This window comes from Loktanella sp. 3ANDIMAR09 (assembly GCF_001420005.1).
In the GTDB taxonomy this organism is placed as follows: domain Bacteria; phylum Pseudomonadota; class Alphaproteobacteria; order Rhodobacterales; family Rhodobacteraceae; genus Loktanella.
Genome location: NZ_LJAK01000003.1, coordinates 284,104 through 382,860, shown reverse-complemented (window position 1 = coordinate 382,860; position 98,757 = coordinate 284,104). Strand labels below are relative to the sequence as shown.

The 98,757-nt window shown below is 63.5% G+C and carries 99 protein-coding genes (1 of these 99 only partly in view); 33 read left to right on the top strand and 66 right to left on the bottom strand.

Translation table 11 applies throughout. The features are described from left to right. From AN189_RS19475 to AN189_RS07140, 3 genes are all read right to left on the bottom strand, one after another. On the bottom strand, positions 1 to 909 hold a 909-nt coding region (locus AN189_RS19475), incomplete at its 3' end, for an Ig-like domain-containing protein (RefSeq protein ID WP_253279571.1). 712 nt (positions 910 to 1,621) lie between these two features. Continuing rightward, on the bottom strand, positions 1,622 to 2,359 hold the full coding sequence (locus tag AN189_RS07145) for a GIY-YIG nuclease family protein (protein WP_253279570.1): 738 nt from the start codon (positions 2,357 to 2,359) through the stop codon (positions 1,622 to 1,624). Then, on the bottom strand, positions 2,356 to 3,498 hold the full coding sequence (locus AN189_RS07140) for a DNA cytosine methyltransferase (protein ID WP_056033173.1): 1,143 nt from the start codon (positions 3,496 to 3,498) through the stop codon (positions 2,356 to 2,358). Before AN189_RS07140 ends, AN189_RS07145 begins: the two co-directional genes overlap by 4 nt. A gap of 183 nt (positions 3,499 to 3,681) precedes the next feature. On the opposite strand from AN189_RS07140, the gene AN189_RS07135 reads away from it, so the two are divergent. Beyond that, positions 3,682 to 5,889, top strand: coding sequence for an NADP-dependent isocitrate dehydrogenase (locus AN189_RS07135; protein ID WP_056033171.1), 2,208 nt, complete (start codon positions 3,682 to 3,684; stop codon positions 5,887 to 5,889). Between the two features lie 102 nt (positions 5,890 to 5,991). Then, on the top strand, positions 5,992 to 6,666 hold the full coding sequence (locus AN189_RS07130) for a DUF998 domain-containing protein (protein ID WP_056033168.1): 675 nt from the start codon (positions 5,992 to 5,994) through the stop codon (positions 6,664 to 6,666). On the opposite strand, the gene ybgC is transcribed toward AN189_RS07130, so the two are convergent. The 5 genes from ybgC to ruvC are packed head-to-tail and all read right to left on the bottom strand — an operon-like array spanning position 6,645 to position 9,900. Next, positions 6,645 to 7,040: a tol-pal system-associated acyl-CoA thioesterase gene (ybgC, locus tag AN189_RS07125; RefSeq protein WP_056033165.1), complete on the bottom strand. Its 396-nt coding sequence runs from the start codon at positions 7,038 to 7,040 to the stop codon at positions 6,645 to 6,647. The two genes, AN189_RS07130 and ybgC, sit on opposite strands and share 22 nt — an antisense overlap. Beyond that, the gene (locus AN189_RS07120) at positions 7,037 to 7,654 is read right to left on the bottom strand and encodes a hypothetical protein (RefSeq protein ID WP_056033163.1); all 618 of its coding nucleotides are present in this window, start codon (positions 7,652 to 7,654) and stop codon (positions 7,037 to 7,039) included. Before AN189_RS07120 ends, ybgC begins: the two co-directional genes overlap by 4 nt. Before the next feature lie 54 nt (positions 7,655 to 7,708). After that, positions 7,709 to 8,728, bottom strand: coding sequence for a Holliday junction branch migration DNA helicase RuvB (gene ruvB / locus AN189_RS07115; protein ID WP_056033160.1), 1,020 nt, complete (start codon positions 8,726 to 8,728; stop codon positions 7,709 to 7,711). Between the two features lie 9 nt (positions 8,729 to 8,737). Beyond that, positions 8,738 to 9,397, bottom strand: a complete 660-nt coding sequence (gene ruvA, locus AN189_RS07110) for a Holliday junction branch migration protein RuvA (RefSeq protein WP_056033158.1) — start codon at positions 9,395 to 9,397, stop codon at positions 8,738 to 8,740. Then, a complete protein-coding gene (gene ruvC / locus AN189_RS07105) occupies positions 9,394 to 9,900 on the bottom strand; it encodes a crossover junction endodeoxyribonuclease RuvC (protein WP_056033328.1) in 507 nt (168 codons plus the stop codon). Before ruvC ends, ruvA begins: the two co-directional genes overlap by 4 nt. 240 nt (positions 9,901 to 10,140) lie before the next feature. Here ruvC and AN189_RS07100 point away from each other — a divergent pair, with 240 nt between their 5' ends. Further along, positions 10,141 to 10,341 (top strand): DUF1127 domain-containing protein, encoded by a 201-nt coding sequence (locus AN189_RS07100; RefSeq protein ID WP_056033324.1) that lies wholly within the window; start codon positions 10,141 to 10,143, stop codon positions 10,339 to 10,341. A gap of 73 nt (positions 10,342 to 10,414) precedes the next feature. Here AN189_RS07100 and AN189_RS07095 read toward each other — a convergent pair whose 3' ends face one another. From AN189_RS07095 to AN189_RS07075, 5 genes are all read right to left on the bottom strand, one after another. Next, positions 10,415 to 10,759: a hypothetical protein gene (locus AN189_RS07095; protein WP_157057408.1), complete on the bottom strand. Its 345-nt coding sequence runs from the start codon at positions 10,757 to 10,759 to the stop codon at positions 10,415 to 10,417. Positions 10,760 to 10,855: 96 nt separating this feature from the next. Then, complete coding sequence (locus tag AN189_RS07090) at positions 10,856 to 11,722, bottom strand: 50S ribosomal protein L11 methyltransferase (RefSeq protein WP_056033152.1); 867 nt, start codon at positions 11,720 to 11,722, stop codon at positions 10,856 to 10,858. Positions 11,723 to 11,881: 159 nt separating this feature from the next. Beyond that, on the bottom strand, positions 11,882 to 12,529 hold the full coding sequence (gene msrA / locus AN189_RS07085; protein ID WP_056033149.1) for a peptide-methionine (S)-S-oxide reductase MsrA: 648 nt from the start codon (positions 12,527 to 12,529) through the stop codon (positions 11,882 to 11,884). A gap of 62 nt (positions 12,530 to 12,591) precedes the next feature. Beyond that, on the bottom strand, positions 12,592 to 13,821 hold the full coding sequence (locus tag AN189_RS07080) for an MFS transporter (RefSeq protein WP_056033146.1): 1,230 nt from the start codon (positions 13,819 to 13,821) through the stop codon (positions 12,592 to 12,594). 41 nt (positions 13,822 to 13,862) lie between these two features. Next, a complete protein-coding gene (locus AN189_RS07075; RefSeq protein ID WP_056033144.1) occupies positions 13,863 to 14,729 on the bottom strand; it encodes a LysR family transcriptional regulator in 867 nt (288 codons plus the stop codon). A gap of 96 nt (positions 14,730 to 14,825) precedes the next feature. On the opposite strand from AN189_RS07075, the gene AN189_RS07070 reads away from it, so the two are divergent. Then, positions 14,826 to 15,881 carry a sodium-dependent bicarbonate transport family permease gene (locus tag AN189_RS07070; RefSeq protein WP_056033142.1) on the top strand — a complete coding sequence of 352 codons (1,056 nt, stop codon included), beginning with the start codon at positions 14,826 to 14,828 and terminating at the stop codon, positions 15,879 to 15,881. 65 nt (positions 15,882 to 15,946) lie between these two features. On the opposite strand, the gene AN189_RS07065 is transcribed toward AN189_RS07070, so the two are convergent. Further along, positions 15,947 to 18,139, bottom strand: a complete 2,193-nt coding sequence (locus tag AN189_RS07065) for a primosomal protein N' (RefSeq protein ID WP_056033140.1) — start codon at positions 18,137 to 18,139, stop codon at positions 15,947 to 15,949. A 462-nt stretch (positions 18,140 to 18,601) separates the two neighbouring features. Between AN189_RS07065 and AN189_RS07060 the strand changes: the two genes are divergently transcribed. Both AN189_RS07060 and AN189_RS07055 read left to right on the top strand, forming a co-directional pair. Continuing rightward, on the top strand, positions 18,602 to 19,321 hold the full coding sequence (locus tag AN189_RS07060) for a DUF484 family protein (RefSeq protein ID WP_056033136.1): 720 nt from the start codon (positions 18,602 to 18,604) through the stop codon (positions 19,319 to 19,321). Further along, positions 19,318 to 20,232 carry a tyrosine recombinase XerC gene (locus tag AN189_RS07055; RefSeq protein ID WP_056033133.1) on the top strand — a complete coding sequence of 305 codons (915 nt, stop codon included), beginning with the start codon at positions 19,318 to 19,320 and terminating at the stop codon, positions 20,230 to 20,232. Before AN189_RS07060 ends, AN189_RS07055 begins: the two co-directional genes overlap by 4 nt. 7 nt (positions 20,233 to 20,239) lie before the next feature. On the opposite strand, the gene AN189_RS07050 is transcribed toward AN189_RS07055, so the two are convergent. Both AN189_RS07050 and AN189_RS07045 read right to left on the bottom strand, forming a co-directional pair. Then, on the bottom strand, positions 20,240 to 20,779 hold the full coding sequence (locus AN189_RS07050) for a GNAT family N-acetyltransferase (RefSeq protein WP_056033130.1): 540 nt from the start codon (positions 20,777 to 20,779) through the stop codon (positions 20,240 to 20,242). Between the two features lie 98 nt (positions 20,780 to 20,877). Next, on the bottom strand, positions 20,878 to 21,492 hold the full coding sequence (locus AN189_RS07045; RefSeq protein ID WP_056033128.1) for an isoprenylcysteine carboxylmethyltransferase family protein: 615 nt from the start codon (positions 21,490 to 21,492) through the stop codon (positions 20,878 to 20,880). Between the two features lie 158 nt (positions 21,493 to 21,650). Between AN189_RS07045 and AN189_RS07040 the strand changes: the two genes are divergently transcribed. After that, complete coding sequence (locus AN189_RS07040; protein ID WP_056033125.1) at positions 21,651 to 22,346, top strand: phosphatidylcholine/phosphatidylserine synthase; 696 nt, start codon at positions 21,651 to 21,653, stop codon at positions 22,344 to 22,346. An 11-nt stretch (positions 22,347 to 22,357) separates the two neighbouring features. Here the strand turns inward: AN189_RS07040 and AN189_RS07035 are convergent, their stop codons facing one another. The 7 genes from AN189_RS07035 to AN189_RS07005 all read right to left on the bottom strand — a co-directional run bounded on the left by AN189_RS07035 (position 22,358) and on the right by AN189_RS07005 (position 31,264). Beyond that, a complete protein-coding gene (locus tag AN189_RS07035; RefSeq protein WP_083484291.1) occupies positions 22,358 to 22,810 on the bottom strand; it encodes a methylated-DNA--[protein]-cysteine S-methyltransferase in 453 nt (150 codons plus the stop codon). Next, positions 22,807 to 23,259, bottom strand: coding sequence for a PaaI family thioesterase (locus AN189_RS07030; protein WP_056033121.1), 453 nt, complete (start codon positions 23,257 to 23,259; stop codon positions 22,807 to 22,809). Before AN189_RS07030 ends, AN189_RS07035 begins: the two co-directional genes overlap by 4 nt. 141 nt (positions 23,260 to 23,400) lie before the next feature. Next, positions 23,401 to 26,331 (bottom strand): isoleucine--tRNA ligase, encoded by a 2,931-nt coding sequence (gene ileS / locus AN189_RS07025; RefSeq protein ID WP_056033318.1) that lies wholly within the window; start codon positions 26,329 to 26,331, stop codon positions 23,401 to 23,403. Positions 26,332 to 26,638: 307 nt separating this feature from the next. Further along, the gene (locus AN189_RS07020) at positions 26,639 to 27,565 is read right to left on the bottom strand and encodes an extensin family protein (RefSeq protein WP_083484290.1); all 927 of its coding nucleotides are present in this window, start codon (positions 27,563 to 27,565) and stop codon (positions 26,639 to 26,641) included. Continuing rightward, complete coding sequence (locus AN189_RS07015; RefSeq protein WP_083484289.1) at positions 27,528 to 28,445, bottom strand: prephenate/arogenate dehydrogenase family protein; 918 nt, start codon at positions 28,443 to 28,445, stop codon at positions 27,528 to 27,530. The genes AN189_RS07020 and AN189_RS07015 overlap by 38 nt, the downstream gene beginning before the upstream one ends. Further along, positions 28,442 to 29,530: a histidinol-phosphate transaminase gene (gene hisC / locus AN189_RS07010; protein WP_056033115.1), complete on the bottom strand. Its 1,089-nt coding sequence runs from the start codon at positions 29,528 to 29,530 to the stop codon at positions 28,442 to 28,444. The genes AN189_RS07015 and hisC overlap by 4 nt, the downstream gene beginning before the upstream one ends. A gap of 144 nt (positions 29,531 to 29,674) precedes the next feature. Next, positions 29,675 to 31,264 (bottom strand): sulfatase-like hydrolase/transferase, encoded by a 1,590-nt coding sequence (locus AN189_RS07005; protein WP_056033112.1) that lies wholly within the window; start codon positions 31,262 to 31,264, stop codon positions 29,675 to 29,677. A 130-nt stretch (positions 31,265 to 31,394) separates the two neighbouring features. Here AN189_RS07005 and AN189_RS07000 point away from each other — a divergent pair, with 130 nt between their 5' ends. Continuing rightward, complete coding sequence (locus tag AN189_RS07000) at positions 31,395 to 32,786, top strand: sorbosone dehydrogenase family protein (protein ID WP_157057407.1); 1,392 nt, start codon at positions 31,395 to 31,397, stop codon at positions 32,784 to 32,786. 96 nt (positions 32,787 to 32,882) lie between these two features. Here the strand turns inward: AN189_RS07000 and AN189_RS06995 are convergent, their stop codons facing one another. Together AN189_RS06995 and rpsD are read right to left on the bottom strand one after the other, a co-directional pair. Next, positions 32,883 to 33,536 (bottom strand): pyridoxamine 5'-phosphate oxidase family protein, encoded by a 654-nt coding sequence (locus AN189_RS06995; protein ID WP_172794873.1) that lies wholly within the window; start codon positions 33,534 to 33,536, stop codon positions 32,883 to 32,885. Positions 33,537 to 33,693: 157 nt separating this feature from the next. Continuing rightward, on the bottom strand, positions 33,694 to 34,314 hold the full coding sequence (gene rpsD / locus AN189_RS06990; protein ID WP_056033106.1) for a 30S ribosomal protein S4: 621 nt from the start codon (positions 34,312 to 34,314) through the stop codon (positions 33,694 to 33,696). A gap of 174 nt (positions 34,315 to 34,488) precedes the next feature. Between rpsD and AN189_RS06985 the strand changes: the two genes are divergently transcribed. Both AN189_RS06985 and AN189_RS06980 read left to right on the top strand, forming a co-directional pair. Beyond that, a complete protein-coding gene (locus AN189_RS06985) occupies positions 34,489 to 34,959 on the top strand; it encodes a DMT family transporter (protein WP_056033103.1) in 471 nt (156 codons plus the stop codon). Next, on the top strand, positions 34,956 to 35,402 hold the full coding sequence (locus AN189_RS06980; protein ID WP_056033100.1) for a DMT family transporter: 447 nt from the start codon (positions 34,956 to 34,958) through the stop codon (positions 35,400 to 35,402). The genes AN189_RS06985 and AN189_RS06980 overlap by 4 nt, the downstream gene beginning before the upstream one ends. Here AN189_RS06980 and glpK read toward each other — a convergent pair. From glpK to AN189_RS06940, 8 genes are all read right to left on the bottom strand, one after another. After that, on the bottom strand, positions 35,387 to 36,880 hold the full coding sequence (gene glpK / locus AN189_RS06975) for a glycerol kinase GlpK (RefSeq protein ID WP_056033097.1): 1,494 nt from the start codon (positions 36,878 to 36,880) through the stop codon (positions 35,387 to 35,389). The two genes, AN189_RS06980 and glpK, sit on opposite strands and share 16 nt — an antisense overlap. 37 nt (positions 36,881 to 36,917) lie before the next feature. Beyond that, positions 36,918 to 38,483 (bottom strand): glycerol-3-phosphate dehydrogenase, encoded by a 1,566-nt coding sequence (glpD, locus tag AN189_RS06970; protein ID WP_056033095.1) that lies wholly within the window; start codon positions 38,481 to 38,483, stop codon positions 36,918 to 36,920. A gap of 56 nt (positions 38,484 to 38,539) precedes the next feature. After that, on the bottom strand, positions 38,540 to 38,971 hold the full coding sequence (gene aroQ, locus AN189_RS06965) for a type II 3-dehydroquinate dehydratase (RefSeq protein WP_056033092.1): 432 nt from the start codon (positions 38,969 to 38,971) through the stop codon (positions 38,540 to 38,542). 103 nt (positions 38,972 to 39,074) lie between these two features. Next, on the bottom strand, positions 39,075 to 40,166 hold the full coding sequence (locus tag AN189_RS06960) for an ABC transporter ATP-binding protein (RefSeq protein WP_056033089.1): 1,092 nt from the start codon (positions 40,164 to 40,166) through the stop codon (positions 39,075 to 39,077). A gap of 11 nt (positions 40,167 to 40,177) precedes the next feature. Then, positions 40,178 to 41,332 (bottom strand): carbohydrate ABC transporter permease, encoded by a 1,155-nt coding sequence (locus AN189_RS06955; RefSeq protein WP_056033086.1) that lies wholly within the window; start codon positions 41,330 to 41,332, stop codon positions 40,178 to 40,180. A 10-nt stretch (positions 41,333 to 41,342) separates the two neighbouring features. Then, on the bottom strand, positions 41,343 to 42,323 hold the full coding sequence (locus AN189_RS06950; protein WP_056033310.1) for a carbohydrate ABC transporter permease: 981 nt from the start codon (positions 42,321 to 42,323) through the stop codon (positions 41,343 to 41,345). Positions 42,324 to 42,412: 89 nt separating this feature from the next. Further along, positions 42,413 to 43,771 carry an ABC transporter substrate-binding protein gene (locus tag AN189_RS06945; protein ID WP_056033083.1) on the bottom strand — a complete coding sequence of 453 codons (1,359 nt, stop codon included), beginning with the start codon at positions 43,769 to 43,771 and terminating at the stop codon, positions 42,413 to 42,415. 71 nt (positions 43,772 to 43,842) lie between these two features. Further along, complete coding sequence (locus tag AN189_RS06940) at positions 43,843 to 44,865, bottom strand: LacI family DNA-binding transcriptional regulator (RefSeq protein ID WP_083484287.1); 1,023 nt, start codon at positions 44,863 to 44,865, stop codon at positions 43,843 to 43,845. A 98-nt stretch (positions 44,866 to 44,963) separates the two neighbouring features. Here AN189_RS06940 and AN189_RS06935 point away from each other — a divergent pair, with 98 nt between their 5' ends. Both AN189_RS06935 and AN189_RS06930 read left to right on the top strand, forming a co-directional pair. Beyond that, positions 44,964 to 46,196 carry a putative DNA modification/repair radical SAM protein gene (locus tag AN189_RS06935; protein WP_056033079.1) on the top strand — a complete coding sequence of 411 codons (1,233 nt, stop codon included), beginning with the start codon at positions 44,964 to 44,966 and terminating at the stop codon, positions 46,194 to 46,196. Further along, positions 46,196 to 47,626 (top strand): UdgX family uracil-DNA binding protein, encoded by a 1,431-nt coding sequence (locus tag AN189_RS06930; protein WP_056033076.1) that lies wholly within the window; start codon positions 46,196 to 46,198, stop codon positions 47,624 to 47,626. The genes AN189_RS06935 and AN189_RS06930 overlap by 1 nt, the downstream gene beginning before the upstream one ends. Positions 47,627 to 47,722: 96 nt before the next feature. Here the strand turns inward: AN189_RS06930 and ychF are convergent, their stop codons facing one another. Beyond that, positions 47,723 to 48,820, bottom strand: coding sequence for a redox-regulated ATPase YchF (ychF, locus tag AN189_RS06925; RefSeq protein WP_056033073.1), 1,098 nt, complete (start codon positions 48,818 to 48,820; stop codon positions 47,723 to 47,725). A 62-nt stretch (positions 48,821 to 48,882) separates the two neighbouring features. Beyond that, entirely contained in the window at positions 48,883 to 49,068 is a 186-nt protein-coding gene (locus tag AN189_RS06920; protein ID WP_056033070.1) for a hypothetical protein, read from the bottom strand. A gap of 103 nt (positions 49,069 to 49,171) precedes the next feature. Here AN189_RS06920 and trpA point away from each other — a divergent pair, with 103 nt between their 5' ends. Continuing rightward, entirely contained in the window at positions 49,172 to 49,963 is a 792-nt protein-coding gene (trpA, locus tag AN189_RS06915) for a tryptophan synthase subunit alpha (protein ID WP_056033067.1), read from the top strand. A 61-nt stretch (positions 49,964 to 50,024) separates the two neighbouring features. Here trpA and def (AN189_RS06910) read toward each other — a convergent pair whose 3' ends face one another. The 3 genes from def (AN189_RS06910) to def (AN189_RS06900) are packed head-to-tail and all read right to left on the bottom strand — an operon-like array spanning position 50,025 to position 51,489. Beyond that, positions 50,025 to 50,519 carry a peptide deformylase gene (def, locus tag AN189_RS06910; RefSeq protein WP_056033064.1) on the bottom strand — a complete coding sequence of 165 codons (495 nt, stop codon included), beginning with the start codon at positions 50,517 to 50,519 and terminating at the stop codon, positions 50,025 to 50,027. Further along, positions 50,516 to 50,971 (bottom strand): peptide deformylase, encoded by a 456-nt coding sequence (def, locus tag AN189_RS06905; RefSeq protein ID WP_056033061.1) that lies wholly within the window; start codon positions 50,969 to 50,971, stop codon positions 50,516 to 50,518. The genes def (AN189_RS06910) and def (AN189_RS06905) overlap by 4 nt, the downstream gene beginning before the upstream one ends. Then, positions 50,968 to 51,489 (bottom strand): peptide deformylase, encoded by a 522-nt coding sequence (gene def / locus AN189_RS06900; RefSeq protein ID WP_056033059.1) that lies wholly within the window; start codon positions 51,487 to 51,489, stop codon positions 50,968 to 50,970. Before def (AN189_RS06900) ends, def (AN189_RS06905) begins: the two co-directional genes overlap by 4 nt. A gap of 136 nt (positions 51,490 to 51,625) precedes the next feature. Between def (AN189_RS06900) and AN189_RS06895 the strand changes: the two genes are divergently transcribed. After that, positions 51,626 to 52,795, top strand: coding sequence for a MalY/PatB family protein (locus AN189_RS06895; protein WP_056033055.1), 1,170 nt, complete (start codon positions 51,626 to 51,628; stop codon positions 52,793 to 52,795). Positions 52,796 to 52,804: 9 nt separating this feature from the next. Here the strand turns inward: AN189_RS06895 and AN189_RS06890 are convergent, their stop codons facing one another. The 8 genes from AN189_RS06890 to AN189_RS06855 form a co-directional block, all read right to left on the bottom strand. Continuing rightward, positions 52,805 to 53,155 (bottom strand): hypothetical protein, encoded by a 351-nt coding sequence (locus AN189_RS06890; RefSeq protein ID WP_056033052.1) that lies wholly within the window; start codon positions 53,153 to 53,155, stop codon positions 52,805 to 52,807. A 95-nt stretch (positions 53,156 to 53,250) separates the two neighbouring features. After that, entirely contained in the window at positions 53,251 to 54,024 is a 774-nt protein-coding gene (gene cobM, locus AN189_RS06885; protein ID WP_056033049.1) for a precorrin-4 C(11)-methyltransferase, read from the bottom strand. Positions 54,025 to 54,094: 70 nt separating this feature from the next. Next, the gene (gene cobJ, locus AN189_RS06880) at positions 54,095 to 55,912 is read right to left on the bottom strand and encodes a precorrin-3B C(17)-methyltransferase (protein WP_056033047.1); all 1,818 of its coding nucleotides are present in this window, start codon (positions 55,910 to 55,912) and stop codon (positions 54,095 to 54,097) included. Beyond that, complete coding sequence (gene cobI, locus AN189_RS06875) at positions 55,903 to 56,604, bottom strand: precorrin-2 C(20)-methyltransferase (protein WP_056033043.1); 702 nt, start codon at positions 56,602 to 56,604, stop codon at positions 55,903 to 55,905. Before cobI ends, cobJ begins: the two co-directional genes overlap by 10 nt. A gap of 70 nt (positions 56,605 to 56,674) precedes the next feature. Beyond that, positions 56,675 to 57,877 (bottom strand): bifunctional cobalt-precorrin-7 (C(5))-methyltransferase/cobalt-precorrin-6B (C(15))-methyltransferase, encoded by a 1,203-nt coding sequence (locus AN189_RS06870; protein WP_056033040.1) that lies wholly within the window; start codon positions 57,875 to 57,877, stop codon positions 56,675 to 56,677. A gap of 61 nt (positions 57,878 to 57,938) precedes the next feature. Continuing rightward, the gene (locus tag AN189_RS06865; protein ID WP_172794872.1) at positions 57,939 to 58,577 is read right to left on the bottom strand and encodes a precorrin-8X methylmutase; all 639 of its coding nucleotides are present in this window, start codon (positions 58,575 to 58,577) and stop codon (positions 57,939 to 57,941) included. Positions 58,578 to 58,649: 72 nt separating this feature from the next. Continuing rightward, positions 58,650 to 59,861, bottom strand: coding sequence for a sirohydrochlorin chelatase (locus tag AN189_RS06860; RefSeq protein ID WP_056033034.1), 1,212 nt, complete (start codon positions 59,859 to 59,861; stop codon positions 58,650 to 58,652). Further along, positions 59,858 to 60,064, bottom strand: coding sequence for a DUF6732 family protein (locus AN189_RS06855; RefSeq protein ID WP_056033031.1), 207 nt, complete (start codon positions 60,062 to 60,064; stop codon positions 59,858 to 59,860). Before AN189_RS06855 ends, AN189_RS06860 begins: the two co-directional genes overlap by 4 nt. A gap of 302 nt (positions 60,065 to 60,366) precedes the next feature. Between AN189_RS06855 and AN189_RS06850 the strand changes: the two genes are divergently transcribed. Next, positions 60,367 to 61,353 (top strand): glutathione S-transferase family protein, encoded by a 987-nt coding sequence (locus AN189_RS06850; protein ID WP_056033028.1) that lies wholly within the window; start codon positions 60,367 to 60,369, stop codon positions 61,351 to 61,353. On the opposite strand, the gene AN189_RS06845 is transcribed toward AN189_RS06850, so the two are convergent. Beyond that, positions 61,310 to 61,702, bottom strand: a complete 393-nt coding sequence (locus AN189_RS06845) for a hypothetical protein (RefSeq protein ID WP_253279569.1) — start codon at positions 61,700 to 61,702, stop codon at positions 61,310 to 61,312. The two genes, AN189_RS06850 and AN189_RS06845, sit on opposite strands and share 44 nt — an antisense overlap. Before the next feature lie 273 nt (positions 61,703 to 61,975). Between AN189_RS06845 and AN189_RS06840 the strand changes: the two genes are divergently transcribed. The 5 genes from AN189_RS06840 to AN189_RS06820 all read left to right on the top strand — a co-directional run bounded on the left by AN189_RS06840 (position 61,976) and on the right by AN189_RS06820 (position 66,663). Continuing rightward, complete coding sequence (locus AN189_RS06840; RefSeq protein ID WP_056033022.1) at positions 61,976 to 62,347, top strand: DUF1636 domain-containing protein; 372 nt, start codon at positions 61,976 to 61,978, stop codon at positions 62,345 to 62,347. Then, on the top strand, positions 62,344 to 63,279 hold the full coding sequence (locus tag AN189_RS06835; protein ID WP_056033018.1) for a threonine-phosphate decarboxylase: 936 nt from the start codon (positions 62,344 to 62,346) through the stop codon (positions 63,277 to 63,279). Before AN189_RS06840 ends, AN189_RS06835 begins: the two co-directional genes overlap by 4 nt. Further along, on the top strand, positions 63,276 to 64,175 hold the full coding sequence (gene cbiB, locus AN189_RS06830) for an adenosylcobinamide-phosphate synthase CbiB (RefSeq protein ID WP_056033015.1): 900 nt from the start codon (positions 63,276 to 63,278) through the stop codon (positions 64,173 to 64,175). The genes AN189_RS06835 and cbiB overlap by 4 nt, the downstream gene beginning before the upstream one ends. A 50-nt stretch (positions 64,176 to 64,225) precedes the next feature. Next, positions 64,226 to 65,389 (top strand): lytic murein transglycosylase, encoded by a 1,164-nt coding sequence (locus AN189_RS06825; RefSeq protein WP_056033011.1) that lies wholly within the window; start codon positions 64,226 to 64,228, stop codon positions 65,387 to 65,389. Positions 65,390 to 65,550: 161 nt separating this feature from the next. After that, complete coding sequence (locus tag AN189_RS06820; RefSeq protein ID WP_056033008.1) at positions 65,551 to 66,663, top strand: class I SAM-dependent RNA methyltransferase; 1,113 nt, start codon at positions 65,551 to 65,553, stop codon at positions 66,661 to 66,663. Here the strand turns inward: AN189_RS06820 and AN189_RS06815 are convergent. From AN189_RS06815 to AN189_RS06795, 5 genes are read right to left on the bottom strand one after another with little or no spacing between them, the layout of a single operon-like run. Continuing rightward, positions 66,632 to 67,120 carry a gluconokinase gene (locus AN189_RS06815; protein WP_056033003.1) on the bottom strand — a complete coding sequence of 163 codons (489 nt, stop codon included), beginning with the start codon at positions 67,118 to 67,120 and terminating at the stop codon, positions 66,632 to 66,634. The genes AN189_RS06820 and AN189_RS06815 overlap by 32 nt on opposite strands. Then, positions 67,117 to 68,172: a molybdenum ABC transporter ATP-binding protein gene (modC, locus tag AN189_RS06810; RefSeq protein ID WP_056033000.1), complete on the bottom strand. Its 1,056-nt coding sequence runs from the start codon at positions 68,170 to 68,172 to the stop codon at positions 67,117 to 67,119. Before modC ends, AN189_RS06815 begins: the two co-directional genes overlap by 4 nt. Beyond that, complete coding sequence (gene modB, locus AN189_RS06805) at positions 68,169 to 68,864, bottom strand: molybdate ABC transporter permease subunit (protein WP_056032997.1); 696 nt, start codon at positions 68,862 to 68,864, stop codon at positions 68,169 to 68,171. Before modB ends, modC begins: the two co-directional genes overlap by 4 nt. Next, a complete protein-coding gene (gene modA / locus AN189_RS06800) occupies positions 68,861 to 69,598 on the bottom strand; it encodes a molybdate ABC transporter substrate-binding protein (protein WP_056032995.1) in 738 nt (245 codons plus the stop codon). The genes modB and modA overlap by 4 nt, the downstream gene beginning before the upstream one ends. A 42-nt stretch (positions 69,599 to 69,640) precedes the next feature. Beyond that, positions 69,641 to 70,762 carry an acetoin utilization protein AcuC gene (locus AN189_RS06795; RefSeq protein WP_056032992.1) on the bottom strand — a complete coding sequence of 374 codons (1,122 nt, stop codon included), beginning with the start codon at positions 70,760 to 70,762 and terminating at the stop codon, positions 69,641 to 69,643. Positions 70,763 to 70,870: 108 nt separating this feature from the next. On the opposite strand from AN189_RS06795, the gene AN189_RS06790 reads away from it, so the two are divergent. The 5 genes from AN189_RS06790 to ptsP all read left to right on the top strand — a co-directional run bounded on the left by AN189_RS06790 (position 70,871) and on the right by ptsP (position 76,556). Then, positions 70,871 to 71,257, top strand: a complete 387-nt coding sequence (locus tag AN189_RS06790) for a DUF1178 family protein (protein WP_056032988.1) — start codon at positions 70,871 to 70,873, stop codon at positions 71,255 to 71,257. Positions 71,258 to 71,270: 13 nt separating this feature from the next. Continuing rightward, positions 71,271 to 71,918: an SDR family oxidoreductase gene (locus AN189_RS06785; RefSeq protein WP_056032985.1), complete on the top strand. Its 648-nt coding sequence runs from the start codon at positions 71,271 to 71,273 to the stop codon at positions 71,916 to 71,918. Positions 71,919 to 71,987: 69 nt separating this feature from the next. Next, positions 71,988 to 73,226, top strand: coding sequence for an aspartate kinase (locus tag AN189_RS06780; RefSeq protein WP_056032983.1), 1,239 nt, complete (start codon positions 71,988 to 71,990; stop codon positions 73,224 to 73,226). 125 nt (positions 73,227 to 73,351) lie between these two features. Further along, the gene (locus AN189_RS06775; RefSeq protein ID WP_056032980.1) at positions 73,352 to 74,176 is read left to right on the top strand and encodes a class I SAM-dependent methyltransferase; all 825 of its coding nucleotides are present in this window, start codon (positions 73,352 to 73,354) and stop codon (positions 74,174 to 74,176) included. A gap of 136 nt (positions 74,177 to 74,312) precedes the next feature. Beyond that, the gene (gene ptsP / locus AN189_RS06770; protein ID WP_056032977.1) at positions 74,313 to 76,556 is read left to right on the top strand and encodes a phosphoenolpyruvate--protein phosphotransferase; all 2,244 of its coding nucleotides are present in this window, start codon (positions 74,313 to 74,315) and stop codon (positions 76,554 to 76,556) included. Here the strand turns inward: ptsP and AN189_RS06765 are convergent. After that, positions 76,553 to 77,341, bottom strand: a complete 789-nt coding sequence (locus AN189_RS06765) for an EcsC family protein (protein WP_056032974.1) — start codon at positions 77,339 to 77,341, stop codon at positions 76,553 to 76,555. The genes ptsP and AN189_RS06765 overlap by 4 nt on opposite strands. A gap of 42 nt (positions 77,342 to 77,383) precedes the next feature. Continuing rightward, the gene (locus AN189_RS06760; protein ID WP_056032970.1) at positions 77,384 to 77,881 is read right to left on the bottom strand and encodes a GNAT family N-acetyltransferase; all 498 of its coding nucleotides are present in this window, start codon (positions 77,879 to 77,881) and stop codon (positions 77,384 to 77,386) included. 74 nt (positions 77,882 to 77,955) lie between these two features. On the opposite strand from AN189_RS06760, the gene AN189_RS06755 reads away from it, so the two are divergent. Then, positions 77,956 to 78,561, top strand: coding sequence for a flavin reductase family protein (locus AN189_RS06755; protein ID WP_056032967.1), 606 nt, complete (start codon positions 77,956 to 77,958; stop codon positions 78,559 to 78,561). Between the two features lie 19 nt (positions 78,562 to 78,580). Here the strand turns inward: AN189_RS06755 and AN189_RS06750 are convergent, their stop codons facing one another. Beyond that, positions 78,581 to 80,203: a SulP family inorganic anion transporter gene (locus tag AN189_RS06750; RefSeq protein ID WP_056032964.1), complete on the bottom strand. Its 1,623-nt coding sequence runs from the start codon at positions 80,201 to 80,203 to the stop codon at positions 78,581 to 78,583. 138 nt (positions 80,204 to 80,341) lie between these two features. Here AN189_RS06750 and AN189_RS06745 point away from each other — a divergent pair, with 138 nt between their 5' ends. Beyond that, positions 80,342 to 81,220: an S-methyl-5'-thioadenosine phosphorylase gene (locus tag AN189_RS06745; RefSeq protein ID WP_056032961.1), complete on the top strand. Its 879-nt coding sequence runs from the start codon at positions 80,342 to 80,344 to the stop codon at positions 81,218 to 81,220. Beyond that, positions 81,217 to 81,747, top strand: coding sequence for an adenine phosphoribosyltransferase (locus AN189_RS06740; protein WP_056032958.1), 531 nt, complete (start codon positions 81,217 to 81,219; stop codon positions 81,745 to 81,747). Before AN189_RS06745 ends, AN189_RS06740 begins: the two co-directional genes overlap by 4 nt. A 149-nt stretch (positions 81,748 to 81,896) precedes the next feature. On the opposite strand, the gene AN189_RS06735 is transcribed toward AN189_RS06740, so the two are convergent. The 10 genes from AN189_RS06735 to coxB all read right to left on the bottom strand — a co-directional run bounded on the left by AN189_RS06735 (position 81,897) and on the right by coxB (position 90,879). Continuing rightward, the gene (locus AN189_RS06735) at positions 81,897 to 83,309 is read right to left on the bottom strand and encodes an FAD-binding oxidoreductase (RefSeq protein ID WP_056033308.1); all 1,413 of its coding nucleotides are present in this window, start codon (positions 83,307 to 83,309) and stop codon (positions 81,897 to 81,899) included. A 29-nt stretch (positions 83,310 to 83,338) separates the two neighbouring features. Then, positions 83,339 to 83,920, bottom strand: a complete 582-nt coding sequence (locus tag AN189_RS06730; protein ID WP_056032955.1) for a GNAT family N-acetyltransferase — start codon at positions 83,918 to 83,920, stop codon at positions 83,339 to 83,341. Between the two features lie 2 nt (positions 83,921 to 83,922). Continuing rightward, positions 83,923 to 85,185 carry a pitrilysin family protein gene (locus AN189_RS06725; protein ID WP_056032952.1) on the bottom strand — a complete coding sequence of 421 codons (1,263 nt, stop codon included), beginning with the start codon at positions 85,183 to 85,185 and terminating at the stop codon, positions 83,923 to 83,925. Next, positions 85,182 to 86,567, bottom strand: a complete 1,386-nt coding sequence (gene thrC, locus AN189_RS06720) for a threonine synthase (RefSeq protein WP_056032949.1) — start codon at positions 86,565 to 86,567, stop codon at positions 85,182 to 85,184. The genes AN189_RS06725 and thrC overlap by 4 nt, the downstream gene beginning before the upstream one ends. A gap of 1 nt (position 86,568) precedes the next feature. Then, positions 86,569 to 87,237: an SURF1 family protein gene (locus tag AN189_RS06715; RefSeq protein ID WP_056033305.1), complete on the bottom strand. Its 669-nt coding sequence runs from the start codon at positions 87,235 to 87,237 to the stop codon at positions 86,569 to 86,571. A gap of 115 nt (positions 87,238 to 87,352) precedes the next feature. After that, positions 87,353 to 88,159 (bottom strand): cytochrome c oxidase subunit 3, encoded by an 807-nt coding sequence (locus AN189_RS06710; RefSeq protein ID WP_056032947.1) that lies wholly within the window; start codon positions 88,157 to 88,159, stop codon positions 87,353 to 87,355. A 23-nt stretch (positions 88,160 to 88,182) separates the two neighbouring features. Then, positions 88,183 to 88,794 (bottom strand): cytochrome c oxidase assembly protein, encoded by a 612-nt coding sequence (locus tag AN189_RS06705; protein ID WP_056032944.1) that lies wholly within the window; start codon positions 88,792 to 88,794, stop codon positions 88,183 to 88,185. Further along, positions 88,794 to 89,009: a hypothetical protein gene (locus tag AN189_RS06700; protein ID WP_056032941.1), complete on the bottom strand. Its 216-nt coding sequence runs from the start codon at positions 89,007 to 89,009 to the stop codon at positions 88,794 to 88,796. The genes AN189_RS06705 and AN189_RS06700 overlap by 1 nt, the downstream gene beginning before the upstream one ends. Beyond that, the gene (gene cyoE, locus AN189_RS06695; RefSeq protein WP_056032937.1) at positions 89,009 to 89,944 is read right to left on the bottom strand and encodes a heme o synthase; all 936 of its coding nucleotides are present in this window, start codon (positions 89,942 to 89,944) and stop codon (positions 89,009 to 89,011) included. Before cyoE ends, AN189_RS06700 begins: the two co-directional genes overlap by 1 nt. A gap of 104 nt (positions 89,945 to 90,048) precedes the next feature. Then, the gene (coxB, locus tag AN189_RS06690) at positions 90,049 to 90,879 is read right to left on the bottom strand and encodes a cytochrome c oxidase subunit II (RefSeq protein WP_056032934.1); all 831 of its coding nucleotides are present in this window, start codon (positions 90,877 to 90,879) and stop codon (positions 90,049 to 90,051) included. Between the two features lie 162 nt (positions 90,880 to 91,041). On the opposite strand from coxB, the gene tldD reads away from it, so the two are divergent. From tldD to AN189_RS06665, 5 genes are all read left to right on the top strand, one after another. Then, complete coding sequence (gene tldD / locus AN189_RS06685; RefSeq protein ID WP_056032933.1) at positions 91,042 to 92,460, top strand: metalloprotease TldD; 1,419 nt, start codon at positions 91,042 to 91,044, stop codon at positions 92,458 to 92,460. A 70-nt stretch (positions 92,461 to 92,530) separates the two neighbouring features. After that, a complete protein-coding gene (gene dprA, locus AN189_RS06680; RefSeq protein WP_172794871.1) occupies positions 92,531 to 93,718 on the top strand; it encodes a DNA-processing protein DprA in 1,188 nt (395 codons plus the stop codon). Between the two features lie 213 nt (positions 93,719 to 93,931). Beyond that, positions 93,932 to 96,553: a type I DNA topoisomerase gene (gene topA, locus AN189_RS06675; protein ID WP_056032930.1), complete on the top strand. Its 2,622-nt coding sequence runs from the start codon at positions 93,932 to 93,934 to the stop codon at positions 96,551 to 96,553. Positions 96,554 to 96,699: 146 nt separating this feature from the next. After that, positions 96,700 to 97,404: a CoA transferase subunit A gene (locus AN189_RS06670; RefSeq protein WP_056032927.1), complete on the top strand. Its 705-nt coding sequence runs from the start codon at positions 96,700 to 96,702 to the stop codon at positions 97,402 to 97,404. Next, positions 97,404 to 98,030 (top strand): 3-oxoacid CoA-transferase subunit B, encoded by a 627-nt coding sequence (locus tag AN189_RS06665; RefSeq protein ID WP_056032924.1) that lies wholly within the window; start codon positions 97,404 to 97,406, stop codon positions 98,028 to 98,030. The genes AN189_RS06670 and AN189_RS06665 overlap by 1 nt, the downstream gene beginning before the upstream one ends. Here AN189_RS06665 and AN189_RS06660 read toward each other — a convergent pair whose 3' ends face one another. Beyond that, on the bottom strand, positions 98,031 to 98,757 hold the 3' portion of the coding sequence (locus tag AN189_RS06660; protein ID WP_056033299.1) for a lytic transglycosylase domain-containing protein. The gene runs 104 nt beyond the window's last position; the window shows 727 of its 831 coding nt (coding positions 105-831); its start codon lies beyond the right edge, outside the window — the gene reads right to left on this strand; it ends in the stop codon at positions 98,031 to 98,033. It abuts the gene before it with no gap.

The window sequence follows — 98,757 nt, the reverse complement described above, 5'->3', positions numbered from 1 at the left end:
CAGTGTCGTATCGGTATATGTATCCTTGGCCGCAGCCGTTGGCCCGCGCCCCGCGGCGGTGACCTGAGTTGCGGTCACTTCGCCGTCGGGTTCCGGACCGGAAGACGTCGCCTCGTAGTTGCCGTTGCGATCGGCCTTGACCACGACCGTCTCGCCCGAGGGCATGGTCACGGTCACGGTGGCGCCCGGCTCGGCCACGCCGGTCACCGTCAGCGTACCGTCATCGTTGCCCTCACCGGCCACGATGGTGGGCGGGGACGGCTCAAGGATGTCTTCGGCCGGCGCGGACGTGCGGCCATCGGGGGCGACCTGCGACGCAGTCACTTCACCCGAAGGCTGGGGCGTTGTCGAGGTCGCCTCGTAGTTTCCGTTGCTGTCCGCCGTGACAACGACCTTTTCACCATTGGGGAAAGTCACGGTCACGGTGGCATTCGGGGCAGCCACACCGCCGACGGTCAAGGTGCCATCGTCATTGACAAGCTGGTAGGCCAGCGTGACGGGCGGCAGTTCCTCGAGGGGCGCCGCATCCGAGCCACCAGCCAGCAGCGCAAGAAGACCGAGACCGGAAATCAGGCCAATATTTCCGATCGCAAGGGCACCGCAGTCTTCGAAATTGATCGGGGGGAGGCCATCGACCTGCGCAAAGTAACCGACCAGTCGGATAAATTCGCCGGACTCGAGGACGAGGACAAGATCATCACCCTCGCGCACGCCTGTTTTGACCTCGCTCAGGTCCATGCAGAGTTCGATAAAGTCGATCTGCTCGGCAACAACAATATTACCGGTCGCGTCGTGCGGGATCCGCAAAATCTCTTCTTCGGTCAAACCCGCGGGACGAGCACTTGCAGCATACCAGTTATTGGTCATCATTTTTACCCTTAAACTCTTGCAGGCCAGGTCAGCGGCCAAGTTTGATCAACAGCCAAGCAAAAACCCGGCTCCCCTGCTGACTCTATCGCCACCACAAAAATGCAAGTAAAGAAAAAATTCACCCCAACAGGCCACGAAGCCGCGAATTGAGTCGAAATAGTTACAGACCTATCCATTCGGATAGGAGCGCCGCGCGAAATGGGACAGGACTATGGCCGCAAAGTGAGAAAAACAGCCATATATGACCGTTTTCGCCCAGATTTCGCCACATTTTGACGGGCAAACTACCACGGCAGTGGCGATGCGAATCTATCGGCATCGCGCAGTGTGAAGCCGGATCAAAATCACCGACAGAACATGCCCGGTAAATTGCGCAATGAAAAACCCGGGAATTCCACAATAAAATCAAGGTTATTCAATTCCAATTCATGGCGGTCAGAATACCTCCCCCGCAATCTAAACCCTGAGTTGCGTGGCACGTCTGGGCATGGACGCGGCAGATCAGAAACCTGCCAAATGCGATCGTAGCGCAGGCAACGCTCAGGTCGTCTGCCCCCACCCCGACGGCAGGCGACAGATCAAGGTCTGGCGGGTCGTGCCAAGACCTGCGGCGCGGCACGAAACTCCTCTTGAAACAACGAGGCGCGTTGATGCGCACCAGGATGGCCAGGCCAATTTCATGCACGACAAGGCCAAGTCTTCACCATCAGATGGGGGGCATTGCAGCACGCGCCGAGGCGCGGACAGGCTGTCAATCGTCGTCGTCACCGTCTGACAGGACGCTCTCGGCACCACCCAATGCGCCATAGCGGCGGTCCGCCAACCATTGCAGCCGTTTCGCCTGCGTCAGCAGAACACGGCGCAGACCGCCCTGCACCTTGCGTTCGGAAATGACCTGCGCCAACCGCGACAGGATCAGGGCGCGGCGCGCGATACGAAAATCAGGGTGCGACCGGATGCGATGCACCGCATCAGAGACAAGTAGACCACGAAATGACGCAGGTTTGGTCACGCTGAAAGTGGGCGGCGGCGGGTCTTTTTCATTGAGAACCGCGCCAAAGACGCTTTCGGCGATGGCCTGCTGGTAGACAAGGTTTTCAAGCGCATCCAGATGCGCCCGCGCGGCGGTGTCCCCTGCCCCGGTTTTCTGGAACTGCGGCAAGGGCCAGACCTCGACCGCATAGACCTCGAAGGGGTCCAGCACCGACATTGCAACCGCATCGGTGCGCTGGTTGGTCAGATGACGGCGGATGCGGGTGCTGACCTTTTCCTTGGTCTGACCCACGTAGATCGGTTCACCGTCATAGTCGTAAAATGCATAGACCCCCCATTTGAAACTGCCGATCGACCGTAACCGATCGGTCACGGGGTCCTGGAATCCCTGCGACAGAAAAGTGGCGAGGTTCTTGCGCAGATCCTCGGTTTCAAAGGGTGGATAGTTGGTGTCATCGGGGTTGCGCCCCATCATGACGCCGTCAAACAGGCTCATGCCACCAGCGCCAACCGGTTCGCCCGCAGGACTGGCGTGAACAGGGACTGGGCCAGATGACGGACCACAGGCACCGCAACGCCGTCACCCGCCAGCCGATAGGCGTCGTTGTAACGTGCGGGCAGGATGTAATCGGCAGGCAGCCCCATCAGCGCCGCAGCCTCGCGGGTGGACAACAGGCGCGACCGGACGTGCGCCCCCTGCACCAGCATGATGGTCTGGCGGCTGGACCCGCCCGCGGGGGTCCGCAGACAGCCTGCGATCTGGTCGAACCGCACCTCTGCCCGCTGACGTTTCACGCCGTCCGCATCGGCGCGCGTGCGCCGGTAGATCGTGCCGACGATCCGTTCGCCCGTTGCCTGTGCCGCTGACACCTTGGCCCTGTTGTGGTCGGTCATCATGTCCAGCAGTTTCTGCGTTTCCGCGGCAGAGTGCCAAGCCACGCCGGTCGGCTGATCCTCGATCAGGTCCGACAGGGCGATGGTGCGCGCGGGCGGCGTCGGCAGGTTCCACCATTGCCAGCGCCCCGCGGCTGCCTGCGACAGCAGACGGCATCCCTCGACCAACGCGGGCGGATGCCACAGCGTGCTTGGCCCCGTGCTGAGCAGTGCATCGGGGATCGTCAGATCACCGCGCACGCCGACCATGAAAAACCGGGGGCGCGACTGCGGCAGGAAATGCACCGCATCCACGACCACAGCACCAAACCGATAGCCCAGCCCGGAAAACGCCGCCGCCAGCGTCGCAAAATCGCGGCCGCCGTTGCTGGTGATCGCACCATAGACGTTTTCCAGCGCGATCATCCGGGGCCCGCGCCCATCCGCGTGCAGATCGCGCATCAACTGCCAGAACGGTCGGAACATCCCGCTGCGTTTGCCCGCAAGTCCCGCACCATTGCCCGCCAGCGACAAATCCTGACAGGGAAAGGACGCCCAGACCAGATCCGCAGCGCCCGGCAGATCGTCCAGCGTCACCTGTGCCACATCACGCAGCAACAGCGCATCACCCGCATGGTTGGCACGGTAGCTGGCAGCCTTTTTCGCATCGATGTCATTGGCGAACAGGCAGCGCCAATCGGACCCCAAACCGAATCCCGCCATGCCGCCACCGGCAAAGAAATCGTAATAGCTGTGCTGCATCGTTCCTCCGGGCTCTTGCACCCAATATGGCAGCGGTCCCGGCCATATCCAACATCAACCGCATACATCAGGAACGAAAACGGAACAACAGGGCTCTGCCACGATTGGCCCGCGTGTTTGGGTGGACCGGCCTGCCCGCGTTGGATAAAGCAATCTCAACGCAGAACAGCAAGGAAGATCCCGATGGACAACCCCGATATCGTTTACACCAAGGTCGACGAAGCCCCAGAACTGGCCTCGGCATCCTTTTTGCCGATCATCCAGCGGTTCGCGGCAGAGGCAGGCGTCACCGTCGGCACGCGCGATATCTCGCTGGCCGGACGCATCATCGCGACATTCCCCGAACATCTGACCGAGGCCCAGCGTCAGTCCGACGACCTGGCCTTTCTGGGCGAGCTGGTCAAAACGCCGGGTGCCAACGTCATCAAACTGCCCAACGTGTCGGCCTCTGTCCCGCAGTTGGTCGCCGCCGTCAAGGAATTGCAGGCGCAAGGCTACGCGCTGCCCGACTACCCTGAATCCCCTGCCAACGACGCCGAAAAGGCGATCCGTGCGAAATACGACACGATCAAGGGCTCTGCCGTGAACCCGGTCCTGCGCGAGGGCAATTCTGACCGCCGCGCGGCGGTCGCCGTGAAGAACTATGCGCAGGCCAACCCGCACCGCATGGGCGCATGGTCCGCCGACAGCAAAACCACCGTGTCCACGATGGACGCCAACGATTTCCGGTCCAACGAAAAATCCGCGACGCTGGCGCAGGCCGCCACCGCCCGGATTGAACACGTCGCCCTGGACGGCACGGTGACGGTCCTCAAGGACGCGGTCAGCTACCCCGCAGGCACCGTCGTCGATGCGACATTCATGTCGGCACGTGCGCTGGGGGCCTTCCTGCTCGAACAGATCGCCGCGACCAAGGAGGCCGGCACGCTGTTTTCGATCCACCTCAAGGCCACCATGATGAAGGTGTCCGACCCGATCATTTTCGGTCACGCGGTCAAGGCGTTCCTGAAACCCGTGTTCGACACATACGCCGACGACCTGGCGGCCATGGGTGTGAACCCGAATTCCGGTCTGGGCGGTGTTCTGTCCACGATCGCAACCTCGCCCAAGGGGGCCGAAATCCAAGCCGCCATCGACGCGGTCATGGACGACCAGCCCCCCATGTACATGGTGAATTCCGACAAGGGGATCACGAATCTGCATGTGCCGTCCGACGTCATCATCGACGCCTCCATGCCCGCGCTGATCCGTGCGGGCGGCAAGGGCTGGGGCCCCGATGGCCAGGAGGCCGACACCAACTGCGTCATCCCCGACAGCTCTTATGCCGCGGTCTATGACGAGGCCGTGAAAAACTGCATCGCCAACGGCGCGCTGGACCCTGCCACCGCGGGCACCGTGCAGAACGTCGGACTGATGGCGCAAAAGGCCGAGGAATACGGCAGCCATCCCACCACGTTCGAAATCCCCGCCGCAGGCACCGTGCGCATGGTGCTGGACAACGGCGATATCCTGCACGAACACGCAGTCGAAGCAGGCGATATCTGGCGCTCTGCCTCGACCCGTCAGGCCCCGATCGAGGATTGGGTCCAGCTGGCCATCGACCGTCAGGCGCTGGAAAACTGTCAGGCCGTGTTCTGGCTGGACGAAAACCGCGCCCACGACGCCGAACTGCTGAAATACGTCCGTCCCCTGCTGGACAAGGCCGGTGTGGCGGACAAATTCCAGATCCTGGCCCCGCGCGAGGCGACGGCGCTGTCCTTCGACACCATCCGCAAGGGCGAGAATTCCATCGCCGTGACCGGAAACGTGCTGCGGGACTATCTGACCGACCTGTTCCCGATCCTCGAGCTGGGCACATCCGCCAAAATGCTGTCCATCGTCAAACTGATGCAGGGTGGCGGCCTGTTCGAGACCGGTGCCGGTGGTTCAGCACCCAAGCACGTCCAGCAGCTGGTCGAGGAAAACCACCTGCGCTGGGACAGCCTGGGTGAATTCTGCGCCCTTGGCGAAAGCCTGAAATTCCTCGCTCAGGTCAAAAACAACCCCAAAGCCATGGTGCTGGGCCGCGCCGTCGATGCCGCAACCCAGGGCATTCTGGACCACGACAAATCGCCAGGCCGCAAGGTCGGCCAGCCCGACAACCGCGACAGCCACTACTACTTTGCGCTGTATTGGGCGCAGGGGCTGGCGGCACAGACAGACGACGTGGAACTGGCCGCCACCTTTGCCCCCATCGCGCAGGCGCTGGCGGATGCCGAGGCACAGATCACCGCTGATCTCGCCGCAGCCCAGGGACAGCCCGCCGACATCGGCGGCTACTACCACACCGATCCGGCCAAGACCGCGGCCGTCATGCGTCCCTCTGCGGCGCTGAACGCGATCATCGGCTGATACGACAGGCCCCGCCGGCATCATCCGGCGGGGCCTATCACGTGCGTGCGCGGAACCATTGCCTCACGCGACCGTTATCCTCGCAAGAGGGAGGCCGCGATCATGGACCGGACTGACAGAGACCACGACGCCAGCGGCCAGATCGTCGCCCGTGAACGCCCGGAACTGCTAATGGTCTGCGGGTGTGTCGGCCTTATTGGCAGCATCCTCCCCCTCTTTACCATCGTCTGGGCGGACATCGCGGCTGGCGATCACGATTTCATCGCAGATTCCATTTCCGATCTCGCGCGCGGGCCGGACCGTTTCATCATGGATTTCGGGTTCTATGCCGCCGCGGCGGGCCTGATGGCGCTGGCCATCGGTGCGGCCCACGCCCACCTGGGGCGGACCGGTTGGTCACTGGGCATCCTTGCCCTGTCACTGGCAGCACTGGTCGTGGTCATGCTGGGACTATGGGATGCCTTTGGCCGCACCGCCGAGGGTGACGGCATGGCCGTGCACACCCAGCTCAGCTTCATACTGGCGCCGCTTTTTCTGGTGGGGCCGCTGTTCATGGCGACAGCCATTGGTGAGCAGCATCGCAGCCTGCGGTGGTCTTTCGTCGCGGCCGGGCTCGTCTGGTTCGTCTTTGCAGCAGCGTTCAAACTGACCCCGGACAGCATCGACGGGATCTTTGAAAAAATCGCATTCGCCGGCACGTATCTCTGGACCCTGCCACTGGCCACGGTTCTGTTTCGACGCGGCTACGACCGCAGTCACCGCTTGGCCGAAACCTGATCCCGCAGCGCCCGAGGCAAACGGGTCGGTTTGCCGTCCAGCGTCATGCAGACCGCCGTGACCTCGGCGCGAAACAGCAGATCGTCGCCGCGCCGCACCTCCTGGTCGAACACCCAGCGGACAGGGCTTTGCGCGTGATGCGTTGTCACAACCGTCAGACGGTCATCGAGCCGCGCCGGGCTGACGTAGTCCGCCACCACGCGGGTGACCACGAACACGATCCCCGCATCGCGCATCGCGATCTGGTTCATGCCCAAATCCTCGACCATCTCGGACCGCGCACGCTCGATGTATTTGAGGTAGTTGGCGTAATAGACGATGCCGCCCATATCGGTGTCTTCGTAATAGACGCGGACAGGTAACTGATGGGTCATTGCATCTTTCCCACCCGTGCCGCCAACCGCAGCGCATGCGCCGGATCATGGGCCACCACGGGCATCACCGGATCATAGGCCGCCCGGATCACCTGTGCCACCTCGGGCCGGATCACCGCCGCACCGTCCAGAATGGCCAATGGCGACGCATCCATGAACGCGGTGTCCGACCACAACAGGATCGTCTGCACCGCCTGGCTCAGCGCCAGCGTATCCGCGGGCACCGCCTCCAGATGCTGGTCCATCCGCAGAAAAACAAAGGTCGCCTTGACCGCACCGTCAGGATCGAACCGGAAAATCCGGTACTGATTGGCCCCCGCCGCCTGCAACCGCGCGATTAGGGCATCCAGTTCCGGCACCAGACGGTCCAGATGCGGCACCTCCGACAACTCGTGCCAGTCGCGGCAGAAAAATACCATCAGGTTCGCGCCGAGCTCGCCGTCCGTTTCCGCCATCTTGTGACCGGCCAAAGCCACGATCGCCTCGAACGCCCCCTTGAACACCGACAGGGTCGCATCATCGACACCGAACACGACCGGCACGATGGGTCGCCCCCAGCGCGCGCACAGATAGGTCCCGTCGCTGCGCGTAAAATAGCCAGCCAGATCGTTCATCGCACGCCTCGTATCATCTTGCCAAAAATACTCCCGCCGGAGGCACCCACCCGTTCAACCGAACAAATCCACCTGCCCCTTGGGCGCGTCCAGACCAAGGTGCCGCCACGCCGCCTGCGCCAGCATCCGCCCACGCGGGGTGCGCTGGATCAGACCCTGCTGCAACAGGTAGGGTTCGATCACATCCTCCAGGCTGTCGCGGCTTTCCGACAGGGCCGCCGAGAGTGTCTCTACACCCACCGGCCCGCCGCCATAGCTTTCGGCGATCAGCCGCAGGTAACGACGGTCGGCGTTGTCCAATCCCAGATCATCGACACCCATGCGGGTCAGCGCACGATCCGCGATCCCCTTTTCGACCGTCCCGTCGCCTTCGACCAGGGCAAAATCCACGACCCGGCGCAGCAGCCGTCCCGCGATCCGGGGTGTGCCGCGCGCACGGCGCGCGATCTCGCGGGCACCATCCGGCGTTGCAGGTGCGCCCATCAGGCGCGCGCCGCGGGTGACGATCTCGTCCAATTCCGCGACCGAATAGAATTCCAGCCGCACCGGAATGCCGAACCGGTCCCGCAGCGGTGTCGTCAGCAGGCCCATGCGCGTGGTCGCCCCGACCAGCGTAAAGGGCTGCAGATCAATCCGCACGGTCCGCGCGGCAGGCCCCTCGCCGATCACCAGATCCAGAGCGAAATCTTCCAGCGCCGGATAGAGCACCTCTTCCACAGCGGGGTTCAGGCGGTGAATTTCGTCGATGAACAGCACGTCCTTGGGTTCGAGGTTCGTCAGGATCGCCGCCAGATCACCCGCCTTGGCCAGCACCGGGCCAGAGGTCATGCGGAATCCCACCCCCAGCTCGCGCGCCATGATCTGCGCCAGCGTCGTCTTGCCCAACCCCGGCGGGCCGTGAAACAGCACGTGGTCCATCGCCTCGCCGCGCATCCGCGCGCTCTCGATAAAGACCTTGAGGTTCGACCGCGCCTCGGCCTGACCGATAAAGGCATCCAGCGTCTGCGGGCGCAGTGCACGGTCGCCGTCTTCGGGCAGCGGTTCTGGCCGCATGAGTGGGTCAGGAGTATCCATGCCCTACCCCTATCCCTTTGGGGCCAACAGCTTCAAGGCGGCGCGGATCACCTCGCCGGTCGGCATGTCCGGTGTGATGACCTCCATGACCGCACCTGCCGCGTCGCCGGGCGCATAGCCCAGGTTGACCAAGGCCGACAGCGCCTCGGCTTGTGCAGGGTTCTGGCGCGGTGCGCTTGGCGTTTTGCGCCTCGCGGCGGGTGCGTCCGCCTCGATCACGGTGTCATCATCCGGCACGGCCGCTGCACCGCCTCCCATTGCCATGACGGCGGGGGCCTTGTCCTTTAATTCGTTGGCGACGCGCTGCGCGGTCTTGGGCCCCACGCCCTTGGCCTTGGCCAGCGCGTTCCAGTCGCCCAGTGCGATGGCCTTGCTGACGCCCTCTGCGCCCAGGGCCCCCAGGATCGACAGCGACGCCTTGGCCCCGATCCCCTGCACCGACGTCAACAGCCGGTGCCATTCCTTTTCCACCAAGGTGGTGAACCCAAAAAGTTGCAAAATATCCTCGCGCACCAGCAGGTCGGTATACAGCGCCACCGCCTCGCCGTTGCCGGGCAGGCTTGCCATCACCCGGTCGCTGACATAGACCACATAGCCCACGCCGCGCACGTCGATCAGCACGTGATCCGTCCCCCGATAGTCGATCCGGCCCGAGATTTTACCGATCATGATGCCGCCTTTGCGATGGCGCGGGACAGATGGCCCGCCGATTGCAGATGATGCGCATGGGTGATCGCGATGGCCAGCGCATCCGCCGCATCAGGCCCGGCCAATTGCACGCCGGGCAGTTGCAATCGCACCATGTGGTCGATCTGCGCCTTGGCCGCGTGACCCACACCGACGACGGCCTTTTTCACGGCATTGGGCGCATATTCCCCCGCCTTGATCCCGGCCTGTGCGACGACCAGCAGTGCGATCCCCCGCGCCTGCCCCAGTTTCAGGGTACCGACCGCGTCCTTGTTCACGAACGTCTGTTCGATCGCGGCCTGATCGGGGGCGTAATCCGCAATCACCTGCGTCAGCGCCAGATGCAGCGCCAGCAGACGGTCTGCCAGATCGGTGCCGGTGCCGTGACAGACCCCGTTGGCCACATGCGTGATGCGACTGCCGGCGACATCGACGATGCCCCAGCCCATGTTCCGCAACCCCGGATCGACGCCCAAAACCCGCATGCCCACGCCCCCTTTTGTTTTCTTTGGCCACAGGGCTAGCACAAAGCGGGAACAAACACCAAGCAAGATCAGCGCCGCAGCGGCGCGCCCCAGCCTGCGCCGCCGCGAGCACCAGGCGTTTTTTGCATATGGGCCATGCGAAAATCGGGGGTTCTGATTCATACACCGCCCAATTACGTGGCAATCATGATATTCACCGCTGCCCACGCGTGCAGCGCAAAAACCCCACAGGACGATCCAATGGCCGTAATTTCAAACTCCCGCACCTTTAACCTGCCGCGATCACTGCGCTTTGTCGGCACGATGTTTTCCGCAATCGCTGCATGGAATGACGCCCGCGTTACCCGCAAGGCCCTGTCGGGCCTGACCGCAAGAGAGCTGGATGACCTGGGCCTGACCCGCGCCGACATCGACGCCGTTGCCCGCGGCACCTACCGCTAAGCGGACATAAAAACGACGCGACCATGCCCGACACGGTCGCGTCACATCTTGCTGGCGGGCAGGCTCTTTTGCTTCAGTGCCGGGACGGTGCCCAGAATCCGGCAATCGCACCAGACACGGGATCGGGCTGCATCACCCACGCCGCGACCCGTTCCAGCCGAACACCCTCGTTCAACTGCTCCAACCGCGCGGCATAGTCAGCCTCGCTCATGATTCCCATGACGAATGCCTTCATGCTGAAACAGCATACAAGGATGATCATCACACCGCGCCACGGGAACGCAGGGCGATACCCGATGGGTTGCGCGACAATCAGATTGTTGTCGTCGATCGTAAACGTCTTGCCGTGGCTCAACCGGCGACGGCTGGTGTATATAACGCCTTGGCTGCGGCCAAGGCCGCCTTTTGACATACTCATTGCACTAATCCCCAGATCCCCACCCGGTCGCGGACACCTTAGCCCCCGCGCCATGAAACGGGCAAGAGAAACGCCCAAATAAGCCGTTTTTCCGCCTTATTTGCAGAGCGTTATCGTCGTCCAGTCACCAATGCTGTCCCTTTGCACCTCATTGTATCCAGAGCCGACATAAACGGCCGCGACACTGTCGGCCTGTTCATTCAGGATTCCTGACAATATGGCATAGCCACCCGGCGCAGTCGCGCGGAACATCGCAGGGGCCATCGCCACCAACGGGCCCTTCAGGATGTTGGCAAAGACCAGATCGAACGGGGCTGCCTCATCCAGCGCTGGCGCATCGAAACCAGCGGCAACAATGCTGTCGATACGTCCTTTCAGACCGTTTGCGACCGTGTTGGCGATGCTCACTTCGACGGCAGTCGGGTCAATATCCGTGGCGATCACCCGGTTGGGGCTGATGTGGGCCGCAGCCATCGCCAGCACGGCCGTGCCCGCGCCGATATCTACCGCATTCTGCGGCACAAAACCCTGGTCGACCAATCTGTCAAAGGCCAGCAGACACCCCAGCGTCGTGCCATGATGCCCGGTGCCGAATGCCATCGCCGCCTCGATCAGCAGCGCGATCTTGTCATCGGGCACCTTGTCCGCATCGTGGCTACCATAGACGAAAAAACGGCCAGCCGCGACGGGCGGCAGATCGCGGCGCACCTTGGCCACCCAATCCTCGTCCGGCACTTCAGAGATGTTGAAATCCGCAGCCCCCGCAATTTTGGCCAGCACAGCCAGTTGCACCGCGTCCGGCGGGTCGGTGAAATAGGCGGCCACCTCGAACAGGCCCGATCCATCCTCGACCTCGAACACACCGATGCCTGTAGCCTCGGGGTCAAGGTGTTCCAGCCGTTCGGCCAGATCTTCGGCCGGCGCGCGGCCGTTTGTGGTGGTCAATGCGGTCCAGGTTGTCATCGCGGGTCTCCTTTGCGGTATCGCTAGCGCGGTTGGCCACGGATCGCCAGTGTCTGAACGTCAGATCCAGCCAGAAGGCCGTGCGATCGCCACGCCCGATGCAAAAACACCGGATGCCGCAGCACCCGGTGTTCAGCCGTTTCGCCATTGAGATCAGTGTCAGGCCGCAGTGCCAATCGGGCAGGTCACCCCGGTGCCGCCGATCCCGCAATAGCCGTTCGGGTTCTTGGACAGATACTGCTGGTGGTAACCTTCGGCAAAATAGAATTCCGGCATATCCACGATCTCGGTCGTGATCTGGCCATAGCCTGCCTGCGTCAGACGCGGCTGGAAATCCGCCTTGGTCCGTTCTGCCGCGGCACGCTGATCGGCATTCGCAACATAAATGCCGGACCGGTATTGCGTGCCAGCATCGTTGCCCTGACGCATGCCCTGGGTCGGATCATGACCTTCCCAGAATACCTGCAACAGATCCTCATAGCTGATCTTGCCGGGGTCGTAGACCACGCGCACGACCTCGTTGTGGCCGGTCTTGCCACTGCACACCTCTTCGTAGGTGGCATTCGGGGTATAGCCCCCGGCATAGCCGACAGAGGTGGAATAGACGCCGTCCAGTTTCCAGAACATGCGCTCCACTCCCCAGAAACACCCCATGCCGAACACGGCGATGTCCATGCCGGCGGGCACATCCTTGATGTCGGTGCCCAGCACGTGATGGGTCGTTTCTGTCGGGATCGGCTGATCGCGCCCCGGCAGGGCGTTTTCGGGGCTGACCATTTCGGACTTGGCGCGGGACATGAAAAACATGTGTGAATCTCCTGTTTGGGATACCCTGAATATAGGGACGATCGTCATCTTTTCCAGATGCGTCAGCCCGCCTGCGGCGCAGCAAAACCCACCAGCCGCGTCTCGTGTCCCGGCACCGGATGGCGCGGGATCAGTAGCGCCAGACAGACCGATACGCCCGCCATACCCGCTGCCAGACCGAACACCGCACCCGGCGACACCAGCCACAAAAGCCCCAGCAGCACCGGCAGGAACACGGCCGCGATATGATTGATCGTGAACGCCACAGCCGCCGTCGGCGCGATATCCGCAGGGTCCGCGATTTTCTGGAAATAGGTCTTCAACGCCAGCGCCAACCCGAAAAAGATGTGGTCGATGACATAGAGAGACGCCGCCACAGCCACGCCCCAGCCAAAGAAATAGACCCCGCCATAGGCCAGGAACACGCAGACAAGGCCAATGTATTCGAACAACAGCGCGCGCTGTTCACCGAACACCGCCACGATCCGCCCCAACAGCGGTGCGATCAGCATGTTGACCACCAGCGTGATCAGAAACAGCGACGTGACATGATGCACGTCGAACCCGAACCGTTCGACCATCATGAATCCTGCAAAGACGACAAAGATCTGCCGCCGCGCACCGGCCATGAACTGCAACGCGTAATACAGCCAGTAGCGTTTGCGCAGGACAAAGGTTTTCAGCTGCGGATGCGGGGCCTCGAACTGCGGATAGGCAAACAGCGCGAACACCGCGACCGCCGCACAGAACCCACCCGACACCAGGTATACGAAATTGTAAGACAGCCCCAGCGTCTGCCAGGTCATCACGATCGCCACATAGGCCACCAGCGTCGCCCCCGACCCCGCCGCCATGATCCAGCCCAGCATCTGCGGCGCACGCGCCTTGTCGATCCATTGCAGTTGCAGCGACTGGTTCACCGTCTCAAAGTAATGAAACCCGATGCTGGACAGCATCGTGATCGTCAGGATGCCGCCCATCTGCGGGAACCAGGCCGTGACCGCCGTCGACACCCCCAGCAACAGCAAGGCAACCAGACCCAACACCTGTTCGCGCATCACCATGATCAGCGCGATCACACCAATGGCGAAAAATCCCGGTATTTCACGCACCGTATGCAGCAGCCCGATATCCGCGCCGTCAAAGCCCGCCACCTCGACCACGAAATTGTTCAGCAGCGCCGACCATGTCGAAAACGCGACCGGCATGGCCATGGCCATCAGGAACAAGAGGAAAAAGGGCCTGCGCCAGAACGGCAACGTGCGGGCATCGGTCAGTTTGACAATACGCATGCCGCAGATCTAACCCCGCCCGAACGGATTGGCGAGAGGGATCAACCCGCGTGATGCACCGCCAGCAAATCCGCCAGATCGGGATGCGGAAACTTGCGCGGCAGCGTCACGGCGAAAAAAGGCTCGATGATGCCAAGGTCGAATGGCGCGGTCATCAGCGTGCCGCCCGCGATTTCGTCCGCCACGACGACCGATGGGGCAACGGCGACACCCACGCCTTCGCGCGCCAGCAGGCGCACCATGGCCATGTCGTCCACCAGTGCGGCGATCTGCGGCGTGACCCCCAGACGCGCGCACAGGTTTTCGAAACCCGCACGGATCACGCTTTCTGTGGGCAGGATCATGGGCGCATGCGCCAGCAGGCCGGCCAACGACCCATGATCCATCCACGCAGGCTGGCCATGCAGCAACACAGGTTGTTCGGCGATACGCTGTGCTGCAAATCCCGCTGCACTTGGCACCTGGGTGGTCAACACCACGTCCAGCGCCAACCCCGCAAGATCATCCAGCAAGCTGCCCTGACCACCTGATTTCAGGGTGAAGGATCGTCCGGCATCCCCCAGTAGCGGGGCCAGGAATTGCAGCTGGAAATTGCGCGACAACGTGGATTGCGCCCCTACCCGCAGCGGTGGGCGCGCATCACTGGTCTGGCGCAGAACCGCCAGCAGTTCATCCCCCGCGCCAAAGATCCGGTCGGCGTGGTCCAACGCGATGCGCCCTGCCTCGGTCAGCACAAGGCTGCGCCCCACCCGGTCGAACAGGGCCAGCCCCAAACGGTCCTCCAGCTGCCTGATCTGCGATGACAGCGCCGATTGCGCCACATTCAGACGGTCCGCAGCCTGCCCCAGATGCCCCGTGACAGCGACCTCACGGAAATATCGCAGATGATGATAGTTCAAACGCTCCATTGTTCTTTTATACAGAACGAATAGGTCGAAAATCTATATTTTTATTTATCGTTTCAGCGCCGTAATCCCCCCCCACAGCCAAACAAGGAGAGCGCCATGGACACCATCATCATGATCGGCACGACGATCCTCGACCAGTTCCAGCAACCGACCCTTTCGTTTCTGATCGCGGGCATGATGCTCGCGGCGCTCGGCAGCCGCTTTGAAATCCCCGAACCGGTGTACAAGTTCATCGTGATCTTGCTGCTGCTCAAGGTCGGGATGGGTGCGGGCATCTCGATCCGCAGCGCAAACCTGGTTGACCTGATCGTGCCTGCCCTCGGGGCTGCGGCGGTCGGCATCGTCATCGTGCTGATCGGCAGCGTCACGCTGGCGCGTCACCGGGGGGTATCGCAGGTCGACGGGCTGGCAACAGCAGGGCTGTTCGGGGCCGTCTCAGCCTCGACGCTGGCGGCGGGCATGGCGGTCCTCGACGACAACGGCATAGCCTACGAAGGCTTCATCGGGGCGCTCTATCCGTTCATGGATATCGCAGCCCTCGTGACCGCGATCACCATGGCGAAACTCGCGGCCGCAAGGCGGGCTGTCACCGTCAGCGGCGGGGCAGGTGTGATCGCGGGCGGACCAACCGCCAAGCCGGGCAACGCAGGCACCAACAGCGGCATGGTTCGCGACATCCTCGTCGATACCTTTCAAAGCCCCGCCATCTCGGCCTTGATCGCGGGCCTTGTCCTGGGGGCATTTGCACAGCCTGAAACCGTCTATCACAGCTTTTACGAACCTCTGTTCAAGGGTCTCTTGTCGATCCTGATGCTCATCATGGGGATGGAGGCCTGGTCGCGGCTGTCGGAACTGCGCAAGGTCGCCCATACCTATATCCTCTATGGTGTGACCGCCCCCTTCATTCACGGCCTCATCGGGTTCGGGGTTGGCCTTGTGGCACATGAACTGACAGGCTTCAGTGCAGGCGGCGTGGTGCTGCTGTCGGTCATGGCAGCGTCCAGTTCGGACATCTCCGGCCCGCCCACGATCCGGGCCGCCCTGCCAGAGGCGAACGCATCAGCCTACCTCGGCACGTCGACCGGGCTGGGGACACCCGTCGCAATCCTCAGCATTCCGCTGTTTGTCGCCCTGGCCGAGGCGCTGATCTGAGACGGGCTGGCGGGCGGGGCGCCTTTGCCCCGCCCGCGGGGCGAACAGCGGCGACCGGCGGCGGGTCAGTAGAAACTTTGCGGGTCGATATCGATGGCCATGCGCAGCTCGCCACGCAGTTTGAACTGCGCCGCCCAGTCGGCCAGCGCCTGTTGCAGCGGCGCGCCCTTTTCCGCCTTGACCAGCAGGCGCACGCGGTGTCGCCCTCTGATCCGGGCAATCGGCGCAGGCGCGGGGCCAAAGACCTGCGCCCCGATCCGGCGCAATGGTGCATCCTGCCGAGCCATCGCCGTGCCCAGATCAAACACCTCTTGCACATTGGTGGACGACAGCACGATGCCCGCCATGCGACCATAGGGCGGCACGCCCGCCGCCTTGCGCTCTGCCGCCTCGGCGGACCAGAACGCCTCTTCGTCGCCCGCAATCGTGGCCTGAATGACCGCATGTTCCGGCTGATAGGTCTGCAACAGCGCCTCACCGGGTTTTTCCGCGCGGCCCGCCCGGCCCGCCACCTGCCGCATCAGCTGGAACGTGCGTTCTGCGGCGCGCAAATCGGACCCCTGCAGACCCAGATCCGCGTCGATCACACCCACCAGCGTGAGGTTGGGAAAATTATGCCCCTTGGCCACCAGCTGCGTGCCGATGATGATATCTGCCCCGCCTGCCGCGATTTCGGCGATATGCGCCTTCATCGCGCGCGCCGATCCGTACAGGTCGGATGACAGCACCACCACACGCGCGTCCGGAAACAGCTCTGTCACCTCTTCGCCCATGCGTTCCACGCCGGGGCCGACGGCGGACAGACGATCCTCGGCCGCGCAATGGGGGCAAACGGTCGGCATCGGCTTCGTCTCGCCGCATTGGTGGCACATCAGGCGTTTCAGGAAACGATGTTCGACCATCCGCGCATCGCAATGGTCACAACCGATCTGATGCCCGCAGGCCCGACACAGCGTCACCGGCGCATAGCCGCGCCGGTTGAGGAAAATCAGCGATTGTTCGCCCTTGTCGATGCGGTCCTGAATAGCCACCCGCAGGCTGGGGGACACCCATTTGCCGCCCGGCAGATCCTCGGCCCGCATGTCGATGGCGCGCATGGTCGGCATCACCGCATCACCGAATCGCGACGTCAGGTTCAGCCGCCGGTATTTGCCCGCCTCGACATTGGCCCAGCTCTCGAGGCTTGGCGTGGCAGAGGCCAGCACAACCTGCGCGCCCACCCCTGCGGCCCGCAACACCGCCATGTCGCGGGCGTTATACAGCACGCCATCCTCTTGTTTGTATGAGGTGTCGTGTTCCTCATCGACGACGATCAGCCCCAGGTTCTGGTAGGGCAGGAACAGCGCCGACCGCGCGCCCACGACCATCTGCGCATCGCCCTGCCCGATCATCCGCCAGACGCGGCGACGCTCCGTCTGCGTCACACCCGAATGCCATTCCGCCGGACGCGCACCGAACCGCGCCTCGACCCGGTCCAGAAATTCACCCGTCAGCGCGATTTCGGGCAGCAACACCAGCGCCTGCCGCCCCTGCCGCAGACATTCGGCCACGGCCTCCAGGTAAACTTCGGTCTTGCCCGATCCGGTGACACCCTTCAGCAAGGTCGTGCCATAGGTCTGCGCCTTGATCCCTTCGCGCAGGACGGCAGCACCCGCCTCTTGATCCTCGGTCAGCGTCTTGCCGCCATAATCGGCAGCCAGCAGTGGATAGGGCATATCGCGGGGCGCGTCCTCTTCACGCACGACGCCTTGCTTTGCCAGCCCCTTGACGACCGACGTGCCGACGCCCGCCATATCGGCCAATTCCTTGCCGGTGAACGACAACCCGCCATAATCGCGCAGCACTTCGATCACGCGGGTGCGGGCATCGGTCAGTCGCGTGGGCTCCGCATTGCCCAGGCGGTAGACCTTGCGCATGCCCGGTGCATCACCCAGGCCCGGCGCACGGGTTGCCAGCCGCAGCATCTGATCCAGCGGCGTCAGCGTGTAATCCGCCGCCCGCGTCAGGAAACTGCGCATCTCGTCGCGCATCGGGGCCACGTCCAGCACGCGGATCACCGACCGCACCTTGGCATAGTCGTAATCACCCGCGCCCGCCTGCCAGACCACGCCCAACACCTTGCGTGGGCCTAGGGGCACCTCGACGAAAGCGCCTAAAAAACAGCCACCCTCCGGTGCCTTGTAATCCAGCACACGGCCCAATGGCTGTGCCGTCAGCACGCCGATCAACTGGCCTTCGTGGAAATGAGAGGGTGTCATGGTGACCTTTGCCGTCAGAGTGACCTAGCTAATGCCTAAACCGCGCGCCGCCAACCTGCATCCGCAGATGTCCGACCTGTGATTCGGACCCGCAGGATACGCCACTGCCTGCCCAAGGGGCGGCAAAACGGTTGATTTTCGGGGTATTGCGATCGCGGGTGCCGGAAAAAGGGGCGGCGCGCCCTGATCACAGGACGCGCCATGAGGGTTGATCATCCACTCTCCTTTTCCATGAAACGTGACGGCCTCCGACGCAATCCCAGTCTTGCGCTGATCGGCGATATTTGCCGACCGTGGCAAAACGCCTTCACTTTATGCAGCACAGATCGCGGCCTTGACTAAAAACGAGGCGGCCCTGTCACCTGCGCGCATCATCTGCCGAACTGCCCGCATTTTTCCTGTCCGTCGCAGCGCATCATCTGCTAGGGTCGGACAAAATAACACCGTCAAAAAGAAGGTGACATGAGCAGTCAGCCCCAGATTTCCGGTCCCATCCGGGACCGAATCCTGTCCGATCCACAGCTTGTGCTGGAGGATCACGACATCATGCGCGCCCTGGTGGCCGCGAACGAAAAAACCATGGGCAGCAATATCGTCGATCTGCGCGGTATCGCGATGGAACGGCTCGAGGCGCGTCTTGACCGGCTGGAGGACACCCACCGGTCCGTCATTGCTGCCGCCTACGACAACCTGGCCGGAACCAATCAGGTGCACCGTGCCGTGCTGCGCCTGATGGAAGCGTCAAAGTTCGAGACCTTTCTTGCGGACCTTGCAGGCGATGTCGCTGATACCATGCGCGTCGACGCCATGCGGTTGGTGCTGGAAACGCAAGCCAGCCCGGATGATCCCGCGATCAAGACGCTTTCGGGCATTCTGTCGGTCGGCGAACAGGGCTATTGCGACGCCTATATCACCCGTGGCCGCGACATTCCCGTGCGCACGGTCACCTTGCGGCAGGTGCAGGACCACGGGGCCGACGTTTACGGCGAAGCCGCCGAATACATCCGGTCAGAGGCCTGCCTGAAACTGGACCTTGGCACCGGTCGCCTGCCCGGCATGCTGGTCATGGGATCAGAGGACCCGCATCTGTTCACGCCGCAACAGGGTCCGGACCTGCTGACGTTCTTTGGCGGGGTGTTCGAAAGGACGCTGAAACGCTGGCTGGAACAGGGGGCGGCATGATCGCCCCCCAGCTGACCCACGCGCTTGCGGGATGGCTGGACCACTGCCGGGCGCTGAACGGCGCATCTGAAAACACGATTACAGCCTACCGCGGTGATGTGCTGGGATTTCTGGCATTCATGCAGACCCACCACGGCGATCAGGTGGGTCTGGGCCCCATCGCCCGGATCACGACCGGCGACATGCGCGCCTGGATGGCCCACGAACGCGGACGCGGTGTGGGTGCACGCAGTCTTGCGCGCAGCTTGTCGGCGGTAAAGACATTCTACCGCTGGCTCTCGGACCGCGAAGGGTTCGAACCTACGGCCGTGCTGTCCATCCGCGCCCCGAAATTCACGAAAAAGCTGCCACGCCCGCTGGAAATCGACGCGGCCCGCGCGATGATCGACCGGGTCGAATGTCAGGCGGCAGAACCTTGGGTCGCCGCCCGCGACGTGGCGGTCGTGACCGTCCTTTATGGATGCGGGTTGCGCATATCAGAGGCGCTGAGCCTCACCGGACGCGATTTGCCACTGCCCGACATCCTGCGGATCAAGGGCAAGGGCGGCAAGGAACGGATCGTGCCCGTGATCCCCGCTGCCCGCACCGCCGTCGATGCCTATGCCCGCCTGTGCCCACATGACCTGACCGGCAATGCGCCGCTGTTTCGTGGCATCCGTGGCGGTCCGCTGAACCCGCGCGCCGTGCAAAAGGTGATGGAGGTGTCGCGCCTGCAACTGGGCCTGCCCGCCAGCGCCACACCGCATGCGCTGCGCCACAGCTTTGCCACCCACCTGCTGACCGCAGGTGGCGATCTGCGCACGATTCAGGAACTCTTGGGCCATGCCAGCCTGTCGACAACACAGGCCTATACGTCAGTTGATTCCGTGCGCCTGATGGAAGTCTACGACGCCGCCCACCCACGTGCCTGATGCGGCGCTACCATAGGTCCGGGTTATTCAGCGCCGCCACGCAGCTGGACGGACCCACAAGGGGTTTTTGATCCGCAACCGTCAGCGACTGCCCCAACCATCCTTCAGGAAAACTCAGCGGCAGCGGTGCTTTTGCAAAATCTTCGGTGATCGGCGTAAAACCCGTTTTGACATAGTAATTCGGGTCACCGTAAGTCATCATAAAATCGACGCCCCTCCGGCGCAGATCGTCCAGACCGTGGGCAATCAGCTTTTGCCCGATACTCCGCCCTTGCAGGTCGGTTCTCACCGCAACAGGGGACAGGATGAATGCCGTCCGGTCGTCCTGCGGGTAGGTCAACCGGGACAAAAAGATGCAACCCAGCAGCTCCCCGTCATCACAGGCAGACCAGACAAAGAGGTCCGCGTCAGCTGTTTCACGCATCATCCGGGCAACGAATGCCCCGATCAACGCGCCTTCGTCTGCACCTTCTGATGCAGCAAACGTCGCGGCAAACAGATCACGGATCTCCTGCGCACGCCCCGGATGTCCCAAATGAAATTCCACAGGCCCACCATCGTCAAAGAGGTTCCACACTGCTGGAATAGCAACGCTATCGCGTGTGGTCCATGCAAACGAGGTGAACCAGCCCGGCCCGAAATCCTTCAGTAGATCGCCAGCGCGGACCAGCCCAAAATCTCGTGGAATCCGCCAATGGCTTCGGCCAGGGGTATGAAGGCGAGGAAAACCAGCGCATCCGCCATGTTGGTGCGCATGTTGGACACGAAAAACGTCACCTCTTCGGGTGTGGAAAACAACGACAGATCAGGCACGATCAGCGGCACACGTTCAGCATAGGCGGCATAGGTGTCCGGGAATGCCGCACGCAGGAACTCTTCTTCCTTTTGGGCGGTCTGCATCAACACAACGTAGGTCAACCCACCGATCATGACGGCCAGCACGATGGACCCCAGCATGATGCCCAGACCGGTCGCGGCGATGGTCGAAAACAGATACAGCGGGTGGCGGCACATCGAATAGGGGCCGTCCTGCATCACCATCCCGTTTTTGCGCCCGCCGATATAGAGCATGGCCCAGAACCGGCCCAACACGCCCGCGATGACCACCAGCGCGCCAAGCGGTTCCAGCACTTCGGCCATAATGCTTTCGTCGCCCCAGGCCGAGGTCGTAAACAGCACCAGCGGCACAAGAAGCAATCCCAGACCGCGCAGCAGCCAGATGCGTTTGCGTTGGTCGGCAGGTTTGATAACAGCGGACATGGAATGATTCCGTCATTTGGTTCAGGCCCCCCCTCACTACGCCTCTGCTGGCAGGCCGTCACTCATTTTATGCACCCCGCGTCAATCACCGCTTGTGTACTGGTGTTCCGTGTCGCAACGCGACATGCTGAGGATCAAACCGATACGAAAGGCCATCCATGTCTGCTGCCAACAAAGCGCTGAGCGTCCATCTCTTGACCGCGACAGGGGCCGTTCTGGCCATGCTGGCGATGCTCGAGGCCGTGCAGCAGGAATGGTCGATGATGTTCGTCTGGCTGGTGGTGGCCTTTGGCGTGGACGGGATCGACGGCCCACTGGCGCGGCGCTACGACGTACACACCCATGCACCGCAGTTCGACGGCGTGTTGCTGGACCTGATCATCGACTATCTGACCTATGTCTTTATACCGGCCTATGCGTTGTACGGATCGGGCCTGATGGACGGTTGGTCGGGCTGGGTGGCGATCATCGTCATCACCTATACCTCGGCGCTGTATTTTTCGGATACGCGCATGAAAACAACGGACTACAGTTTTCGCGGGTTTCCGGGATGCTGGAACATGCTGGTGCTGGTGCTGTTCGCGCTGACGCCGCCTTGGTGGGTCTGCCTTGGAATCGTGTTCCTGCTGGCCGTCACGATGTTCGTGCCGGTGAAATTCGTGCATCCCACCCGGACCATGCGCTGGCGCAACATCACGCTGCCCATGTCGCTGGCCTGGGTCATATTCGCCGGTTGGGCCGCCTGGGTCGCATTCGACGATCCGTTTTTCGTCGACGTGGGCCTCGTGATCACCAGCGTCTACCTGACGCTGGCCGGGGCCGTGCAGCAGATCATCTACGGCCCCGAAGGCTGACGCGCCAGCGTTCAGATCAGCAGTCCCGCCGCCCCCTCGTGCCGCAACAGCGCGACCTTGTCCTCGATCCCGCGTGGACCTGAAAATCCGCCCAATCCGCCAGCCCCCAACACACGGTGACAGGGAATGAGGATCGGCACCGGGTTCGCACCGCACGCCTGCCCCACCGCCTGCGCACTGACACCAAGGTCACGCGCCAGTTCTCCGTAGGTGCGGGTCTGTCCAGACGGAATAGCCAGCAAGGCGGCCCGGAAAGCCTGCTGAAACACCGTTCCCCCGGGTGAAAGCGGGACGCTGAAACACTGCAAATGCCCCGCGAAATAGGCCGCCAATTCCGCACGCAACTGATCGGCCAACGGACCGGACGCCAGCGTACCAGCACCCCAGACAAGATGGGTGATCCCCGCATCGGCAGCACAGGCACCAATCGGCCCCAAGGGACCGTGATACAAAACGGCAGTCACGCGCCCTGTCGCAGTGCCGGGTTGCGCACCGCCATCATGGTCGCCGTCAGGGTGGCTATCAGCACTTCGCCATCGCCTGTCACCGCATAGGCGCGCGCCTCGGCAAAGCTGAGCGTGCGTCCCGATTTCACGACCTCGCCAACCATGCGGAAGTGGTCCCCGCGTGCAGGGTTGAGAAAACTCGCCTTGAATTCCGCTGTCAGCACCTCTGCCGCATCGTCCATCAGGGTAAAGGCAGCAAAGCCCGCGGCACTGTCCATGACCGTCGTAACGACCCCCGCATGCAGAAATCCGTGATGCTGGGTCAGATCGGTCCGGAACGGCAGGGTCAGCGTCACCCGTCCGGCCGTCACCTCGGCGATCGTGACGCCGAGAGTCTGCATGATACCTTGTCTGGCGAATGCGGCGGTCATGCGCGCGATGGTGTCAGGGTGAATGTGGTCCGGCATGGCTGTCCCCTTGATGAACAGGGACCATGTTATCGTGCCTGGCGCAAAACAACACCCGGTGTGGATCGACTGGCTGCGCCAGCCGATCCGCCGGGGGCTTTGCCCCCGGACCCCCAGGGATATTTTTGACCAGAAGAAGGGTCAGGACAGCGCGTCTTCGCAGCGGCCACAGACATCCGCATGGCTGTGCTGGCCAACATCCGGTTCGATCTTCCAGCACCGCTGGCATTTCGATCCTTCTGCGCGCAGGACCCGCACGGCAACGCCTGCCACATCCTCGGAGCGGAATGCGTCATCGGGTGCCGGATCGGTTGTCAGCTGCACATGCGACGTGATGCAAAGCGTCGCAAAGGCCTGCGCATCGTGGATGACGGCTGCATATTCAGGCGACAGATAAACAATCGGCGCAGCCTCGAGTGACGATCCAATTTCCTTGTCGATCCGTTTCTGTTCCAGCGCCCCCGTCACCACACGGCGCACGGCGCGGATCTGGTCGAAACGCGCGGCCAGCGCATCGTCACGCCACGCCTGCGGCGTGTGCGGGAAATCCTGCAGGTGCACAGAGCTGTCGTCGCCCGGATGCGCCTCCAGCCAGACTTCTTCCATGGTAAAGCACAGGATCGGGGCCAGCCATGTCGTCAGCCGCGCATGCAGCAGCCCCAGCACGGTGCGGGCCGCACGCCGTTCCAGCGTGTCGCCGTCGCAATAGAGCGCATCCTTGCGCACGTCGAAGTAGAACGCCGACAAATCCAGAGTCGTGAAGTCGAAGATCGCGCGCAGCACGCCCTGGAAATCATAGGCGGCGTAGCCTGCCCGCACGTTCTGGTCCAGCACGGCGAGCTTGTGCAGGATCAACCGTTCCAGTTCCGGCATGTCGGCCGCATCCACATGATCCGCCGCCGTTACATCGGCGAGCGATCCCAGCATGAACCGCAGCGTGTTGCGCAGACGACGATAGCTGTCGGCGACCCCCTTGAGGATCTGGTCACCGATCCGCAGGTCGTTGGTATAATCAGAGGACGCCACCCACAGGCGCAGGATATCCGCGCCGTATTGCTGGATGATCTGTTCTGGGGCCACGGTATTGCCCACCGATTTGGACATCTTCATGCCCTTTTCGTCCAGCGTGAAACCGTGGGTCAGCACACCGCGATAGGGCGCATGCCCTTTGGTGCCGCAGCTTTGCAGCAGGGACGACTGGAACCAGCCACGGTGCTGGTCCGTGCCTTCGAGGTAGAGGTCAGCCATCCCGTCCTCGGAACCATCCGCCCGGTCGCGCAGCACGAATGCATGGGTCGACCCGGAATCGAACCAGACATCCAGCACATCGAACACCTGATCGTAGTCGTCAGGGTTTGCGTCATCCCCCAGGAACCGCGCCTTGGCACCGTCGGCGTACCAGGCATCGGCGCCCTCGGCCTCGAACGCATCCAGGATGCGGGCGTTGACTGCATCGTTGCGCAGCAGGAAATCAGGGTCCGTGGGCAACGCACCACGTTTGACGAAACAGGTCAGCGGCACGCCCCAGGCACGCTGGCGTGACAGCACCCAGTCGGGACGCTGCGTGACCATGGCATGCAGGCGGTTACGTCCGCGCTGCGGGGTCCATGTCACCAACTCATCGATGGAACGCAGCGCGCGCTCGCGGATCGTGGTCCCCATGTCGTCCTGACCGTCGCCCACCGCGCGGTCGATGGCAGCGAACCACTGTGGCGTGTTGCGGTAGATGATCGGCGCCTTGGACCGCCAGGAATGCGGATAGCTGTGCTTGATCACACCGCGCGCGAACAGACCGCCAACCTCTGCCAGCTTGGCCATGACGGCGGTATTGGCATCGCCTTCCCAGGGGTTCGCCTTGTTCTTCTTGTTGGCCTTGGTGCGCAGGATCGCCTTGCCACCAAAGAACGGCAGATCAGCGCGATAGGTGCCATCCTCGGTCACGTTGTAGGTGATGACCTGTTCCAGCATCCCCAGATCACGGTATAGCTCGAATTCCTCCATCCCGTGGGATGGGGCGCAGTGCACAAAGCCTGTGCCTTCGTCGTCGGTGACGAAATCGGCCGCGCGGAAATCACGTGGCTGGTCCCATTCGCCCTCGCCACCCTCGGCCCCGGCCAGGGGATGTGACAACGATGTGCCCGACAAATCGCCAGCGTCCGACACACGGGTGAATTCCGTGATCCGCGCCTTGGCGAAAACACCCTCGGCCAGTCTGTCAGCCAGCACGAACCGCTCGCCCTTGGTGACCCAATTGTCCTCTGGCGCGTCCGTGACCTCGTAGACGCCGTAAGAAATATCCGAGGAATAGACGACCGCCTTGTTCGACGGCATGGTCCAGGGCGTGGTTGTCCAGATCACGACAGAGGCACCGCGCAACGCGTCGTTGTCCGTGTCGCGGACGGGGAATTTCACCCAGACGGTAAAGCTTTCCTTGTCCTGATATTCGACCTCGGCCTCGGCCAGCGCAGTCTTTTCCACGGGGGACCACATCACGGGCTTTGACCCTTGATACAATGTGCCGTTCATCAAGAAGGTCTGGAATTCAGCGGCGATCACACGCTCGGCGTGGAAATCCATCGTCAGGTACGGATCGGCCCAGTTGCCGGTGATGCCCAACCGCTTGAACTCTTCGCGCTGGATATCGATCCAGCCGGCGGCGAAATCACGGCATTCCTTGCGGAATTCGTTGATCGGGACGTCGTCCTTGTCGCGGCCTTTCTGGCGATACTGCTCCTCGATCTTCCATTCGATCGGCAGGCCATGGCAGTCCCAGCCGGGGATATAACGCGCATCGCGACCCATCATCTGCTGGCTGCGCACAACCATATCCTTGAGAGTCTTGTTCAGCGCGTGACCGATATGCAGATTGCCGTTCGCATAAGGCGGACCGTCATGCAGGGTAAAGGGCGTGCGGCCCTGCTTCTCGCGCAGGCGGTCATAGACGCCGATCCGCGCCCAGCGCGCAAGCCAGTCGGGCTCGCGCTGTGGCAGGCCCGCGCGCATCGGAAAATCCGTGCGGGGCAGGTTCAGCGTGCTTTTGTAGTCAGAGGTCTGGGGCGTGTCGGCGCACATGATGGGCGTCCTTTCGGTCATTCGGTGGAGACATAGCGTGACCCGGCAGCGCCGAAGGTTCAGCGCGCCGGGAGGCTAATTCGTATGATCCGAAATCCCGTCATCGGTGGCGCTTATAGAACCCCGACCCTACGGCGGCAAGCGGCCCATGCTTCTTCTGGTCTCAAATATTCCCGGGGGAGCGCGGCACGCGCGGGGGCAGCGCCCCCGGTGACCTATAGGGCAGCGGACATGGGCCGGCCTTGTGCACGGTGCCGCGTTCCTGCGTCAAAATATGCAGTGCGCCCGGAACGGGCGCTCCATTGCCTTACCTGCAATAACTACCCGACCGGTATCGGGCGGTGTCGACGTGAAAATGGTCACGGTGCGCCGCATTGGCATCAGGCCCCAGAACCGTGCCAAAGGGCCCGCAGGCACTACGCCAGACTTCCCGCAGGATCGCGCCTTCGGCTGGCTTGTTCCAATCGGTCAAAAGCGTGATCTCGCGCCCCGATGCCAGCCCGATCCCTGCCACGTCCACGGCCCGGCCATAGCTGTGTTCCGACAAGCGGCTGCTGCCAGAGCTGCCCCCGACGCGGTTGCGGCAGGAATAATGCCCGATGACGCGCAGGCGGGTCACGCCGCCACCTGTCGTGCCCACCGCGGGCTTGATGCCCTGGGCGACCCAGGCCTTCATCGCGCTGGCCGTCTTGCAATCAATCGTGGGGGCCGGTTGCAGCGTGACCCCGGCAACCGACCGGACGCGCACGGCATCGGTCACGCCACAGGCCCCGGGTCCCGCGATATTGCCAATCGCCTCTCCCTGAATGGCCGGATCGCCGCAAACCTGGCCGCGCAGCCGTGCCTGGCGTCGCTCGGCGGCGGCGGTGAAGATGCTGGCGGGGCGTGAGGCGGGACGGTCCACCGCACGCGGCGCAAAGGGGCTGAAGGCAAACAGGTCCCGTTCAGCCCGGCGCAGCGGCGTCGTCTCGTATCCGATTGCCAGGCTGGGTTCCGTGCGCGGGCGCAGCACGGGGCGCACCAATGGTGCGCTGCGGGCCACATCCTCGGCCAGGCCCGTGATCTGCGGGCGCGGCACGGGCCGCGGCAGCGGCACCTCTGCCAGACTACGCGCGACGGGCCGCGGTGGATCACCGGCGCCCTGCGCGCCCGCAGGCCCTGCCAGCGCCAGACACAGCGCCAACAGGCCCGCCAGATCAGCGCGGCTTGACGGCACGGCCAAAATTGGGCGCATCGGTATCCTGCCCGGCCTCGATGATGCCGCGCCGGATTGCCCGTGTCCGGGTGAAATAATCGTGCAGATGGTCGCCGTCCTCGGTGCGGATCGCGCGCTGCAAGGCGAACAGCTCTTCGGTGAACCGCCCGAGGATCTCCAGCGTCGCCTCCTTGTTCGACAGGAACACATCCCGCCACATGGTGGGGTCAGAGGCGGCGATCCGGGTGAAATCCCGAAACCCTGCGGCGGAATACTTGATGACCTCGCTGTCGGTGACCCGGCTCAGGTCGTCGGCCACGCCGACCATGGTATAGGCGATCAGGTGCGGTGTGTGGCTGGTCACGGCCAGCACCAGATCGTGATGTTCGGCGTCCATTTCGTCGACGTTCGCCCCCATGCCGCGCCACAGGTCGGCCAGACGCGCAACGGCGGCAGGGTCGCTGCCTTCGGCAGGCACGATGATGCACCATCGGTTGTCATAAAGTTCGGCAAACCCCGCACGCGGACCGGAATGTTCGGTCCCGGCCAGCGGATGAGCCGGGACGAAATGCACGCCTGCGGGCACATGCGGACCGACCGCATCAATCACGGCCTTCTTGACCGATCCCACGTCGGACAGGGTCGCGCCCGTTTTCAGTGCGGGTGCGATGTCAGCCATCACCGCGGCCATCGCCCCCACCGGCACGCAGAGCACGACAAGATCCGCATCGCGCACCGCATCAGCGGCCGTATCGCAGACGGTGCACAGGTCGATGTCGCGGGCGATGTCGCGGGTCTGCTGCGACCGGGCGTAGCCGGTGATCTCGCGTGCGAGGCCCGCACGCTTGATGGCCAGCGCCATCGACGATGCGATCAGCCCCAGCCCGATCAGCGCGACCTTGTCGTAGATCACGCTCACACGTTGCCCGCCTTGAATTGCGCGATTGCGTGGACGGTGCGACGGCAGGCGGATTCGTCGCCGACCGTGATGCGCAGGCAATTGGGCAGCTTATAGCCCGCGACTCGTCGCACCAGGATGCCTTCGGACCGCAGGTGATCGTCGCAGGCATTGGCCTCTGCCTCGGAGGCGAAACGCGCCAGCACGAAATTCGCGGTCGAGGTGTCCGAGGGGATACCCAGTTCGGCCAGCGCATTGGCCATCCAGTCGCGGCAGCGCGCGTTTTCCGCACGACAGCGCGCCACGAAATCCACGTCACGCACGGCGGCCTCTGCGGCAGCCAGCGCAGGCGACGACAGGTTGAACGGGCCACGCACCCGGTTCAGCACATCGATGATGGCCATCGGCGCATAGCCCCAGCCCACGCGCAACCCGCCCAGCCCGTAAATCTTGGAAAAGGTGCGGGTCATGACCACGTTGTCGCGCGCCTCGACCATGGCGGCACCGGCATCGAATCCTTCGACATATTCGGCATAGGCCCCGTCCAGCACCAGGATCGCCTGTGGCGGGATACCTTCGGCCAGACGCGTGATCTCGGCCTGACCGATCATGGTGCCGGTGGGGTTGTTGGGATTGGCAATAAACACAAGGCGGGTCCTGTCAGTGCAGGCCGCAAGGATGGCATCGACATCCGTGACGCGCTCGCGCTCCTTGACCTCGACCGGGGTGCCGCCATTGGCCAGCGTGCTGATCCGGTACATGGCGAACCCGTGTTCGGTATGGATCACCTCGCCACCATCACCGATATAGGCCTGGCACAGGAAATGGATGATCTCGTCGGAACCTACGCCGCAAATGATCCGCGCCGCATCCAGGCCGTGCACCTCTGCAATCGCCTGGCGCAGGGACGCGTGATCCGTCGAAGGATAGCGGTGCAGCTCGTGCACCGCGCGGGCGACGGCGTCCTTGGCCGCGTCGGGCGGGCCAAAGGGATTCTCGTTGGACGACAATTTCACGATGTTGGACTGACCCGCGACGGTGCTGTCACCGCCCTTGTACAGCGAGATGTCCATGATCGAACGGCGGGGAGAAATGGCAGTGGTCATCGAATACGTCCTCTAGTCTGCGCTGTTCTAGCCCCCGGCGGGCAGACTGACCAGTGACAAGCGCGCGCAGGCCCACCACAGGCGCACCCCATTTTCGCGAAAATGGGTGGCCGTCCTGTTTTTCGCGAAAAACAGGGCCCGTAATCAGCCGGGGCGATAGTCGGGATCGGCCTGAAGACTGCGCAGCTTGTACAACAGCAGCGTTTCTTCGCGCGGCCATTCAGGCGAGGAGAACACGATCCCGTCCTCCCAGAATGCGGCCGGCGTCCACGTGGACCGCGCGGCGCGGCGTGTCTCCAGATGCGCCATGATCCGGTCGCGCATCACGTGCTGGCGGTCGATGGTCGCGGGATCATTCACCCGGTTGTCCAGCTCAAACGGATCGGCGGTCAGATCGTACAGCTCATCCCCGTCGCCCCAGCAACAGACGTATTTCCACCCGTCCAGATACAGGATCTTCTGGAACGCGATATCGCCGGAATGGCCGAAATGATCGCAGATCAACGCCGCGCGCCGCGCTGCCCCCCGCGCCATCGGCAACAGGCTGTCACCGTCCAGCCCCAGCGGATGCAAGTCTACCGGCGCGCCGGCTGCGTCGATCATCGTGGCGGTCACGTCCAGCAACGTGACCGGATCGCTGATCGCGGCACCGGCGGGCAGTCCGTCAGGCCAGCGCATGACCAGTGGAATACGCGCGACCTCTTCGCTGAAGCTGCTGTATTTGTCCCAGCCTGCACCGTGGGCGGCCAGCCCATCGCCATGATCGGCGGTGACGATGAACAGCGTGTTGTCGGCAATCCCTTCGGCCTCCAATACATCCGCAATCCGCCCGATCGCCGCATCCGTCTGCAACCCGGCCGCATAGGCCCGCGCCAGCACGGTCTGCCAGATGCCCCAGTCCGGCCAGCGTTCACCGGCCCTGTGCTGACACCGCAGATCGCGCTGTACGCGGTAACGCCACGGCTTGTCCGACAGATCCTCGGCAAAGCTGGGATAGGGCGGAATGTCGGCGGGGTTGATGAGCGCTGCAAATTCTTCGGACGGGTAATAGGGATGATGCGGCCCCCACAGGCTGATCACCATGCTGAACGGATCGTCCCCGCGCGCGAGATCACGGATCGCGTCGGCGGCGATATTGGCGACGAAATTCTGTTCCTGCGCCGCGGGATCGCCCAGCAGCACGCCCGCCCCGTCCATGAAGTCCCACGGCTCTTCGGGGTCCATCAGGACCGTCGTGCCGTCCAGCTCCGGCCGCAGCAGGTGATGGTCGATCCGGCAGCGGGGCTGTTCCAGACCACGCGCGGCCAGATAGGCCTTGTACCGGTCAGAGGCATAGAGGTTGCCGTATTCCGGCAGGCTCCACCCCGTCAGACCGTAATCGGCGGCGGTCTTGTTCACGCCGCAGTGCCATTTCCCGTAGTAGTGATTTACATAGCCCGCCTGCGCGAGGTAGGCCGGATACAGCACCTCGTCGTCGCGGAAATCACGGCGGTTGTGCGGGATCGGGTATTCGCTGTTCCAGCGCAACCCGTGTTTATCGGGCCGCTTGCCGGTCAAAAAACTGGCGCGCGACGGCGTGCAAACAGGCGTGATGCAGCGCGCCTGATCGCACCACACCCCCTGCCCTGCGATCCGGTCAAGGTGCGGCCAGCGGTACGGATAACGGTCGGACCCGTAGTGGCCGTGAAACGCCACGTGGTCGGCCAGGATCATCACGATATTCGGTTTGCTCATGCTGCCTTGCTAGCCCGCCTGCGATCCGGACGAAAGGCGGCATGCGAAACGCCTCTCTCGACCGTGCCGGAACTGATGTGGCTACGAAGCGTTGGTCCACGATTGCAAACAAACAGAAAATTTGGATCCGATGCTTAGAACCCTTTTGCTGACCACCGCGACTGCTGCCCTTGCCACGCCGTCTTTTGCGCAGGAAACAACGGACGAACCGATTCCGTCCAGTCAGGCGACCCCCGAACAGGAACGCACCGTCGGGCTGTCATTCCGTTACACGATGGATCAGGCACCCGAACCCTACACGGGGCCGAACGTCAACAATACCGCCCTGCGGCTGGCCGATACGCCGCCGCAACTGAACGTGCCCGAAGGCTTTACCGCGACGCTGTTCGCGCAATTGCAGGACGCGCCGCGACAGGTCGAGGTGCTGCCCAATGGCGATGTTCTGGTGGCCCATCAATCGGCTGGCTATATCGGCTTGCTGCGCGACGTGGATGGCGACGGATCGGCGGAAACGATCTCGCGCTACGCCGAACCGTTCACCGCGCCCTACGGCGTCAGCTACCGCGACGGTGCAGAGGGTCCGCAGATCCTCGTTGCCGACCTGATGGGCATCTGGGCCATGCCCTATACCGAGGGCCGCATCCGCATTGTCGGATCGCAAAACCAGACCGTCGATGAGGTGCCGCAGGACGAACGCGTGCCGCAGCATGATTTTTCCGGCCAGACCATGATCACGCCAGAGGGCGCATTCGGTGACGGTCCCTTTGGTCACGTCAATCGTGACATCGCCATCGGTGACGATGGCACACTTTACGTCGGTATCGGGTCGAACGGGAACATCTCGGTCGAACCGGGCGTGCCCGCGTCCATTCAGGCCTTTCGCCCCGATGGATCACTGATCAGCACCGTGGCCACCGGTGTGCGTAACCCCGCAGGGCTGGCGATCCATCCCGACAGCGGTGATTTGTTCGCGGTCGTGCAGGAACGCGACGGCACGGGCGATGACCTCGTGCCCGATTTCCTGATCAACGTGCAGCAGGATGGGTTCTATGGCTGGCCCTATTCCTACATCGGTCAGAACCCACAGCCCGGTTTCGCCGAACAGGCCCCGGACAAGGTCGCAGCCGCACTTGAACCCGACATGTTTTTCCAGCCGCATTCCGCCGCGATGGACCTCGAATTCCCCGAGGACGGCGCGCAACTGCCAGAGGCATATCGAAACGGTGCCTTCGTCGCATTCAAGGGATCATGGAACCGCACCCAGCCCACCGGCTACAAGGTCGTGTTCGCCCCATTTGAAAACGGCATGCCGACCGGAACGTATGAGAACTTTGCCACCGGGTTCTGGGTTGAAAACGACCAGCGGGCAGAGGTCTGGGGCCGCCCCGTGGATGTCGAATTCGCCCCCGACGGCGCGATGTTCATCGCCGATGATACAGGCAACACCGTCTGGCGCGTGACATATGATGCCCCGCAATCACAGGCCGGGGAAACGGATTCCGAAACCAAAGACTCGAACTGAATCGCATGACACTCGGGCCGCCCTGTTGGGCGGTCCTTCACGTTGTCGCGTTCTGACATCGGCATAGATTGCCCATACCGATTTGCGACACAGCCATCAGTACATCGTCTGTCGATACTCCGCCTCAAGGTCTTGATCGAGCTTGGCCAGTTGCTCTGGATCCTTTGGTGCCCCTGTCGTCTGGTCGAGGATGATATTCATCAACGATGGAACATCACCTCGATCCTGCTGCGCATCGGGACTCCACAGCTTCGCGCGCCGGAACGCTTTGGCACAATGAATGAAAACCTCATCGACGCTGATAGCAATCGCAACGGTCGGTGTCCGATCATTCACGGCCATCTGCACCATTAGGTCGGGGTCCCGCGTGACGACGGCTGTGCCATTGACGCGCAGCGTGTCGTCGAAACCGGGCACGATAAAAAGCAGGCCAATATGACCGTTGGTCATGATGTTCGTCAAAGTATCAAGACGGTTGTTGCCCGGACGGTCAGGGATCAGCAACGTTCGGTCGTCATGCACCTTGACGAAACCGGGAGGGTCGCCGCGCGGACTGACATCTGCCGCGCCGTTACTCGACTGTGTGCCAATGCAGATGAATGGCGACCGTTCAATGAACGCGCGCGCATGTTTGTCCAAATGGTTCAAACTTTTCTTGATCGCGATATCATGCGTCGGGGCAAACAACTGCCGCAGCTCCGCCTCGTCGCGCAAGATAAAGTCCGTATTCAATACGTCCGGCTTCGTCACTTCACACCGATCCCTTTTGTCTTTGAACAGGGAAACCCTACGGGCGCTGACGGTGCCCGTCCAATAATAAGGCCGGTGGCGCACCGCGAAAGGACATACCGATAAACGCAAAAGGCCGCCCCAAGGGGCGGCCTTTCGTATCGCGGGCCAGAACCGATTAGTTCTTGGCGTAGAATTCGACGACCAGGTTCGGTTCCATCGTCACCGGATAAGGGACATCACCCAGCGTCGGGGTCCGCACAAAGGTGGCGGTCATCTTGGAATGGTCGACTTCCATGTAGTCGGGCACGTCACGCTCTGGCAGTTGGGCGGCCACCAGCACCATTTCCAGCTGCTTGGACTTGTCGCGAACAGCGATGACGTCGCCTTCCTTGACGCGGTAGGACGGGATGTTGACGCGCTTGCCGTTCACGGTGACGTGGCCGTGGTTCACGAACTGGCGTGCGGCGAAAACGGTTGCCACGAACTTGGCGCGGTAAACGACGGCGTCCAGACGGCGCTCCAGCAGGCCGATCAGGTTCTCACCGGTGTCGCCCTTGACGCGCTCGGCTTCGCCGTAGATGCGACGGAACTGCTTTTCGGTCAGGTCGCCGTAGTAGCCTTTCAGCTTCTGCTTGGCGCGCAGCTGCAGACCAAAGTCGGAAACCTTGCCCTTGCGGCGCTGACCGTGCTGGCCGGGGCCATATTCACGACGGTTGACCGGGGACTTCGGACGGCCCCAGATGTTTTCGCCCATGCGGCGGTCAATTTTGTACTTGGCAGACGTGCGTTTGGTCACGGCTGATCTCCTTCATTTGCGTTACGAAGGGCGTTGTCCTTTGGGTTACCCCCGACAGGCATCCCCTTGCGGGGGCCACCAACACCAGTGTCCGGGGCGCTTAGGTCATGTGCGCGACGCTGTCAACACCATGCGGGCTTGTGCCTGCAGGGCATTGGAGGCACATCTGCGCCCATGACAGACCCAACACAATCCCCGACCCATCCGCTCGCCTTTCTCGCAGCCTTCGGCGCGGGCGGGCTGTTGTCACTGATGGTGCTGTTCAACGGCACGCTGGCGCAATACGGGTCATTGCTGTTTTCAAGCTGGGTGCCACACGCCACGGGCACCGTGGCCGCCCTGATCGCACTGGCGATCCTGCGCCCCGGCCGCACAAGCAAGGTACGCCCGCCGCTGTGGTCCTATGCGGGCGGTTTGTCGGGGGCCGTCACCGTGATGGCCACGTCCTATGCCTTGAACACGCCGCTGGCACTGTCCGGGACGTTGGCAATCGGGCTCGCGGGACAGATGGTGTTCAGCCTGATCGCAGACGCACGCGGGTTGTTCGGTCTGCGGCAACGGATGCCAGGCGCGCGGGACATGGCCGCGCTCGCGCTGATCGTGACCGGATCGCTGGTCCTGATCTTTCTCGGAGGTGCAGCGTGATCCTGCCCGTCCTCGTGGCCTTTGCCGCCGGTGTTCTGGTGATCCTCAGCCGTCAGATCAACGGCCGTCTCAGCCTCAATACCTCGGCGCTGGAATCGTCGTTCTGGAATCACATCGTGGGTGCTGTCGCCCTGACCATTGCCGCGTTGATCTTTGGCGGGTTGCGCGATGCACAGGTGGCCGAGGTCCCGTGGTGGGCCTGGCTGGGCGGCACGGGCGGCGTCGTGTTCATCGCGGCCTCCAGCTGGTTGGTCACGCGGATCGGGGCGGCGCAAACCGCCCTGCTGATCATCGCGGGTCAGATGGTGTCGGGCGTGGTGATCGACCTGATCACGGGCGCGCCGGGATCACCACTGGCGCGCACGATCGGGGTCGCGCTGATCCTCACCGGGATGTGGGTCAGCCGAGGCCCCAAGGTCAAAGCGGCTCAGTCGCCCGTATAGGTCAACGTCGCCTGCACCGCCCGCTGCCAACGGCCATATTTCTGTGCCCGCTTGTCCGGGTCCATCTGCGGATCGAAGGTCCGGTCCAGCGCCCATGTCGCGGCAAAGCCGTCCTGATCGGGATAGAGCCCCGCGCGGTAACCTGCCAGCCAGGCCGCCCCCATCGCGGTCGTTTCCAACACCTGCGGGCGGTCCACACGCGCACCGATGATGTCCGACAGAAACTGCATGGCATAGTCGGACGCGCTCATGCCGCCGTCCACGCGCAGGGCGGCGTCACCCGCCTGCCCCTGCCAGTCGGCGCGCATCGCATCCAGCAGATCGCGCGTCTGATAGCCCACGGATTCCAGCGCGGCTCGTGCAAATTCCTCGGGTCCGGTGTTGCGCGACATGCCGAAAATCGCACCCCGGCAATCGGCGTTCCAATAGGGCGCGCCCAGGCCGGTAAAGGCCGGCACCAATACCACGTCCTGATCGGGGTCGGATGCCTCTGCGAGGGGCTGTGTTTCCTTGGCCTCGCGGATCAGCTTCAGCCCGTCGCGCAGCCATTGCACCACAGCCCCCGCGATGAAAATAGACCCCTCCAGCGCATAGGTGGGTTTGCCGTCCAACTGGTAGGCGATCGTTGTCAACAGCCGCGAGGTGCTGGCGACGGGCGTATCTCCCGTGTTCAGCAGCGCAAAACACCCGGTGCCGTAGGTGGATTTCAACATGCCGGGCTGGAAACAGGCCTGCCCCAGCGTCGCTGCCTGCTGGTCCCCCGCCACACCCAGAATAGGAATCTCGGCACCGAACAGATCCGGGCGCGTCACACCGAAATCGGCGGCACAATCCATCACCTGCGGCAGCATCTGCTGCGGGATATCCAGCAGATCGCAGATGGTCGAGGACCAGCGCCCGTTGTGAATGTCATACAGCATCGTACGGCAGGCGTTCGTGGCATCCGTGACATGCGACGCGCCGCCCGTCAGTTTCCAGATCAGCCAGCTATCGACGGTGCCGAACAGCAACTCTCCGTTGCGGGCGCGTTCGCGGGCCCCTTCGACGTTGTCCAGGATCCATTTCAGCTTGGTCCCCGAAAAATACGGGTCCAGCAGCAGGCCCGTCTTGGCGGTCACCGTATCTGCGTGCTCTGCCAGATCGCGGCAGATCGCGGCCGTCCGACGGTCCTGCCAGACAATCGCGTTGTGGATCGCCTCGCCCGTCGTCTTGTCCCAGACCACGGTTGTTTCGCGCTGGTTGGTGATGCCGATGGCGGCAATGTCGCCGACGCGCAGCCCCGCGCGTTCGATCACCGACCGACAGGTCGCAGCCGTCGAGGTCCACAAATCCGCCGGATCGTGTTCAACCCAGCCCGACTGCGGGAAATGCTGGGGAAATTCCTCCTGGGCGGTGGCGACGGGTTTCATCTCGGCATCAAAGAGGATCGCACGCGACGACGTGGTGCCCTGATCAATGGCCAGAATAAATTTGCTCATGTCGCTTCCTCCCTGACGCGCGAGTGCACATCATCGCCTATTTGGTGGGGGTGGAAAAGTCCGCTTCTGACATCCAGGCGTCCAGCGCCGCAATCTGACCTGCATCCAGCCGCAGACCCAGTTTCGTGCGCCGCCAGACCACGTCCTCTGCGGTGCGGGCGTATTCGCGGGTCATCAGCCAGCGCACCTCTGCCCCGGTCAGGGTCGCGCCGAAATCGGGACCCAGGTCCTCTGCCGTTGTCGCATCCCCCAGAATATCGCGTGCCTCTGTTCCATAGGCGCGGATCAGACGGCCCGCCCAATAGGGTGTCAGGAATGCGAAATCCGCCTGCAATCCGGCAATCATGCTGGCCACGTCCTCGACCGGGAAATTGCCACCGGGCATGGCGACACCCGCCGACCATTTCGGCGCAAGATCGTCGAAAAACGGGGCCAGCTTGTCCAGCGCATCCTCGGCCAGTTTGCGGTAGGTCGTGATCTTGCCGCCAAAGATGTTCAGGATCGGCGCACCGCCATCCGCCTCGACCTTGAGCACGTAATCCCGCGTCGCGGCCGTCGCGGATTTCGCCCCGTCGTCATAGAGGGGCCGCACACCGGAATAGGTCCAGACGATGTCGTCGGTCGTGATGTCGTTCTTGAAATAGGCATTGGCGAAATCAACCAGATATTGCGCCTCTTCGGGGGTGCAGACGGGTTTTTCGTCGGGGTTTTCGTGGGCCGCGTCTGTCGTGCCGATCAGCGTGAAATCGGTCTCGTAGGGGATGGCGAAAATGATGCGCCCGTCCTCGCCCTGGAAAAAATACGCCTTGTCATGATCGAACAGGCGGCGGGTCACGATGTGACTACCCCGCACCAGACGCACGCCTTCGGTGCTGTCGACCTGCACGGTGTCGTGGATTATGTTCCCGACCCAGGGGCCGCCTGCGTTGACCAGCGCCCGCGCTGTCACGCTGCGCGCGCCATCCGGGCCATCCAGATCAATGGTCCAGTGATCGCCCGTCCGGTGGGCGGCCAGCACACGGGTGCGCGTCATGATATCCGCGCCCCGCGCCTGTGCGTCACGGGCGTTCAGCACGACCAGCCGGCTGTCCTCGATCCAGCAGTCGGAATACTCGTAGGCGACCTTGAACCGATCCTCCAGCGGGGCACCCTCTGGTCCGGTGGTCAGGTCCAGCGTTTTTGTCCCCGGCAGGATCGTGCGACCGCCAAGGTTGTCGTACAAGAACAGCCCCAACCGGATCAGCCACATCGGGCGACGGCCCTTCATCCAGGGCATCACGACATTGAGGATCCTGGACGTCGGTGTTTCGCCCTCGAACCGCATTTCGGGCGCGTAGGGCAGCACGAACCGCATCGGCCAGGAAATATGCGGCATCGCACGCAGCAGCGTTTCACGTTCCGCCAGCGCGTGACGCACCAGATTGATTTCGAAATATTCCAGATAGCGCAGACCGCCATGGAACAGCTTGGTCGATGCGCTGGACGTGGCAGAGGCCAGATCGTTCATTTCCGCCAACCCCGTGCGCAGCCCGCGCCCGGAAGCATCACGCGCAATGCCCGCACCGTTGATGCCGCCGCCGATAACAAAAATATCGTAGTCCATGATCCGTTCCTTCGCGTCTGCCCCTCACCTAAGGCATCGGCGGTGGAATGAAACCGTCAGGACAAAAGTTGCATCAAACGCCGTAGCGCTGCGGCGTATCCCTCAACCCCCAGCCCGGCAATCACCGCATCGGCGCGACCTGAGACATAGGAATGATGGCGGAACGCCTCGCGTTTGTGGATGTTCGAGATATGCACCTCGATCACGGCACCATCATAGGCGTTCAGTGCATCCAGGATCGCGACCGAGGTATGCGAATAGGCACCCGGATTGATGACGATGGCATCGGTGGTGCCGCGTGCCTCCTGGATCAGATCGACCAGCGCGCCTTCGTGGTTGGACTGTGCAAACCGCAGGTCTGCGGCATCACCCACCACCGCGCGACACTGGTCGGCCACGTCGTCCAGCGTCTCAGCCCCATATATTTCGGGCTGTCGCTGGCCCAACAGGTTCAGGTTCGGGCCGTTCAGGATCAGGATGGTTGGCATGGTGTTTCCTTGGGTCTTTGGCCGGACCATGCCCCAAATCGCGCCCCATGTAACGCAAAAGGCGCGCCAGACAGGCGCGCCGATGCAAAGTGTGGCCGCTGGATCAGCGGTAGTGCAGCGAATGACCGTTGTGGAAAATCTGCACCTTTTCGGGCTTGGCCGTCATCTTGACCGGTTTGCCGCGCAGATCGCCGTGAATGCCCGGCAGCTTGCCGATCAGCGCATCCTGATCGCCCTGCGGTTCGAAATACAACAGCGTCACCTCGCCCAGCGCTTCGGTGATGTTCACCTTGGCGTCGAAAATGAAATCGCCACCTTGCGCCTCGAACAGGTCCTCGGGCCGGACGCCCACGTTGACCTTCAGGCCCTTGTCGGCAGCCTGTGTCGGCACGGCCGCAACGGCGATGCCGCCGCCGTCCAGGTTCACCTTGGTCATCGCGCCGGTTTCCACGATCTCACCTGACAGCAGGTTCATCGCGGGCGACCCGATGAACTGCGCGACGAATTCGTTTTCCGGCCGCTCGTACAGTTCCAGCGGTGTGCCGACCTGTGCGATCCCCTTGTTGGCCAGCACCACGATCCGGCTGGCCAGCGTCATGGCCTCGACCTGATCGTGCGTCACGTAGATCATCGTGGAATCCGGCATCGATTCCTTGAGCTGCGCAATCTCGATCCGGGTGGCCACGCGCAGCGCCGCATCGAGGTTCGACAGGGGTTCGTCGAACAGATAGACCTTGGGGTCGCGCACGATGGACCGCCCGATGGCGACCCGCTGGCGCTGGCCACCCGACAAGGCCTTGGGCAGACGGTCGAGGTAGGGTTCAAGTTGCAGGATCTTGGCGGCCTTGGACACGGCGGCGTCGATCTCTTCCTTGGACTTTTTCGCCAGTTTCAGGGCAAAGGTCATGTTGTCGCGCACAGTCATGTGCGGATAAAGCGCGTAGGACTGGAATACCATCGCGATGCCACGCTGCGCGGGTGGCACGTCGTTCACCACCTGCCCGTCGATCTGCAATTCGCCGCCGGTGATCTTTTCCAGACCTGCGATCATCCGCAACAAGGTGGACTTGCCGCAGCCGGATGGTCCGACGAAAACGATCAACTCGCCCTTCTTGATATCAAGATTGATGTTTTTCAGAACGTCGACGGTTCCACCATAGGTCTTGGCGACGTCGGTCAGTTGAAGAGTAGCCATGACAGGTCTCCTTATTTCACGGAACCGGCCAACAGGCCGCGGACGAGGTAGCGTTGCAGGGTAAAGAACACCAAAAGCGGGATCGAGATCGACACGAACGCAGCGGCAGCAAGGATGCCCCAGTCACCGCCACGCGATCCCAGCAGGTCGTCGGCGATCTTGACGGTCATGACCTTGGCTTCTTCGGAACTGGGCAGGAACACCTTGGCGATCAGCAGGTCATTCCATGTCCACAGGAACTGGAAAATCGCGAATGCGGCCAGTGCGGGGAACGACAAGGGCAGGATGATCTTCATGAAGATCTGGAAATCGGTGCCACCATCCACACGCGCACTCTCGATGATGTCGCGCGGCAGGCCGATCATGTAGTTGCGCAGCAGATACACCGCCAACGGTTGACCAAAGGCAGAGTGGGCCAGCCAGATCCCCAGGAATGACTGCCCGATCCCCAGATTGTAATGCAGCTGCAACATCGGCACGAGTGCCAGCTGCAACGGCACCACCAGCAGGCCGATGATTGCCGCGATCAGAAAGGCACGACCGCGGAAATCCATCCAGGCCAGCGCATAGGCCGCAAAGGCCGCCATCAGGATCGGGATGATCGTGGTCGGGATGGTCACGGTCAGCGTGTTGATGAACGCCTGCCCCATGCCGCCCGCGTTCAACACCGTGCGATAGTTGTCGAGGGTAAAACTCGGCGGCGTGGACGCGACCACATAATAGCGCGGCCCCCTGTTTCCAGGGTCCTCGGGCACCGTGTAGATATAGTCGCCGTTGGGCTCGACGATCAGTGTTTCGCCATCGCCCAGATCAGCAATTTCGCCTGCGGGATATTCACCCGGCGCGCGGCCTGAATCACCAAAGGCCGCAATTTCGCCTTCACCGTTGGGAAATGCGGGCGCGATTTCGGGGTCCTGAAACACGTTGCCGGACAAAACGAACAACGCGCCGTCCTGCGTGATGGAATCAACGTCACCCCGCCCCCGGAACGTCTGTTCGGTGGAAAATGGCGCCAGCCACCAGCCCGACGATGAAATCGCATCGCGATCACGAAAGGACGACACGAACAGACCCACGGTCGGGATCAGCCAGATCAACACCAGCAGGAACACCGTGATGTTCACCGCGATGGTCAGACCGGATTTTTTACCTGCAATATTGTCCATGGTATCCCCCTCAGCGCATTTCGGCGCGTGCTTGCCGGATGTTCTGGATCATCACGGGCGTCACGATCAGCATGATGACGATGGCCACGGCCGTGGCGCGCCCGTCATCGCGGAACATGAATTGCATCATGTAGCTGGGCAGAATCTGCGTGTTAAAGTTGCCGCCCGTCATGGCGTAGACGATGTCGAACACCTTGAGCACCAGGATGGTCGTCGTCGTGAACACGACGATGATGGTGTTGGTGATCTGCGGCACCTGGATCTTGAAAAAGATCTGGAACGGGTTCGCGCCGTCGATGATCGCGGCCTCGATGGTTTCCTCGGGGATGCCACGCAGGGCGGCCGACAGGATCACCATGGCGAAACCGGTCTGCACCCAGATCAGGATGACCATCAGGAACAGGTTGTTCCAGAATGCGACCTGCAGAACGTCCATCGGGTCCAGCCCGAACATGTTCACGCGGATCGCGTTGATGATGCCCAGTTCGGGGTCGATGGCGTAGACGAATTTCCAGATCAGCGACGCGCCGACGAACGAAATCGCCATCGGCATGAAAATCAGCGACTTGGCGATATTGCCCCAGCGCAGCTTGTCGGTCAGCTGCGCGATCAGCAGTCCAAGAAAGGTCGAAACCGACGGCACGACCAGTGCCCACAGGACGTTGTTCCAGAACGCGGTGCGGAATTCGGACGACGCAAACATCGTGGTGTAGTTGCTAAAGGCGACGAATTCGTCACCGGACCGGTTGAACAGCGACCGGTAGAACGAACCGATCACCGGATAGACCAGATACAGGCTCAGCGCGATGATGGTGGGGGCCAGAAACAGCCATGGCCTGACCGTGTTCGCGCGGTTGATGTTCCGAGAAGCGTTCTTGCCCTTGGCTGGAAACAGCACCTTGTCCAGCAAGGCATTGGACGCGACGAAATAGAGAAAGATGCCCCCGACGCCGATGCCAATTGTAATCAGACCCTGAAAAACCGGGTTCATGCGCGTCCCCTCCCAAAGCGGCATTTCGCCGGATAACCGGCACAGATGCCGGGCCCCGATGCGGGACCCGGCAGTTTCAGATCAAGTGTTTACTTGATTTCGTTCCAACGGCTCTGGATCGCATCCGCGACCGACTGTGCATCCGCACCGGTGGTGTAATCCACCATGCCGGTCCAGAACGCATTGGTGCCGATCTCGCCCGGCATCAGGTCGGAACCGTCGAAACGGAACGACGTGGCCGTGGTCAGGATCTCACCCAGTGCGCGCTGCACGTCAGAGGTATAGATGTCCAGGTTCGCATCGACGTGGGGCGACAGGAACTGGCCCTGCGTCATCATCAGCTCATGCGCGATCGGCGTGCCCAGGAATTCCATGAACGCCGTGGTGATCGGACGATCATTGGTCACGGACGCCAGACCACCGGACCCCAGAACCGGGCGACCCAGATCGGAATTCGCCTCGAACGGCGGGAAGTAGAAGAACTCTACGTCCGTACCGGCCTCGACACCCTCTGGGAAGAAGATCGGAATGAACGATGCCTGCTTGTGCATGTAGCACTTGGGCGGCAGGTCGAACAGGCCGTCGGGGCTGTCGCGGAAGTCGGTCGTGGCTGCGGCCTCGGGGCCACCGTCTGCAAAACCTTCGGTCAGGGCATACATGCCGTACTGCTCGATGGCGTTGACGACGATCGGGTCGTTGAACGGCAGGTCGTTGCTGACCCAGCGGTCATAATCCTCGAGCGACGCAGTGCGCAGCATCATGTCCTCGACCCAGTCGGTCGCGGGCCAGCCGGTGGCTGCACCGGAACCCAGACCGATGCACCAGGGGGTGCCACCGTCTTCGACGATCTGCTGGCTCAGCGCCATCAGCTCTTCCTGGGTTTCAGGAATGTCGTAACCGGCTTCTTCGAACTGCTCGGGCACGTACCAGACCAGCGATTTGACGTCCGTACCAAAGAACAGGCCGAACACGTCCTCGTTGCCATCGGCACCCGGGAAGGTCGCCAGCTGCTTCCAGCTTTCGCCGGCCGCATAGTTGTCGACCATGAAATTGGTCATGCCTTCGGCGACGGGGACCAGCGCGCCCTGTGCCGCCAGGTCCTTGGCCAGACCGGGCTGCGGGAACAGTGCCACGTCAGGCAGACCACCGGCTTGCGACGCGATCACGATGTCCTGCTCAAAGGATTCCGAACCGGAATATTCGACGGTCGCACCGGTCGCCTGCTCGAAGTAGGCATACAGGTTGCGGTAACGCTGTGCGTCGTCGCCCGTGGTGGCGCCAGTCACGTTCAGCGTTTCACCCGTGAAATCGTAGTTTGCTGCGAATTCCTCCAGCGCGGCCCAAGCGAAATCGCCTTCGCCCTGCGGAACGATCAAGTCCTGCGCAAAGGCAGAGCCCGCAACGGTGATCAGCGCGATAGCGCTAACGCCGGTGATTGTACGTGTCATTGATATCCTCCCAGATAACAGTTTGTCTTTTCCGAAACGTTTCGGATTTAGGGCAAATTCTACGAATGCCGTCAATCTAAAACTGACTGAACCGAACCGCCTTCCCTAAACCCTAACGGTAATATGCATTCCATCAACCCATCATTTTGTGCAGCAATCATGTTTTGCAACGTCCGCGCGACGCTGACCCAGGCATCCGACAAAGGTGAAATCGTGCCACCCAGGGGCGGATCAAATGTATCGGTGCCGAACAGGTCCAACCCGTCGTCATGGGTGATCACGGACAATTCCCCCGGGATCGCGACATTGCATTCAGCCGCCGCGGCATAGACCCCGCGCGCCAGCATGGTGTTGCCCGCGATGATGGCCGTCGGTGGCTGCGTTTGCGACAACAGGTCCCGCGTTGCGCGATACCCCTCGGGCGCGATCATCGGCATGCCGATCACCTGTGCCGCTGCACAATCAAGCCCTCTGTCGGCATAGGCCTGCCGCAATCCACGCACTCGTTCCTGCGAGAAAAACGTGTGATCCCCTGCGGTCAGGAACGCGATTCGCCTGTGTCCGCGCGCCAGCAGATGATCCGCCAGCCGGTAGCCCACGCCATGATTGTCGATGTCCACATGCACATGTCGCTGGTCGGGATCACGCCCATGCACCACGAATGCCGCCCCCAGCCGTCGCAGGGCCTTGATACGGGGATCATGGCGCAGCGGGCTGATGACGATGAACCCGTCGATGCCACCTGCCAGAAACAAATCCTCGTGCAGCTGCGCGGTGTCCTCGTCGGGCTGCGCCACATGCAGCACAAATCGCAAACCGATTCGCGAAAATTCGGCCGACAACCCCATCACGATTTCCAGCAAATGGGCGCTGACCTCGGGGCTGCGCGTGCCGGACACCACCATCGCGACGATCCCCGACCGCCCCGTCTTGAGCCCGCGTGCCACGGCATTGGGCCGATACCCCAGCCGGTCCGCCGCCGCGCGCACGCGCTGTTTCGTCTGCGGGTTCACATCCGTGTGATCACCCAGGGCGCGACTGACCTGTGTCACTGACAGCCCGAGATCCCGTGAAATGTCTTTGAGCGTTACCATGCCGCATCATCCCCACCCCGCCCCACAGTTGCAAGCGGCGCGATCAGTCGCAGGGAATGCCCCTTGCCCGACCAGTGATGAGAACGTATCAGGAACACATGGCTATGACACTTGATCAGAAACTGGCGATTCTCTCTGACGCGGCGCGTTATGACGCGTCTTGTGCATCGTCGGGCACGACCCGCCGCGACAGCCGCGACGGCAAGGGGCTGGGCAGCACCGAAGGGTCCGGCATCTGTCACGCCTACGCCCCGGACGGCCGCTGCATCAGCCTGCTGAAAATCCTGATGACCAACTTTTGCATCTACGATTGCGCCTATTGCGTGAACCGCGTGTCGTCCAACGTCCCGCGCGCGCGGTTCTCGGTGGACGAGGTGGTTCAGCTTACCCTCGAATTCTACCGTCGCAACTATATCGAGGGTCTGTTTTTGTCGTCCGGCGTGGTGCGCAACCCCGACGACACCATGGGCGAGATGGTCCGCATCGCACAACGCCTGCGCGAGGTCGAAAACTTTCGCGGCTATATCCACCTGAAAACCATTCCCGACGCCGACCCCAAACTGATCGAGGAGGCGGGCCGCCACGCCGACCGCCTGTCGATCAACGTCGAATTGCCGACCGACCGCGCCGTGCAGGCCTTTGCCCCCGAAAAGAACCCGGTGACGATTCGCGCGGCGATGGGCGGGGTGCGCCAGCACCGCGACGCCGCCAAGGACCGCAGCCACACCGGCAAACGCGCGCCGAAATTCGCCCCCGCCGGGCAAAGCACGCAGATGATCGTGGGCGCGGACGGAGCCACGGATTCGACGATCCTGACGCGCTCGACTGGCCTTTATTCAGACTACAAGCTGCGGCGCGTCTATTATTCGGCCTTTTCGCCGATCCCCGACGCCACGGCCAAACTGCCCCTGATCAAACCGCCCCTGATGCGCGAACACCGCCTCTATCAGGCAGACTGGCTCATGCGGTTCTACGGTTTTGACGTCAACGAGATCACCTCGACAGCCAAGGACGGCAACCTGGACCTCGAAGTTGACCCCAAACTGGCCTGGGCCCTGCGCAACCGCGACCATTTCCCGCTGGATGTGAACACGGCCCCGCGCGAAATGCTGCTGCGCGTCCCCGGTTTCGGCACCAAAACCGTGCACCGCATCCTGACCACGCGCCGTCACCGGAGCTTGCGCTATGATGACCTTCTGCGCCTCGGTGCGTCACTGAAAAAGGCGCAGGCCTTTATCACCTGCGCCGATTGGACACCGGGCGGATTGACCGACAGTGACACGCTGCGTGCACGTTTTGCGCCGCCGCCGGAACAGCTGTCACTCTTCTGATGCTGACGATTTCATTGCCCCGCATCGGCACCTGGGACGCCTGGCGCGACGCGGCGCGCGCCTGCCTGGCCGCCCGCATCCCCCCGCAGGATATCCTATGGGATTTCGCCGGGGCCGAGGCTGAACTCTTTGCAACCGACCTGCCCGCGCCGACCGTGCGCGGCACCGTCAAGGTGCCTGCCGACTTCGTCGAAATGGCAAAATGGGTTGTCTGGCACACTGATCCGCAACGCTTTGCCCGGCTCTACGCCATGCTCTGGCGGCTACGCCTCGACAAGGGGCTGATGACCGACCGCGCCGACGCAGAGCTTGCCAAGCTTCGCCAGATGGAAAAGGCCGTACACCGCTGCAAACACAAGATGCGCGCCTTTGTCCGGTTTCGCGACCTGCGCACGGGCGGTCCGCGCCGCAGCTTTGCCGCATGGTTCGAACCCACACACCATACGCTCGAACCCAACGCGCCCTTCTTTGCCCGCCGTTTTGCCGACATGGACTGGATGATCGTGACCCCCGACGTCACCGCCAACTTTAAGGACGGCAAACTCACCTTCCATCCGGGCCAGGAAAAACCCGACCTGCCCGATGACGCGGCCGAGGAACTGTGGGGCACCTATTTCAAGAATATCTTCAACCCCGCCCGGTTGAAGGTCAAAGCCATGACCTCCGAAATGCCGCGCAAATACTGGAAAAACATGCCAGAGGCGCAGCACATCCCCGACATGATCGCCAATGCCGAAGCCCGCGTACGCGAAATGGCCGATGCGGCGCCGACCCTCGCCCCCGCCCGCGTCGCCCGCATCCGCGAACAACTGAACGAAACACCGCAGCCCGCATCCTGGAACCTGCTGGAGGCGGGCCTTCAGACCTGCACGCGCTGCCCGCTGCATGGCCCCGCAACCCAGGTTGTGCCCGGCACCGGCCCGCGCGACGCTGCATTGATGATCGTCGGTGAACAGCCCGGCGACGCCGAGGACAGCATAGGCAAGCCCTTCGTCGGCCCGGCAGGTCAGCTCTTTGACCGGATCGCCGCCGAATCAGGCATAGACCGCGACGCGGCCTTCGTGACCAACGCGGTCAAACACTTCAAATTCAAACAAGGTGCCAAGCGCCGCATCCATCAGAACCCCAACGGTGCAGAGGTGCAGCACTGCAAATTCTGGCTCGACACGGAACGCGCATTGATCAAGCCGAAACTCATCCTCGCACTGGGTGCGACCGCGCTCGCCAGCCTGACAGGCGACGGCGGCGGCCTGCTGAAACGACGCGGACAGATCGAGGTGACCCCGGAGGGCACGCCGGTTTTTGTCACCGTCCACCCATCCTACCTGCTCCGCCTACCGGACCATGAAAGTGTGACGGCACAAGCAACCTTTGCACAGGACCTGCGCGCAGCTGCAAACCACCTCGCGGCCCTGACTTCTTCTGGTTAGAAATATCCCAGGGGCGTGGGGGCAGCGCCCCCACCCGATTTTTCGCGAAAAATCGGCCCCGTCAGGATTTTCGCGAAAATCCTGACATCGCCGACATCAGGTGTTGAACAGGAAATGCAGCACGTCGCCGTCCTTGACGACATAGGACTTGCCTTCTGCACGCATCTTGCCTGCTTCCTTGGCGGGCTGTTCCCCCCCAAGGGCCACGAAATCGTCATAGGCGATGGTCTCGGCCCGAATGAAGCCGCGCTCGAAATCGCCATGGATGACGCCCGCCGCCTTGGGCGCAGAAGTGCCTTCCGGAATCGTCCAGGCGCGCGCCTCCTTGGGACCGACCGTAAAATAGGTCTGAAGATGCAGCAACGCGTAGCCCGCCCGGATCAACCGGTCCAGACCCGCCTCGTCCAGCCCCATCTCGGACAGGAACATCTCGGCTTCCTCGGCCTCCAGCTGGCTGATCTCTTCCTCGATCCGGGCCGAGATCACAACGTGGCTGTTGCCCTGCGCCGCCGCCATTTCGGCCACACGCGCGGACTGGCTGTTGCCGGCACCCGCACTGTCTTCCTCGACGTTGCAGACATAGAGGACGGGTTTCGTCGTCAGCAATTGCAGCATCCGCCACGCCTTGGCATCATCAGCGTCAACCGCGACCACCCGTGCGGGCCGTCCGTCTTCCAGCACTTCCTGCGCGGCCTTCAGCAGGCGCTCTTGCTGAACCGCCTCCTTGTCGCCACCGCGCACCTTGCGCACAAGGCCCGCCAGACGCTTTTCGATGCTCTCCAAGTCTGCCAGCATCAGTTCGGTCTCGATCACGGCCGCATCCTCGACCGGATCGACCCGTCCCTCGACGTGGGTGATGTCGTCATCCTCGAAACACCGCAGCACATGCGCAATGGCATCGCATTCACGGATATTGGCCAGGAACTGGTTCCCCAGCCCCTCGCCCTTGGATGCGCCCTTCACCAGTCCAGCGATATCGACAAAGGTCATGCGCGTCGGGATGATCTGCTTGGACCCTGCGATCCGGGCCAGCGTGTCCAGCCGCGCGTCAGGCACCGCCACATCACCGACGTTCGGCTCGATCGTGCAAAACGGGAAATTCGCGGCCTGCGCGGCCGCCGTGCGCGTCAGCGCGTTGAACAGGGTCGATTTACCGACGTTCGGCAGACCGACAATTCCCATCTTAAAGCCCATGACGCATCTCCTGTGACCGTGCACCCGCGCGTCTAGTCGTCCCCGGTGGCAGACTCAAGAGGTCAGGCCGCGCGATTGCGTCCCTCGTAGATCAGCAACCAGGCCAGGATGATGAACATCGGGTGCGTCAGGCCGCCCGAAAACAGCAGTGCCGGGATCCAGATGAAAAACACGATGATCCCGATGAATGGCCGACCGGCCAGCAGGATCGAAAGAGGCGGGAGCAACAAGGCGAGCAAATAATTCATGGATCACACATAGGCCCCTTCCGCGTCATTTCACCCCCTGCCCCATTGCAAACCGCGCCCCGCGCTGGCAGTAATCCGCGACCCCGCTACAGGAGCCTGCCACATGTCCCGGATCGACGCCAAATTCGCCCAGCTCCGCGCTCAGAACCGCAAGGCCTTCGTCGCCTATGTCATGGCCGGTGACCCGACCTTCGAAACCTCTCTCGAAATCGTGCAGGGCCTGCCGGCTGCCGGCGTCGACATCATCGAACTGGGGTTGCCGTTCACCGACCCGATGGCCGACGGCACCACGATCCAGCTGGCGGGTCAGCGCGCATTGGCCCAGCACATGACCTTGGACAAGACGCTGGAAATCGCCCGCACCCTGCGGCAGACCGATGACACCACCCCGATCGTGATGATGGGCTATTACAACCCGATCTATTCGCGCGGCGTGGATACATTTCTCGCCCAGGCCCGTGAGGCGGGGATCGACGGTCTCATCATCGTCGATCTGCCTCCAGAGGAGGACGACGAACTCTGCATTCCCGCGCAAAAGGCCGGACTGAATTTCATCCGGCTCGCCACGCCCACGACAGATGACAAACGCCTGCCAAAGGTGCTGACAAACACCTCCGGTTTCGTCTACTACGTGTCGGTCACCGGCATCACCGGCACCGCCGAGGCCCAATCCGCCGATGTCGCCCCCGAGGTCGCGCGCATCAAATCGCACACCGACCTGCCCGTGATCGTGGGCTTTGGCATCAAGACGCCCGAGGCCGCGGAATCCATCGCCAGCATCGCCGACGGTGCTGTCGTAGGCTCTGCCATCGTTGAAAAAATCGGTGCCGGAGAAAGCGTGGCCGACGTGCTCGCCTTCGTCAAATCGCTGGCCGACGGCTGTCACCGCGGCTGATCCGCATCATCTTGCCAAAAATACTCCGGGGGAGGCGTAGCCGGGGGCAGCGCCCCCACCGCTAACGTCCCAGCTTGGCCGCACGTTTCAGCAGCATGTCCCGTTTGACCCGGCCCAGCCGGTCGAAATACATCCGCCCCGCCAGGTGGTCGATCTGGTGCTGCACGCTCGTGGCCCAGAGGCTGACGAAATCGCGCTCTTCCACCGCGCCATCCGCGTTCAGAAACCGCACCGTCACCGCTCGCGGGCGTTTGACCACGGCACTTACACCCGGCAGGCAGGGCGAAGCCTCCTCGTGGTCCCGCAGCTCCACGCTCGCGTGCAGGATCTCGGGGTTGGCCATGCGCACGGCCTGCCCCCGCGCTGTGCTGGCGTCCACGACCGCCAGCCGCAGCGGGATACCCAGCTGCACGGCGGCCAGTCCAACGCCGGGCATCGCCTCCATCACGGCGATCATGTCGTCCCAGATGCTGCGAATGTCATCGGTGATGTCAGGCACATCGGCCGCGGGGGTCCGCAGCGCCTTATGCGGCCAGCGCACAACCGTCCGGGTCACGCCTGCACCGCGTAATCGGTGATCAGGATGCCGTCCAGATGATCGCGTTCGTGCTGCACGATGACCGCCTCCACACCCTTGAACGTGTCTGTCTGTTCCACACCGTCCAGCCCTTGCCAGCGCAACGTCACCCAGGCCGGGCGCGACACTGACACCAGCTGATCGGGGATCGACAGACAGCTTTCGCTGATCGCGGCCATGTCGCGGGATCGATCCACGATCTGCGGGTTCACGAACACCATCGGACGCGGCTCTGCATCTTTCCAGGTGGCATCCATGACGAACACTCGCGACAGCACACCGACCTGCGGTGCGGCCAGCCCGCGCCCCGGCGCATCGTACATCGCCGCGAACATCGCATCGGTCAGCGCCCGCAGGCCATCATCAAAATCCGCAACCGGCGCACAAACCACCCGCAGACCCGGATGCGGGGCCTGCAAGATCGGCATCATGCCCGCGCCCGTTCGCGTTTCAGCTTCTGCATCTTGCGCGTGATCATCTGGCGTTTCATCGACCCCAGGTAGTCGATGAACAGCTTGCCATCCAGATGGTCGATCTCGTGCTGCACACAGGTGGCCCACAGGCCGCCGAACCGTTCGGACTGCGTGGCACCGTCCAGGTCCATCCATGTGACCTCGACCTCTGCCGGGCGTTCAACATCGGCGTATTGCTCGGGGATCGACAGACAGCCTTCCTCATAGCTGCTCGTCTCCTCGCTTGCCCATGTCACGCGCGGGTTGATCAGGACCATGGGGCGTGGGTCCTCGCCCTCTTCCTTGACGCAATCCATGGTGATGATGCGCTGCATCACACCGACCTGCGGCGCTGCAAGGCCGATACCGGGCGCGTCATACATGGTTTCCAGCATGTCGGCGGCCAGTGTACGCAAGGCGTCGTCGACCGCGGTCACGGGATCGGCCACCTTTTTCAGGCGCGGGTCGGGATGGATCAGAATGGGGCGTATTGTCATGCGCCCCAATTAGGCCGGGCCTGCGGCTTTTGCAACATCGCCCCCCGCCTGTGCATCCGCTGACCTGCACCATTTTCGCCTTGCACCCGGCGCGCCCTACCCCGAACCTGTCACCACCACAGCAAGAGGCAGTCCCATGCATTTCGACACACCGATCAACCGCCGCAACACCCACTGCGCCAAGTGGGACGCGATGGAGGACATCTACGGCGTCTCGCGTGAGGACGGGATCGCGATGTGGGTCGCCGACATGGAATTTCAGGCCCCCGACTGCATCCGCAAGGCTGTCACCGACATGGTCGATCATGGGGTGTTCGGCTATTTCGGGGATGAAACCGACTACCGCGCCGCGATCTGCTGGTGGATGGCGGAACGCCACGGCTGGACCGTCGATCCTGCGCATATCTTTACCACCCACGGCCTGGTGAACGGCACGGCCATGTGCCTTGACGCATTTACGAAACCGGGGGACGGCGTGGTGCTGATGACGCCTGTCTACCACGCCTTCGCCCGCGTGATAAACGCATCCGGGCGCCGTGTCGTGGAATGCGAGCTGGCCAATATCGACGGCCGCTACGAGATGGATTTCGACAGCTGGGACGCCCAGATGGACGGGTCCGAACGGATGCTGATCCTCTGCTCGCCGCACAATCCCGGCGGCCGCGTCTGGACCCGCGCCGAACTGCAGGCGGTCGCCGCATTCGCCAAGCGGCACGAACTGATCCTGCTGTCGGACGAAATCCACCACGACCTGACGTTCCCGGGGCAAACCCATATCCCGATGACGCAGATCGACGGGATCGCCGACCGGCTGGTGATGATGACCTCCGCGACCAAGACCTTCAACATCGCGGGCAGCCACGGCGGCAACGTCATCATTGCCGATCCCGACCTGCGCGCACGATTTGCCGCGCGCATGGCAGCACTTGGCATGTCGCCCAACAGTTTCGGATTGTTCATGACCACCGCCGCCTATTCGCCCGAGGGTGCGGCATGGGTCGATGCGCTCCGCCTCTATCTCGACGAAAACCGCCGGATTTTCGATGCAGGCGTCAACACGATCCCCGGTGTGCACAGCATGCAGCTGGAATCGACCTACCTCGCCTGGGTCGATTTTTCGGGGACAGGCATGTCCGCTGCCGATTTCACGTCACGCGTTCAGAACGACGCACAGATCGCGGCAAATCACGGACCCACCTTCGGCAAGGGTGGCGGTCAGTTCCTGCGCTTCAACATCGGCGCCCCCCGCGCCCAGATCGAGGACGCGGTCAGCCGCCTGCAAAAGGCCTTTGCCGACCTTCAATAGTGCGGCAGATCATGCGCGCGTCAGCAGACCCGCCGGCGCGCGCAACTCGCTTTCGAAATCCAGCGCCGCGGTCTGGCGAACCGGATGCAGCCATTTGAACCGGAAATGGCATTCGCCGTCGGTCACATCCGCGCCAAGGATCAGCGCCTGATACAGATGCCGCGCACCATCGTAGATATCGACGCGGCCGCGCAGTTTGTCACAGGCACCGGCATCCAGCGCCATGCCATCCTGCCAGAACCGCAGGATGCGATAGACATCATCACCGTCGTGCACACACAGCCGTTCCCCGCGGTCCAATGACACGCGGCGGGCCTCCTGCAAACCTTTGCGGATCGCGTCTGGTAGGATGTCGTTCATGGCGCACTCCCTTGCTTGCAAGACAAGATTATGCGCTGCCGGTAAATTTCAAGTGACAAAAGCCGCCGCAATGCGGCACTGCACCTGCGGCACGATCACCCCGTCTTGCGCGCCTTAGGCCGCAGGACATGGGGTTTGGCCGCATCATAAAGCGCCGAGTCCGGAAACCCGTGTTGCGCGCCCAACACAGGGCCGACCATGATCAGGGCCGTGCGCGTGATCTTGGCCGCGCGGACCTGTGCGTGAATATCCGACAGCGTGCCGCGCAGAATCAGCTGATCGGGCCAGGACGCGCGGTAAACGACCGCCACCGGACAATCGGCACCGTAATGCGGGGTCAGCACCCGTTCGATGTCGCGCAATGCCCTGATACCAAGGTGGATCGCCAGCGTGGTCCCGGTCCGGGCAAAGTTCTCCAGGGTCTCGCCAGCGGGCATGCCGGTCGACTTCATGCTCATGCGGGTCAGAACGATGGATTGGCCGACCTCCGGCACGGTCAGTTCCGTTCCCATCGCCGCCGCTGCGGCCGCATAGGCCGGCACGCCCGGCACGATGGCATAATCGATCCCATCCGCCTTCAACCGCCGGATCTGTTCCGCAATAGCACCATAAAGCGACGGATCACCCGAATGCACCCGTGCTACGTCCGCGCCGCGCGCGTGGGCCGCGACGATCTCCGCATGGGTCTCTTCCAGCGTCATCGGTGCGGTATCCAGGACCCGCGCGCCCTCCGGCGCAATCGCCACGACTTCCTCGGGCACCAGCGAACCCGCGTATAGACACACCGGGCAAGCCCCGATCAATCGCGCAGCCTTCAACGTCAGCAATTCAGGATCGCCCGGCCCCGCCCCGATGAAATAAACCGTCATGCCGCACACCCCTGTATCATCTTGCCCAAAATACTCCCGCCGGAGGCCCGGATTTTCTGCGAAAATCCGGTCACGCCAGATCACCGTCGATCTTGCGCGCATAGCCGCGCGGCGTGTACATCCGCGGCCCCTCACCCAGTTGCGCCAGCCGCGAATTGCTCGACCCGACCAGCACGACGGTCAGCATGTCCACCTCGTCGACCTCCAGCGCGTCCAGCCGCCGGTAGCGCAGATGCTCCTCGGGTCGGCCCAATGAGGTCGCCAGCATCACCGGCGTATCCGCCGGACGGTGCTGCAACAGGATGTACCGCGCCTCGGCCAGCAGGGTCCGCCGCGTCCGCGACACCGGATTGTAGAACGCAATGACGAAATCGCCCGTCGCCGCCGCGCGCAGGCGCCGCAGGATATCGTCACGCGGCGTCAGTAGGTCCGACAGGGAGATCGCGCAGAAATCATGCCCCAATGGCGCACCCGCACGCGCCGCAGCACCCTGCAACGCCGACACCCCGGGCGAGGATATGACCTCCACCCGCCGCGCCGCATCCGACACGCCCATCTGGTCCGGCCCCCGGTCCAGCAGTTCGAACACCAGCGCACCCATCGCATAGATGCCCGCATCGCCCGAACAGACCAGCGCCACGTTCTTGCCCTTGGCCGCCTGCTCCAGCGCATAGCGGCACCGGTCCTCTTCACCGCCCAGCGGGAAATCCGACCGCGCCTTGCCGACGGCCAGCGGCCCCAGCAAGTCGATATACAACCCGTATCCCACCAGTTCTTCGGCCTCTGCCACCAGCCGCGAGACCTCTGGTGTGCGCCATGACGCCTGCCCGGGTCCGATCCCGACGATGGACAAGCGCCCCCGCGCGGCCCCCTGCAAGGCGACCAGCGGCACATCCGCCTGCGCCACCGCACAGGTCGCCATCGCCGTCTTGCGCTTTTCCACGACCAGCGCACCTGCCTCGCCGACCTGTGCCAGCGCCGCAGCCTCGCTGACGCCGTGGGTGCCGACCTCGGCAAAAACCACGTCAGACGGATTGGCCAGGCGCGGGGTCTGCGCCTCCAGCGCATCGGCGCCGAACAACCGCAGCGGCACGCCCAGTTCCTGCGCAAGCGCGAGGATCGCAGGCTCGTCCGCCTTCAACCCGATCGTGTTGACACAGGCCACCGCCTCTGGCGCGATCCCGGCGTCTGCCAGAACACCACGGACCAGATCCCCCAGTTCCGCCACCGCACAATCGCGCGCGCAGCCCACGCCCAGCGCAAACCGCTGCGGGGCAAAATGCAGATGATGACCGCCAAGGTCTGATGCAGGGGCTGTCCCGCAGGTGATCGTCACGCCGTCACCCACCGGCAAATCGGCAAGCCAGGTCGCCGTTGCCGCATCCGGCCCCTTGATCCGCGCTCCACCACCCGACAGCAACGCCGCCATCGCGTCCTTGGCATCAGCTGGATTGACCAGACGCCACCCTGCAGGCGGCGCATCCAGTGCCACGCCCGATGCCACATCACCCGCCGTTGTGACCGCCGACACGGCCCCCAAAGCCTCTGCAATCCGCGCAGCCAGCCGGTTCGCCCCGCGATGACCACCCAGCAACGGCACGACAACCGCACCATCATCGCTGACCGACACCACGGGTGGCTCTGCGGTCTTGTCTGCCAACAAGGGTGCGACCGCCCGGATCAGGATGCCGCTTGCACAGACACCGACCACCGGCACGCCGGCTGCGAACAGATCTCGCGCGTGATCCAGCGCATTGTCGAAAAATGCATCCGCCACATCAACGCGGTCCACACGCCCATGCACCTGCGCGCCCAGGACGGCCGCCACCCGGTGCGCCACGGCCTCACCAGAGCGCGACAGCGCCAAAACAACCGGTTCTATAGCCACGGATCGGCTCCTTTGGTCAGCAAGATCATCGAAAAATACGGGGCCGTTTCCGGTGCCTCCGCCAGCGGGCAAACAACCTCTTGGGGCAGTGACGCGCGTTCCACATAGACCGCCGCGTCCAGCAACCCCAATCCGGCAATCACGTCGCGGATCTTGGCCAGATGCCGCCCGACCTTCATGATCGCGACACTTTCCGCACCCGCTATCCTGTCGCGCAATTCAGCCTCGGGCAGCGGACCGGGCAGCACTGTCAGACGCTCGTTGCGTGCCACCAGAGGTCGCCCCGCGCGCGCAGCACAGGCCGCGACGGATGTCACACCCGGCACCACCTCACACCGGAACCGACCCGACAACCGCGCGAACAGATACATGAAGGACCCGTAGAAAAACGGATCCCCCTCACACAGACACACCACATCATCCCCGGCCTCCAGCGCCGCCGCAATCCGTGCGGCCCCCGCGTCATAGGCCGCCTGCGCGGGGGCACGCTCCACGCTCATCGGCACGTCCATGACAATCTCGACCGCATCTGGTGCAATCAGGTCCGCCGCAATCGACCGCGCGAAACTCTGGCCGCCCGCCAGTGTCGGATAGGCCACAACCCGCGCGCCACCGATCAACCGTGCCGCACGCAGGGTGATCAGATCCGGTGCCCCCGGCCCCAGCCCGACACCATAAAGGACGCCACTCACGCGACGCCCCCCGTATCATCTTGCCGGAAATACTCCCGCCGGAGGCACCCGCCCCCACACCACAGCCCGATCATCGCTTTACCAAGCTCCATTGTGTCACGGGCATCGCGGGTCGCCATCCGGTCAGCCGCCCCACGGGCTCCGCCCGGCAAACCGACAGCCGCACCAGATCGCCACCGTGCCGCGCGTGCAGCGCCATCAAGACCGCCTCTGATTCCAGTGTCACAGCATTGGCGACCAGACGCCCCAGCGGCCGCAGCGCAGCCCAGGCCGCGGCAAAGACCTCCTCGGACAAACCGCCACCGATGAAAATCGCATCAGGCGGGGCTAGTCCGTCCAATGCAGCAGGTGCGGTGCCTTCGATCAATTCCAACCGGGGTGCGCCCAGGGCAAGGGCGTTTGCCCCTGCCATCGCGCGCCGGTCGTCACGCGGTTCGATCCCGATGGCGCGGGCGTAGCGGGCCGCGCGCATCCATTCGATCGCGACCGATCCCGACCCGCAGCCGATATCCCACAGCAGCGCACCGCGCATCGGCATCAGCTTGGCCAGCGTCGCGGCACGTACCTCTTGCTTCGTCATCGTGCCGTCGGATTGGAACAGTGTATCGTCCAGCCCCGGCACCCGCGGCAAGAGGGCCGCGTCGGGGGCAGCGATACATTCCACGGCCAGCGTGTTGAACGCCGGGACCACATGATCCCAATGCGCGGCGAGACCGTCGAAGCGTGCCTCGTCCTTGCCACCCATGGCCGCCAGCACGGTCATCCGCGACTGCCCGAAGCCGCGCGCCGTCAGAAATTCTGCAATCTGCGCTGGCGTCTCGGCGCCAGTTGTCAGGATCAGCAGCCGCGCGTCAGGCTGGATGAACGCCACCATCTGGCTTACGGGCCGCCCGTGTACCGTCAGGGTTTCGACGTCAGCCAGGCTCCACCCCATGCGGGCCGCGGCCAGCTGAAAGGCCGACAGCTGCGGATGATAGACAATCTCGGACGGGTCGATCGCACGCCCGATCCGTGCGCCCACCGAAAACCACAGCGGATCACCGGTCACCAGCACAACCGCCCGCCGTCCGCGCAGCCCCCGGATCGTGTCGATCATCGCATCGAACGGGGACGGCCAGCCCAGTCGCTCGGCGGTGATCCCTTCAGACAGCGCGTGGTGACGCTCTCCGCCCAGGATCACCTCTGCGGCCTCGACGACCGCGCGGGTCGCGGGCACCAGCCCATCCAGGCCGTCCTCGCCGATCCCCACGATATGCAGCCAGGGCGTGTTCATCGGGGGCCCCGGATTTTCTGCGAAAATCCGGTCCAAATTTTCGCAGAAAATTTGGCGTCGCTCATGTCGCATCCTCCGGTAATCCGGCGGCCAGGGCATTCACCGCGGCTGATGCCATCGCAGATCCACCCCGTCGCCCACGCAGCGCGATATAGGGGCACCCCCTGGGATTGGCCGCCAGCTCTGCCTTTGATTCCGCGGCCCCGACGAACCCGACAGGGAACCCGAGGATCACAGCAGGTTTCGGCCCGCCTGCATCGATCCGCTCCAGCAGATGAAACAGCGCCGTGGGCGCATTGCCAATGGCGACCACAGCGCCCGCCAGATCCGCATCCCACAGATCAACGGCCGCCGCCGAGCGGGTATTGCAGATCTCTTGTGCCAGCGCAGGCACGCGGTCGTCGTTCAATGTCACGATCACGCGGTTGTTGGCCGGCAGATAACGGCGAATAATGCCCGCGCCGACCATCTCGCAGTCGCACAGGATCGGAGCGCCCGCCGCCAGCGCCGCGGCACCCGCCTCAGCCGCACCGGCTGAGAACACCAGCCTGTCCGCGATCTCGACCATGCCGCAGGCATGGATCAGCCGCGTCATTACCGGTCGCATGCCGGGCGGAAACCGATCCAGACGTGCCTCGGCCCGCACGGTGGCAAAGCTTTGCGCGTAGATCGCCTTGGGGTCTTTTTCGTAGGGTCTCACGGGCAGACGCCTTTGCGGGAACGAGAGGGCGGACCCTCCGGGGGGAGTATTTTCGGCAAGATGATGCGCGGATCAGGATTTACGGGTCTTGCGCGCGCTTTCGGGGCCGTGGGGATGATGGGCATGCGGATAGACCGGATGGGCGTGATCGTGGTCGTGATGGTGATGATGCCCGTGCCCGTGCTTGTGGTCGTGATCGTGGCTGTGGTCATGCTGCGCCTCGAGCCTGCACAGGCCGGTGCAGAACGTGTCGCACAGGCTGCAATCGGCGACGTTTGATCCGGGTGCGGATGCGCCCTGTCCCTCGACGTGGTGGTGGTGGCTTTCCTGGACGGCACCGACCTCGCTCTCGAAGCCAAGCACCTGTGTGCGGTACTTGCACAGCACGCAAAGCGCAGGCGGCACGTCGCCAAAGGCCGGATGGGTGCGGTCGGCCGCACTGATACGGCGGGTCTCACCCTTGGCCATGGCCAACACCTGGTTGCGGTAGCCGCAGACGCCGCAATTGGGCGGCGGATTTGCACCTGCCTGTTCCCTGATGCGTTCCGCAAAGGTTTCGAGGACCTTGGGATGATCGCCCAGATAACCCGCCTTGACGAATTGCACATCCGGGTTTTCGGCGGCAACGCGGTCGGTAAATCCGTAAATCCGGTCGATCAGAATGCCCGAGAACAGGAAATACGGGAATACGATGACCCGTTTATAGGGCAGCCGCACCACGTGTTGCAGGCAGGGTTCCACCAGCGGGAAGGTCACGCCGGAATAGCCGACCTCGTGCCAGCCAAAGCCCATGCCCTCGGCCAGCATCCGGGCGATTTTCGCCACATTGCCATTGGCATCGGGGTCGGATGCGCCGCGACCGATCACCACCAGGCAGGTATCGTGCAGCGACAGCGCACCATGTTTGGCATTGGCGCGATCCACCGCCTCCTGAACGCGCCCTGCCGCGGCGGCGATCATCTTGGGGTCGACGCCCAATTCGCGACCGTAGTTCACCGTCACACCGTGCTGGGCCGCATAGGTATTCAGCACCGTCGGAATATCGTTTTTCGCATGCATCGCGGCGAACAGCATGCCCGGCACGGCCAGAATGCGATCACAGCCGGCCGCACGCAGACGGTCCAGACCGTCGCGGATCACGGGGTTCGCAAATTCCAGATAGCCATAGTCGCACAGCCAGTCATCAGGCAGATAGGCCGGCAGTTTTTGCGCCAGTGTCGCGAATTCATCCACCGCCGACTGACTGCGCGAGCCATGCCCGCAGATCATCACACCGGTTTTCATGCGGGCTGTTCCTCGGACTTGGGGGTGGATTTCTTTGCACGGGTCTTGCGCCCCTTGAGCGCGCCCAGAAGGGCGGCCAGACCGGCCGCACCCAGCGCGATCCCCGCAACCCAGTGATTATGCCCCGCCGCATCCACGATATGTCCGGGATGTGCGGCAGCCGTGCCGCCGGTAAGGATCAGTGTCGCGGTCAAAAGGCGCATGGCGGTCTCCGGGCGTGTGTCATGGACCAGAGCTTTTGCATGACGATGCAGCGTCACAGTCCCCGTCAGGGTCGACCGCTTGCCACCAACCGCTCTGGCCCCGTTTGGGGCTTCGTCGGGACTGCGTATAGGGTGCCGCGCGCGGCGCTGCAATGCGTGGTCCGACATCTTGCGTCACTCTGCGACAGGCTGACCGGGTCAACCACTGCCGCAATCCGTGCACAGGCCCTGCGCGTGCGGCAGGGTTTGGCCATCAGGCAGACTGCCCTAGGTGTAACCCCAACAGACAAGGGAGAGACATCATGGGCCTGCTGGTCGACGGAAAATGGCAAGACAAATGGTACGACACGTCAGAGACGGGCGGCAAGTTCGAGCGCAAGGAATCCACATTCCGCAACTGGGTGACCGCCGATGGCAGCGCGGGCCCGACCGGCAAGGCCGGGTTCAAGGCGGAAAGCGGACGCTATCATCTCTATGTGTCCTATGCCTGCCCTTGGGCGCACCGCGCCCTGGTGTTTCGCCTGCTGAAATCGCTCGAGGCGCATATCGACGTATCGGTGGTGCACCCGCATATGCTGGGTGAGGGCTGGACGCTGGATGACAGCTATCCCGGGGCGACCGGGGATGCGCTGTTCGGCCTGGATTACATGCGCGAGGTCTATTTGCGCGACACCCCCGACATGACCGGCCGCGTGACCGTGCCGGTGTTGTGGGACAAGGCGCAAGGCGTGATCGTCAGCAACGAATCGTCGGAAATCATCCGGATGTTCAACAGCGCCTTTGACGGGATCACCGGCAATACCGACGACTACTGGCCAGCCGATCTGCGCGACGCCATCGCCCCCGTGAACGACCGCATCTACGACACGGTCAACAACGGTGTGTACAAGTCCGGCTTTGCCACGACGCAATCTGCGTATGACGATGCGATTACTCCCCTGTTCGACAGCCTTGACTGGCTCGAGGATCGGCTGTCGCAGCAGCGCTACCTGATGGGCGCGCGCATCACCGAGGCCGACTGGCGGCTGTGGACGACGCTTGTGCGGTTCGACAACGTCTATGCGACGCATTTCAAATGCAACAGGCGCAGGATCGTCGATTACCCCAACCTCTGGGCCTACACCCGCGAATTGTACCAGTGGGATACGCCGGACGGACCCGTGTCCGACACGGTCAACATGGATCATATCACGCAGCATTATTATTACAGTCACGACACGATCAATCCGCACCGGATCGTGCCGATCAATCCTTGGCCGGACTTTGCGGCACCGCATCAGCGGGGCTGACACCGCTTCCGTAATGCCGGACGATCTGGGCCAGGTCGTCCGGCGGAGTTGTTGACTGGACCATCATCCGGGCATTGCCGCTAAAGGCAAAGATCGACCCATCCGAAAAGAACCGGCCACTGGTGACGAACACGACATTGGCACGTGGATGGCGCAACGACGCGACATCCGCGACCGCCAGCGCCGACCCGTTGTCCTGTTCGAGGTTGATCACGATGACGTCGAAACCGCCCGCCTCCAGTGCGGTGACGGCCGCGGGGGCTGTGGCTGTCAGCACGACATCGATGTCCAGATGTTCCAGATGACGCGCCCACAGCCGCCCCAGATCGGCATCCGGTTCGACAATCAACGCCCGCGTGTTCCGTCCCGCATGTCCCATACGACAAAGCTAGCGCTTTTGCCTGTACCCGACGAGGCAATGCATCAAACTTGCGCTATTTCCCGCTCTGGAACCGGGGAAACCCGCCGGTCAGCAACCTTGGGATAATACCGGACCACTGACGCAACCCTGCCGCTTTCGCACAACGGGATCGCCCCCAAAGGCCAGATGCCACAGGTCGCGACCCTTGTATCCGTGCCTGAAATTCGGTTGATAGACGCCAACCAAACGAGGCACGCGACCATGACCACCTGGATTACCGTTTGCGACACCTGCAAGCGCGACGACTGGAACGCCGCAAGCGGCGCACCGACCGACGGCGAGGCACTGGCCGCACTGGTCGAGGCCGCCGCCGCAGACACCACCCTGCGCACCCGCCGCGTGTCCTGCCTGATGGGCTGCGCGCATGGCTGCAACGTCGCGGTGCAGGCACAGGGCAAGCTGAACTACACCCTCGGCCGGTTCGAGGCCACGCCGGAGGCCGCCCAAGGCATCGTCGCCTATGCCGCAAAACATGCAGACAGCAGCAACGGGCAGGTGCCCTACCGCGAATGGCCTGCCGCGATCAAAGGCCACTTTGTCACCCGCCACCCGCCACTGCCGGACGACCAATGACGACACCCCGTGATCACGGCGGCGGGCTGGATGCGGCCATCGCCCGCTTTGGCGGCAGACGCGCCGAATGGCTGGACCTGTCCACAGGCATCAATCCCGTGCCCTATCCGGTGCCCGCCCTGCCCACCGCCGACTGGGCCGATCTGCCCGACAGTGCTGCCCGACAACGGCTGGAGGACAGCGCGCGCGCGTTCTGGCGCATCCCCGATGCGGCCGCCGTTCTGGCGACGCCGGGCGCATCCGCCCCGATCGCGCAACTGCCGCGTCTGCGCCCCCCCGGTCAGGTCGCGATCCCCGGCCCCACCTACAACGAACACGGTGCCGCCTTTCGCGCGGCAGGCTGGACGCTGGCCGATGACGCAGCCGACGCACTGGTTGCCGTGCACCCCAACAACCCCGACGGGCTGACCTGGACACCCGTCGAGGCCAACGCCCCGTTTTGCATCATCGACGAAAGCTTTTGCGACACCATGCCGGATGAATCGTTGGTCGCACTGACCACCCGGCCCGGCACGATCGTGCTCAAGAGCTTTGGCAAATTCTGGGGCCTTGCCGGTTTGCGGCTAGGCTTTGCCATCGGTGATCCTGCGATCATCGCGGACCTGCGCGACGCCATCGGTCCCTGGCCTGTCTCTGGCCCGGCCCTGCGCATCGGCGCAGAGGCGCTGTCAGACCCGCAGTGGGCGGATGAGACCAATGCCCGCCTGACCGCCGACGCCGCCCGCCTGGACGCGCTCATGACGAAACAAGGGACCGAGGTGATCGGCGGCACCAGCCTGTTTCGCCTCTACCGCGTGGCCGACGCGCAGGCAGCCCAGACCCATCTGGCCCAGCACAAGATCTGGTCGCGCGTGTTTCCCTATGCGGACGACTGGCTGCGCCTTGGCCTGCCGGCACCCGACCGCTGGGACCAGATCGAGGGCGCCTTTTGACGCTGCTTCTGGGGATGCTGCTGGACGCGCTGCTGGGCGAACCGCGCTGGCTGTGGTCCCGCCTGCCGCATCCCGCCGTCCTGATGGGCCGCGCCGTGGGCTGGATCGATACCCGTTTCAACACGGGCGACAGGCGCAAAAGAAACGGCGCGCTTGGCTTTGCCGCGCTGTGCCTGGGTGCTGCGCTGCTTGGTCTGGCGCTCATGGCCGTCCCCGGTTCCTGGGTCGATGTGATCGTGCTGGCGATCCTGCTCGCGCAGCGCAGCCTTGTGGATCATGTGCGCGCCGTGGCCACCGGGTTGCGGGCAGGGCTGGCGCAGGGGCGCGCTGCCGTTGCCATGATCGTGGGCCGTGAAACGGCGACCCTGTCCGAACCCGCCACCGCCCGCGCCGCGATTGAATCAGCGGCGGAAAACCTGTCCGACGGCGTCATCGCACCTGCGTTCTGGTTTGCCGTCGCGGGCCTGCCCGGCCTGCTGGTCTACAAGATCACCAACACCGCCGATTCCATGATCGGCTACCGCACGCCGAAATACGCAGATTTCGGCTGGGCCGCAGCACGGTTCGACGATGTGCTGAACTGGGTGCCCGCCCGCCTGACCGCGGCCCTCATCTGGGCCACCGCGCCCAGCCGCCGCAGCATCGCACCCATCATGGCCGAGGCCCCGCTGCACCGGTCCCCCAACGCAGGCTGGCCCGAGGCCGCGATGGCCCACGTGCTGGGCATCGCGCTGTCGGGACCGCGCAGCTATGACGGTGCGCTGCGCGACTATCCCTTTGTGAACCCGGGTGGCCGACACCATATCGGCCCGTCCGATATCGACCGGGCCTGCCGGACGCTGTGGCTGACGTGGGCGTTGGCGGTTTTCGCCACTGTGATCGTGACGCTGTTTTAAGCGGCCCTCCGCTTTGCTAATCAGGGTCCAACAACCAAAGGACCGAACCCATGCGCCACGCCCTGCTTGCCCTGACCTGCCTCGCCACCCCGCTCACAGCCCAGGACTGCGGCGGGTCCATCGACAGTTTCCGTCAGGGCGTTCTGGCAGAGGCTACCGCCGCTGGCCTCGACCCGCAGGCGGCGCGCGATTTCCTGAACACCGCCAGCATCGACCAGTCGGTGCTGAACGCCGACCGCGCACAGGGTGTGTTTCAACTGGATTTCGTCACGTTCTCGCGCCGCCTGATCAGCGCCAGCCGCCTGCAAAACGCGCAGGTTTACGGCGACCGCTTTGACGGGATCTTTGACGATATCGAGGCGCGTTTCGGCATCCCGCGCGGGGTGCTGCTGGCCTTTTGGGCGTTCGAAACTGACTTTGGCCAGATCCAGGGTGATTTCAACACCCGCGACGCGCTGTTCACCCTCGCCCACGACTGCCGCCGGCCAGAGCTTTTCCGCCCCGAACTGATCGCCGCGATCGAACTGTATCAGCGTGGTGACTTTCCGCTGGACACCACGGGTGCCTGGGCCGGTGAAATCGGTCAGGTGCAGATGCTGCCGCGCGACATCATCGAAAACGGTGTCGACGGCGACGGCGACGGCCACGTCACGCTAAAGACATCCGCCCCTGACGCGCTGATGTCGGCGGCCACCCTGCTGGCCGATCTGGGCTGGGTGCCGAACCAGCCCGCCTTGCAGGAAATCACCGTGCCCGCCGGGCTGGACTGGACCCTGACAGGTCTGGACAAGGAAATGACCGTCGATCAATGGCGTGCCTTGGGCGTCGACATCCGCAACGGTGCCGCCCCCGCTGGCAGCCTGCCTGCCTCGGTCCTGTTGCCGATGGGGCGCAACGGGCCTGCGTTTTTTGCCTATCCGAACTTTCGCGTCTATTTCGAATGGAACCAGTCGCTGACCTATGTGCTGACGGCCGCCTATTTCGCGACCCGTATCAATGGCGCGCCGGTCTATGACGCCGGCAACGCGGCCCCCGGCCTGTCAGGCGACCAGATGGTGCAACTGCAAGAGCGGCTTCAGGGGCTGGGCTACGATGTCGGCGGTGCCGATGGCATCCTGGGCGAAAAGACCCGAGAGGCGGTTCAGCAGGAACAGGCACGCCGCGGCCTGCCTGCCGACGCTTGGCCCACGCTGGATTTGCTGAACGCGCTCTAGGGGCCGGACACAACATCTGCGGTGTTAACCCAGCGTGCGCCACATAAATATATGTTTTCATTACATAATATGTTTCGCATGCGAAACATCACGGAATCGACATATATCCCGCCCACCGCTTTGCCCTATGCGGCGCGGCGCGGGCGGGTTAGGGCCTGTGCATGACAGATCACCGCTTTGAAATATTCCTCTCTGCCCCGCCCGGGCTTGAACACGCCGTCCGGGCCGAGGCCCGCGCCGCAGGCTTTGCCGATGCAGTCACCGTGCCGGGTGGCGTGACGTTTCAGGGCGATTGGACCGACGTCTGGCGCGCGAACCTTGACTTGCGCGGCACGGGGCGCGTGCTGGTGCGGATCGGGTCGTTTCTGGCGTTCCACCTCGCGCAGCTGGACAAACGCGCGCGCAAATTTCCCTGGGCCGCATACCTGCGCCCTGACGTGCCCGTCCGGGTCGAGGTCGCAACCGACAAACGGTCCAAGATCTACCACGGCCGCGCCGCGACCCAACGCATCGAAACCGCCCTGAAAGAAGAGTTGGGCACCACCATCGCCGCCGATGCCCCTGTCACGCTCAAGGTGCGGATTGCCGACAACACCGTCACCTTCAGCATCGATACCAGCGGCGAGAGCCTGCACAAACGCGGGCACAAGGAATGGGTCGGCAAGGCCCCGATGCGCGAAACGCTCGCCGCACTCTTTCTGGCCGAATGCGGCTACAGGGGGACAGAATCCGTCGTCGATCCGATGTGTGGATCAGGGACATTCGTGATCGAGGCGGCAGAGATTGCGGCAGGCCTGCAACCGGGTCGCAGTCGAGAATTCGCGTTCCAGCATCTTGCAACCTACGACCCCGGTGCGTTCGCCGCGCTGAAACGCGATCCGGTCGCGTCGCAGGATCTGCATTTTTATGGGTCCGACCGCGACACCGGGGCTGTCGGCATGGCTGCGAAAAACGCCGCCCGCGCTGGCGTCGCGGATTGCGCGACATTCACCCACCACGCCGTCAGCGACCTGCAACGCCCCGACGGGCCGCCGGGGCTGGTGATCGTGAACCCGCCTTACGGTGCGCGAATCGGGAACAAGAAACTGCTCTATCCGCTGTATGGGGCCTTGGGCAAAACGCTGCTGGACCGGTTCAGCGGCTGGCGCGTGGGTGTCGTCACCAGCGAGGCATCACTGGCCAGCGCGACCGGCCTGCCGTTTACCCCGACGCGGATCACCGTGCCGCATGGCGGCCTGCGCATCACGCTGCATCGCACAGACCGGTTGCCATGATCGCGGCCAGCACCTGATCGGGTGTCGCGTCGATATCGACCGTCACGGCGCGTTCGTCGCTGCCGGGTGGTTCCAGCGCCTCGCACTGGCTGTCCAGCAAATCCGCCGGCATGAAATGACCGGGCCGCGATGACACACGGTCCAGCAGCACCGCCCTGTCGCCTGCCAGATGGACAAAACAAACCGTACCTGCGGCAGCCCTGATCCGGTCGCGGTAGATGCGTTTCAGCGCCGAACAGGCGATGACCCGATCGCAGGCGGCAAGCGCCTCTCCCACCGCATCCAGCCAGGGTGCGCGGTCGGCATCGTTCAATGGCTTGCCATCCGACATCTTGGCAATGTTTGCGGGCGGATGCAGGTCGTCACCGTCCAGAAACGGCAGGCCGATTTCATCGGCCAGCATCTCTCCGATCAGGCTTTTGCCGCAGCCAGATACCCCCATGACGATGATTTTCATGGCGCGTCCCCTGTTCCCACGTCTGCCGCCGCGATGGCCGTCGCCTTGAGTATGGCATGCACCTCTTGTCCGACGCGCAGTCCCATTGCGCGGGCGGACCGGCGGGTGATCCGCGCAAGCAGGCGGTCTGTGCCGCAGGTCAGCGACACGGCAACGCCCGGTCCCTGCCCCTCGATCAGCGTGGCGATCCGGCAGGGCAGCACGTTCAGCGCACTGATGTCGATGGGAGCCTGCGTCGACAGGATCACGTCCTGCGCCGGAACCCGCAGACGGACCTGCGCGCCCACAGGCCCCAACCGCCCCGGCAAGGTCAGCGTGGCAGAGGACAGCGCGACCTGCGTCAGTTCATCGTCCGCATCAAAGGCCTGCACGCGCCCGGTCAGCACCGCACCCGCGTCGCGCACGCCAACCAGCGGGACGGCCTGCGGGTCTGACAACACCTCTGCCACCGGACCCGCGCGGACCACGCGGCCTGCGTCCATGATGACAAGGGTGCGGGACAGGCGGGCGACCTCTGACATGTCGTGACTGACATAGAGGATCGGGACCTGCGACCGATCACGCAGACGTTCGAGATAGCCCATCACCTCTGCCTTGCGCGGGGTGTCGAGGGCGGCGAGTGGTTCGTCCATCAACAGCAGCTGCGGGTTGCTCATCAGCGCGCGGCCAAGGGCCACGCGGGATGTCTCACCACCCGAAAGTTTCGCCGGGCGGCGGTCCAGCAACGCACCCAGCCCCAGCATGTCGATCACGGCCTCCCGGTCATGGGTGCCGCCGTAGGCGAGGTTCTGGGCCACACTCAGATGCGGGAAAAGCCGCGCATCCTGAAAAACATAGCCGATCCGCCGCCGCCTCACCGGCACCTGTGTCAGGTCCGTCCCGTCGATGCGCACATGGCCTGCGTCGGGTTGCAGCAATCCGGCGACGACGTTGATCAGACTGGTTTTTCCCGACCCCGACCGACCAAAGATCGCGGTGATCCCGTCGGGGGCCGCAAACTGCGCGTCCAGTGTGAAATCACCCAACCGTTTTTGAACCGCGACATCGATCATCCTCTGATCCGCCGTTGCATCCGGCGCGACAGCGCCTCGGCCAGCGCCAATGTGCCCAGCGCCAGAACGATGGAGATGGTCACCAGAACCGCCACCGCCCCGTCACTGCCCGGCACCTGCAACAGCCCGTAGATCGCCGTCGGGATTGTTTGGGTCTGGCCGGGGATCGCGGCAACGAATGTGATGGTGGCACCGAATTCGCCCAGCGCCTTGGCAAAGCCCAGCACCGCCCCTGCCAGCACGGCCGGACCGATCAGCGGCAGTGTCACGGTTGCGAAAATGCGGGTGCGGCTGGCGCCAAGGGTCGCGGCCGCATCCTCGAGCCCCGGATCGACGGCCTCGAACCCCAGACGGATCGCGCGGACCACCAGGGGAAACGCCATGATTGCAGCAGCGAGTGCGGCCCCTGTCCAGCGGAATGCCAGCGTGACGCCCAGCGTGTCGCGCAACCAGCCACCGATGGGACCCTGGGTGCCGAACAGCACCAACAGCAGATAGCCCGTGACCACGGGCGGCAGCACCAGCGGCAGATGCACCAGCCCGTTCAGCAGACCCCGCCCCCAGAACTGCTTGCGGGCCAGTAGCCATGCGACGGCGATGGCCAGCGGCAAGCTGCACAGCGTGGCGACTGCAGCAATGCGCAGTGACAGCAGGACAGCCCCCCAGGTGGCTGGATCAAGGCCCAGCGTCACGGCTGACCCGCGGGCAGGAACCCGGCCCCGACAAAGGCGGTCAGACCCTCGGGTGATTGCAACGCACGCAAGAGAGCCTGTGCTGCATCCTCGTTTTCACCCCGGACAACCGCGGCCTGATACAGGATCGGTGCGTGGCTACCTTGCGGGAAACGGGCGACCACCTTGAGCGTCGGTTCAACCCGCGCATCGGTTGCATAGACAAGGCCGAGTGGTGCCTCGCCACGTGCGACGAGGGCCAGCGCACTGCGCACGGAATCGGTTTCGGCAAGGCGGTTTGAAACGGCGTCCCAGAGGCCCAGCGATAAAAGCGCCTCACGTCCGTAGATCCCTGCCGGAACCGATGCCGTCAGACCAATGGCGAGGCGTCCATCGGGGCCAAGGGCATCGGTCAACGCGCCCGGGGTCAGATCCAATGCGGGCGTCTCTTGTGGCGCGACAAGGACGATTTCGTTCGACAACAGGTCCACGCGGCTGCCGGGCACCAACACGTCGTCCTGTTCCAGCGCGTCCATCCAGTCGGGATGGGCAAGGACCACAAGATCGGCAGGCGCGCCCGCCATGACCTGCCGCGCCAGCGTGCCGCTGCCTGCGTAGGTTACTGTCACATCCGGCTGTGTCAGGGCGATCTGGTCCAGCGGTTCCTTGAGGCTGGCGGCGGCAAAGACGGTGACGCCCTGCGCCGCGGTCAGACCGGGCAGAAGCGACAGAAGCAAGGCAAAGAGGTGTTTCATGCGGCGACTATCCTGTCTGTCCGGCGCGGGGGCAAGGTGGCATCAGGCCCAAGCCCGTAGCCGCCCGGCCAGTTGCCTTGCTGCATCGCGGGTTTGGGTGTGGACCGGCCCATGGCGCGGTGCGTCGCGCAGCGTGGTGATCCAGTGGTCCGGCGGCACCTTGACCCGGCGCTGCCCGTCCCACCGCAAGGCGGACAGAACGTTTTGCGCCGCGATTGGCAGGGTGTCGGGGATGGCGTGACCGTTCAGGATGGCCCAGTTGCCGGTCCACAACCGTCCGACGGACCACGGGTTGTAGCCACCGCCCCCCAGCACCATCAGCCGTGGCGCAAGTGGCAGGATCGCCCGCAACACGTCCCAATGCGCATTGTTCGACAGCGACAGGCGCGATTGCGGGTCCTCGTCCACCGCGTCGCCCCCGCATTGCAGGACGATGGCATCGGGGCGGAATGCGGTCAGCGCGGGCAGGATGACGGCGTCGCGCACCAGCGCCATATCGTCGTCACATGCACCGCGCGGCAGGGGGACGTTGAACACATTGCCCGCGCCCGTATCGTCCAGCGCGCCGGTGCGCGGCCAGCGACCGTCCTCGTGCGTGGAAATCAGCAGCGTGTCGGGATCGTCGCGAAAGGCATGATCGACCCCGTCGCAGTGATGCGCGTCGATGTCGATATAGGCGACCCGGCGCGCGCCGCTGCGGCGGACCGACTGGATGCCCAGCACAGGATCGTTGAGATAGCAGAACCCGCCCGCCCGGTCGGGAAAGCCGTGGTGCGTGCCGCCTGCGGGCGTGAACACGGTGCCACCGTCACGCAACAGCTCTCCGGCCAGCATCGCGGCCCCGGCAGAGGTGGCGGGCCTGCGCCACATTTCGGGAAACACGGGGTTGTTGGATGTGCCCAGCGCATGACGGGCGCGGACAGCGTCGGTGACGGATTGATCGCGTTCCGCCTGTTGCAGGGCTGCGATGTATTCGGGCGTGTGAAAGGACAGCAGGGCGGCAGGTTTGGCGCGCGGAGAGTTCAGGTATTGATCGGCGGGCAACCACCCCATCGCACGGCACATGTCCATCACTGTGGACACGCGCGGCACCCGCAGCGGGTGGAACGGTCCGTAGGACGAATGGCGGTAGATCTCGGACCCGATGAAAACTGGCGGCTGCATGTGGCCTAACCTAGTGGCGCAAGGTCAGATCGCCACCACCGCATGACAGGCATTTGCATGCGACGCCGGACGCCTTAGATAAATGTCATCACACAAGGGACCGCGCCGGTGATCCGTTACAGTCTGATCTGCGACAATGACCACAGCTTTGACAGTTGGTTTGCCAATGCGGCAGCCTATGACAGCCTGTCCGGATCAGGACATTTGTCCTGTCCGACCTGTGGGTCCATCCGCGTCAAAAAGGCGCTGATGGCGCCCAAGGTGCAAGCCAAGGCCCCCGACCCCGCCCCGCTGGAAAAGCTGCGGAAACATGTCGAGAGCACGGCGACCTATGTCGGTGGATCATTCGCCAAGGAGGCACGCGCACAGCATGACGGCAGCGCCCCCGAACGCCCCATCTACGGCGAGGCGACGGGCGCAGAGGTCCGCGCATTGATCGCGGACGAGGTGCCGGTCCTGCCGCTGCCGTTCCGGTCGCGCAAATCAACCAACTAAAAGGGACGACGCCATGACCACATTGATCACGGGGGCCAATCGCGGCATCGGGCGCGCCCTGCTGGACGCGATGCTGGCGGACGGCCGGGATGTTCTGGGCACGCATCGCGACGCAGCAAACGGACCGTTCGTGCAGCTGGATGTGACCGACCCGGACAGCCAGTGCGATCTGGCGGGCACGCTGGGCGACCGTGGGCTGGATCTGCTGGTGTGCAACGCGGGCGTGCTACTGGACGGCGATGAGACGCTGGATCACGGATATTCCCCCGACATCTGGGCGCAGTCCTTTGCCGTGAATGTCACGGGTGTGTTTCTGACGGTGCAGGCCGTGCTGCCGCATCTGCGCCGGGCGGGCGGCAAGATCGTGATCATTTCGTCGCAACTGGGATCGAACACGCTGGCCAACGGCGGCCGCTATGCCTACCGCGCATCCAAGGCCGCGGCGCTGAACCTTGGCCGCAACCTGGCGCATGACCTGGCCCCAAAGGGGATCGCCGTCGGCATCTATCACCCCGGTTGGGTGCAGACCGACATGGGCGGGGCCACGGCGGCGATCACGCCAGAGGCGTCCGCTGCCGGATTGATCAGACGCTTTGCCGCGCTGTCGCTGGCCACGACGGGCGAATTTCTGACCTGGGACGGCCAAACCCACCCGGTTTGACGGCGATACGCATTGCCCTTGGGCCGGTGCTGGCTTAAAGCGCCTGTCGGAACAGAATGGGGACCAGACATGCCCACCCTCGTGATGAAATTCGGCGGCACTTCGGTCGCAAACCTTGACCGCATCGCGCGGGCGTCCAAACGCGTGGCACGCGAGGTGGCCAATGGCTACAACGTGATCGTCGTGGTGTCGGCGATGTCGGGCAAGACGAACGAGCTGGTGGGCTGGGTCAACGAGACGTCCCCGCTGTATGACGCGCGCGAATATGATGCCGTGGTGTCGTCGGGCGAAAACGTCACCGCCGGTCTGATGGCGCTGCGGTTGCAGGAAATGGATATTCCCGCACGGTCGTGGCAGGGCTGGCAGGTGCCGGTGCAGACGACGTCCGCGCATGCCAACGCCCGGATCGAGGCGATCCCGACCGACAACATCGAGGCGAAATTCGCCGACGGCATGAAGGTCGCGGTGGTCGCAGGTTTTCAGGGGATCAGCCCCGAAGGCCGGATCACGACGCTTGGGCGCGGCGGGTCTGACACGACCGCCGTCGCCTTTGCCGCCGCATTCGGTGCGGAACGCTGCGATATCTACACGGACGTGGACGGCGTCTATACCACCGACCCGCGCATCACGAGCAAGGCGCGCAAACTGGACCGCATCGCGTTCGAGGAAATGCTGGAACTGGCCTCCCTGGGGGCCAAGGTGTTGCAGACCCGTTCGGTCGAACTGGCGATGCGCTACCGCGTGAAACTGCGGGTGCTGTCCAGTTTCGAAGAACCATCAGACAATGCGGGCACGCTGGTGTGCGCCGAGGAGGACATAATGGAAAACAACGTCGTGGCCGGTGTGGCCTATTCCCGTGACGAGGCAAAGATGACCCTGATTTCGGTCGCCGACCGCCCCGGTATCGCCGCCGCCATCTTTGGCCCGCTGGCTGATGCCGGTGTGAACGTCGACATGATCGTGCAGAACATCTCGGAGGAAGGGCGCACGGACATGACGTTCTCCTGCCCCTTTGACCAGGTGAAACGCGCACAAAAGGCGATGGAAGACGCCAAGGCGTCAGGGTCGATCAATTTCCACGATCTGGTCGCCGACGAAGGCGTCGCCAAGGTCAGCATCGTGGGCATCGGCATGCGGTCCCACGCCGGTGTCGCGGCCAAGATGTTCGCGACGCTGCGCGACGAAGGCATCAACATCAAGGTCATCACGACCTCGGAAATCAAGGTCAGCGTTCTGATCGACCGCAAGTACATGGAACTGGCCGTGCAGGCGCTGCATGATGCGTTCGAGCTGGAAAAGGCCGCCTGAGCCATCAGCGCCGGATTTGCAGATGACGCGCCGCGATCGGGGGATCGCGGCGCGTTTTTCTTTGCCTTGCGCTGTGTGATCGGCGACCCTGCCACGCGACGGATCGGGAACAGGCAGGGGGCGGCATGCCGAACGGCAGATCGGAAAAACCCAGCGCGCTGACACAGGCGGTCACCCTTGACGTGCTGGCGTTGCTGGATGGTCCTCCTGACGCGGGACGTCTGGAACAGGCGTTGCGGCATCTGGCGAAATGGCGCGCAAGACTGATCCAGAACACGCTGACCGCCCGCAACGGGTGCAACGTGCTGTCCGGTCCATTCAAAGGGCTGATCTATGACACCCCGGCCACCGAAGGCGCAGGCGTGGCGCGTCTGATCGGGTGCTACGAGGCATCCCTTGCGCCGGTGTTCGAGCAGATCATCGCAGGGGCCTATCCGCTGGTTGTCGATGTGGGCTGTGCAGAGGGATATTACGCAGTCGGCCTTGCGCGGCGCATGCCCGATACGCGCATCATGGCCTGCGACAGCAATCCCGAGGCACGGGCCGCCTGTGCTGCGCTGGCCCGGCGCAACGGGGTCGACGGGCGGGTGACCATTCACGGCACGCTGGACCATGCCGACCTAGCTGTCTGTGCAGACCAGCGCACGCTGATCCTGTGCGATATCGAAGGGGCCGAGGCGGTGCTGCTGGACCCTGAACGGGCGCCCGCGCTGATCCATGCCGATATCCTGGTCGAGGTGCATGAGTGTTTCACCCCCGGCCTCACGGACGAGATGACGCAGCGTTTCGCGCCGACCCACCGCGTGCAGCGGATCGGACGCAGCGCCGACACGGCCGCCCTGCCCGACTGGATGGAACAGCTGTCCGACCTCGACCGTCTGTTGTGCCTGTGGGAATGGCGCATGGGACCGACGCCCTGGCTGTGGATGCAGGCGCGCGATCCGCGGTGACACAACTGCCTGTTCGCCCGGCCCCGGCGGCGGGATTCGCCCAAAGCGCTGGCAGAGCCGGGATGTGCCGGACCTTTGACCTTCCCCCGCCCCCACGCAATCGCCTATAGGTGGTCCGAATTTGTTTGGGGGCTGCATGCCGGAGCGCGTTGAATCAGAGAGCCGCAAGCTGCTGGAACGGTTGCGTCATGCGCTGGCCGAGGGTGGCGAGGGACAAGAGCGGCTGGACAAGATCGTCGGCCTGATCGCCAGTTCGATGCAGACCGAGGTCTGTTCGATCTATCTGTTCCGGGACAACGAAACGCTGGAACTGTGCGCCACGCAGGGTCTGGCCGAGGAATCAGTGCACAAGACCCGGCTGCGGCTGGGCGAGGGTCTGGTGGGTCGCGTGGCGCGGACCCGGCGGGTCATCAATGCCGCCGACGCCCCCAGCGCGCGCGGTTTCCGTTATATGCCCGAAACCGGAGAAGAACGATATTCATCGTTCTGCGGCGTGCCCATTCAGCGGCTGGGCGATGCGCTGGGCGTGCTGGTCGTGCAGTCCAAGGACGCCCGCGAATTCAGTGCCGACGAGGTTTACGCGCTGGAAGTCGTGGCCATGGTGCTGGCTGAAATGACCGAACTTGGCGCATTCGTCGGCGAAGGTGCGGCCCTGTCCGCGCGGCACCAGAACCCGGTGCTGTTCCGCGGGTCGATCGCACAAGAAGGTGCCTCGTCCGGCAATGTGTTCCTGCACGAGGCGCGGGTGGTCGTCACCAACCCGATCTCGGACGATCCCGATCTGGAACTGCAACGTCTGCGCGACGCGGTCGAGGAACTGCGGTCGTCGGTCGATGCGCTGTTGTCGGGCAATCGCCAGATGACGACGGACCAGCTGGAGATTTTCGAGGCCTACCGCATGTTCGCCAATTCGCGCAGCTGGATGCGCCGGATGGAAGCCGACATCAGCAACGGCCTGACCGCAGAGGCCGCGGTGGAAAAGGAACAATCGCTGGCCCGGACCCGGCTGAACCAGGCCGGTGACGCCTATATGCGCGAGCGTCTGAACGATCTGGACGACCTGTCGAACCGCCTGCTGCGGATCCTGACCGGACAGGGCAAGGACACCGGTGCCGATATGCCCGACAATCCGATCCTGGTGGCGCGCAACATCGGCCCCGGAGAGCTGCTGGACTATGGCAAGAAGCTGCGCGGCATCGTGTTGGAAGAAGGCTCTGTGGGCAGTCATGCCACGGTTGTCGCCCGCGCCTGGGCGATCCCGCTGGTCATCAACGCCAAGGGCATTACCACCGAGGCGCTGAACGGCGACCCCATCCTGGTGGACGGCGATCAGGGCGTCGTGCACCTGCGTCCTGACGAAGCCGTGCACGCCGCGTTCCGCGACAAGCTGGCGATGCAGACGCGCGCGCAGGAACGCTATGCGTCGATTCGGGACGAACCGGCGCTGACGCAATGCGGCACGAAACTGGGGCTTTACATGAACGCGGGCCTGCTGGCGGACCTGCCGTCACTCGAAGGGTCGGGTGCCTTGGGTGTGGGCCTGTTTCGCACGGAGCTGCAATTCCTGATCCGCAGCCACATGCCCAAGCGGTCAGAGCTGTCGGCGCTATATGCGCGGGTGATGAAGGCCTCGGGTGGCAAACCGATCGCATTCCGGACGCTGGATATCGGGTCGGACAAGGTCCTGCCCTACATGAAACCCAACGACGAACCCAACCCCGCGATGGGCTGGCGTGCGATCCGGGTCGGACTGGACAAGCCTGGCATCCTGCGGATGCAGTTGCAGGCGCTGGTGCGGGCCGCAAACGGCGGGCCGCTGACGGTGATGTTCCCCTTCATCACGCTGCTGTCGGAATACCGCGCGGCACGGGCCGAGCTGGACAAGGTGCTGGCCCGCGAAAAGATCCTGGGCAACCCCCTGCCCGCGCCGCTGAATGTGGGCGCCATGCTGGAAACGCCGTCGCTGGGCTTTGCCCCGGATGCGTTTTTCAAGGAGGTCGATTTCATCTCGGTCGGGGGCAACGACCTGAAACAGTTTTTCTATGCGGCTGACCGCGAAAACGAACGGGTGCGGCGTCGCTATGACACGCTGAACCACAGTTTCCTGACGTTCCTGCAAATGGTCGTCAAGCGCTGCGCCGATGCGGGCACCCACCTGTCGTTCTGCGGCGAGGATGCGGGCCGCCCGCTGGAGGCAGTCTGCCTTGCGGCTTGCGGGTTCCGGTCGCTGTCGATGCGGCCTGCATCGGTCGGCCCCGTGAAACACCTGCTGCGCCGTGTCGATCTGACCGAGGTGCGGGCCGCCATGGATGACGCATGGGCCAAGGGTGATCTGTCCGCACGCGACGCCGTCAGCAGATATCTGAAAAACCGGCTTTAGGCGGTTTTGGCGGGCGGGCGCGCGTCGCTGAGCGTGGCGTGAAACAGGGTCAGCACGGCGTCTTCGCCGTGGCGGCGCGACAGTTGGCGCAGGCCGAAATGCACATGGGCCATTTCGACGAAATACTGGGTAAAGGCATAGTTGGTCCCGGCCCCGGCGGCAGCCCCCAGGATCGGGACGGCCTGTGTCGCCAGTTTCTGCGTCAGCAGGGTTGCGAAACGCGGGGCGACACGACCGATCAGGCCATGCACCGCGGCCCCCGTCAGCCCCAGCCGCGCCCCGATAAAGGCGGTGTCGATGCTTTCGCCCTCGGCGCTGCCGGCACCAAAGACGGCCAGACAATCCATGCGGGTCTGCACGCTGGTCGGGTCCTCGCCGTATTGCGCGGCGACACCCTGCACCGCACGAAAGATCATCGTGGTGGCCACGGGCAATTCCGCCAGCGCCGTGGGCAACCCGCCAAAGCCGCCGATGGCCCCAGACAGGGTCGCCATCGCCTTGTGGGCGGCATCGGATTGGACGGCCTGACCGGCGGCCCCTTCGCGTGATCTGGCGGCAATGTCGAAACTGCGTTCCAGTGCCGCGCGCACGGCAGTGTCGATCTGGCCGCGCGCACCGGCAGGCAGCAGTTTGAGCGTATCATCCACCTGCCCGCCCACGAAATTGATCGCCCGCATCATCAGGCCATTGGCCCGGCGCTGGCGGTGTGCCAGCGCGCGGATGCGGTCCTCGACCGCGGGCGTAAGGGGCAGGTGATCGTCTGTCGTGGTGTCGGGGTCGGTCATGTCAGCCTCCGCAGCGCTGTCACACAGATATGCGCGGCGCGGTCATTTGCAATCTGTGGCCGGGGTCACCGACCCTGTCACGCCGTCCCAGCCACCGCGCCGCAGGGCGATCCCCAGGACGCGGTCGGGGTTGGTGGGCGGCGGCATGGTTACATCGGCCAGGCGGCGAAATCCGAAACGGCCATAGTAGGGTTCGTCACCGACCAGCATCATGCGCGGATGACCCGCCTTGGCTGCGATTTCCAGACAGCGCCAGATCAGCAGGGCCGCGATGCCTTCGCCCTGATGGGTGGGGTGCACGGCCACGGGGCCCAGCAAGACGGCCGGATGACCGCCCACGCAGACGGGCCAGTGACGGATCGCGCCCGCGACCTGCCCATAGGCATCGCGGGCGACAAGGCAGAGCTGCGCCACGGGATCGACGCCATCCCGCAGGCGATAGGACGACAGGGCGGTCCGACCGGGCGCAAAGCAGAGGTCATAGAGAGCCTCGACCTCCCAGTAGTCGTCGGGCCGCTCTTGTGCGGTGGTGATATCCATGCTGTTCGTCTTCTGCTCTGGTCGTGCCTTTTGGGCAGGCTAAACTTCATCGCACCCATAGGAAAGAGACCGCCATGTTCTATCGCCCCAAAGACGGCCACGACCTGCCGCACAACCCGTTCAATGCGCTGGTCACCCCGCGCCCCATCGGCTGGATTTCGACACGCGGCGCGGATGGGCGGGACAATCTGGCCCCCTATTCGTTTTTCAATGCTGTCGCCTATACGCCGCCGCAGGTGATGTTCGCGTCACTGGGCGCGAAACCCGACCGTCCGGGGACCAAGGATTCGCTGGCCAATATCAACGACACCGGCGTGTTTGCCTGCAACGTGGTGTCGTTCGACCTGAAGGAGCAGATGAACCACAGTTCCGGCGGCTGGCGCGCGGATGTCGACGAATTTGAACTGACGGGTCTGGAAAAGGGCCAGTGCACCACCATCGACTGTCCCTTTGTCGCAGCAGCCCCCGCCGTGCTGGAATGCGAATTGCGCCAGATCATCAAGCTGGAAGGTGCCGCCAACTATGCCGTGTTCGGCGAGGTGGTCGGCATTCACATCGATGATCGATTCATCAAGGACGGGATGTTCGACGTCACCGCAGTCAGACCGGTCAGCCGGTTGGGCTATCGCGATTTTTCAGTGGTGGAAAACGTGTTCGAGATGGGCCGCCCCGGCGAATGACCGGGACGGCGGGCGCGGGTCAGTGGCCCGCGCCGAAAATGCCCGTGCGCACCGAATAATCGACGGCCAGCGCGTAATCGGGGTCATCGTCGCTGTCGACCATCAGGTGACCCGCCTTTGACAGCAAGCGATGGCAGTCGCGGCTGAGGTGGCGCAGCTGGATATGTTTGCCTGCCGCGTTGTATTTCGCGGCGACAGCCTCGATCGCCTGAAGCGCGGACTGGTCAACGACACGGCTGTTTTCGAAATCGACAATCACCAAGCCGGGGTCCTCTTCTGGTTTAAAGAGTTCGGAGAATCCTTCGGCAGAGCCAAAGAACAGCGGCCCCTGGATCTGGTAGACCTTGGCACCTTCGGGCGTGGTGTAGGTGCTGGCGTAGATGCGGCTGGCGTTGCCCCAGGCATAGACCAGCGCGGAGACCACGACACCGACCAGAACGGCGGTGGCGAGGTCGGTCATGACAGTGACAACCGTCACAAGCACGATGACGAAGGCGTCGGATTTGGGCACCTTGCGCATGATGGTAAAGCTGTTCCAGGCAAAGGTTCCGATCACGACCATGAACATCACGCCCACGAGTGCGGCCAGCGGGATCCGTGCGATCAGACCGGATGCAAACAGGATGAAGGCCAGCAGGAACAGCGCCGCGGCGATGCCCGCGATCCGTGTCCGGCCACCCGATTTCACGTTGATCATCGACTGACCGATCATCGCGCAACCGCCCATGCCGCCAAAGAAACCGGTGATCGTGTTGGCCGCCCCCTGGGCGATGCATTCCTGGCTTGCGCCGCCGCGCTGGTTGGTCATCTCGCCCACCAGGTTCAGCGTCAGCAAGCTTTCGATCAGGCCGATGGCCGCGAGGATCAGCGCGTAGGGCAGGATGATCTGCAAGGTTTCCAGCGTGAACGGCACCTGGGGGATATGGAACGGCGGCAGGCCGCCCTCGATGGATGCAAGGTCGCCGACTACGGGTGTATCCACGCCGAACAGGATCACGATGGCGGCGACGATCCCGATCCCGGCCAGCGGGGCGGGGACAAAACTGGTGATCTTGGGCATGAGCCAGATGATCGCCATGGTCAGGAACGTCAGGACCAGCATGATGATCAGCGGCAGGCCAGACAGCCATTCACCACCCGACATGCCATGTCCGGTCGCGACGGCGGTGCCGGGCACCTGAAATTGCGACAGCTGCGCCATGAAAATCACGATCGCCAGCCCGTTCACAAAGCCCAGCATGACGGGGTGTGGGACAAGACGGATGAATTTCCCCCAGCGCATGATGCCCACAACCAGCTGGATCAAGCCCATCAGGACGACGGTGGCAAAGAGGTATTCGATGCCGTGGACGGCAACGAGGCTGACCATGACCACGGCCAGCGCGCCCGTCGCCCCGGAAATCATCCCCGGACGCCCACCGATCAGCGCCGTCACCAGCCCCACGATGAACGCGGCGTAAAGGCCCACCAGCGGCGGCACGCCTGCGACAAAGGCAAAGGCCACCGCCTCTGGCACCAATGCGAGGGCCACGGTCAGTCCCGACAGCACCTCGATCCGGATGCGGCCTGCGTTCAGCGGCGCACTGGGATCTGTCAGGGCGATGGAATCGGCGAAATTCGCCAGGAGTGCACGGCGGGCCATGAATAAAACCTGTGTCTGATATGTGTTGTGCCGCGCCTACGACACGAAGGCCCGAATGTCACCCCCGTTGCAGGGTAACGGGTTGCGCGGCCCTTGCACACTGGTCACAACAGGATCGGTATAACGCACAAGGGTGTCATGCGCGGCAGATTGGGGATTATCGGTGGTTCGGGTCTGTATGACATTCCCGGCCTGACGGATGCGGCATGGCAGGAGGTGGCCAGCCCCTTTGGTGCGCCATCGGACGCGATCCTGACGGGCGCGCTGGGCGATCAGCCGCTGGCGTTTTTGCCGCGTCACGGGCGCGGCCATGTGCATACGCCGACCTCTGTCCCGTATCGGGCGAATATCGACGCGCTGAAACGGCTGGGCTGCACCCATGTGGTCAGCCTGTCGGCCTGCGGATCGTTCCGTGCGGACATGGCGCCGGGTGATTTCGTCGTGGTCGATCAGTTCATCGACCGGACGTTTGCGCGGGACAAATCATTCTTTGGCCCCGGCTGTGTGGGGCACGTCAGCGTGGCCCACCCGGTCTGCGACGCGCTGTCGGCGGCCTGTGTCGCGGCGGCCCGCAGAGTGGGCATCACTGTCCACGCGGGCGGCACATACCTTGCGATGGAAGGTCCGCAGTTTTCCACCCGCGCGGAAAGCGTGATGTACCGCGACGTCTGGGGGGCCGACGTGATCGGCATGACCAACATGCCAGAGGCCAAACTCGCCCGCGAGGCAGAGCTGCATTATGCGTCCGTCGCGATGATCACCGATTTCGACAGCTGGCACCCCGACCACGGGGCGGTGGATGTATCGGATGTGATCGCCACCTTGCAGGGCAACGGCACCAAGGCCCGTGATCTGGTGGTGGCGCTGGCTGCGGATCTGCCAACAGACTGCGCCGTGGGCTGTGATACCGCGTTGACCCATGCCATCATGACCGCGCCCGACCGGTGCGACCCCGATCTGATTGCAAAACTGGATGCGGTCGCTGGCCGTGTGCTGACCCCAAAGGACAAGACATGAAAACCGTCGAAGACTATATCCGCACGATCCCCGATTTCCCGCATGAGGGGATCATGTTCCGCGATGTGACGACCCTGTTTGCGGACCCGCGCGGGTTCCGCATTGCGATCGACCAGTTGCTGCACCCCTATGCGGGCATGCAGATCGACAAGGTCGTGGGACTGGAGGCGCGCGGTTTCATTTTGGGCGGGGCCATCGCACACCAACTGTCCAAGGGGTTCGTGCCGATCCGCAAAAAGGGCAAGCTGCCCGCGCGGACCATCGAACAGGCCTATACGCTGGAATACGGTGAGGCGATCGTGGAAATTCACGATGACGCGTTGCAGCCGGGAGAACGCGTGTTGATCGTGGACGATCTGCTGGCGACGGGCGGCACCGCCGAGGCCGGGATCAAGCTGTGCGAAAAGCTGGGTGCGCAGGTCGTTGGCTGTGCGTTCATCATCGACCTGCCCGATCTGGGCGGACGGGCCAAGCTGGAAGGCATGAACATGGATGTCCATGCGCTGTGTGCCTACGCAGGCGAATAGGCCGAAAAACAAGACGCCCCCGCTGCGCTGACTTTGCCAGTTTGGCCCGTTCGAGGCCCGCAGCGGGGTCATTGCACCCACACGTGCAGCGGATTTACCGCTGTGACGTGTTTGAACGATTCGGGTGAACGAATGGTTAAGCCGACAGGCTAGGCCTGCCGCAGCACGGCTCCGGGGTTCATGATGCCGTGCGGGTCCAGCGCATCCTTGATCGCGCGCATCATCGCCAGCTTGGCCGGATCGCTGTAGGTTTCCAGATCGCCCACCTTGAGCCTGCCGACACCGTGTTCGGCGCTGACCGACCCGCCAAAGGCATGGGCCAGATCGTGCACCGCCTTTTTCACGGCAGGGCGTTCGGCCTCGTAATCGGCGCGGTTGCGGCCGGGCATGGGAAAGACGTTGTAGTGCAGGTTGCCGTCGCCCAGATGCCCAAAACAATTGATCCGGAAATGCCCGATTTCGGCCAGCACCGGTGCGCCACGGGCAATGAATTCCGGCACCGCGCTCAGTGGGACAGAAATGTCATGCGAACTGATCGACCCGATGCGGCGGTTCGCCTCGGGGATGCTTTCGCGGATTTTCCAGAACGCGGCACGGTCGGCCATGGATTGCGCGATAACGCCGTCGATGACCAGATCGGCGGCGACGGCCTCGGTGAACAGATCCTCCAGTGCCGTGTCCGGCGACAGTCCTGCGGGCAGGCCCACGTCGATCAGCACCATCCATTCGGGCGTTTCGGCAAAGGGCGGTTTCACATCCGGCCCGACCTCGGCCAGAAAATCGAGACCCTGACGGTGGATGATTTCAAACGCAGAGATGCCGTCGCCCAACCGCCCCTGCGCCACCCCCAGCAGATCGAGGGCCGCCTGCGGCGAGGGCACGGCCATCATCGCCGCACCGATGCGCACGGGCTGCGGCACCAGCCGCAGGGCCGCGGCAGTAATGATGCCCAGCGTGCCTTCGGCGCCGATGAACAGATCGCGCAGGTCGTATCCGGTGTTGTCCTTGCGCAGGCGTGTCAGCCCGTGCCAGATCGTGCCGTCGGGGCGCACCACCTCGAGCCCCAGACATTGTGCGCGGGCGTTGCCGTAGCGCAGGACGTTCACACCGCCTGCGTTGGTGGACAGCAAACCGCCGATGCGCGCTGACCCTTCGGATGCGAGCGACAGCGGAAAATGGCGGCCCAGGCGTTCCGCCTCGGCCTGCACGTCGGCAAGGATGGCACCCGCCTCGACCACCAGCACGTTCTCGGACGGGAACCGGTCACGGATGGCGGTCATGCGTTCCAGCGACAACACCAGCGGTACGGCCCCGTCGCCCATCAACTGTCCGCCGACCAGACCCGTCCCGCCACCGTAGGGCACGACTGCAATGCGGTGGTCGTTGCAATAGGCAAGGATGCGGGACACCGCGTCGGTGGTGCCGGGGGCAACGACGGTGCCGGCCCCCTGCCAGCGGCCGCGCGGTTCGGTCAGGTAGCTGTCGGTCGCATCCTTGAACGTGCCGTCCGGCAATGCAGCCCGTAGGTCCGCGAGGTTGGCGTCAGTGGCTGGTGTGAACATGTCTTGCCCCATTTATCGGGCCGGACCGCCTAACCGGCGTCCGTCTTGCCCCGTCGGTCGTGTCGCAGGTTGGCGTAGAGCACATGGTTGCGCCAGCGCCCGTCGATCTGCAGATAGCTTTGCGCCACCCCTTCGTATTTGTAGCCCGTCTGTTCCAAAAGGCGACGCGACGCGGTGTTTTCGGGCAGGCAACCCGCCTCGATCCGGCTGAGATCGAGTTTGGTAAAGGCGTAGTGCACCACGGCCTCGATCGCCTCGCGCATGTAGCCCTGACGCGCAAAAGGCGCACCGATCCAGTAGCCTGTGGTCCCTGCCTGCGCAGGGCCGCGCCGGATGTTGTCCAGCGTGATTGCGCCCAGCAGCGTGTTGTCGTCACGGCGGATCAGGAACAGCGGAACAGCGGTGCCCTGCGTGATCGACCGCTGGGACCAATAGACGCGGTTGGTAAAACTCTTGCGGCTGAAATGGTCAGCGGCCCAGGTGGGTTCCCATTTTTGCAGAAAATCGACGCTGTCGCGCCGCAGGGCGGCCCAGGCGCGAAAATCGGCGTGGACGGGTGCGCGCAGCGTCAGCCGTTCCGTTTCCAAACGGACCTTGCGCGCGCGCAGCACCGTCAGGCCGCAATCTGCGCCCGCAGCGCGTCAAGTGTGGGTGCGTTGTTGGCCGGACCATAAAGGGTCAGCGCGGCCCCAGATTTCAGCGTGCGTTCTGCAAATTTGCGCACATCGCCGGTGGTCACGGCGTCGATGCGTTCGATGGTTTCCGACAGCGGCGGGATACGGTCCCAGATCGCCAACACACGGGCCAGACGTTCGACACGGTTCGACGGGCTTTCAAGCCCCATCAAAAGGCCTGCCTTCATCTGGGCGCGGGCGCGGGCGACCTCGGCTGCGGACAGATCGTCCACGGCACGTTTCATCTCGTCGATGGTCACGGTGGCCAGTTGGGCGATCTCGGCGGCACTGGTGCCTGCGTAGATCGTGGTCATGCCGGTATCCTCGTAGGCACCGGCCTGGGCAAAGATCGTGTAGCACAGCCCGCGGTTTTCGCGGATTTCCTGAAACAGGCGGGACGACATGCCGCCGCCCATGGCGCTGGCATAGATCTGCGCTGTGTAGATTTCCGGGTCGCGGTAGTCCGGCCCCTCGAATCCCAGTGCGAAATGCACCTGTTCCAGCGATTTGGTTTCGCGGCGTTCCCCCCCGGCAAAGCGGGCGGGTTCGATCAGACCGGCGCGGGGTGCGGGCGGCAGATGGCCGAACAGGCGTTCCGCCTCGGCCACGATGGCGTCATGATCGACGGCACCGGCGGCCGCCAGGATCATCTGGTTCGGGCCATAGTGCTGACCGACAAAGCCCGTCAGATCGTCGCGGGTAAATTGTGCGACACGTTCCTCTGGTCCCAGAATGGTGCGCCCGAGGGCCTGACCGGGATATGCGGTTTCCTGCAGCCAGTCGAAAATGATGTCATCCGGCGTGTCCAGCGCCTGACCGATCTCTTGCAGGATCACGCCGCGCTCGACCTCGATCTCGCGGTCCTCGAACAGGGGGTTCAGCAGGATGTCGGAAATCACGTCGATACCAAGACCCACGTCAGCCTCGAGCACGCGGGCGTAATAGGCGGTGGTTTCGCGGCTGGTGTAGGCGTTGATATAGCCGCCCACGTCCTCGATCGCCTCCGCTATTTGCAGACTGCTGCGCCGTTTCGTGCCCTTGAACGCCATGTGTTCCAGAAAATGCGCGATGCCGTTCTGGGATGCCGTTTCGTGCCGTCCGCCCGCGTTCACCCAGATCCCGACCGAGGCCGAAGCCAGTCCGGGCATGTGTTCGGTGACGACGCGGAGGCCGTTGGACAGCGTATGCAGCTCGATGGTCAAGTGGCGATCCGATCCTTGATGATTTTCTGGATGGCGGGCAGGTCGTGGGCCGCGCGTGTGATCCGTTCGTCGCGGTCATACAGGTCGGCCATGCGCGGGGGCAAGGGGGGGTGGATGCCTGTGGCGCGTTCCACCGCCGCCGGGAATTTCGCCGGGTGCGCCGTCGCCAGCGTCACCATAGGGGTGGTGCCCAGATGCGCCTCGGCCACATGGGTGCCGACGGCGGTGTGCGGGCACAGCAGTTCGCCGTGATCGCGGACATAGGCAGTAATGGCGTCCGATGTTTCCTGTTCGGAGGCGCGACCGGATTTGTAGATATCGCGCAGCGCGTCGATGGCCCCCTGTGACACGGTAAACCCGCCCCGTTTCAGGTCATCCATCTGGCCTGCGACCGCCGCGCCGTCCTGCCCGTAGGCATAGAACAACGCGCGTTCAAAGTTGGACGACACCTGAATGTCCATTGAGGGGCTGATGGTCGGCGTGACCGTTCCCTTGGTATAGGCGCCGGTTTGCAACGTGCGGTGCAGAATATCATTGGTGTTGGTGGCGACGACCAGATCACGGACCGGCAGACCCATCTGCTTGGCGATAAAGCCTGCGAAAACATCGCCGAAATTGCCCGTCGGCACGGTAAAGCTGACCTCGCGCAGGGGCGCGCCCAAGGAGACAGCAGAGGAGAAGTAATAGACCACCTGCGCCAGAACACGGCCCCAGTTGATGCTGTTCACACCGGCAAGGCGCACATCCTCGCGGAACTGAAAGTCGTTGAACATGTCCTTGACCATCGCCTGACAGTCATCGAAATCGCCGTCCACCGCGATGGCGTGGACGTTGGATTCGGTGGGCGTCGTCATCTGGCGGCGCTGGACCTCTGACACGCGGCCATGCGGATAGAGGATAAAGACATCCACGGCGTCGAGACCGCGGAACGCCTCGATCGCGGCGGACCCGGTGTCACCTGACGTCGCCCCCACGATGGTCACACGGTCGCCGGACCGGGTCAGGGCGGCCTCGAACATCTGGCCGATCAGCTGCATGGCGAAATCCTTGAACGCCAGGGTCGGGCCGTGGAACAATTCCAACAGGAAGTGATTGGGGGCCAGCTGCACCAGTGGCGCGCGGGCGGCGTGGCCGAACCCTGCATAGGCCCGCGCGATCAGGTCGCGAAACTGGTCGTCGCTGAAGGTGTCACCGATGAACGGGCGCATGACGGTATAGGCGATTTCTTCGTAGCTTTGCCCCGCCATGGCGGCGATCTGATCGGTCGAAAGCGTCGGTATGGATTCGGGCACATACAGACCGCCGTCGCGGGCCAACCCGGTCAGCATCGCCTGTTCAAACGTCAGGACAGGGGCCTGCCCACGGGTGGAAATATAGCGCATGTCAGTGTTCCTTGGGTCGCAGCGTGCGGAAAATGAAGAGGCCCGACATGGCCAGCCAGCCGAGGGCCAGCAAAAACCACGTCACCGCATAGGACAGGTGGTCGTTCGGGATGCCACTGGTGCCGACGGGCATGGGCACGGTCGGGCTGCCCGGCTGGATATCCCGGGCCACGATGAAAAACGGTTCTGTCCCGAGGGCGGCGGACATGGCGTCCGCATCGCGGGCAAACCACAGGCCAGTGGGTTCGGGATCCGGGGTGAAACCGTCAACCTCATCCGGCCACAACAGGTTTCCGGTGACGGTGATTTCGCCCGCAGGCAGTGCGATGTCCCGGTCGTCGAAGCCCACGAAACCAAGGTCCAGCAGCACGCGCCGCCCGTCCGTTTCAAAGGCGCTGACGGTGCGGTAGCCTGCGCCGTTTTCCTCGGTGCTGACGAGGACGTGCAGAACGTCGCCGGTCAGGGTGCCGGTCGCTGTCACGGGCAGATAGCGGTCGGTGGTCGCATCAGGGGCGGCAGGGACGGCCACGGGCGGTGCCGCGATTTCCGTTTCGATCTGCGCGAGAATTGCGGTTTTCCATTGCAGGCGCTGAATCTGCCAGACGCCAAGGCTGATCAGGATGGCCGTCCCCGACAGGGCCAGCAGGATCGGAAAGATCAGTTTGCGCACGCGGATCACCAGTTGTTGCGGTCGCGCAGCCTTAGCCTGTTTGACCGGAGGGGTGAAGGGTCTGACGCAAAAGGGCGACCCGAGGGCCGCCCTTGCGTCGTCATGAAACAGGGTGTCAGCCGCCCCAGACGTAGACGGCGGCAAAGAGGAACAGCCAGACCACGTCGACAAAGTGCCAGTACCAGGCGGCAGCCTCGAAGCCGACGTGCTTTTCCTGGGTAAAGTGGCCCTTGTAGACGCGGATCAGGCAGACAGCGAGGAAGATGGTGCCGATGATCACATGCGCGCCATGGAAACCCGTCGCCATGAAGAAGTTCGCGCCATAAACGTTGCCAGCAAGGCCGAATGCGGCGTGGCTGTATTCATAAGCCTGGAAGAAGGTAAAGATCACACCCAGCGCAACGGCGAGAATCAGACCGTATTTCACGTCCTCGCGGTTGTCCTCGTGCACCAGAGCGTGGTGCGCCCACGTCGCGGCAGCGCCCGAGCACAGCAGAATCAGCGTGTTGATCAGCGGCAGGTGCCAGGGGTCGAATGTTTCGATCCCCACGGGCGGCCAGACACCGTCAACGGCGGGGCTGTCGGGGCCCATCGGGTACATGGCGTTCTTGAAGAACGACCAGAACCACGCGGCAAAGAACATGACTTCGGACATGATGAACATGATGAAGCCGTAGCGCAGACCAATGCGGACGACGGGGGTGTGGTCGCCAACAAGGCTTTCCTTGATGACGTCGCCCCACCAGCCCCACATGACGTAGAGCACGATCGCCAGACCGACGAGGAACATCCAGGGGCCACCGCCCTGTTTCGGCATCCAAAGGACAGCGCCGAACAGCATGATGAACGCGCCGACCGAACCGAGGAACGGCCAGACGGAGGGCGGAAGAATGTGATAGTCGTGGTCTTTTTCGTGGGCCATTTGAGCGTTCCCTGCGGCTGTCGTTAGTCGTTGTCTATGGCGGTGACCGACGGTGTGGTCAAGCTTTGAGGATCAATCGCGGCCTGTTCGATCGGCTCGAAATCCTCGATTTCATAAAAGGTATAGCCCAGCGTGATGGTGTGCACGAATTTCGCGTCGCGATCGTTCACGATGGCCGGGTCCACAAAGAAGCTGACGGGCATCAGAACCGTTTCACCCGGTTGCAGCACCTGTTCGGTGAAACAGAAGCATTCGATCTTGTCGAAAAAGCCGCCTGCCTCGTAGGGGGTGACGTTATAGGCAGCCTGTCCGGCCACGGGGCGGTCGGTCGGGTTGTGCGCCTCGTAAAAGGCCAGACCGGTTTCGCCGATGCGCAGGGTCATTTCACGTTCGACCGGTTTGAACGTCCAAGGCATGTCGCGATCAAGGCTGGAATCGAACCGGACGGTGATCGTCTGGTCGAGAATCGTATCGGACCCGGCCTCGGCCACGTTGGTCGCCCCGCCAAAGCCGGTGACCCGGCAGAACCAGTCGTAAAACGGCACCGATGCCCAGGCCAGCCCCCCCATCAGCACAACCACGCTGACCAGTTGTGCAACGGTCCGGTTCGGTCCCTGAAGTTTCGGAAATAGCATCAGTTGGTCCCTCCTGTTTCGACCTCATCTTGAGGGATAATCTGGGGACGCGCCACGTGGTCAAATGTCTCAAACTTGCGGGCGTCGCCCAGTTGCAGGACCTTGGTGATGGTCAGGCCAAAGACGATGACCAGAAAACCGATCAACAGCAGGCCCACGCCAGTGTTGCGACCGCGGCGGCGGCTATGCAGTTCATGTTCGACACGTAAAGCCATTACAGCCCTCCTGACCGCAGCGCGGCCTCAATCAAAAGCGCACCGAAATGCGCGAACAGGTAGTAAAGCGAGACCTTGAAGGTCTGGATTTCGACCTTGTACTTGTCGGCCTCGGCCTGCGCCTCGTCACGGCGCCAGATGTCGTAACACCCCTTCAGGAACCAACCGTTGAACACGACGGCAACCGTCAGATAGACCCAGCCGCCGATGGATGTGAAACCAAGCCCGATGGCCACGGCCACCAGTGGCAGGCAATAGGCCAGAACATGGTTGCGGGTGCTGCGCCGGCCATGGGTTTCGGTCAGCATCGGCACACCTGCATCGCCGTAGTCGGTTTTCACAAACAACGCGAGCGCCCAGAAATGCGGCGGCGTCCACATGAAGATCAGCGCAAACATCAGGATCGATTCGATCCCGACACCGCCTGTCGCCACAGCCCAGCCGATCATCGGAGGGAACGACCCGGCTGCCCCGCCGATCACGATGTTCTGCGGCGTCGCGCGTTTCAGCCACATCGAATAGACGACCGCGTAGAAAAAGATCGTGAACGCAAGCAAGCCTGCCGCCACGAAATTAGTCGCCAGTGCCAGCAACACGATGGAAAAGCCCGACAGCGCCATGCCGATGCCCAGCGCCTCGCCGGGTTTGACGCGGCCATCGGGGATTGGGCGCTTGGCCGTGCGGCGCATGCGTGCGTCGATGTCGGCATCCCACCACATGTTCAGCGCGCCGGACGCCCCTGCCCCCACAGCGATGCACAGGATCGCAACGAAACCGATGAACGGATGCACGCCGACGGGTGCCACGATCAGACCGACCAGCGCGGTAAAAACCACCAGCGACATCACACGCGGCTTGAGCAGGGCGAAATAATCGCCCATCTGCGCCTCGTACTCGGTTTCTGCGACTGTTTCGTGCAGGCTCATGTCGGACATGGTCGTGCCTTCCAATCATTCATCAAAGAGCGGCCCTGCCAGCGGGGGCAAGGCCGTTCAGATCTTGCGGTATGTGCCGTCGCGGGGCTGGCCCGCGTGCCGGATCAGGCGGGGTTCTGGACCTTTGCCTCTTCCAGCCAGTCGGCATATGCCTCTTCGCTGACAACCTTGACCGTGATCGGCATGTAGGCGTGGTCCTTGCCGCACAGCTCAGAGCACTGACCGAAATAGACGCCTTCTTCTTCGGCGGCGAACCACAGCTGCGCCAGACGACCGGGAACGGTGTCCTGCTTGACCCCGAATGCGGGGATGGTCCACGAGTGGATCACGTCAGCACCCGTCAGCTGCATCACGATGGTTGCACCCACGGGAATCACGACCGGCTGGTCGGTGGCGAGGCGATACAGGCTTTCGTCATAGCCGTAGTCGGCCAGTTCGTCCTCGGCCAGCATGAAGGATTCAAAGGACACGCCGTCATCGACGTATTCGTAACCCCAGTACCACTGGTAGCCCGTTACCTTGATCGTGATGTCACCCTCGGGGATTTCCTGCTGGTTGAACAGCACCGGCAGGCTGAAGGCGCCGATAAAGACCAGAATTACGATCGGCACGACGGTCCATGCGATTTCCAGCGGACTGTTGTGGGTGAACCGCGCGGGTGTCGGGTTGGACTTGTGATTGTACTTGATCACGACCCAGGCCAGCAGACCCGTAACGAACAGCGTGATGATGGTGATGATGACCAACAGCAGATTGTCCAGCCAGTGCACGTCACGCGCGATGGATGTCGCAGCCGCCTGAAAGCCCATGCCCCCTTGTTCGGGTGCGCCGATGACCGGCAGATCCTGGCTGACATCCTGTGCCGCAGCCATGCTGCCGGCCATCATCAGACCCAATGTGGCCCATCCGGTTTTGGCGACGTTGCTCAAACCCATTTTCGCTTCCCTTCGTTGTCCGCGCCCTGCGCGATCCGATCCGTGGCGAGACGGAATCCCGTTGTAACTTCGGCACCGTGTCCCATATCTTGACGGACAACTCAAGAACCCAGCTTGCGGCAATCGGACGCCCATCCGGCCGCGCCCCTACCGGAGAGCACGATGTCAGACGCCCCATTTCGCCCGTTCGAGACCCATCTGGACCGGGACACGGCGCTGTCTCATCTGCAAGAGGCGGTCCGCGGGGCCGACGACGGAGAGCTGTTCATCGAACGGCGCCGGTCGGAGAGTCTGGTGCTGGACGATGGTCATGTGAAAACCGCCAGCTTTGATGCTGCCGAAGGGTTCGGGCTGCGCGCCGTGCGCGGCGAAACCGCAGGATACGCGCATTCCACGACCATCGACGAACACGCGCTGGGGCGTGCGGTGTCGACTGCACGGCTGGCCGTGGGAGATGGTGGCGGCACGCTGGCCGCCGGGCCCAAGGGCACGAACGAGCGGTTATATAGTGATGTCGATCCGGTCAGCGAGGCGACGTTTCCCGCAAAAATTGACCTGCTGCGCGAGATCGACGCCTTTTGTCGCGATCTGGACCCGCGCGTGGTGCAGGCGACCGTCTCTCTCGGGGCGTCGTTGCAAGAGGTCGCGATCCTACGCCCCGACGGCGTGCTGGTCACCGACACCCGCCCGATGAGCCGGATCAACATCGGCGTCATCGTCGAACAGGACGGACGACGGGAATCGGGTGGCATGGGCGGCGGCGGCCGTGCGTCGCTGCTGGGCCTGATCGACCGGGACCATTGGCAGGGCATTGCCCGCGAGGCGCTGCGCATCGCATTGATCAATCTTCAGGCGGAACCGGCCCCCGCCGGCGTGCTGGACGTGGTGTTGGGACCGGGCTGGCCCGGCATCCTGCTGCACGAGGCGATCGGTCACGGGCTGGAGGGCGACTTCAACCGCAAGGGCAGTTCGGCCTTTGCCGGGTTGATGGGCCAGCAGATTGCAGCCAAGGGCGTGACCGTGCTGGATGACGGCACGATCCCCGACCGGCGCGGGTCGATCACCGTCGATGACGAAGGCACGCCCAGCGCCAGGAACACGCTGATCGAGGATGGTGTGCTGGTCGGCTACATGCAGGACCGCCAGAACGCGCGGCTGATGGGGGTGGAACCGACCGGCAACGGACGCCGCGAAAGCTATGCCCATGCGCCGATGCCGCGCATGACGAATACCTACATGTTGGCGGGTGATGCCGACCCCCAGGACATGGTGCGCGACCTCAAGGACGGGATCTATGCCGTGGGTTTCGGAGGCGGTCAGGTCGATATCACCAACGGCAAGTTCGTGTTTTCCTGCACCGAGGCCTACCGGGTCAGGGACGGGCGGATCGGTGCACCGGTCAAGGGCGCCACGCTGATCGGCGACGGGGCGACCGCGCTGAAACAGATTCGCGCCATCGGCAATGATCTGGCGCTGGACCCCGGGATCGGGAATTGCGGCAAGGCCGGACAATGGGTCCCAGTGGGCGTAGGCCAGCCCAGCCTGATGATCGGCGGCCTGACGGTCGGCGGGTCCGCGTAAAATCCGTCAGCCGTTCATCTGCGGTTAAGAGTTCGATTCTAACCTGTGTCTTGCAGCAGACGAGGCACGCATGACTTTGGCCGACACCCAGCAGACACCTTGCATCCCCCCGTCGGATGGCGACCTGTTTGACCGGCTTCGTCTGCTGCGATCGCGCAGGGTGGGACCCGCGACATACCACCGCCTGATCATGGAACATCGCACTGCCCGTGCGGCGCTGGACGCGTTGCCCGATGTGGCCCGGGCAGCGGGCGTCACCGAATACCACATTTGCCCCGAGGCGGTGATTGCCGCGGAAATACGCGCGGCACGGGCTGCAGGGGCCGTTCTGGTCGCAGCGGGTGATCCGCTGTATCCTGCCGCCCTGTACGACATGGCCGATGCGCCGCCCTTGTTGTGGACATTGGGCGATGCGTCACTGCTGGCGCGCCCCATGATCGCCATGGTGGGGGCGCGCAACGCGTCGTCATTGGGCACGCGCATGGCGCGCAAACTGGCCGCCGATCTGACCGACGCAGGCTATGTGGTGGTGTCGGGCCTTGCGCGCGGCGTCGATGCGGCAGCGCATCTGGCTGCGCTGGACGGCGGGACGGTGGCGGTGCAGGCAGGCGGTGTCGATGTCATCTATCCGTCAGAAAACGCTGAACTGGCCCACGCCATCGCCGACCGTGGATTGCGACTGTCCGAAATGCCGATGGGCCTGCAGCCGCAGGCACGGCATTTTCCGGCCCGGAACCGGATCATCGCGGGCCTGTCGCACGCTGTCGTCGTGGTCGAAGCCGCGGCAAAATCGGGCAGCCTCATCACGGCACGCAATGCGCTGGACCGGCACCGCGACGTGCTGGCGGTGCCCGGACATCCCTTTGACGCGCGGGCGGCGGGCTGCAACATGCTGATCCGTGACGGCGCCACGCTGGTCCGCAGTGCCGCAGACATCATCGACGCGCTGGGGCCGGTCGCCGCCCCTGTGCCGGTCCAGACGGTGCTGGACGTCATCGATCAGGCCCCCGCATCCCGTTCCGCCGGCGCTTGTACCGCGGCAGAGGTCCCGCAGGGGCCGCCGGCCCGCGATCTGTCCAGTGCTGCCCGGCTGCACGAACAGATCCTGTCACGGCTGGGCCCCTCGCCCATGGCCGAGGATCAGCTGATCCGCGACCTGTCAGCCAAACCGATGCAGGTGGCACCCGCGCTGGTCGATCTGGAACTGGACGGCAAGATCATGCGCCAGCCCGGCGGATTGCTGTCGCGCATCGCCTGACCGACCCGCAGCCGCGGCCCGTTCGCGCCGGCCAACCGCCAGGGTACGCGACGACGGATCGCGGCACGTCGCGCATCACCGATCACGGATCAAACGTCAAAAACATCGTGATCACACGCCTTGTGCGATATCGACAAGCTGCATTGACATCCTTTGACCAACCGCCACATGTTGCGCGGCCATAGCCATATCGTCCGAATATTAAGGATTCCCATGCCCGTCGTCGTTGTCGAATCCCCCGCCAAAGCCAAGACAATCAACAAATATCTGGGCAGTGACTACACTGTGCTGGCGTCTTATGGACATATTCGCGACTTGCCGCCCAAGAACGGGTCAGTCGACCCCGACAACGATTTCGACATGATCTGGGAAGTCGCAAGCGACTCGAAAAAACACATCAAGGCGATCGTCGACGCGCTGAAAGAAGACCCCAACCTGATCCTCGCCACCGACCCCGACCGCGAGGGCGAGGCGATCAGCTGGCATCTTGAACAGGAATTGAACAACAAGCGCGGCCTGAAAATCCAGAGCGCGTCGCGCGTGGTTTTCAACGCGATCACGAAAACGGCCGTCACCGAGGCGATGAAAAATCCCCGCAGCGTGGATGCGCCGCTGGTCGAGGCCTATCTGGCCCGGCGTGCGCTGGACTATCTGGTGGGGTTCAACCTGTCGCCTGTGTTGTGGCGCAAGTTGCCCGGTGCGAAATCGGCAGGCCGTGTGCAGTCGGTCACCCTGCGCCTGATCGTCGAACGCGAGATGGAGATCGAGGCGTTCAAGAACCGCGAGTTCTGGACAGTCAAGGCCGTGCTGACCAACGCGCGGGGCCAATCCTTTGAAGCGCGCCTGACGACCTTGGCCGGCAAGAAGCTGGACAAGTTCGATCTGGCCGATGCAACGCAGGCCGAAATGGCCGTTCAGGCGGTCAACAGCCGCGACCTGACCGTGCAATCGGTCGAGGCGAAACCGGCAACCCGCAATCCCAGCCCGCCGTTCATGACCTCGACCCTGCAACAAGAGGCCAGCCGCAAGTTCGGCATGGGTGCAAAACATTGCATGAGCGTCGCCCAGCGGCTGTATGAGGCCGGTCTGATCACCTACATGCGGACCGATGGCATCGACATGGCCCCCGAGGCCGTGACCGGCGCGCGCGACGCAATCAGCGCGAAATTCGGCAAGGAATACGTGCCCGCCGAGCCACGCATCTACAAGAACAAGGCCAAGAATGCGCAAGAGGCGCACGAATGTGTCCGCCCGACCGACATGATGGTCAGTGTCGAGGACGCGAAAATCGCGGACGCCGATCAGCGCAAGCTGTATGATCTGATCTGGAAACGGACGCTGGCCAGCCAGATGTCGGCCGCGCGTCTGGAACGCACGGTCGTCGAGATCGGCAGCGCGGACGGTCAGGTCGGTTTGCGCGCCAACGGTCAGGTCATGTTGTTCGACGGTTTTCTGCGCGTCTACGAAGAAGGCCGCGACGACACCCCAGACGAAGATGACATGCGTCTGCCGCAGATCGATCAGGGCGAGAAAACCGCCAAGCAGTCGGTCGACAGTGAACAGCATTTCACCCAGCCGCCGCCCCGTTATACCGAAGCCACATTGGTCAAGCGCATGGAAGAGCTGGGGATCGGCCGCCCGTCGACCTATGCCAGCATCGTGACGACCATCCAAGATCGCGGCTACGTCGAAAAGGACCGCAATCGCCTGATTCCGCAGGACAAGGGACGCCTCGTGACGGCGTTCCTGTCGAACTACTTTCACCGCTATGTCGAATACGACTTTACCGCCGATCTGGAAAACCAGCTGGATGCGGTCAGCGCCGGCGATGCCGACTACAAAAAGGTGTTGGAACGGTTCTGGCGCGATTTTTCCGCGGCCATCGCGGAAACCGCCGATCTGCGCATCGGCGAGGTGCTGGACAAGATCAACGAGGTGCTGGAACCGCATCTGTTCCCCCCCACCGAGGACGGCACCGACCCGCGTCTGTGCCCCAACTGCGGCGAAGGGCGGTTGTCCATGCGCACCGCACGGTCCGGTGGCGCATTCATCGGCTGTTCCCAGTATCCCGAATGCCGCTATACACGCCCCTTTGGTCCGCCCGACCCCGAGGCAGAAGCCAGCGCCATTCCCCCCGACGGCAAACTGCTGGGCGAGGATCAGGGCGACGAAATCCGCATCTTCAAGGGGCGTTTCGGCCCCTATGTGCAGCGCGGTGCCGCAACCGAAGAGACGCCAAAACCACCGCGTCAGTCCGTGCCTGCCGCATGGGAACCAGAGGCGCTGACGCTGGAAGAAGGCGTGCGCCTGCTGGCCCTGCCGCGGCTGATCGGCACGCACCCCGAGGATGGGGTGAACGTCTGGGCCAACATCGGGCGCTATGGCCCCTACATCAAACATGCCGATACGACGTCGCATAAGGGCGGCACCAATGCCAACCTCGAAGAGCTGGAGGACGTCTGGACCGTCGGCATGAACCGCGCGGTGCAACTGCTGGCCGAAAAGGTCGCCAGTCGCGGCGGTCGCGGCAAGGCGGCGGTGCCGATCCGCGAACTGGGTGAACACCCTCAGGCAGGCGGCCCGGTCAATATCTACGACGGCAAATACGGACCCTATGTGAAATGGGAAAAAATCAACGCGACGATCCCCGACACGGTTGAACCGGCCGATCTGACCCTGGCGCAGGCGATTGATCTGATCGACGAACGCGCGGCCAAATCCGGCAAGAAGGTGACCAAGAAAAAGGCCGCGCCGAAAAAGGCACCGACCAAGAAGGCCGCCACCAAAAAGCCTGCCGCGAAAAAGAAAGCCCCCGCCAAGAAATCTGCCGACTAGGCCGGATCATGGCACCCCGCCCTGTCATGACAGGGCGGGGACATGCGCAGCCATTGATTGCGCCAATACCGCTTGTCCACAGCATCACGTTGACACTTGGGCGCCCCCGCGCCAGTTTCTTGCAAACTGGTTTGCCGGAGGGATCCATGAAGAAAGTCTATAGCTCTGCGGGCGAGGCCCTTGATGGGCTCTTGTTCGATGACATGCTCATCGCTGCTGGTGGATTTGGCCTGTGCGGTATCCCCGAACTGCTGCTGTCCGCGATCCGCGATGCCGGGACAAAGGACCTGACGTTTGCGTCCAACAACGCGGGTGTCGATGATTTCGGCATCGGCATCTTGTTGCAGACCAAACAGGTGCGCAAAATGATGTCGTCCTATGTCGGTGAGAACGCCGAATTCATGCGCCAATACCTCGAGGGGGAGCTGGAGGTCGAATTCAATCCGCAAGGCACGCTGGCCGAACGGATGCGCGCCGGTGGTGCGGGCATCCCCGGTTTCTATACGAAAACCGGTGTGGGCACCCAGATTGCCGAAGGCAAGGACCACAAGGAATTCGACGGAGAAACCTATATCATGGAACGCGGCATCGTCGCCGATCTGGCCATCGTCAAGGCCTGGAAGGCCGATGACACGGGTAACCTGATTTTCCGCAAGACGGCACGCAATTTCAACGTCCCCGCCGCGATGTGCGGCAAGGTCTGTGTCGCAGAGGTCGAGGAAATCGTACCGCGCGGGTCGCTGGACCCTGACCATATCCACCTGCCCGGCGTCTATGTGCACCGCATTGTGCAAGGCACGCACGAAAAGCGTATCGAACAGCGCACCACGCGCAAGAAGGAGTCCGCATAATGCCCTGGGATCGCAATCAGATGGCCGCGCGTGCGGCAGAGGAACTGGAAGACGGGATGTATGTGAACCTTGGCATCGGGATCCCGACGCTGGTGGCGAACTATACCGGCGACAAGGATATCACCCTGCAATCCGAAAACGGCATGCTGGGGATGGGTGCGTTTCCGTTCGAGGGTGAAGAGGACGCAGACGTCATCAACGCAGGCAAGCAGACGATCACCGAACTGGACCGCACGTCCTATTTCGACAGCGCCACCAGTTTCGGCATGATCCGGGGCGGCAAGATCGCCTGCGCGATCCTGGGTGCCATGGAGGTGGCCGAAAACGGCGATCTGGCGAACTGGATGATCCCGGGCAAGCTGGTCAAGGGCATGGGCGGCGCGATGGACCTGGTTGCCGGTGTCAAACGCGTCGTCGTCGTCATGGATCACCAGAACAAGAAGGGTGAGTCCAAGCTGCTCAAATCCTGCACCCTGCCCCTGACGGGTGCGGGTGTCGTGGACCGTGTGATCACCAACCTGGGCGTGTTCGACGTGGTCGAGGGTGGCCTGAAGATCATCGAATGCGCCGATGGCGTGACCGAAGAAGAGTTGCGCGCCGCGACCGAGGCCACGATCATCAACTGATCACCCGGAGGTGTTCACCGCGAACACGCAACCGTCGCTGACCAGCTCTGGCGGGGTCAGGCACAGGTTGCGGGCGACGTTGAACGCGGCCAGCACCTTTGGCACGTAGCCACGGGTTTCAGGAAAGGGCGGGACGCCATTGGCGTCCCGGACCGACCCCTCGCCGGCGTTGTAGCCTGCGAGGACCAGAATGGGGTCGCTGTCGAAATGACCCATCAACCAATCCAGATAGGCCACACCGCCGCGGATATTGTCCGCCGGTGACAGGCTGTTTGATACGTTGAACCGGGCAGCCGTGTCCGGCATGAGCTGCATCAGACCTTGGGCCCCTGCCCGGCTGACGGCATCCGCACGGCCACCACTCTCGACCGAGATAAGGGCCAGCACGAGGGCGGGCGATACCTTTGTGCCGACCGTGGCGCGGATGATGTCGATCCCGTGCACGCGGGCAATATCATTGAGCGTTTCCAGCCGCGGTTCGGGCACTGCCGCGCCTTGGGGTGGATCGGCCATCACCCGCAGGGCCTCTTGCAGGCGACCGGGTCCGGTATCCGCACGGTCCGGCGACACCGTTGACCAGAACCAGTCCAGCCCGGACGGCCGCGGCAGCGCGACCCCGGCCACGATATCCTCTGGCTGGGCCTGCGATTTGGGGAATGTGGTCGCAGAGGGCGCGCTGGGATCGATCTGGATGGTCAGACGCCGGGCACCTGCCTCGGGCAGGCCC

Coding starts and splice junctions, on each gene's coding strand:
- AN189_RS06775 (WP_056032980.1), top strand. CDS start 73,352: ATGCCGAACGGCAGATCGGAAAAACCCAGCGCGCTGACACAGGCGGTC.
- AN189_RS06950 (WP_056033310.1), bottom strand. CDS start 42,323: ATGAACCCGGTTTTTCAGGGTCTGATTACAATTGGCATCGGCGTCGGG.
- AN189_RS06760 (WP_056032970.1), bottom strand. CDS start 77,881: ATGGATATCACCACCGCACAAGAGCGGCCCGACGACTACTGGGAGGTC.
- AN189_RS06700 (WP_056032941.1), bottom strand. CDS start 89,009: ATGGCTTTACGTGTCGAACATGAACTGCATAGCCGCCGCCGCGGTCGC.
- AN189_RS06935 (WP_056033079.1), top strand. CDS start 44,964: ATGGCTATGACACTTGATCAGAAACTGGCGATTCTCTCTGACGCGGCG.
- AN189_RS07005 (WP_056033112.1), bottom strand. CDS start 31,264: ATGAGCAAACCGAATATCGTGATGATCCTGGCCGACCACGTGGCGTTT.
- AN189_RS06825 (WP_056033011.1), top strand. CDS start 64,226: ATGCGCCACGCCCTGCTTGCCCTGACCTGCCTCGCCACCCCGCTCACA.
- AN189_RS07070 (WP_056033142.1), top strand. CDS start 14,826: ATGGACACCATCATCATGATCGGCACGACGATCCTCGACCAGTTCCAG.
- AN189_RS06930 (WP_056033076.1), top strand. CDS start 46,196: ATGCTGACGATTTCATTGCCCCGCATCGGCACCTGGGACGCCTGGCGC.
- AN189_RS07135 (WP_056033171.1), top strand. CDS start 3,682: ATGGACAACCCCGATATCGTTTACACCAAGGTCGACGAAGCCCCAGAA.
- ileS (WP_056033318.1), bottom strand. CDS start 26,331: ATGTGCGCCGACACGCCCCAGACCTCTGACTACAAAAGCACGCTGAAC.
- AN189_RS06945 (WP_056033083.1), bottom strand. CDS start 43,771: ATGACACGTACAATCACCGGCGTTAGCGCTATCGCGCTGATCACCGTT.
- def (WP_056033061.1), bottom strand. CDS start 50,971: ATGATGCCGATCTTGCAGGCCCCGCATCCGGGTCTGCGGGTGGTTTGT.
- ptsP (WP_056032977.1), top strand. CDS start 74,313: ATGCCGGAGCGCGTTGAATCAGAGAGCCGCAAGCTGCTGGAACGGTTG.
- glpK (WP_056033097.1), bottom strand. CDS start 36,880: ATGAGCAAATTTATTCTGGCCATTGATCAGGGCACCACGTCGTCGCGT.
- hisC (WP_056033115.1), bottom strand. CDS start 29,530: ATGACCACTGCCATTTCTCCCCGCCGTTCGATCATGGACATCTCGCTG.
- AN189_RS06670 (WP_056032927.1), top strand. CDS start 96,700: ATGAAGAAAGTCTATAGCTCTGCGGGCGAGGCCCTTGATGGGCTCTTG.
- AN189_RS06740 (WP_056032958.1), top strand. CDS start 81,217: ATGAAAACCGTCGAAGACTATATCCGCACGATCCCCGATTTCCCGCAT.
- AN189_RS06870 (WP_056033040.1), bottom strand. CDS start 57,877: ATGAACACGCCCTGGCTGCATATCGTGGGGATCGGCGAGGACGGCCTG.
- AN189_RS07145 (WP_253279570.1), bottom strand. CDS start 2,359: ATGAGCCTGTTTGACGGCGTCATGATGGGGCGCAACCCCGATGACACC.
- topA (WP_056032930.1), top strand. CDS start 93,932: ATGCCCGTCGTCGTTGTCGAATCCCCCGCCAAAGCCAAGACAATCAAC.
- AN189_RS06755 (WP_056032967.1), top strand. CDS start 77,956: ATGTTCTATCGCCCCAAAGACGGCCACGACCTGCCGCACAACCCGTTC.
- AN189_RS07120 (WP_056033163.1), bottom strand. CDS start 7,654: ATGAACGATCTGGCTGGCTATTTTACGCGCAGCGACGGGACCTATCTG.
- AN189_RS06785 (WP_056032985.1), top strand. CDS start 71,271: ATGACCACATTGATCACGGGGGCCAATCGCGGCATCGGGCGCGCCCTG.
- trpA (WP_056033067.1), top strand. CDS start 49,172: ATGTCCCGGATCGACGCCAAATTCGCCCAGCTCCGCGCTCAGAACCGC.
- AN189_RS07040 (WP_056033125.1), top strand. CDS start 21,651: ATGTCTGCTGCCAACAAAGCGCTGAGCGTCCATCTCTTGACCGCGACA.
- AN189_RS06940 (WP_083484287.1), bottom strand. CDS start 44,865: ATGGTAACGCTCAAAGACATTTCACGGGATCTCGGGCTGTCAGTGACA.
- ruvB (WP_056033160.1), bottom strand. CDS start 8,728: ATGGATACTCCTGACCCACTCATGCGGCCAGAACCGCTGCCCGAAGAC.
- AN189_RS06860 (WP_056033034.1), bottom strand. CDS start 59,861: ATGAAAACCGGTGTGATGATCTGCGGGCATGGCTCGCGCAGTCAGTCG.
- AN189_RS06890 (WP_056033052.1), bottom strand. CDS start 53,155: ATGAACGACATCCTACCAGACGCGATCCGCAAAGGTTTGCAGGAGGCC.
- AN189_RS06710 (WP_056032947.1), bottom strand. CDS start 88,159: ATGGCCCACGAAAAAGACCACGACTATCACATTCTTCCGCCCTCCGTC.
- AN189_RS07080 (WP_056033146.1), bottom strand. CDS start 13,821: ATGCGTATTGTCAAACTGACCGATGCCCGCACGTTGCCGTTCTGGCGC.
- AN189_RS06850 (WP_056033028.1), top strand. CDS start 60,367: ATGGGCCTGCTGGTCGACGGAAAATGGCAAGACAAATGGTACGACACG.
- AN189_RS07130 (WP_056033168.1), top strand. CDS start 5,992: ATGGACCGGACTGACAGAGACCACGACGCCAGCGGCCAGATCGTCGCC.
- AN189_RS06985 (WP_056033103.1), top strand. CDS start 34,489: ATGACAGACCCAACACAATCCCCGACCCATCCGCTCGCCTTTCTCGCA.
- cobM (WP_056033049.1), bottom strand. CDS start 54,024: ATGACGGTTTATTTCATCGGGGCGGGGCCGGGCGATCCTGAATTGCTG.
- cyoE (WP_056032937.1), bottom strand. CDS start 89,944: ATGTCCGACATGAGCCTGCACGAAACAGTCGCAGAAACCGAGTACGAG.
- AN189_RS07100 (WP_056033324.1), top strand. CDS start 10,141: ATGGCCGTAATTTCAAACTCCCGCACCTTTAACCTGCCGCGATCACTG.
- AN189_RS06920 (WP_056033070.1), bottom strand. CDS start 49,068: ATGAATTATTTGCTCGCCTTGTTGCTCCCGCCTCTTTCGATCCTGCTG.
- AN189_RS07140 (WP_056033173.1), bottom strand. CDS start 3,498: ATGCAGCACAGCTATTACGATTTCTTTGCCGGTGGCGGCATGGCGGGA.
- AN189_RS06855 (WP_056033031.1), bottom strand. CDS start 60,064: ATGCGCCTTTTGACCGCGACACTGATCCTTACCGGCGGCACGGCTGCC.
- AN189_RS07060 (WP_056033136.1), top strand. CDS start 18,602: ATGAGCAGTCAGCCCCAGATTTCCGGTCCCATCCGGGACCGAATCCTG.
- AN189_RS07030 (WP_056033121.1), bottom strand. CDS start 23,259: ATGCCGGACCACATTCACCCTGACACCATCGCGCGCATGACCGCCGCA.
- aroQ (WP_056033092.1), bottom strand. CDS start 38,971: ATGCCAACCATCCTGATCCTGAACGGCCCGAACCTGAACCTGTTGGGC.
- AN189_RS06780 (WP_056032983.1), top strand. CDS start 71,988: ATGCCCACCCTCGTGATGAAATTCGGCGGCACTTCGGTCGCAAACCTT.
- AN189_RS06665 (WP_056032924.1), top strand. CDS start 97,404: ATGCCCTGGGATCGCAATCAGATGGCCGCGCGTGCGGCAGAGGAACTG.
- ychF (WP_056033073.1), bottom strand. CDS start 48,820: ATGGGCTTTAAGATGGGAATTGTCGGTCTGCCGAACGTCGGTAAATCG.
- AN189_RS07095 (WP_157057408.1), bottom strand. CDS start 10,759: ATGAGTATGTCAAAAGGCGGCCTTGGCCGCAGCCAAGGCGTTATATAC.
- AN189_RS06750 (WP_056032964.1), bottom strand. CDS start 80,203: ATGGCCCGCCGTGCACTCCTGGCGAATTTCGCCGATTCCATCGCCCTG.
- AN189_RS06960 (WP_056033089.1), bottom strand. CDS start 40,166: ATGGCTACTCTTCAACTGACCGACGTCGCCAAGACCTATGGTGGAACC.
- ruvA (WP_056033158.1), bottom strand. CDS start 9,397: ATGATCGGTAAAATCTCGGGCCGGATCGACTATCGGGGGACGGATCAC.
- modA (WP_056032995.1), bottom strand. CDS start 69,598: ATGAAACACCTCTTTGCCTTGCTTCTGTCGCTTCTGCCCGGTCTGACC.
- ybgC (WP_056033165.1), bottom strand. CDS start 7,040: ATGACCCATCAGTTACCTGTCCGCGTCTATTACGAAGACACCGATATG.
- AN189_RS06815 (WP_056033003.1), bottom strand. CDS start 67,120: ATGAAAATCATCGTCATGGGGGTATCTGGCTGCGGCAAAAGCCTGATC.
- coxB (WP_056032934.1), bottom strand. CDS start 90,879: ATGGGTTTGAGCAACGTCGCCAAAACCGGATGGGCCACATTGGGTCTG.
- def (WP_056033059.1), bottom strand. CDS start 51,489: ATGACAATACGCCCCATTCTGATCCATCCCGACCCGCGCCTGAAAAAG.
- modC (WP_056033000.1), bottom strand. CDS start 68,172: ATGATCGATGTCGCGGTTCAAAAACGGTTGGGTGATTTCACACTGGAC.
- tldD (WP_056032933.1), top strand. CDS start 91,042: ATGTCAGACGCCCCATTTCGCCCGTTCGAGACCCATCTGGACCGGGAC.
- AN189_RS07055 (WP_056033133.1), top strand. CDS start 19,318: ATGATCGCCCCCCAGCTGACCCACGCGCTTGCGGGATGGCTGGACCAC.
- AN189_RS06835 (WP_056033018.1), top strand. CDS start 62,344: ATGACGACACCCCGTGATCACGGCGGCGGGCTGGATGCGGCCATCGCC.
- AN189_RS07090 (WP_056033152.1), bottom strand. CDS start 11,722: ATGACAACCTGGACCGCATTGACCACCACAAACGGCCGCGCGCCGGCC.
- AN189_RS06955 (WP_056033086.1), bottom strand. CDS start 41,332: ATGGACAATATTGCAGGTAAAAAATCCGGTCTGACCATCGCGGTGAAC.
- AN189_RS06820 (WP_056033008.1), top strand. CDS start 65,551: ATGACAGATCACCGCTTTGAAATATTCCTCTCTGCCCCGCCCGGGCTT.
- glpD (WP_056033095.1), bottom strand. CDS start 38,483: ATGGACTACGATATTTTTGTTATCGGCGGCGGCATCAACGGTGCGGGC.
- thrC (WP_056032949.1), bottom strand. CDS start 86,567: ATGCGCTATATTTCCACCCGTGGGCAGGCCCCTGTCCTGACGTTTGAA.
- AN189_RS07020 (WP_083484290.1), bottom strand. CDS start 27,565: ATGCGCCCAATTTTGGCCGTGCCGTCAAGCCGCGCTGATCTGGCGGGC.
- AN189_RS06705 (WP_056032944.1), bottom strand. CDS start 88,794: ATGCTATTTCCGAAACTTCAGGGACCGAACCGGACCGTTGCACAACTG.
- AN189_RS07065 (WP_056033140.1), bottom strand. CDS start 18,139: ATGACACCCTCTCATTTCCACGAAGGCCAGTTGATCGGCGTGCTGACG.
- AN189_RS06895 (WP_056033055.1), top strand. CDS start 51,626: ATGCATTTCGACACACCGATCAACCGCCGCAACACCCACTGCGCCAAG.
- msrA (WP_056033149.1), bottom strand. CDS start 12,529: ATGTTTTTCATGTCCCGCGCCAAGTCCGAAATGGTCAGCCCCGAAAAC.
- AN189_RS06745 (WP_056032961.1), top strand. CDS start 80,342: ATGCGCGGCAGATTGGGGATTATCGGTGGTTCGGGTCTGTATGACATT.
- AN189_RS06735 (WP_056033308.1), bottom strand. CDS start 83,309: ATGTTCACACCAGCCACTGACGCCAACCTCGCGGACCTACGGGCTGCA.
- AN189_RS07075 (WP_056033144.1), bottom strand. CDS start 14,729: ATGGAGCGTTTGAACTATCATCATCTGCGATATTTCCGTGAGGTCGCT.
- ruvC (WP_056033328.1), bottom strand. CDS start 9,900: ATGCGGGTTTTGGGCGTCGATCCGGGGTTGCGGAACATGGGCTGGGGC.
- AN189_RS07000 (WP_157057407.1), top strand. CDS start 31,395: ATGCTTAGAACCCTTTTGCTGACCACCGCGACTGCTGCCCTTGCCACG.
- dprA (WP_172794871.1), top strand. CDS start 92,531: ATGACTTTGGCCGACACCCAGCAGACACCTTGCATCCCCCCGTCGGAT.
- AN189_RS07045 (WP_056033128.1), bottom strand. CDS start 21,492: ATGTCCGCTGTTATCAAACCTGCCGACCAACGCAAACGCATCTGGCTG.
- AN189_RS06840 (WP_056033022.1), top strand. CDS start 61,976: ATGACCACCTGGATTACCGTTTGCGACACCTGCAAGCGCGACGACTGG.
- AN189_RS06795 (WP_056032992.1), bottom strand. CDS start 70,762: ATGCAGCCGCCAGTTTTCATCGGGTCCGAGATCTACCGCCATTCGTCC.
- AN189_RS06765 (WP_056032974.1), bottom strand. CDS start 77,341: ATGACCGACCCCGACACCACGACAGACGATCACCTGCCCCTTACGCCC.